The organism is Alphaproteobacteria bacterium (assembly GCA_020638555.1).
GTDB lineage: Bacteria > Pseudomonadota > Alphaproteobacteria > Bin95 > Bin95 > JACKII01.
Genome location: JACKII010000002.1, coordinates 922,747 through 1,036,210 on the forward strand (window position 1 = coordinate 922,747; position 113,464 = coordinate 1,036,210).

103 protein-coding genes, 1 tRNA gene and 4 pseudogenes (2 of these 108 running past the window's edge) are annotated in these 113,464 nt (G+C 66.7%); 43 read left to right on the forward strand and 65 right to left on the reverse strand.

Annotated features, from left to right (window positions below):
- Positions 1-357, forward strand: partial view of an amidohydrolase family protein gene (locus H6844_10150; GenBank protein ID MCB9929760.1) — the final stretch only. The gene continues 1,419 nt to the left of window position 1, outside the view; only the last 357 of its 1,776 coding nucleotides appear in the window; its start codon lies beyond the left edge, outside the window; it ends in the stop codon at positions 355-357.
- A 249-nt stretch (positions 358-606) separates the two neighbouring features.
- Entirely contained in the window at positions 607-2,382 is a 1,776-nt protein-coding gene (locus H6844_10155) for an amidohydrolase family protein (GenBank protein MCB9929761.1), read from the forward strand.
- Positions 2,383-2,577: 195 nt separating this feature from the next.
- Here the strand turns inward: H6844_10155 and H6844_10160 are convergent, their stop codons facing one another.
- Complete coding sequence (locus H6844_10160; protein MCB9929762.1) at positions 2,578-3,135, reverse strand: hypothetical protein; 558 nt, start codon at positions 3,133-3,135, stop codon at positions 2,578-2,580.
- Between the two features lie 210 nt (positions 3,136-3,345).
- Between H6844_10160 and H6844_10165 the strand changes: the two genes are divergently transcribed.
- Together H6844_10165 and H6844_10170 are read left to right on the forward strand one after the other, a co-directional pair.
- A complete protein-coding gene (locus tag H6844_10165; GenBank protein MCB9929763.1) occupies positions 3,346-4,494 on the forward strand; it encodes an LLM class flavin-dependent oxidoreductase in 1,149 nt (382 codons plus the stop codon).
- A 322-nt stretch (positions 4,495-4,816) separates the two neighbouring features.
- Complete coding sequence (locus H6844_10170; GenBank protein MCB9929764.1) at positions 4,817-6,859, forward strand: molybdopterin oxidoreductase family protein; 2,043 nt, start codon at positions 4,817-4,819, stop codon at positions 6,857-6,859.
- Positions 6,860-7,118: 259 nt separating this feature from the next.
- On the opposite strand, the gene H6844_10175 is transcribed toward H6844_10170, so the two are convergent.
- Together H6844_10175 and H6844_10180 are read right to left on the reverse strand one after the other, a co-directional pair.
- Positions 7,119-7,367, reverse strand: coding sequence for a hypothetical protein (locus H6844_10175; protein ID MCB9929765.1), 249 nt, complete (start codon positions 7,365-7,367; stop codon positions 7,119-7,121).
- 69 nt (positions 7,368-7,436) lie between these two features.
- On the reverse strand, positions 7,437-7,925 hold the full coding sequence (locus tag H6844_10180; protein MCB9929766.1) for a hypothetical protein: 489 nt from the start codon (positions 7,923-7,925) through the stop codon (positions 7,437-7,439).
- 193 nt (positions 7,926-8,118) lie between these two features.
- On the opposite strand from H6844_10180, the gene rpmJ reads away from it, so the two are divergent.
- The 3 genes from rpmJ (at position 8,119) to glcE (ending at position 11,202) form a co-directional block, all read left to right on the forward strand.
- Positions 8,119-8,244 carry a 50S ribosomal protein L36 gene (gene rpmJ / locus H6844_10185; GenBank protein ID MCB9929767.1) on the forward strand — a complete coding sequence of 42 codons (126 nt, stop codon included), beginning with the start codon at positions 8,119-8,121 and terminating at the stop codon, positions 8,242-8,244.
- Between the two features lie 263 nt (positions 8,245-8,507).
- Positions 8,508-9,998 carry an FAD-binding protein gene (locus tag H6844_10190; GenBank protein ID MCB9929768.1) on the forward strand — a complete coding sequence of 497 codons (1,491 nt, stop codon included), beginning with the start codon at positions 8,508-8,510 and terminating at the stop codon, positions 9,996-9,998.
- A 16-nt stretch (positions 9,999-10,014) separates the two neighbouring features.
- A complete protein-coding gene (gene glcE, locus H6844_10195; protein MCB9929769.1) occupies positions 10,015-11,202 on the forward strand; it encodes a glycolate oxidase subunit GlcE in 1,188 nt (395 codons plus the stop codon).
- Positions 11,203-11,237: 35 nt separating this feature from the next.
- On the opposite strand, the gene H6844_10200 is transcribed toward glcE, so the two are convergent.
- Positions 11,238-11,549: a hypothetical protein gene (locus tag H6844_10200; protein MCB9929770.1), complete on the reverse strand. Its 312-nt coding sequence runs from the start codon at positions 11,547-11,549 to the stop codon at positions 11,238-11,240.
- Positions 11,550-12,094: 545 nt separating this feature from the next.
- On the opposite strand from H6844_10200, the gene H6844_10205 reads away from it, so the two are divergent.
- Positions 12,095-13,483 (forward strand): amidase, encoded by a 1,389-nt coding sequence (locus H6844_10205; protein MCB9929771.1) that lies wholly within the window; start codon positions 12,095-12,097, stop codon positions 13,481-13,483.
- Between the two features lie 143 nt (positions 13,484-13,626).
- Here H6844_10205 and H6844_10210 read toward each other — a convergent pair whose 3' ends face one another.
- Together H6844_10210 and H6844_10215 are read right to left on the reverse strand one after the other, a co-directional pair.
- Positions 13,627-14,205, reverse strand: a complete 579-nt coding sequence (locus tag H6844_10210; GenBank protein ID MCB9929772.1) for an aldehyde dehydrogenase — start codon at positions 14,203-14,205, stop codon at positions 13,627-13,629.
- A 5-nt stretch (positions 14,206-14,210) separates the two neighbouring features.
- Positions 14,211-14,726: a phosphonopyruvate decarboxylase gene (locus tag H6844_10215; GenBank protein MCB9929773.1), complete on the reverse strand. Its 516-nt coding sequence runs from the start codon at positions 14,724-14,726 to the stop codon at positions 14,211-14,213.
- A gap of 116 nt (positions 14,727-14,842) precedes the next feature.
- Here H6844_10215 and H6844_10220 point away from each other — a divergent pair, with 116 nt between their 5' ends.
- Positions 14,843-16,018, forward strand: a complete 1,176-nt coding sequence (locus H6844_10220) for an MFS transporter (protein ID MCB9929774.1) — start codon at positions 14,843-14,845, stop codon at positions 16,016-16,018.
- A 154-nt stretch (positions 16,019-16,172) separates the two neighbouring features.
- On the opposite strand, the gene H6844_10225 is transcribed toward H6844_10220, so the two are convergent.
- Together H6844_10225 and H6844_10230 are read right to left on the reverse strand one after the other, a co-directional pair.
- Complete coding sequence (locus H6844_10225; protein ID MCB9929775.1) at positions 16,173-17,198, reverse strand: polysaccharide deacetylase family protein; 1,026 nt, start codon at positions 17,196-17,198, stop codon at positions 16,173-16,175.
- Positions 17,199-17,456: 258 nt separating this feature from the next.
- The gene (locus H6844_10230) at positions 17,457-17,921 is read right to left on the reverse strand and encodes a MaoC family dehydratase (protein ID MCB9929776.1); all 465 of its coding nucleotides are present in this window, start codon (positions 17,919-17,921) and stop codon (positions 17,457-17,459) included.
- Positions 17,922-18,038: 117 nt separating this feature from the next.
- Between H6844_10230 and H6844_10235 the strand changes: the two genes are divergently transcribed.
- The 3 genes from H6844_10235 (at position 18,039) to H6844_10245 (ending at position 19,722) form a co-directional block, all read left to right on the forward strand.
- Positions 18,039-18,524 carry a MaoC family dehydratase N-terminal domain-containing protein gene (locus H6844_10235; GenBank protein ID MCB9929777.1) on the forward strand — a complete coding sequence of 162 codons (486 nt, stop codon included), beginning with the start codon at positions 18,039-18,041 and terminating at the stop codon, positions 18,522-18,524.
- A gap of 13 nt (positions 18,525-18,537) precedes the next feature.
- On the forward strand, positions 18,538-18,960 hold the full coding sequence (locus H6844_10240; GenBank protein MCB9929778.1) for a MaoC family dehydratase N-terminal domain-containing protein: 423 nt from the start codon (positions 18,538-18,540) through the stop codon (positions 18,958-18,960).
- A gap of 141 nt (positions 18,961-19,101) precedes the next feature.
- On the forward strand, positions 19,102-19,722 hold the full coding sequence (locus H6844_10245; GenBank protein ID MCB9929779.1) for a glutathione S-transferase family protein: 621 nt from the start codon (positions 19,102-19,104) through the stop codon (positions 19,720-19,722).
- 237 nt (positions 19,723-19,959) lie between these two features.
- Here H6844_10245 and H6844_10250 read toward each other — a convergent pair whose 3' ends face one another.
- The 6 genes from H6844_10250 to H6844_10275 are packed head-to-tail and all read right to left on the reverse strand — an operon-like array spanning position 19,960 to position 23,451.
- Entirely contained in the window at positions 19,960-20,349 is a 390-nt protein-coding gene (locus tag H6844_10250) for a VOC family protein (protein ID MCB9929780.1), read from the reverse strand.
- A complete protein-coding gene (locus tag H6844_10255; protein MCB9929781.1) occupies positions 20,349-21,023 on the reverse strand; it encodes a fumarate hydratase C-terminal domain-containing protein in 675 nt (224 codons plus the stop codon). The genes H6844_10250 and H6844_10255 overlap by 1 nt, the downstream gene beginning before the upstream one ends.
- On the reverse strand, positions 20,990-21,949 hold the full coding sequence (locus tag H6844_10260) for a fumarate hydratase (GenBank protein ID MCB9929782.1): 960 nt from the start codon (positions 21,947-21,949) through the stop codon (positions 20,990-20,992). The genes H6844_10255 and H6844_10260 overlap by 34 nt, the downstream gene beginning before the upstream one ends.
- Entirely contained in the window at positions 21,946-22,407 is a 462-nt protein-coding gene (locus H6844_10265; protein ID MCB9929783.1) for a pentapeptide repeat-containing protein, read from the reverse strand. Before H6844_10265 ends, H6844_10260 begins: the two co-directional genes overlap by 4 nt.
- 4 nt (positions 22,408-22,411) lie before the next feature.
- A complete protein-coding gene (locus tag H6844_10270) occupies positions 22,412-22,813 on the reverse strand; it encodes a hypothetical protein (GenBank protein ID MCB9929784.1) in 402 nt (133 codons plus the stop codon).
- Positions 22,810-23,451 (reverse strand): protein-L-isoaspartate(D-aspartate) O-methyltransferase, encoded by a 642-nt coding sequence (locus H6844_10275; protein ID MCB9929785.1) that lies wholly within the window; start codon positions 23,449-23,451, stop codon positions 22,810-22,812. The genes H6844_10270 and H6844_10275 overlap by 4 nt, the downstream gene beginning before the upstream one ends.
- A 142-nt stretch (positions 23,452-23,593) precedes the next feature.
- On the opposite strand from H6844_10275, the gene H6844_10280 reads away from it, so the two are divergent.
- Complete coding sequence (locus tag H6844_10280) at positions 23,594-25,255, forward strand: hydantoinase B/oxoprolinase family protein (protein MCB9929786.1); 1,662 nt, start codon at positions 23,594-23,596, stop codon at positions 25,253-25,255.
- Between the two features lie 34 nt (positions 25,256-25,289).
- Here the strand turns inward: H6844_10280 and H6844_10285 are convergent, their stop codons facing one another.
- Both H6844_10285 and H6844_10290 read right to left on the reverse strand, forming a co-directional pair.
- Complete coding sequence (locus tag H6844_10285) at positions 25,290-25,643, reverse strand: hypothetical protein (GenBank protein MCB9929787.1); 354 nt, start codon at positions 25,641-25,643, stop codon at positions 25,290-25,292.
- A 23-nt stretch (positions 25,644-25,666) separates the two neighbouring features.
- On the reverse strand, positions 25,667-26,659 hold the full coding sequence (locus tag H6844_10290; GenBank protein ID MCB9929788.1) for a quinone oxidoreductase: 993 nt from the start codon (positions 26,657-26,659) through the stop codon (positions 25,667-25,669).
- A gap of 106 nt (positions 26,660-26,765) precedes the next feature.
- Here H6844_10290 and H6844_10295 point away from each other — a divergent pair, with 106 nt between their 5' ends.
- The 7 genes from H6844_10295 (at position 26,766) to H6844_10325 (ending at position 36,791) form a co-directional block, all read left to right on the forward strand.
- Positions 26,766-28,151, forward strand: a complete 1,386-nt coding sequence (locus tag H6844_10295; GenBank protein MCB9929789.1) for a VWA domain-containing protein — start codon at positions 26,766-26,768, stop codon at positions 28,149-28,151.
- Positions 28,152-28,258: 107 nt separating this feature from the next.
- Positions 28,259-29,299 carry an LLM class F420-dependent oxidoreductase gene (locus H6844_10300; protein ID MCB9929790.1) on the forward strand — a complete coding sequence of 347 codons (1,041 nt, stop codon included), beginning with the start codon at positions 28,259-28,261 and terminating at the stop codon, positions 29,297-29,299.
- 78 nt (positions 29,300-29,377) lie between these two features.
- A complete protein-coding gene (locus tag H6844_10305; GenBank protein MCB9929791.1) occupies positions 29,378-30,253 on the forward strand; it encodes an alpha/beta hydrolase in 876 nt (291 codons plus the stop codon).
- A 22-nt stretch (positions 30,254-30,275) separates the two neighbouring features.
- Positions 30,276-31,331 (forward strand): LLM class F420-dependent oxidoreductase, encoded by a 1,056-nt coding sequence (locus H6844_10310; GenBank protein ID MCB9929792.1) that lies wholly within the window; start codon positions 30,276-30,278, stop codon positions 31,329-31,331.
- Between the two features lie 638 nt (positions 31,332-31,969).
- On the forward strand, positions 31,970-33,904 hold the full coding sequence (locus H6844_10315) for a PrkA family serine protein kinase (GenBank protein ID MCB9929793.1): 1,935 nt from the start codon (positions 31,970-31,972) through the stop codon (positions 33,902-33,904).
- 24 nt (positions 33,905-33,928) lie between these two features.
- Positions 33,929-35,227: a YeaH/YhbH family protein gene (locus H6844_10320; GenBank protein MCB9929794.1), complete on the forward strand. Its 1,299-nt coding sequence runs from the start codon at positions 33,929-33,931 to the stop codon at positions 35,225-35,227.
- A gap of 7 nt (positions 35,228-35,234) precedes the next feature.
- Complete coding sequence (locus H6844_10325) at positions 35,235-36,791, forward strand: SpoVR family protein (protein ID MCB9929795.1); 1,557 nt, start codon at positions 35,235-35,237, stop codon at positions 36,789-36,791.
- Positions 36,792-36,842: 51 nt separating this feature from the next.
- Here H6844_10325 and H6844_10330 read toward each other — a convergent pair whose 3' ends face one another.
- Positions 36,843-38,162 (reverse strand): aminotransferase class III-fold pyridoxal phosphate-dependent enzyme, encoded by a 1,320-nt coding sequence (locus H6844_10330; protein MCB9929796.1) that lies wholly within the window; start codon positions 38,160-38,162, stop codon positions 36,843-36,845.
- 125 nt (positions 38,163-38,287) lie between these two features.
- Between H6844_10330 and H6844_10335 the strand changes: the two genes are divergently transcribed.
- Entirely contained in the window at positions 38,288-39,028 is a 741-nt protein-coding gene (locus tag H6844_10335; GenBank protein ID MCB9929797.1) for a TerC family protein, read from the forward strand.
- Between the two features lie 247 nt (positions 39,029-39,275).
- Here H6844_10335 and H6844_10340 read toward each other — a convergent pair whose 3' ends face one another.
- From H6844_10340 to H6844_10390, 11 genes and pseudogenes are all read right to left on the reverse strand, one after another.
- Positions 39,276-39,791, reverse strand: a complete 516-nt coding sequence (locus H6844_10340) for a superoxide dismutase family protein (protein MCB9929798.1) — start codon at positions 39,789-39,791, stop codon at positions 39,276-39,278.
- A 217-nt stretch (positions 39,792-40,008) separates the two neighbouring features.
- The gene (locus H6844_10345) at positions 40,009-41,997 is read right to left on the reverse strand and encodes an acetyl/propionyl/methylcrotonyl-CoA carboxylase subunit alpha (GenBank protein MCB9929799.1); all 1,989 of its coding nucleotides are present in this window, start codon (positions 41,995-41,997) and stop codon (positions 40,009-40,011) included.
- A gap of 152 nt (positions 41,998-42,149) precedes the next feature.
- Entirely contained in the window at positions 42,150-43,682 is a 1,533-nt protein-coding gene (locus tag H6844_10350) for an acyl-CoA carboxylase subunit beta (GenBank protein ID MCB9929800.1), read from the reverse strand.
- 123 nt (positions 43,683-43,805) lie between these two features.
- Positions 43,806-44,495, reverse strand: a complete 690-nt coding sequence (locus H6844_10355) for an ATPase (GenBank protein ID MCB9929801.1) — start codon at positions 44,493-44,495, stop codon at positions 43,806-43,808.
- A complete protein-coding gene (locus H6844_10360; GenBank protein MCB9929802.1) occupies positions 44,492-45,544 on the reverse strand; it encodes an RluA family pseudouridine synthase in 1,053 nt (350 codons plus the stop codon). Before H6844_10360 ends, H6844_10355 begins: the two co-directional genes overlap by 4 nt.
- On the reverse strand, positions 45,541-45,918 hold the full coding sequence (crcB, locus tag H6844_10365; protein MCB9929803.1) for a fluoride efflux transporter CrcB: 378 nt from the start codon (positions 45,916-45,918) through the stop codon (positions 45,541-45,543). The genes H6844_10360 and crcB overlap by 4 nt, the downstream gene beginning before the upstream one ends.
- Positions 45,915-47,225 (reverse strand): replication-associated recombination protein A, encoded by a 1,311-nt coding sequence (locus tag H6844_10370; GenBank protein MCB9929804.1) that lies wholly within the window; start codon positions 47,223-47,225, stop codon positions 45,915-45,917. The genes crcB and H6844_10370 overlap by 4 nt, the downstream gene beginning before the upstream one ends.
- Complete coding sequence (locus tag H6844_10375) at positions 47,222-48,625, reverse strand: Do family serine endopeptidase (GenBank protein MCB9929805.1); 1,404 nt, start codon at positions 48,623-48,625, stop codon at positions 47,222-47,224. The genes H6844_10370 and H6844_10375 overlap by 4 nt, the downstream gene beginning before the upstream one ends.
- Before the next feature lie 135 nt (positions 48,626-48,760).
- Positions 48,761-49,237 carry an aromatic-ring-hydroxylating dioxygenase subunit beta gene (locus H6844_10380; GenBank protein ID MCB9929806.1) on the reverse strand — a complete coding sequence of 159 codons (477 nt, stop codon included), beginning with the start codon at positions 49,235-49,237 and terminating at the stop codon, positions 48,761-48,763.
- 11 nt (positions 49,238-49,248) lie between these two features.
- Positions 49,249-50,511 (reverse strand): Rieske 2Fe-2S domain-containing protein, encoded by a 1,263-nt coding sequence (locus tag H6844_10385; protein ID MCB9929807.1) that lies wholly within the window; start codon positions 50,509-50,511, stop codon positions 49,249-49,251.
- Positions 50,512-51,121: 610 nt separating this feature from the next.
- Positions 51,122-51,376, reverse strand: a pseudogene (locus H6844_10390) (DUF1311 domain-containing protein).
- Between the two features lie 86 nt (positions 51,377-51,462).
- On the opposite strand from H6844_10390, the gene H6844_10395 reads away from it, so the two are divergent.
- The 4 genes from H6844_10395 to H6844_10410 are packed head-to-tail and all read left to right on the forward strand — an operon-like array spanning position 51,463 to position 54,896.
- On the forward strand, positions 51,463-52,230 hold the full coding sequence (locus tag H6844_10395; protein ID MCB9929808.1) for a gamma-glutamyl-gamma-aminobutyrate hydrolase family protein: 768 nt from the start codon (positions 51,463-51,465) through the stop codon (positions 52,228-52,230).
- Positions 52,231-52,237: 7 nt separating this feature from the next.
- Positions 52,238-53,209 carry an alpha/beta hydrolase gene (locus H6844_10400; GenBank protein MCB9929809.1) on the forward strand — a complete coding sequence of 324 codons (972 nt, stop codon included), beginning with the start codon at positions 52,238-52,240 and terminating at the stop codon, positions 53,207-53,209.
- Positions 53,210-53,238: 29 nt separating this feature from the next.
- Positions 53,239-54,036 (forward strand): exodeoxyribonuclease III, encoded by a 798-nt coding sequence (locus tag H6844_10405; protein ID MCB9929810.1) that lies wholly within the window; start codon positions 53,239-53,241, stop codon positions 54,034-54,036.
- A gap of 11 nt (positions 54,037-54,047) precedes the next feature.
- Entirely contained in the window at positions 54,048-54,896 is an 849-nt protein-coding gene (locus H6844_10410; protein MCB9929811.1) for an SDR family oxidoreductase, read from the forward strand.
- Positions 54,897-55,171: 275 nt separating this feature from the next.
- Here the strand turns inward: H6844_10410 and prfB are convergent.
- Positions 55,172-56,291 (reverse strand): peptide chain release factor 2 gene (gene prfB, locus H6844_10415; protein MCB9929812.1). Its coding sequence is split into 2 segments (ribosomal slippage): positions 55,172-56,221 and positions 56,223-56,291, totalling 1,119 coding nucleotides; the frame shifts between segments, so codons are not numbered across the junction.
- An 83-nt stretch (positions 56,292-56,374) separates the two neighbouring features.
- Positions 56,375-58,117 carry a radical SAM protein gene (locus tag H6844_10420; GenBank protein MCB9929813.1) on the reverse strand — a complete coding sequence of 581 codons (1,743 nt, stop codon included), beginning with the start codon at positions 58,115-58,117 and terminating at the stop codon, positions 56,375-56,377.
- A gap of 225 nt (positions 58,118-58,342) precedes the next feature.
- Between H6844_10420 and H6844_10425 the strand changes: the two genes are divergently transcribed.
- Positions 58,343-59,575, forward strand: coding sequence for a multidrug effflux MFS transporter (locus H6844_10425; protein ID MCB9929814.1), 1,233 nt, complete (start codon positions 58,343-58,345; stop codon positions 59,573-59,575).
- On the opposite strand, the gene genX is transcribed toward H6844_10425, so the two are convergent.
- Positions 59,562-60,533, reverse strand: coding sequence for an EF-P lysine aminoacylase GenX (genX, locus tag H6844_10430; protein MCB9929815.1), 972 nt, complete (start codon positions 60,531-60,533; stop codon positions 59,562-59,564). The genes H6844_10425 and genX overlap by 14 nt on opposite strands.
- 67 nt (positions 60,534-60,600) lie before the next feature.
- Between genX and efp the strand changes: the two genes are divergently transcribed.
- The 5 genes from efp to H6844_10455 all read left to right on the forward strand — a co-directional run bounded on the left by efp (position 60,601) and on the right by H6844_10455 (position 65,004).
- Positions 60,601-61,167: an elongation factor P gene (gene efp, locus H6844_10435; protein MCB9929816.1), complete on the forward strand. Its 567-nt coding sequence runs from the start codon at positions 60,601-60,603 to the stop codon at positions 61,165-61,167.
- A gap of 372 nt (positions 61,168-61,539) precedes the next feature.
- On the forward strand, positions 61,540-62,445 hold the full coding sequence (locus tag H6844_10440) for an FAD-dependent oxidoreductase (protein ID MCB9929817.1): 906 nt from the start codon (positions 61,540-61,542) through the stop codon (positions 62,443-62,445).
- A gap of 133 nt (positions 62,446-62,578) precedes the next feature.
- Entirely contained in the window at positions 62,579-62,998 is a 420-nt protein-coding gene (locus tag H6844_10445; protein MCB9929818.1) for a transposase, read from the forward strand.
- Positions 62,995-63,348: an IS66 family insertion sequence element accessory protein TnpB gene (tnpB, locus tag H6844_10450; protein MCB9929819.1), complete on the forward strand. Its 354-nt coding sequence runs from the start codon at positions 62,995-62,997 to the stop codon at positions 63,346-63,348. The genes H6844_10445 and tnpB overlap by 4 nt, the downstream gene beginning before the upstream one ends.
- Before the next feature lie 69 nt (positions 63,349-63,417).
- A complete protein-coding gene (locus H6844_10455; protein MCB9929820.1) occupies positions 63,418-65,004 on the forward strand; it encodes an IS66 family transposase in 1,587 nt (528 codons plus the stop codon).
- A 32-nt stretch (positions 65,005-65,036) separates the two neighbouring features.
- Here H6844_10455 and H6844_10460 read toward each other — a convergent pair whose 3' ends face one another.
- From H6844_10460 to H6844_10505, 10 genes and pseudogenes are all read right to left on the reverse strand, one after another.
- A complete protein-coding gene (locus tag H6844_10460; protein ID MCB9929821.1) occupies positions 65,037-66,266 on the reverse strand; it encodes a CoA transferase in 1,230 nt (409 codons plus the stop codon).
- Positions 66,267-66,307: 41 nt separating this feature from the next.
- Positions 66,308-67,348, reverse strand: coding sequence for an LLM class flavin-dependent oxidoreductase (locus tag H6844_10465; protein ID MCB9929822.1), 1,041 nt, complete (start codon positions 67,346-67,348; stop codon positions 66,308-66,310).
- A gap of 7 nt (positions 67,349-67,355) precedes the next feature.
- Positions 67,356-68,234, reverse strand: coding sequence for an LLM class F420-dependent oxidoreductase (locus tag H6844_10470; protein MCB9929823.1), 879 nt, complete (start codon positions 68,232-68,234; stop codon positions 67,356-67,358).
- A gap of 162 nt (positions 68,235-68,396) precedes the next feature.
- A pseudogene (locus tag H6844_10475) lies at positions 68,397-70,092 on the reverse strand (restriction endonuclease).
- Between the two features lie 60 nt (positions 70,093-70,152).
- A complete protein-coding gene (locus H6844_10480; GenBank protein MCB9929824.1) occupies positions 70,153-71,307 on the reverse strand; it encodes an LLM class flavin-dependent oxidoreductase in 1,155 nt (384 codons plus the stop codon).
- A gap of 84 nt (positions 71,308-71,391) precedes the next feature.
- Positions 71,392-72,390, reverse strand: coding sequence for a branched-chain amino acid ABC transporter permease (locus H6844_10485; GenBank protein MCB9929825.1), 999 nt, complete (start codon positions 72,388-72,390; stop codon positions 71,392-71,394).
- Positions 72,387-73,226, reverse strand: coding sequence for a branched-chain amino acid ABC transporter permease (locus H6844_10490; GenBank protein MCB9929826.1), 840 nt, complete (start codon positions 73,224-73,226; stop codon positions 72,387-72,389). Before H6844_10490 ends, H6844_10485 begins: the two co-directional genes overlap by 4 nt.
- Before the next feature lie 163 nt (positions 73,227-73,389).
- Positions 73,390-74,094, reverse strand: coding sequence for an ABC transporter ATP-binding protein (locus H6844_10495; protein MCB9929827.1), 705 nt, complete (start codon positions 74,092-74,094; stop codon positions 73,390-73,392).
- 27 nt (positions 74,095-74,121) lie between these two features.
- A complete protein-coding gene (locus H6844_10500) occupies positions 74,122-74,886 on the reverse strand; it encodes an ABC transporter ATP-binding protein (protein MCB9929828.1) in 765 nt (254 codons plus the stop codon).
- Positions 74,887-75,023: 137 nt separating this feature from the next.
- Positions 75,024-76,337 carry an ABC transporter substrate-binding protein gene (locus tag H6844_10505; GenBank protein ID MCB9929829.1) on the reverse strand — a complete coding sequence of 438 codons (1,314 nt, stop codon included), beginning with the start codon at positions 76,335-76,337 and terminating at the stop codon, positions 75,024-75,026.
- Positions 76,338-76,471: 134 nt separating this feature from the next.
- Between H6844_10505 and H6844_10510 the strand changes: the two genes are divergently transcribed.
- Both H6844_10510 and H6844_10515 read left to right on the forward strand, forming a co-directional pair.
- Positions 76,472-76,960 carry a thioesterase family protein gene (locus H6844_10510; GenBank protein MCB9929830.1) on the forward strand — a complete coding sequence of 163 codons (489 nt, stop codon included), beginning with the start codon at positions 76,472-76,474 and terminating at the stop codon, positions 76,958-76,960.
- A gap of 7 nt (positions 76,961-76,967) precedes the next feature.
- Entirely contained in the window at positions 76,968-77,468 is a 501-nt protein-coding gene (locus H6844_10515) for a pentapeptide repeat-containing protein (GenBank protein ID MCB9929831.1), read from the forward strand.
- A 92-nt stretch (positions 77,469-77,560) separates the two neighbouring features.
- On the opposite strand, the gene H6844_10520 is transcribed toward H6844_10515, so the two are convergent.
- Positions 77,561-79,330, reverse strand: coding sequence for a chloride channel protein (locus tag H6844_10520; protein ID MCB9929832.1), 1,770 nt, complete (start codon positions 79,328-79,330; stop codon positions 77,561-77,563).
- Positions 79,331-79,778: 448 nt separating this feature from the next.
- On the opposite strand from H6844_10520, the gene H6844_10525 reads away from it, so the two are divergent.
- Complete coding sequence (locus tag H6844_10525; protein MCB9929833.1) at positions 79,779-81,182, forward strand: M20/M25/M40 family metallo-hydrolase; 1,404 nt, start codon at positions 79,779-79,781, stop codon at positions 81,180-81,182.
- Between the two features lie 12 nt (positions 81,183-81,194).
- Here the strand turns inward: H6844_10525 and H6844_10530 are convergent, their stop codons facing one another.
- The 9 genes and pseudogenes from H6844_10530 to H6844_10570 all read right to left on the reverse strand — a co-directional run bounded on the left by H6844_10530 (position 81,195) and on the right by H6844_10570 (position 89,015).
- Positions 81,195-81,503 carry a hypothetical protein gene (locus H6844_10530; protein ID MCB9929834.1) on the reverse strand — a complete coding sequence of 103 codons (309 nt, stop codon included), beginning with the start codon at positions 81,501-81,503 and terminating at the stop codon, positions 81,195-81,197.
- 31 nt (positions 81,504-81,534) lie between these two features.
- Positions 81,535-82,227 (reverse strand): CBS domain-containing protein, encoded by a 693-nt coding sequence (locus tag H6844_10535; protein MCB9929835.1) that lies wholly within the window; start codon positions 82,225-82,227, stop codon positions 81,535-81,537.
- Between the two features lie 123 nt (positions 82,228-82,350).
- Positions 82,351-83,868 (reverse strand): YifB family Mg chelatase-like AAA ATPase, encoded by a 1,518-nt coding sequence (locus H6844_10540; protein ID MCB9929836.1) that lies wholly within the window; start codon positions 83,866-83,868, stop codon positions 82,351-82,353.
- Between the two features lie 84 nt (positions 83,869-83,952).
- Positions 83,953-84,819 carry a methylated-DNA--[protein]-cysteine S-methyltransferase gene (locus H6844_10545; GenBank protein ID MCB9929837.1) on the reverse strand — a complete coding sequence of 289 codons (867 nt, stop codon included), beginning with the start codon at positions 84,817-84,819 and terminating at the stop codon, positions 83,953-83,955.
- 349 nt (positions 84,820-85,168) lie between these two features.
- Positions 85,169-85,507, reverse strand: coding sequence for an LUD domain-containing protein (locus H6844_10550; GenBank protein ID MCB9929838.1), 339 nt, complete (start codon positions 85,505-85,507; stop codon positions 85,169-85,171).
- A pseudogene (locus H6844_10555) lies at positions 85,504-87,226 on the reverse strand (lactate utilization protein). The gene H6844_10550 and the pseudogene H6844_10555 overlap by 4 nt, the downstream one beginning before the upstream one ends.
- A pseudogene (locus tag H6844_10560) lies at positions 87,208-88,031 on the reverse strand ((Fe-S)-binding protein). Before H6844_10560 ends, H6844_10555 begins: the two co-directional pseudogenes overlap by 19 nt.
- A 308-nt stretch (positions 88,032-88,339) precedes the next feature.
- Complete coding sequence (locus H6844_10565) at positions 88,340-88,609, reverse strand: hypothetical protein (GenBank protein ID MCB9929839.1); 270 nt, start codon at positions 88,607-88,609, stop codon at positions 88,340-88,342.
- 37 nt (positions 88,610-88,646) lie between these two features.
- Positions 88,647-89,015 (reverse strand): hypothetical protein, encoded by a 369-nt coding sequence (locus H6844_10570; GenBank protein MCB9929840.1) that lies wholly within the window; start codon positions 89,013-89,015, stop codon positions 88,647-88,649.
- Positions 89,016-89,402: 387 nt separating this feature from the next.
- Here H6844_10570 and H6844_10575 point away from each other — a divergent pair, with 387 nt between their 5' ends.
- From H6844_10575 to H6844_10585, 3 genes are all read left to right on the forward strand, one after another.
- On the forward strand, positions 89,403-89,933 hold the full coding sequence (locus H6844_10575; protein MCB9929841.1) for an MFS transporter: 531 nt from the start codon (positions 89,403-89,405) through the stop codon (positions 89,931-89,933).
- Positions 89,930-90,241, forward strand: a complete 312-nt coding sequence (locus H6844_10580) for a hypothetical protein (GenBank protein ID MCB9929842.1) — start codon at positions 89,930-89,932, stop codon at positions 90,239-90,241. The genes H6844_10575 and H6844_10580 overlap by 4 nt, the downstream gene beginning before the upstream one ends.
- Before the next feature lie 597 nt (positions 90,242-90,838).
- Positions 90,839-90,933 (forward strand) — tRNA-Sec (locus H6844_10585).
- Positions 90,934-91,145: 212 nt separating this feature from the next.
- Here H6844_10585 and H6844_10590 read toward each other — a convergent pair.
- From H6844_10590 to H6844_10610, 5 genes are all read right to left on the reverse strand, one after another.
- The gene (locus H6844_10590) at positions 91,146-91,940 is read right to left on the reverse strand and encodes a VOC family protein (protein MCB9929843.1); all 795 of its coding nucleotides are present in this window, start codon (positions 91,938-91,940) and stop codon (positions 91,146-91,148) included.
- 1 nt (position 91,941) lies between these two features.
- The gene (gene mmsB / locus H6844_10595; GenBank protein MCB9929844.1) at positions 91,942-92,835 is read right to left on the reverse strand and encodes a 3-hydroxyisobutyrate dehydrogenase; all 894 of its coding nucleotides are present in this window, start codon (positions 92,833-92,835) and stop codon (positions 91,942-91,944) included.
- A gap of 44 nt (positions 92,836-92,879) precedes the next feature.
- The gene (locus tag H6844_10600; protein ID MCB9929845.1) at positions 92,880-94,493 is read right to left on the reverse strand and encodes an OmpA family protein; all 1,614 of its coding nucleotides are present in this window, start codon (positions 94,491-94,493) and stop codon (positions 92,880-92,882) included.
- A complete protein-coding gene (locus H6844_10605; protein ID MCB9929846.1) occupies positions 94,486-94,782 on the reverse strand; it encodes a hypothetical protein in 297 nt (98 codons plus the stop codon). The genes H6844_10600 and H6844_10605 overlap by 8 nt, the downstream gene beginning before the upstream one ends.
- An 81-nt stretch (positions 94,783-94,863) precedes the next feature.
- Positions 94,864-95,922: an OmpA family protein gene (locus H6844_10610; GenBank protein MCB9929847.1), complete on the reverse strand. Its 1,059-nt coding sequence runs from the start codon at positions 95,920-95,922 to the stop codon at positions 94,864-94,866.
- Between the two features lie 206 nt (positions 95,923-96,128).
- On the opposite strand from H6844_10610, the gene H6844_10615 reads away from it, so the two are divergent.
- Positions 96,129-96,911 carry an SDR family oxidoreductase gene (locus H6844_10615; GenBank protein ID MCB9929848.1) on the forward strand — a complete coding sequence of 261 codons (783 nt, stop codon included), beginning with the start codon at positions 96,129-96,131 and terminating at the stop codon, positions 96,909-96,911.
- A gap of 274 nt (positions 96,912-97,185) precedes the next feature.
- On the opposite strand, the gene H6844_10620 is transcribed toward H6844_10615, so the two are convergent.
- The 4 genes from H6844_10620 to H6844_10635 all read right to left on the reverse strand — a co-directional run bounded on the left by H6844_10620 (position 97,186) and on the right by H6844_10635 (position 101,582).
- A complete protein-coding gene (locus H6844_10620; protein ID MCB9929849.1) occupies positions 97,186-97,917 on the reverse strand; it encodes a glutamine amidotransferase in 732 nt (243 codons plus the stop codon).
- A 233-nt stretch (positions 97,918-98,150) separates the two neighbouring features.
- Entirely contained in the window at positions 98,151-100,400 is a 2,250-nt protein-coding gene (locus H6844_10625) for a DUF3604 domain-containing protein (GenBank protein MCB9929850.1), read from the reverse strand.
- A gap of 49 nt (positions 100,401-100,449) precedes the next feature.
- The gene (locus H6844_10630; protein ID MCB9929851.1) at positions 100,450-100,827 is read right to left on the reverse strand and encodes a dihydroneopterin aldolase; all 378 of its coding nucleotides are present in this window, start codon (positions 100,825-100,827) and stop codon (positions 100,450-100,452) included.
- Complete coding sequence (locus tag H6844_10635) at positions 100,824-101,582, reverse strand: SDR family oxidoreductase (GenBank protein ID MCB9929852.1); 759 nt, start codon at positions 101,580-101,582, stop codon at positions 100,824-100,826. Before H6844_10635 ends, H6844_10630 begins: the two co-directional genes overlap by 4 nt.
- 126 nt (positions 101,583-101,708) lie before the next feature.
- Between H6844_10635 and H6844_10640 the strand changes: the two genes are divergently transcribed.
- From H6844_10640 to H6844_10650, 3 genes are all read left to right on the forward strand, one after another.
- Complete coding sequence (locus H6844_10640; protein MCB9929853.1) at positions 101,709-103,022, forward strand: proline--tRNA ligase; 1,314 nt, start codon at positions 101,709-101,711, stop codon at positions 103,020-103,022.
- A gap of 75 nt (positions 103,023-103,097) precedes the next feature.
- Complete coding sequence (locus tag H6844_10645) at positions 103,098-104,360, forward strand: lipoprotein-releasing ABC transporter permease subunit (protein MCB9929854.1); 1,263 nt, start codon at positions 103,098-103,100, stop codon at positions 104,358-104,360.
- Positions 104,353-105,036 carry an ABC transporter ATP-binding protein gene (locus H6844_10650; GenBank protein ID MCB9929855.1) on the forward strand — a complete coding sequence of 228 codons (684 nt, stop codon included), beginning with the start codon at positions 104,353-104,355 and terminating at the stop codon, positions 105,034-105,036. The genes H6844_10645 and H6844_10650 overlap by 8 nt, the downstream gene beginning before the upstream one ends.
- Before the next feature lie 199 nt (positions 105,037-105,235).
- Here the strand turns inward: H6844_10650 and H6844_10655 are convergent, their stop codons facing one another.
- The 3 genes from H6844_10655 to H6844_10665 all read right to left on the reverse strand — a co-directional run bounded on the left by H6844_10655 (position 105,236) and on the right by H6844_10665 (position 108,457).
- Positions 105,236-106,438 carry an MFS transporter gene (locus H6844_10655; protein ID MCB9929856.1) on the reverse strand — a complete coding sequence of 401 codons (1,203 nt, stop codon included), beginning with the start codon at positions 106,436-106,438 and terminating at the stop codon, positions 105,236-105,238.
- A 125-nt stretch (positions 106,439-106,563) separates the two neighbouring features.
- On the reverse strand, positions 106,564-107,985 hold the full coding sequence (locus tag H6844_10660; protein ID MCB9929857.1) for a PleD family two-component system response regulator: 1,422 nt from the start codon (positions 107,983-107,985) through the stop codon (positions 106,564-106,566).
- Positions 107,986-108,082: 97 nt separating this feature from the next.
- Positions 108,083-108,457 (reverse strand): response regulator, encoded by a 375-nt coding sequence (locus tag H6844_10665; protein ID MCB9929858.1) that lies wholly within the window; start codon positions 108,455-108,457, stop codon positions 108,083-108,085.
- Positions 108,458-108,692: 235 nt separating this feature from the next.
- Here H6844_10665 and H6844_10670 point away from each other — a divergent pair, with 235 nt between their 5' ends.
- Positions 108,693-109,880, forward strand: a complete 1,188-nt coding sequence (locus H6844_10670; protein MCB9929859.1) for a DNA polymerase IV — start codon at positions 108,693-108,695, stop codon at positions 109,878-109,880.
- A 126-nt stretch (positions 109,881-110,006) separates the two neighbouring features.
- The gene (locus H6844_10675) at positions 110,007-110,732 is read left to right on the forward strand and encodes an FKBP-type peptidyl-prolyl cis-trans isomerase (GenBank protein MCB9929860.1); all 726 of its coding nucleotides are present in this window, start codon (positions 110,007-110,009) and stop codon (positions 110,730-110,732) included.
- A 299-nt stretch (positions 110,733-111,031) separates the two neighbouring features.
- On the opposite strand, the gene H6844_10680 is transcribed toward H6844_10675, so the two are convergent.
- Entirely contained in the window at positions 111,032-112,213 is a 1,182-nt protein-coding gene (locus H6844_10680) for a phytanoyl-CoA dioxygenase family protein (GenBank protein MCB9929861.1), read from the reverse strand.
- Between the two features lie 253 nt (positions 112,214-112,466).
- Positions 112,467-113,464, reverse strand: the 3' portion of a protein-coding gene (gene ispG, locus H6844_10685) for a flavodoxin-dependent (E)-4-hydroxy-3-methylbut-2-enyl-diphosphate synthase (GenBank protein ID MCB9929862.1). Its footprint extends 121 nt past the window's final position; only the last 998 of its 1,119 coding nucleotides appear in the window; its start codon lies beyond the right edge, outside the window — the gene reads right to left on this strand; the stop codon is at positions 112,467-112,469.

The window sequence follows — 113,464 nt, forward strand, 5'->3', positions numbered from 1 at the left end:
CTCTTGACCCATTGGGGCAAGTCCAGCGGCAAGTTCGCCATGCCGGAACTGGTGCGCCGCCTGACCAGCGACACCGCGGGCGCCGCCGGCCTCGGTGACCGTGGCGCGATCCGGGTCGGCCTGAAGGCGGACCTGAACGTGATCGACTGGGAGTCGCTCGACTTCGAAGCGCCCTATGTGGTGCAGGACCTGCCGGCCGGCGGCAAGCGCCTGATGCAGGGCGCGAGCGGCTATGCCTGCACCATCGTCTCGGGCGAGGTGACCCACGAGAACGGCCAGCCCACCGGCGCGCTGCCGGGCCGTCTGGTCCGCGGCCAGCGCCCGGCGCCGGAGCCGCTGGCGATGGCGGCCGAATAGGGCGCCGCCAAACGGTGAACGAGAGCGCCCCGGATCGGCCGATCCGGGGCGTTTTCTCTTTCGGTAACACATTCTATTATTTTCAATACTGTAGACAGGTATCATCGGCCCCGGATGCTTCACATTCCCCTTTCTCCCGCGCAGGCGGGAGCCCACGCCTGAGACTTTCCCACAGGGCCGGGAATTTGTGATCGCCGCTCCGGTACGGGCCTGCGGGTCCGGTCGGTCCCAATGTGAACGGAGGAAGCCATGGCCCAGCACTACGACCTGATCGTCCGCAACGGCACCGTTGTCGACGGCACCGGCGCGGAACCCTATGCGGCCGATGTCGCGATCACGGATGGCAGGATTGCCGCCATCGCCCCGGACCTTTCCGGCACCGCGACCCGGGAGATCGACGCGGCCGGCAAGCTGGTCACGCCCGGCTTCGTCGACATCCACACCCATTACGACGCCCAGGCGGTGTGGGACTCGCATCTGGCCCCGTCCTCCCTGCACGGCGTCACCACGGTGGTCATGGGCAATTGCGGCGTCGGCTTCGCCCCCTGTCGCCCGCAAGACCGCGAAAAAATGATCGAACTCATGGAGGGCGTCGAGGACATTCCCGGCGCCGTCATGCACGAGGGCCTGGAATGGTCCTGGGAGACCTTCCCCGAATATCTGGACGCCATCGCCGCCCGGCCGCGTGACGTCGACGTTTGTGCGCTGGTGCCCCATGCCGCGCTCAGGGTCTATGTCATGGGCGACCGCGCCGTTGCCTTCGAGCCCGCCAACGACGACGACATTGCCCAGATGCGCGCCCTGACCGCCGAGGCGGTGAAGGCCGGCGCGTTCGGCGTTTCCACCAGCCGGGCGCTGTTCCATAAGACCGTGGCCGGCGCCTATATCCCGACCATGCGCGCGCCCGTCGACGAGTTCGTCGGCATCGCAAATGGCCTGAAGGATGCGGGCAGCGGTTTTATCGAGGCGATCACCGATTGGATCACCGATCCCCGCCGCGACCCGCAGAATGCCCCGTCGGACCCGGCCGGCGCGTTCGACGTGTTGAAGCGGGTCGCCAGGGAGTCGGGCCGGCCGCTGGTCTATTCCATGGTGCAGATCAACAGCCAGCCGAACCTCTATGCCGACGTGCTGGCGATGAATCGCAAGGCCAATGCGGAGGAAGGGGTGAATATCCGCCCGGTGTTCCCGCCGCGGGCCGTCGGCTTCCTGCTGGGGTTGCAGGCGACGCAGACGCCGTTCAGCGGTTGCCCCACCTTCAAGGCGCTGAACCATTTGCCGCTGGCGGAGAAGGTCGCGAAGCTCCGCGACCCGGCCATCCGCGCCAGGATCCTCGCCGAAGACCCGGTGAAGGAGAGCACGTTCACGCTGATCCACCTGCTCAGCTACAAATGGATGTTCCCGTTCCGGGACAAGGACTACCAGCCGAAGGCGCACGAAAGCGCCGCCGCGGTGGCCGCGCGCGAGGGGCGCACGCCGCAGGAGGTCGTCTATGACTGGCTGTTGGAAAATGACGGCCGGAATTTCGTCTACATGCCGGCCGCCAACTATGTCGGCCACTCGTTCTCGGCCTCGGAAGAGATGCTGGGCGATGACATGGCAATCATGGGCCTCGGCGACGGCGGCGCCCATGTCGGCTTCATCCTGGATGCCGGCTTCCCGACCTGGCTCCTGACCCACTGGGGCAAGGCCGAGGGCAAATTCCCGATGCCGGAACTGGTTCGCCGCCTGACCAGCGACACCGCCGACGCCGCCGGGCTCGGCGACCGGGGCCGCGTCCGCATCGGCCTGAAGGCGGATCTGAACGTGATCGACTGGGAGGCCCTCGACTTCGAAACGCCCTATGTGGTGCAGGACCTGCCGGCCGGCGGCAAGCGCCTGATGCAGGGCGCGAGCGGCTACGCCTACACCATCGTTGCGGGTGAGGTCACGCACGAGAACGGCCAGCCCACCGGCGCGCTGCCGGGACGCTTGGTGCGCGGCCAGCGCCCGGCGCCGGCCCATCGCGCGGTGGCGGCGGAATAGGGCCACGCGCGCGCATCGCATGGGGCCGCGCCGCCGGTTCGCACCGTGAGCATCCCGGCCACCGCGGAGCGGTGCGCCGGGCCCGGCCAGAAAAAAGCCGCCCGCACCAACCGGTGCGAGCGGCATTTCAATCGTCAAAACAGAATCTGACCCGCGCCTTTCAGGCATTGGCGCGGTTGGAGGACTTCGGCCGGATCACTCCGGCGTGTAGTGCGAGATCTTCGAGCCCTCGAAGCTGACGCCCGCGAACAGGCCGCTATTGCCGAAGATGAAGCCGATGATCGGCGCCTGCGCCGTCTTGGTGGTGACGTCGCCGCCGGTGCCGGCGTTGATCACCGCAATCGAGCCGTCCACGCCCGCTTCCCAGTTATCGCTGTTCTGGAATTTCTTCAGGGACTCGTCGGTCATGAACATGATGACCTCGGACCGTTCCTCGATGCCGGCCTGCAGGCCGATGGAGCCGGAATTGGTTTGGTAATACGCGACCTTCTTGCCGTTGATCATCAGCGAGCCGAGCCCGCGCGAGCCGCCGATGATCAGGCCGCCCTTGACCACCTTGCCGAAGACCAGAATGCCCTTCGCCTGCGGCGCCAGCGCCTTGGCGGTGCCGTTGATCTCATAGAGTTTGGTGAGCGCGGCGTTGACCTCGGCGTCGATCTGCTGGGCCGATTTCGCATAGGCGCCCGTCGGCGCCAGCCAGACGCATAGCAGCAGCGCCAGCGCGGGCTTCCAAAGGGAACGGGGGAATTGCATGGCATAAGCCTCTTGCCGTTGTTCGGACCGACCGGTCTGGACCCGATCGCCCTCTATGTAGGCAGCCGGTCTGAATCCGCTACGGATTTCTGGCAAGATCGCGCCGTGTGGGGCGCGTGCTGAGGGGGAGGCGGCTGCCCAATGGCCTTGCCCCTCTGGCCGCTCTCCGTCATCCTAGGCCTTAAGTACAAGGCCAAAGGAGACACCCCCATGGAAGTTGGCATTTCCCTCAACATCTTGCAGCAGCAGGGCCGTTCCGACGCGGCGGTGATGCGCGACCACATGGCGATGGGCGACCTGGCCGAGCCGCTGGGCCTCGACTCGATCTTCGCGCTGGAACACCATTTCACCGGCTACTCGATGAGCCCGCAGCCGACGCAGTTGCTGGCCTATTTCGCCGGCCGCACCCGGCGGGTGAAGCTGGGCACCGCGGTGATCGTGCTGCCCTGGCACGATCCGGTGCGCGTCGCCGAGATGATCGCCCAGCTCGACATCATGTGCGGCGGCCGCTGTCTGTTCGGCTTCGGCCGCGGCGCCGGCCGCACCGAGTACGAGGGCTTCCGCATCGATATGGGCGAAGCGCGGCCCCGCTTCGTCGAGGCGGCGGAGATCGTCATGAAGGCGCTGCGGGAGGAGACGTTCTCGCATGACGGCGAATTCTACAAGATCCCGGAAATGTCGATCCGCCCGCGCCCGATCTCCCGGCCGGAGGAGCGGTTCTACGCCTCGTCCGTCAGCCCGGAATCGGCGGAAGTGATCGCCAAAATGGGCCTCGGCATGCTCGTCATCATGCAGAACGAATGGGCCAAGTGCGCCGAGGACGTGATCAAGTTCCACGAGATGACCGTGAAGGCCGGTCACAAGCCGCGCCCGCCGATCATCTCCACCAACATCGCCTGCGCCGAAAGCCGGGACGAGGCGGTGGAACTCGGCCAGCAATATCTGGGCAACAAATGGGATTCAATCGAGGCCCACTACAAGTTCTCCGACGGCGGCCTCGCCAACGTGAAGGGCTATGAATCCTACGGCAAGATGGCCAAGACCTATACCAAGATGAAGGACCCGGGCTTCCGCTCCAAGGCGAACGAGTTCTACGTCTCGATCCAGGTGGTCGGCACGCCGAAGGATTGTCTGGAGCAGATCGCCGAACTGCGCCGCCTGACCGGGACCGAGCATCTGGTCGGCGAATACTCGTTCGGCGGCATGCCGCACGAGCGGGCGGAGCAGAATCTGCGTCTGTTCGCCCAGAAATGCGTGCCGATCCTCCAGACCGACGAGTCCTTCTGCAAGCCGATCACGCCGGCCGGCATCAGCGCCGACTTCAAGGAAAAGCACGAAGACGTGTTCGCCCCGGCCTGAGGGGCGGGGCCTGCCGCTCTCGCGTACGCCATCAGCGGCGGTGTTCGAAGCGTGACATCGGCCCCGGACGGCGGCTCTGTCGCCTCCGGGGTGCACCGCCCCAAAGGCGTACATGGTCCGTACGTGGCGATCGTGTATCCCGGAAGCCGCGGAGCGGCTATCCGGGACCGGTTGCTTTCGCGAACACCGCCCCGGTCCGTGTTCGAAGGACGACGCCGGCCCAGGCTCGGCGCTCCGCACCGTCCGGGGATCATCGCTCCGGTTGTGGCCAGCGCCGCGCCAATGGGCTAGTTTGGCGGGCCGCCTCGAAGGAGCTTCCGCCATGGCCGCCCCCCGGACCCTGCCCAGCGTCTGCCCGCTCGACTGCCCCGACACCTGCAGCCTCGCCGCCGAGGTCGCGGACGGCCGTCTGGTCAAGGTGCGCGGCTCCAAGGCCAACCCCTACACCGCCGGCGTGATCTGCAACAAGGTCGCCCGCCACTACCCGGATTTCGTCCATGGCGCGGCGCGCCTGACCCATCCGTTGCAGCGCACCGGCCCGCGCGGCTCCGGCCTGTTCGAGCGCATTTCGTGGGGCGACGCCCTGGACCGCATCCACGCCGGCTTCTCCCGCGCCATGGCCGAGCACGGCCCCCAGTCGGTGCTGCCGTTCAACTATGCCGGCCCCCATGGCGAACTGGCCGGCGGCAGCATGGATCGCCGCTTCTTCCACCGCCTCGGCGCCTCCTTCCTGTCGCGCGGCCCGCTTTGCGGCCTGGTGCGCGGCGCGGCTTACGCCAGCCTCTACGGCACCGCCCCCGGCATGCCGCCGGAGCAGTTGCGCCATTCGGACCTGATCGTGGTCTGGGGCAACAATGTCACCGTCTCCAACCTGCACCTGATGCGGGCGATCAACGCGGCCCGGCAGGCGAACGGCGCGAAGCTGGTGGTGATCGACCCGAAGCGCACCAAGGTCGCCGAGCAGGCGGACCTGCACATCGCCATCCATCCCGGCACCGACGTCGTCCTCGCCCTGGGCCTGGCGGCGGAACTGGAGCGGCGGGGCGCGCACGACCGCGCCTTTATCGACCGCTGGGTCGAGGGCTATGACGCCTACATGGCCGAAGCCCGCAAGGTCACGCGCGCGCAGGTGTTCGCCACCTGCCGCATTGCCCCCGAGCAGTTCGACGCGCTCGCTGGCCTCTATTGCACGCGCAAGACCATTGGCGTCTCCGTCGGCAACGGCATCGAGCGCGGCGCGTCGGGTGGCTCCGGCATTCGGGCGGCCATGGCCTTGCAGGCGCTGACCGGCCAGCACGGCCGCAAGGGCGCCGGCGTGTTCGCCAAGCCCGGCAACAGCTTTCCCAAGACCACCGCCCGCCTGCAACGCCCGGACCTGGCCCCGGCCGGCACCCGTACCATCAACATCGTCGATGTCGGTCGCCTGCTGCAGGACCAGTCGGGCGACCCGCCGATCCGCGCGCTGATGATCTACAACCACAACCCGGTCGCCACCCACCCGGACCAGAATTTGATGCGCCGGGCGCTGGCGCGCGAGGACGTGTTCGTTTGCGGCGCCGACGTGGTGATGACCGACAGCATGGCCTATTGCGACGTGGTGCTGCCGGCGGCGAGCCATTTCGAGTTCGCCGACATCTACGGCGCCTACGGCCAGCAATATCTGCAACGGGCCGAGCCGGTGATCCCTTGCGTCGGCGAGAGCCTGCCCAACACCGAGATTTTCCGCCGTCTGGCCGCCCGCTTCGGCTTCAACGAGCCGCTGTTCCGCGCCACCGACGCGGAGCTGATGGACGATGCCTTCGCCGACGCCGATCCGCGCCTGGAAGGCTTCAAGCCGAGCGCAGTGCCGCTCGACCGGGCCATCGCCATGACCGCCCCCGGCGGCCGGGATTTGATTCTTTGCGACACGCTCCCGCCCGGCACGGCATCGGGCAGGATCACGCTGTTCAACCGGGATCTGGAGGACCGGTTCGGCTTCGGCCTGCCGCGCTACGCGCCGCCGCCGCAGGACCGTCCGCTGGTGCTGATTTCGCCCTCGTCCGACAAGCGCACCAACGCCACGTTCGGCGCCAGCGCCGCCTCGGACGGCCTCGAACGGTTGGAGATCAACCCCGCCGACGCGGCCGCCCGCGGCATTGCCGACGGCCAGACCGTGCGCCTCTACAACGCCCGCGGCGAGGTGCATCTGCGGGCGCGGGTGACGGATGCGGTGCGGCCGGGCGTGGTCTATTCGCCGAAGGGCACCTGGCTTCGCACCAGCCCCACGGGCCAGACGGTCAACGCCCTGCTGCCCTCGGACGTGCGCACCGATATCGAGGACGGCGCCTGCTACAACGAGACCTTCTGCGACCTGGAGCCGGCATAAAGCTGGCACGGTTTGCGTCCGCACCGGCCCCGCCGGTGTTCGCTCACGGCCACCGATCCCGGACGCCCGCTCCGCAGGCTCCGGGACACATCCCGGTGCGATGTTCCCCGGCCGCCCGCGGAGCGGTGAGCCGGGGCCGGTGTCCTCCATCGAGCACCGGCCCCGCCCGTGTTCGCCCGTGCCCCCCGATCCCGGATGCCCGCTCCGCAGGCTCCGGGACACGGTCTCCGGGACACGGTCTCCGGGACGCAGGCGACCCTTACTTCTTCAACTGATAGTCTTTCGGCGTCTCGCGGATGCGGAACTCGAACGGCTCGCCCCACTCGGTGGGGAAGTCGATCAGCGCGCCCGCCTCGTCGCATTCGGCGACCAGACGCAGGGCGGCCCGCAGCACGGCGGTTTGCCCTTCGGTATCGTCCGGGCGCCCGAACGGGTTGCCCATCGGATGGTTCACGAACAGGGAGCGCGGCGGCTTTACCAGCGCTGTCAGATCGCGCCCGGTGGACACGCAGACGGTCGGGATACCGGCGGCTTCAACAACTCGACAGACCAGACCCACGGTTTGGTGATCGAGCGGTCAAGCCGGGACCGCGACAAAGACATCGACGCCGTCGGCCTTCAAGGCCAGGGCCAGCGCTGGCCCATACTCTTCCAGCACGGCACGGCGCTTGTAGATGCGGCCCATGAAGCCGCTCCAGAAGCGCGGCGCCACCGCACCGATCTCGCCGGCGTCGGCCATCGCGCGCAGGCGGTCGATCGGGAAGACGCAGTTCAGGTCGGCGTCGGCGTCGGAATGGTCGTAATAGCTGTCATGGATCTGGAACCCAGCCGAATCGGCATCCGCCGGCACCTGGTCCAGGCGGAAGTCGTTGCGGGCATCGGGGTCCCAGGCGGGCATGGAGCATTGCGAGACGCCACCGCTTGTCAGCAGGCTGACGGTGCATTCCGTCAGCGGCTTGGCAAGCGGGGTCAGGGGGGCGTCGTCGTAGCGGCTCCAATCGTAAGCGGGAAAGCCCATGGCGCCGTATTTCTCGGCCAGGGCATCCACATAACGGATCGGGTCCATTCGGGCAGGGTCTCCTCGTGGCGGGTTTCGGCGCGGCCCGCATGGCCGCGACTTGCCGCAAACGCTAGCGTATTTCGGGGCTCGAGGGCAATTATACGCTGGCGCCCGGCCTTGACTTTGGCGGGCTCTCCGGCGTATAAGCCGCGCTCCGTTATTCATTCCAAGCAGACGACAGCCGACGAAGGCCGGACCGATGAAGATTGTCAACTCTCTGAAAACCCTGAAGAACCGCCACAAGGATTGCCGCCTGGTGCGTCGCCGTGGCCGGGTCTATGTGATCAACAAGACCGTGCGCAAGTTCAAGGCACGCCAGGGCTGAGAGCCGCCGCGTTCCGGCCCCGCCCCGCCCCGTGGCATGGCGGGCCGGATTGTTCAGAAATGGTAAGATTGGTTCAGGCCGTCCCATCGGGCGGCTTAACGCATTGATTTTGTGCGGTTGGGTTCGCTTCGAGCCTCGCATGTGTGAACAGCGAGGCTGAGGGACGGCCGTTTCCGCAGGATGCGAACCGCTCTGGCCTTGCCGGGGCCAGTGCGGCTAAGGTGCGGCGGACCAACCGCCCCGTCCACGCCGGAGCCCACCCGATGCTGCGCATGCCCGAGCCCGACGCCGCCGTCCTCGCCCGCCGCGAGCGGATCGCCGCCGACCTGCGCGCCATGCTGCCGGGCGAAAGCGTCATCACCGCGGAACACGAGCGCCGCGTCTACGAATCGGACGGCCTCACCGCCTACCGCCAGCTGCCCATGATCGTCGTCCTGCCGGAGACGACGGCACAGGTGTCGCGGGTGCTGAAATACTGCCACGACAACAAGGTCCGCATCGTGCCCCGCGGTGCCGGCACCTCGCTGTCCGGCGGCGCGCTGCCGCTGGAGGATGGCATTACCCTCGGCCTCGGCAAGTTCAAGCAGGTGCTGGAGATCGACCTGCCGAACCGCTGCGCCGTGGTGCAGCCGGGCGTCACCAATCTGGGCGTGACCCAGGCGGTGCAGCATCTGGGCTTCTACTATGCGCCCGACCCGTCCAGCCAGATCGCCTGTACCATCGGCGGCAATGTCGCCGAGAATTCGGGCGGCGTGCACTGCCTGAAATACGGCACCACAACCAACAACATTCTGGGCCTGGAAATGGTGCTGATGGATGGCGAGGTCATCCGCGTCGGCGGCAAGCATCTGGATTCGGAACTCTATGACCTGATGGGCATTATCTGCGGTTCCGAGGGGCTGCTGGGGGTCATCACCGAGGTGACGGTGCGCATCCTGCCAAAGCCGGCCACCGCCCGCGCCCTGCTGATCGGCTTCCCCTCGAACGAGAGTGCCGGCGACTGCGTCGCCCGAATCATCGGCGCCGGCGTCATTCCGGGCGGCATGGAGATGATGGACCGCCCCGCCATCCACGCCGCCGAGGCCTTTGTCCATGCCGGCTACCCGCTGGATGTGGAGGCGCTGCTGATCGTCGAACTCGACGGCCCCAAGGCCGAGGTTGACGAACTGATCGAGCGCGTTCGCATCATTGCCGAGGGCGCCGGCTCGGTCTCGCTCCGCATCTCCAATTCCGAGGCCGAGCGCGAGGCGTTCTGGGCCGGGCGCAAGGCGGCCTTCCCGGCGGTGGGGCGCATCTCGCCCGACTATTACTGCATGGACGGCACCATCCCCCGCGCCGCCCTGCCGCGGGTGCTGACCCGCATGGCGGAACTGTCCGAGCATTACGGCCTGCGCGTCGCCAACGTCTTCCACGCCGGCGACGGCAATCTGCACCCGCTGATTCTCTACGATGCCAACCAGCCCGGTGAGTTGGAGAAGGCCGAGGATTTCGGCGCCGACATCCTGCGCCTGTGCGTCGAGGTCGGCGGCGTGCTCACCGGCGAGCACGGCGTCGGCGTCGAGAAGCGTGACCTGATGCCGGCCATGTTCAGCGAGGACGACCTCAAGCACCAGCAGCGCCTGAAATGCGCCTTCGACCCGGAGCAATTGCTGAACCCCGGCAAGGTGTTCCCGACCCTGCACCGCTGCGCCGAACTCGGGCGCATGCATATCCGGGCCGGCCAGATGCCGTTCCCCGACCTGCCGCGCTTCTGAGGGGCCACCGTCCGCGATGACCACCGACCTCCGCCCCGCCGACACCGCGATGCTGCGCGACATGGTCGCCATGCTGGCCGACCGCAAGGTCGCGACCGAGATCGTCGGCGCCGGCACCAAGCGCGCCATCGGCCGCCCCACCAACGCCGAATACCGGCTCGACCTGTCGAAACTCGCCGGGATTCGCGACTACGAGCCGAACGAACTGGTGTTGACCTGCGGCGCGGCCACGCCGCTCTGGGTGCTGGAAAATGCGCTGGAGAGCAACCGGCAGCAACTGGCCTTCGAACCGCCGGACTATGGGCCGTTGCTGGGCCTCCCGGCCGGGCGGGGCACGATCGGCGGCGTGCTGTCGGCGAATCTCTCCGGCCCGCGCCGGTTCAAGGCGGGCGCGGCGCGTGACCATTTCCTCGGCGTCGAGGCGGTCAGCGGCCGCGGCGAGAGTTTCAAGGCCGGTGGCAAGGTGGTCAAGAACGTGACCGGTTACGACCTCTGCAAGCTGCTGGCGGGCTCCTGGGGCACGGTTGCGCTGCTGGGCGAGGTCACTGTCAAGGTTCTGCCCGCGCCGGAGGACACACAGACCCTGGTGCTGCGCGGCCAGCCGGTCGAGGATGCGGTGGCCGCCATGACGCTCGCCCTGCAAAGCCCGCACGAAATCTCCGGCGCTGCCTGGTTGCCGGAGTCCGGCGAGACCCTGCTGCGCATCGAGGGCTTCCCCGAATCCGTGAAGGCCCGCCTCGCGGCGACCCGGGCGCTGTTGGCCGGGAAGGGCAGGGAGCAATCGGTGCTGGATGCGGGCGAAGGCTCGGCGCGATGGCAGGCGATCCGGGACGTGTCCCCCTTGCAGTTGCCGGCGGACCGGCCGGTCTGGCGCCTGTCCCTGCCCCCGGCCAGCGCGCCGGCGGTCTGGCGGGAATTGGTCGGTGCGGTGGGGCTGGCCGGCTATCTCGACTGGGGCGGTGGCCTGCTCTGGCTGGCCGTGGATCCCAATCTGGCGGATGGCGGTGCCGCGGCCATTCGCCAGGCCGTGGCCGCCAATGGCGGCGGCCACGCGACGCTGATCCGCGGCAGCGCCGGACTGCGCTCCGGGATTTCGGTGTTTCCGCCACTGAGCGCCGGGCTGACCGCGCTGCAACAGCGGATCAAAACGAATTTCGACCCCCACGATATTCTCAATCGTGGGAGGTTCGCAGGTTCACTTTAAGGGAATTGAAGGGGGCTGCCGTAGAGCCGGTCGGCTCAGGCGGATTCTCCGCCGTCCGCAGCCCAGACGCGGCGGGTCACGATGGGTGCGTCTTCCGCGTCGATCGTCGCCAGCAGAACATTGTCCATGCGCTTGATCGCGGCCAGTGCCTGGGAGGCAACCGGCATGCCGTCGAAGAAGTCCACCATGGCCATCAGCGCCCGCCGACAGGAGTCGACCGTCGCGGCATCGCCTTCACGCGCAGCCGTCAAACCGGTGCGGCTGTGAGTCCAAAACGCGTATAGCTGGGCCTCATCGTCCCCGCTCTCGCAGGCGTACCGAAAATTCTCGGGCCGAAACTCTAGCATCGGATTTGTTCCTTTCACGCTCTACCGACCCCAACGGACTTGCCAATTGCACATGGCCTGGCGCGCATTGAAAAAGGCTGTTCCCAACAGCCATCTTTCAGATGGTGCCGGTATACTGGATTTCCGCGGAATTGCAAGAGTTTGTTCGTACTAACCTTCTCTGCGGGCAGAATAATATAGCCTCAAATTGCGCAAACAACTCGCATGAGACCGCAATAATAGCCAGTATCGTTCGGGCGAATGCAAAAAATCCGAGATGGAATTTCAGGAAAATTGCAAATTTGTGAATGCGATCATTTCTCTCCGTTAAATGCGTGCATACACCTGAAAGGACTGAGGAATATCTCCTGTCACAGGGTGTTCCGCCAATGTTGTTCAATTTATGGTAATAGGAATCGGCGTCCGTCCGGATTGCGTCGTTTTGTGCCACAATTCCAATGACAAGCCCGAGGCGGATTGCCACTGGCCGATCCGGGTGCCCATCATCGACCGGTTGTGAGTGCAACCCTATAGTTTTGGCTCCCAGCCCGCCATGGAGCCGTATCATGCATGCATTTCAATCCCTCGCCGCGCTTTCCGCCGCGGTCGAGGCCGGTGATCTGACCCCGCGCGAGATTGTCGACGCCTATCTGGAGCGGATAGCGCGGTACGATCAGAAATTGCATGCCTTCGTATCGGTCTATGCCGACGAAGCCCGCGCGGCGGCCGATGCCGCGGGCGAGGCGATCCGGTCCGGCCACCGCATCGGGCCGCTGCACGGCCTGCCGATCGCCCTGAAGGATCTGGTCGACCTGGAAGGGCGCATCACCACCGGCGGCTCCGCGGTCTGGCGCGAGCGCGTGTCGCCGGCCACCGCGGTGCTGGCGGACCGGCTGATCGCCGCGGGCATGATCGTCATCGGCAAGACCCATACGGTCGAGTTCGCCATGGGCGGCTGGGGCACCAACGAACACATGGGCACGCCCTGGAACCCCTGGGACGACGCGGTGCAGCGCATTCCGGGCGGCTCGTCCGCGGGGTCGGGGGTGAGTGTCGGGGCCGGGCTCGCGCCGTCGGCCATCGGCACAGACACGGGCGGCTCGGTGCGGTTGCCGGCGGCGTTCTGCGGCCATGTGGGGTTGAAGGTCACCATCGGCCGCATTCCCACCCTGGGGGTGTTGCCGCTCAGCCACACGCTGGACACGCCGGGGCCGATGACCCGCACGGTCGAGGACGCGGCGCTGCTCTATCGCGTCTTGCAAGGGCCGGATGCCCGCGAGCCACGCACCCAGGGTCTCGCCTACGAGGACCCGATGCCGACGCTGAAGCGCGGCGTTGCCGGCCTGCGCCTGGCCGCGATGCCGAGCGTGGACCGGATGATCTGCGATGCCGAGGTGCTGGCGGCCTATGACGCCTCGCTGGAGACGTTCCGCCAGCTCGGCGCCACGGTGGAGCAGGTGGCTCTACCCTATCGGTTGATGGATCTGGGCATGGCGCTGGGGCGGATCATCGGCGGCGACGGCTATTACCATGTCGGCGCGCTGGTCGACGATCTGAGCCTGCCGATCGATCCGGCGGTGCGGCCGCGCATCTGGATCGGCAAGGATATGCCGGCGACCGAGTATATCGCGGCGCTCGACGAGCAGCAGCGGATCAAGCGGGAATTTGCCGAGACTCTGGCCGGCTATGACGCACTGTTGACGCCGACCACGGCGACGGCGGCGATTCCGGTCGCGGCCGTGGACCAGATGAACACGCCGGCGGTGCTGACCCGCTTCGTCAACCTGATCGAGGGCTGCGCCTGCGTGCTGCCGAACGGCTTCACGGGTGAGGGGTTGCCGACCTCGCTCCAGATCGTCTGTCCAGGCGAGCGGGAGGCGATGGCGCTGCGCATCGGCCATGCGTTCGAGGCGGCGACCGACTTCGGCGGCCGGGTACCGCCGACCGTCGCTTAGTCGCCCGAGAGCCGATGGTCCCCGGAGGCGGCAGAGCCGCTGTCCGGGGCCGGCATCGATGTGCGAACACCGCCGGCGCCGGTGTTCGCGATGGCAACCGGTCCCGGCCCGGCGCTTCGCACCGGCCGGGACACACCGGGCCCTCAGATTTTGCCGAGCACCGCCTGGCGGAAGCGGGTTTTCAGGAAGGCGCCGTCTTTCGGCGGCAGCACCATTTCCTGGCTGGCATGATCGACCTTGAAGGTGACCAGCACCGGACCCTGGGCCTCGCGGCAGAGGCGCACGCCCTCGGCCACGTCGGCCGCGTCGGTCACCAGCTTCGTCGCCGCGAAGCCGGCGGCGGCGGCCATGCCGGTCAGGTCGGTGCCGCGGCCGGTGGCGGTTTGCTGCTGGCCGGTCTCGCCATAGCGCTCGTTGTCAAGGACGGCGACGGCGAGGTTCGGCAGCCCCTCGGCGGCGGCCGCGGCGAGCGCGCCCAGGCCCATCAGCAATTCACCGTCGCCGGTGACCACCAGCACGCGCTTCTCCGGCTGGGCGACCGCCAGGCCCATGCCGACGGGCAGCGCGCCGCCCATGGCGCCCCAAAGATAGAAGGTGCGCGGGTCGTCGCCCGCGGCGAAGCAATCGTACGTGGCCTGGCCCAGGCCGGTGACGACCAGCAGGTCCTCGCCCCGGTCGGCCAGCAGTTTCGCGACCAGGTCGCGGCGGTTCAGAGCAGCCATGGGTCTCAGTCCTCCGCAAAGATCTTGGCGCCGATCAGCCGCTGGCCCAGCAGCACGGCGACGGCGGAATTGGTGTAATAGGCAAAGCGCAGCGCGGTGGCGACGGTCTCTTTCACGTCCTCGGCCCGGTCGCAGCGATAGCAGATCACGCCGGCCACCTCGAAATGCTGTTGCGTGGTCTGGCCCATGGGCACCTGCCAGGTGTTCCACTCGCCCCACTCGCCGCGCATGGTGACGAGGGTGACCAGCGGGAACTGGCAGTTTTTCACCAGGCTCAGCATGTTGATCGTGTTGCCGACGCCGGAGGACTGCATCAGCAGCACGCCCTTGTCGCCGCCGAGCCAGGCGCCGGCCAGCAGGGCCACGCCGTCCTCTTCGGTGGTCAGCGACAGGGCGTGCATGTTGTTCGCCGCGTGGCAGCGGTCGATCAGCCGGGCATGGCCGGCATCGGGCACATAGGCGACCTGGCGCACGCCGGCCTCCTGCAAGCAGTCGAAAATATCGTCGCGCCATTCGCTCATGGGGCAGTCGGTCCTTGGGCAACGGGTCGGGGAGGAAAAATTCGCGGCGGAGATAAGCACCCTGCGGCGCCATCAGGCAAGCCTTTGCGTGCGAAGCCGTGTAGAGACACTACACCATGACCGAGATCGTCCCCGCCGCCGTTTCGCATGTGCGCCTGCGCATCGCCCTCTATTACAGCTGCATGTTCGGCATGGTCGGCATTTACCAGCCCTTTTTCCCGGTCTGGCTCGCCGACCGCGGCCTGACGGCGGCGGAGATCGGCCTGTTGCTGTCGGCCGGCAGTTTCGTGCGCGCCAGCGTGAATCCGATGGTGGCCCGCTATGCCGACACCCGCCCGGAGCGCAAGGCGCTGGTCTGCTGGCTGACCTTCGGCGGCATCGTGACGGCGTCCCTGATGTTGCCGGCCTACGGATTCTGGCCGGTGCTGGTGTTCGCGCTGCTGCACATGGCGGTGCAGGCGCCGGTCAACCCGCTGGGCGAGAACCTCATCCTGCTGAACCTGCGGGCGCGGGGGCTCGATTACGGTCGCCTGCGCGCCTGGGGCTCGGCCGCGTTCATCGCGACGTCGATGGGGTTCGGGACCTTCCTGGAAGGCCGCTCGCCCGATTGGATGATGTATCTGTTCATCCTCGCCCTGGCGTTGATCTGGCTGGCGGCGCTGAACCTGCCGGCGATCACGGCACCGGTGACCCATCGCACGCGGCCGGCCATCCGCCGGCTGCTCGCCAACCGGCTGTTCCTGATGGTCCTGGCCTGCGCGGCCATGAACATGGCGAGCCATGCCGTGCTGACCGGCTTCGCCACCCTGCACTGGAAGTCCGCGGGCCATTCCGAAGGGTTGATCGGCAGCCTTTGGGCGGTGGGCGTGATCGCGGAGATTGCCCTGTTCGCCTGGGCCAAGCCCTTGATCGCGCGCATCGGCATTCCCGGCATGCTGATCCTGGGCGCGGTCTGCGGCATGGTCCGCTGGACCGGCACCGGCGCCAGTTCGGATCTGTGGTTGCTGGGGCCGATGCAGGTCTTGCACGGTTTCACCTTCGGTGCGACCCATCTGGGCGGCATGACCTTCATCCAGCGCCATATCGCGCCGGCCATGTCGGCCAGTGCGCAGGCGCTGTATTCGTCGCTCGGCATGGGCATGGCGATGGGCCTGACCATGATGACGAGCGGCTGGCTCTACGCGCAGTTGGGCGGGCATGCCTTCTGGGTCATGGCCGGCCTTTCGAGCGGCAGCCTGGTCATGGCGCTGCTGATCCGCCGCGGCTGGCGGGACGATATGGAGATCGGTTAGGGAGGTTTCTTTTCCCGCGGGCTCACCGGCTCAGCATCCCTGTCCTCGCGCAAGCGGGAGATGGGGCGGGAGAGTGGGGCAACCAGGGCCGAAAACGCGCCAGAGCAAATAGAGCAAGCCAATTCCGGTGGCCTCCGCTCGTCGGAATTGGCTTTTAGGGCAGGGCTCTTTGCTGGCGGCGCGAGCGGATCGACTGTTTCACTGCGCTCAGGCTGAAGGGCGCCATGATCACCCGGCAATCCCGCTCCGTGTTCCGGCCCCCGGACGTGGCGTAGCGCGGCAGGCGCATCCGATTGGTGCTGTCCAGGGGGAGCCGGGTCCGGCCCCAGACCGAGATCAGGCCCGCCCGCAGCCCCGCCTTCTCTGCCTCCGCCACGACGGCCTCGTTGTAGACGCCGTTCGGGTAGGCGATGATCGGCGGCGTCACCCCGGTCCATTCCTCCAGCAGGGTTTGGCAGTCGCGGATCTGGGCGCGGGCCTCGTCCAGGGGGATGCGCGTCAGCAATTCGTGATCGACGGTGTGGTTGCCGAGGGTCACCAGCGGATCGGCCGCGAGGCGTTGCAATTCCGCGACGGTCAACGGCCGGTCGATCTCGCTGACCGGTTGGAACACGCCGTCGCCGAACGTCGTGCGCAAATGCGCCTTGATCCCCTTGTTATCGAGCGATTTCAGCTTCTGCCGCTCGGCGACGATCTCGCTCAGACTGTTGTTGCGCTTCAGGCGTTCGCGATAGAGGACATCCCACCAGAAGGCCTCGCCCGACGCGACATGGCCTGCCGCGATGAAGAATGTGGCCGGCACCCCATAGCGTTGCAGGATCGGAAGCGCGCGCAGATTGTTCGCATAGCCATCATCGAACGTGAGCAGCACGCACCGCGCATTCGCCTCGAACGGGCGGTCGAGATCCGCCGGCGTGATGAAGCGATAGCCGCCCGCCAGAAAGCATTCGATCACGATGGCAAGATTGGCGGTGGTCAGGGGCTGGTAGGGATCGACCGAGCCGGAAAACGCCTCGTCTTCATCCCGATAGATGCCGTGGGACATCATGATCACCAGCGAACTGCCCGGCCCGCAGATCCGGGTCGATGCGGCGATGACCATATCGTCGAAACGGCGCAGCGCCTGCTGCCACCATCGCGGTGCCGAATTGCCCCGGCGTTGCAAGAGTTGCTGTCTCACATGGGGTTCGCCTCGGGACGAGGGCGGTTGCGGCGCGCTCATCGGTTCGGCGCGTTCCGCTCTGCTGCGACGCCAGAGCTAGGCGAGCTTCGATGCCAAATAAGAATCATGTTGCAAGGTGCGCCTTGACCGGACCCGACACAAAGCTTCCCCATCTCCCGTGATCGCTGGGCGTTTCCTACGCCTCTGCTGCATGCCCTGGCGGCGCAGTTTCGTTTCGCTTTCGCGATGGCCCATTCGAATTTCGATACTGGGCGATTAAGATGCCTCACGCAACCTAAGCAAGAATTTGAGTTCGCCTTCTAAGCACAGTTCGTCCCGCTGATTAAACACCCGGTTGGCCAGTGTCATTACCCCGGTGGTCCGCTGCGGCGTTAAGGCTGTGATTTCCAACTCCGGATACAGCGTGTCGCCGGCAAAGACCGGCTTCAGAAAGCGGCTCGATTGTTCGATGAATCCCAGCAGGGCGTCTTCCATCTGTTCGGCCAGATCGCTGGCGCCCGGGCAGGTCTGGATCAGGGTCTGAAAGCCATGCGCCAGCAGGTTCGGATAGCCCTTCTGGCGGCAATATTCGATGTCGTAGTGGATCGGCGCATTGTCGCCGCTGGCCAGCTGGAAGGCGTAGAACAGAGACTCCGTGTGCGTGCGCGAAGGCGCATAAAATTTCTCACCAACCTTAAAATCCTCGAAATAGCGCTGGGGAATGTGGCGGCGGGGCGGCATGGTTTTGATCCTTCGCGTGTCGAAAACTGCGTGTTACGGCTGGAGCCGGCCGAACCGTGCGGATATAGTAACCGCAGTTCCAAGAACAGCCCCATCTGCAAATCGGAGGAACCCCCCGTGGCTGACGAGATCAAATTTCCGGTCGAAGCGACCCATATCATGATGTTCGCCCGGTCGGTTGGCGACCCCAATCCGATCTATTATGACGAGGAATACGCCAAGAAGTCCGAGGCCGGCCATATCCTCGTGCCGCCGACCTTCCCGCGCGCGGTCGCCCAGTTCGATCCGGACTATCACCTGCGGCCGAAGCCGGGCCAGAAATGGTTCGGCTCCGGCAAGAACGGCACCGGCCTGACCGAGCCGGCGAAGTCCACCGGCGGTCTGCATGCCGAGCAGCACTTCGAATACCATCGCCAGCCGAAGCCGGGCGATGTCTACACCGTGACCACCAAGCCCGGCAAAACCTGGGAAAAACAAAGCGCTCGGGCCGGCAAGCTGATCTTCACCGAGACCGTCCAGGAATATCGCGACCAGAACGGCGAACTCGTCGTCACCTCGCGCGGCGTCGGCGTGAAGACCGAACGCCCGGTCGACCAGAAATAAGGGGAACGGATTCATGGCTCTCTCTGCAAGCAAGCTGAAAGTCGGCGACACCCACGAGGAAGTGGTGGTCGACGATCTGACCCGCACCCAGCTGGTCATGTATGCCGGCACCTCCGGCGACTACAACCCGCTGCACACCGACGACAAATACACCAAGGAAGTGGCCGGTTATCCGGGCGTGTTCGCCCACGGCATGCTCTCCATGGGCCTGACCGGTAAGATGGTGACCAACTATGTCGGCGACGGCCGGCTGAAGAAGTATGGCGTGCGTTTCACCAACCAGGTCTGGCCGGGCGATTCGCTGACCGCCAAGGCCACCGTGGCCGAAATCCGCGAGGAGAATGGCGAGAAGCTGGTGGACCTGACGCTGGAGACGGTGAACCAGGACGGCAAGACCGTCATCACCGGCACGGCCACGGCGCGGATCGATCCCTGATCCGCGTGTTGCGCCCATCGCCGTGACCGGCCCCGCAAGGGCGCGGTCGCGGGCCGGTGGGCGTGCTACGCTTTGACGGCGGCGCGGTCCCTGCATGGATTGGCCGCCGTTTTCGTCTCGATTTCCAGGGAGATATTGCAAATGAAACTCATCAACTCGGTCGGCCCCAACCCCCGGATGGTCCGGATGTTCATGGCCGAAAAGGGCCTGGACATTCCGATGCAGGACATCGACCTGCGCGGCGGCGAAAACCGCCAGGAAGCGCATCTGAAGCGCAACCCGTCCGGCACCAGCCCCAGCCTCGAACTGGACAATGGCGACTATCTCTCCGAGATCACCGTGATCTGCGAGTATCTGGAGGAGAAGCAGCCGAGCCCGCCGCTGATCGGCACCAATGCCGAGGAACGGGGCGAGGCGCGCATGTGGACCCGCCGCATCGACCTGAACATCTGCGAGCCCATGGCCAACGGTTTCCGCTTCGGCGAGGGCATCAAGATGTTCGGCAGCCGCATGCGCTGCCTGCCGGAGGCTTCCGACGGGCTGAAGGCGATTGCCCAGGACAATCTGGCCAAGCTGGACGGCTGGATCGCCGGCAAGCAGTGGATTTGCGGCGACCGTTTCACCGTGGCCGACATCCTGTTGTTCTGCTGGCTGGATTTCTTCAAGAACATCAACCAGCCGATCAACCCGGATCACAAGAACATCCAGGCTTGGTACGACCGCGTCGCCGCCCGGCCGAGCGCGGCGGCCACCGCCGGCTGAGCCGCAAGCTTTCCCGGGCCCGACCCGGGATCTCTCGCCGCTCCTCCCAGCTTTCCCGGGCTCGACCCGGGATCTCTCGCCCTCAGCCGCGGCGCCCGTTTGCCCCGGGCGTCGCCGGTGGTGGGAGGCCCCGGATCAAGTCCGGGGAAGCAAGTTGGGGTCCGGGGAAGCTGCGTGGGGCCGGGGAGGCGGGTTGCGGGCGTGTGGCGCCCGTCCCGCCAGGGCGCTGGAGCCGCCTCAGGCCTCCGGCGGCCCCTTCAACTCGACCTGGTTGCCGTCCGGATCGTAGAGGTAAAGCGAGGGGCCATAGCCTTCCGCGCCATAGCGTCGGGCGACGTCTCCCAGTGTGATGCCGTGGGCGGCGAAATGGGCCTTCAGAGCCGCCGGGTCGAACGGCTGGATGGTGATCGCGAAATGGTCCATATTGCCGGGCGCCTCGGCCTCTCCCGCGGCGCGGGGCACGAGGTCGATCATCGCCGCGCCGGCGCGCAACTGCACCAGGCCGATGCTCTCCACCCGCCGTTCCTCGCGGCAGCCGAGCACGTCGCAATAGAAGCGAATCGCCCGGTCGATATCGGCGACGCGCAGCACCACATGGTCGAGCGCCTTGATCGCGAAATCGGGCATCAGATTAACTCCTCGCGCCGGTCGTCGGTCTCGCCATAGCGGGAGAGCGCCGGCTGTTTCAGGCCGTCATAAAGGCCCTCGATCCGCTGGTTCAGCCGCTTGTTGTGCTGCTCGAACAGCGAGCGGCCCTCGCCGTCGCTATCGACCAGGAACGGCCCGAAATTCTCCACCTCCAGCACCCAGATCGCCTGGGCGATGCCCAGCTCCTTGAGCCAGTGCACCTCGCGCACGCGCTTGATGCCGCGGCCGAGCAGGGCGCCGGTGCCATAGCCGACCGTGGTCAGATAGCGGGCGCCGCGGGGCACGAAGACGTTGCGGTAGTCGTCCTCGGTCATGCCGCCCTTGCCGAGGATCAGCAGGCAGTCGCTCGCCTCGAACCAGGCGGGAATCAGCGCGCCGAAGCGGAAGCTGGCGGTGGCCGTGACGGCGCCGATATTGTAGCTGCCGTCCTCGTTCACGCTCGCCGCCGGCGAGCAGTGGAACGAGACGTTGGTGAGGTCGGTCAGCCCCGCCGGCAGCTTGTGCCCTTCGGTCAGGACGCGGCGATAGACGCCCTCGCGCGCGGTGTAGACATACCCGTCCAGATAGACCACGTCGCCGAGTTCCAGCGACTCCAGGTCCTCGCGGCGGACCGGGGTTTTCAGGCGGACTGTCTTGCGGCTTCCGGCTGCCATGAAACATCGTTCCTGCGGTGATAGGGGGTGAACCATTCGGGGTCGGTGCGGTATTGCACGCGCCCGTCGGCGTGGAGGCGCGCGACGGCGCGGCGCGACGACAGGCAGAAGGAATGGACGCTCATCGGCATGCCGCCCGTGTGGGTGTAGCCGACCTCGATATGACAATCGACCACCATGGACGAGCCGACAAAGCCCATCGGCCCCATGCCGATAGTGTTGCCCATGTCCATCAGTTCGCGCTCGAGTTCGGCGATTTTCGGGTCCGGGTTTCGGTCGCCGACAGTGCGCAGGCAGGCGGCCTGCTTGCCCAGCACCATGCACGTGTCCTTGGAGCCGCCAAGGCCGATGCCGACAATGGCCGGCTGGCAGGCAAGGCCGCGCTTGCCGAAGGCGATCATGGCGTCCAGGAAAAACCGCTTGATGCCGTCAATGCCGTCGCCCGGAAACAGCATGCGATAGTCGGTGCCGAACAGGCCGCCCTTGTGCACGGTGGTGATGTCGATCCAGTCGGCATCCGGCTCGAACGTGTATTCGACCTCCGGCGCGTTCAGGCCGACATTGTTGTTGTTGTCGGTCCGCCAGAGCGGATGCACCCGGTTCGGCCGGAGCGGAATGTCGTGCGTCGCCTGAGCCAGGCCGGAGCGCAGCGCCTCCTCCAGCGCGATCATGCCGCCCTCGACTTTGGCCTCATTGCCGACCTTGACATAGAAGCGGGGCACGCCGGTGTCGGCGCACATGGCGCGGGCGTCCTCTTTCGCGGCCTTGTAGTTGTCGAGCATGGCGCGCAGCACGAAGGACGACAGGTCCTCGCTTTCCTGGGCCGCCATGGCCTCCAGCCCCGACAGATAGTCGGAGGGGATCTCGATCGCCGCGCGGCGGGTGAGTTCGTGGGCGGTGGCGTAGAGTGTGTCTTTGTGGATCATGGGGCTGGGCTCGCTATGGCTCCCTCGGGCAGGTCTCGGCGGGCGGCTTTGGCGGCAGCGACCGCGGCATGCGTGATACCGGCCGGCAATTCGGTCTCGGGCGAAACCGTCGCCAGCGCCAACTGTTCCACTGTCACCTTGGCGCCGCGCAAATCCGCGCTCGAGAGGTCGGCGCCATCGAGATTCGCGTCGGTAAGATTTGCTCGCCGCAAGTCCGTATCGACCAAAATGGCCCTTTGCAGGTCGGTCCGAATGAGTTTCGCCTCTCGAAGGTCTGCGCCGGTGAAGTTTGCCTCGGTGGCGATGGCGTCTGTCAGATCGGCCCGCTTCAGGATCGTTCGGCGCCATTTCACGTTGCGGATATTGCCTGCGGTCAACCGAATGTCTTCGAAATTCACGCCAGGCAAATTGGTGCTATGCAGATCGATCGGCCGTCCTGACTGAAATGCAAATGTCATTGCGTTAGTCCGTTTCCAACTCTGCCAGTACCGTCGCTACGGCAGCGATATCGCGGCGTGCCGTTTCGTCGGCTTCGGGCGCTTGATGTTCCTCTAAATAGGCGGAAAGGATCGCAATCGCCATCTCCTTATAGGCGGGCTCGGCCCGAGCCAGTCCGCCGAGCGTCAGGATACCACCGACTCGGATCGTAAGCGAATCGCTGGCGAGGCTATCGACCGCTTTGGTGAAGGTCTCGTGCAACAAGGCGTCGTTGGCGGTCTGTTGCTGCCTCAGCGAAGCATCGGCCTGCCGGGTGGCCGCTTGCATCCGATGCCAGGCCGCGTAGAGGCCGATGACAGCGACCGCTGCCAACGCCATATTCCGGACGACCTCCGACAGGCCAATCCAGGTCTCTACCGTGCTCACGGCGGCGCCTCCGCGCTGCCGACAAAGGGCACGAAGCGCACCGGGCAGAAGCGGTGGATATGGGGTTCGCCGTCGGCCCCCAGCGTCACCCGCACCAGATTCTCGCCGAATGCCGGCTGGTCCAGCGGCATGACCAGGACGCCGTCGGGCTTCAATTGCTCCATCAGGCGGGGCGGCAGGCGAGGGGCGACGGCGGTGGCGATGATGCGGTCGAACGGCGCTTCCTCCGGCCAGCCGAGATTGCCGTCGCCGGCGCGGACATGCACGCGCCTCACGCCAAGCGCGGCCAGGGCATCGCGGGCGCGCTCCGCCAGTTCGGGCACGTATTCGATGGTGAAGACCTCCGCCCCCAGATGCGCCAGCACCGCGGCCTGGTAGCCGCTGCCGGTGCCGATCTCCAGCACCTTGTGGCCGGGCTGCACGTCCAGCGCCTCGGTCATCATGGCGACCACGCTCGGCTGGCTGATGGTCTGGCGATAGCCGATGGGCAGCGCCGTGTTCTCCCAGGCCAGGTCGCGCTGGTCCAGGGGCACGAACCGGTCGCGCGGCACGGCCTCCATCGCGGTCAACACGCGCAGGTCGCGAATGCCCTCGGCCTTCAGGTGGCGGACAAGGCGTTTGGCGGGGGAGTCGGTCATGGCCTTGGCTCCAAGCCGGGCGGTGAGGGGGCTGGCCGCGGCTTGGGCGACAGGTTAGCATGCGGCGAGCCGGATGCGCACCGGGATTCGCCCGTTCGCGCCTCCCAACGCCTTGGCCCGATTGAGGATCCGAGACCCGCCCATGTCCGCTGCAACGACGCCCAACGCGCCCGACCCCATCACTGTCTCGGTCGTTCAGCACCGGCTGACCGCCATTGTCGAGGAGATGGGGGAGGCGATGCTGCGCACGTCCTATTCGCAAATCCTCAACTCCTCGCGCGATTTCTCCACCGCTATCTGCGATGCAGAGGTGCGCCTGGTGGCGCAGGCGGAGCATATCCCCGTGCATGTGGGCGCGCTGACCTGGGCGTTGAAGGAGGTGGTGGAGCGCTTCGGCGACAGCGTGAAACAGGGCGACCTCTACCTGCTGAACGACCCCTATCGCGGCGGCTCGCACCTGCCGGACGTGACGGCGTTCGTGCCGGTGTTTGCGGACGGCAAGCTGCTGTTCTGGACCATCAACCGCGCCCACCATTCCGATATCGGCGGCTCCACCCACGGCGCCTACAACCCGGAGGCGACGGAGATTTTCCACGAGGGCATCCGCCTGCCGCCGATCAAGCTCTACGACCAGGGCGTCTGCCGCGACGACCTGTTGGACCTGCTGGCGCTCAACACCCGCCTGCCGCGCGATTTCCGCGGCGATCTGGCGGCGCAGCTCGGCTCCGTGCGCCTGGGCGAGCGACGGCTGGAGGCGTTGTTTGCCGATTTCGGCGCCGAGACCGTGGTCGCCTCGGTCGAGCAGATCCTGGACGGCGCCGAGCGCCAGGCCCGCGCCGCCGTCGCCGCCTGGCCGGACGGCGTCTATGAGGGCTCGGCCTGGCTGGACGACGACGGGTTCGGGCGCGAGGACATCCTGATCCACGCCAAGGTGACGGTGAAGGGCGATGCCATCGAAATCGACATGACCGGCTCGGACCCGGAAAGCCGGGGCTTCGTCAACTCCTCCCATGCCAACACGCAAAGCGCCATCGCCATGGCGTTCTCGTTCCTGCTGGACCCGCAAACGCCGAAAAACTCCGGCACGATCCGGCCTTTGACCGTGAAGTTGCAGCAAGGGACCATTGTCTGGCCGAACGAGGGCCTGCCGGTGACCATGTGCACCAGCCATTGCGGCAACGAGATCATCGAGGCGGTGATCGTCGCGCTCAGCCAGGCGACGCCGGAACGGGCCATGGGCGGCTGGGGGCGGCGGCTCAGGCTGGCGATCCAGGGCGACGACCCGCGCACCGGCAAGCGCTTCATCTGGCACATGTTCCACGCCCGGCCGGGCGGTGGCGGCTCGATCGCCGGCGATGGCTGGCACACCTCCGGTGAGTGGCATTCCGCCGGTGGCCTGAAATTCGGCTCGGTCGAGGTGGCGGAGGTGCGCTTTCCGCTGCTGTTCAAGAGCCACGAATTCCGGTCCGGCTCCGGCGGGCGCGGCCGGTTCCGCGGCGGCGTCGGCGCGGTGATGGAGATGCAGGTGGAAACCGCCGGCCCGGCCCGCGCCAACACCGCCGGCGACGGCATCCGCCACGGCGCCCGCGGCATTGCCGGCGGCGAGGACGGGGCGCCACACGACTACCGGCTGGTCCATGCCGCCGATGGCTCGGTCGACAAGCTCAAGACCAAGGTGGAGGGCATTCCGGTGCAGCCGGGCGACGTGTTCCGCGTCCATTCCGGTGGTGGCGGCGGCTGGGGGCCGGTCGCCAAGCGCGACCCGAAGCTGGACGCTCTCGACGAGACGCTGGGGTTGGTCTAGCCCCGCGCTGCAACGCGCTGGATTTGATGTGTTTTCAGCCGATCTGGCGGCGCAGGACGTGGCGGCGGTTGTGGGTGAGCGGGCGCACTTCTGTTGCCCAGCGGCCCCGCTCGCCGGCTTCGCCCCAGGCGGCACTGGTCAGCACCTCGGGCCCCGCGATCTCATAGGTGACGCTGTATTTGGGCTCGTCGCCCGGGTCGACCCGGTGGGTGCTGCCGCCCAGCAGCAGGTCCAGCGGCTCGCGCACCGTGCGGGTGGCGGAGAGGACGCCGGGAACGCCGGTCAGATAGGGCACGTGCTCGGTATCATAGACCTCGTTGAACAGCGCCTCGTGTTCGGGCGCGACATCCATGCTGACGACGAAGAACCAGCGGGCTTTGGCGGTCATGGCAGGGCTCCGGAGAAGACGGATCAGGGGGTGAGGACGAGGGCGCCGGTCGTCTCGCGCGCTTCCAGCCGGCGATGGGCTTCGGCCGCCTCGGCAAGCGGCAGGGCGGCGGGCTCCGGCACGCTCAGGACGCCACCGGCGACGGCGGCGAACAGGTCGGCCGCCATGGCTTCGAGCGCCGGCCGGGTGGCGCAGTAATGGAACAGCATCGGCCGGGTGAGGCTGTAGGAACCCTTGCTCAGCAGCGACACCGCCATGGGCTCGATCGGGCCGGAGGACTGGCCGAAATTCACCAGATGGCCCAGCGGCGCGAGGCAGTCCATGGAGCCATAGAACGTGTCCTTGCCGACGGAATCGTAGGCGACGGTGACGCCCTGGCCGTCGGTCAGGTCCCGGACGCGGGCGACGAAGTCCTCTTCGCGGTAGAGAATGACCGCCTCGCATCCGGCCTGGCGGGCGAGGGCGGCTTTCTCCGCGCTGCCGGCCGTGCCCAGGACGCGGGCGCCCAGATGCCGGGCCCACTGGCAGAGCAGCAGGCCGACCCCACCCGCCGCCGCATGCACCAGCACGGTGTCGCCGGGGCCGATGGCGTGGACCTTTTTGACCAGCATGCCGGCGGTCAGGCCCTTGATCATCAGCGAGGCGGCCACGGTCTCGCTCACGCCCGCGGGGATTTTCACCAGACGGTCGGCCGCAATCAGGCGATGGCTGGCATAGCCGCCATAGGCCGCCGAGAAATAGGCGACGCGGTCGCCGGGCGCGAAGCCCGTGACGCCTGCGCCAACCGCCTCGACCGTGCCCGCGCCCTCCAGGCCGGGAATGCCCGGCAGTTTCAGGGTCCGGTAGAGGCCGGAGCGCACATAGCAATCGTGGAAGTTCACGCCCACCGCACTCTGGCGCAGGCGCACCTCGCCGGGGCCGGGAGTGGCGACGGCTATGTCCTCCAGGCGCAGGACCTCCGGGCCGCCATGGTCGCGGAGCAGGATGGCTTGGGGGGCCTGGTGGGTTTGGGCCATGGGAAACCTCGCGAATGGGAGTGGCGCGCGCATGCGGTGCGTTTGCCTCCAGCATAGGGTGTGCTAGCGTCCCGCGAAACTCTCGCCGGCCCGGATTGTTCGCCCCATGGAACGCACCTTCACCAACTTCCTGAAAGCCCTGCGCGGCGCCGACGTGCCCGTGTCGGTCGCCGACACGCTGGATGCGATGGAAGTCGCCAAGCTGGTCGGCTGGGAAGACCGCCAGATGCTGAAAACCTCGCTCTCGTTCGCGCTGGCGAAGTCGGAGGAGGAGAAGGAGGCGTTCAGCGACACGTTCGACGACTTTTTCCGCGCCGACAGCTTCCGCAACCGCGAGGACGACGAAGGCAAGAGTCGCGACCGCTCCGCCATGGCCGGGGATGCGGACAGCGCGCTGGCGCAGATGCTGATGGAGGACGACCAGACCGGCCTCGCCCTTAGTATGGAACAGGCGGCGGCGGCCATCGGCGTCGAGAACATCCGCTTCTTCACCCAGCGCGGCCTTTATGTGCAGCGCATCATGAACGAGATGGGCTTGCAGGACCTGGACGCCCAGATCTCGCAACTGGGCCGGGAAGGCGGCGGCGGCATGCCGGGCTCCGGCGGCGAGGGCCAGGGTGGCGGCGGCCAGGGCATGCGCCAGCAATTGCAGGAAGGCCGGTCCTATCTGTTCGAGCAGGTGCGCGATTTCGTCGAGCAGCAATTGCAACTGCACGGCCAGGCCACCTCCAAACAGTTGAAAGAGGACCGGTTGCGCCGCTCGCGCCTCGGCAATCTCGACAAGCGCGACCAGGAGGAAATGCGCAAGATCGTCGACAAGATCGCCAAGCGGCTGGTGGCGCTCTATGCCCGCAAGCGCAAGATCAAGGATCGCGGCCATCTGGACGTGCGCCAGACCATGCGCAAGAACTATGCCAATGACGGCATCCTGTTCCATCTCGAATGGAAGATGCGCAAGCTGGACAAGCCCAAGGTCATCGTCATCTGCGACGTCTCGGGCTCGGTCGCGGCGGTGGCGCGCTTCCTGCTGCAATTCCTCTACGCCCTGCACGAGGTGCTGAGCGGCGTGCGCAGCTTCGCCTTCAGCGGCAAGCTGATCGAGACCAGCGACTTTTTCGAGCGCCATCTGGTGGACGAAGCGGTCGACAAGGTGATGAACGCGGTCGGCTACATGTCCACCGACTATGGCCAGTCGCTGAGCGATTTCCGCGAGGGCTGGCTGGACCAGGTCGACAAGCGCACCACGATCCTGATTTTGGGCGATGCGCGCTCCAACTACTCCGATCCGCGCGCCGACATCATGAAGGAGCTGTACGAGCGCTCCAAGCGGGTGATCTTCCTGAACCCGGAACCGCCGCCGCTCTGGGGCACGGGCGACAGCGAGACCCGGCGCTACCGGCCCTATTGTCATGTGATGAAAGAATGCTCGACTCTCAATCACTTGGAACGGTTGGTTGAGGATTTGCTGGAAAGCGCGAACAAGCTGGCCTGACGCGGTTTGACGTGCGGCCGGGGCGGGCGGGCGAACGCCTCTTGCCCTTCGCCGCGTCCCGTGGAACTGTGCGGGGCAATCACCGATCACACGTGGAGACGCACGCCATGAAACTTGGGCTGTTGCTGGGCTATTCCGGCGCCGACATGGACGACCCGATGCAGAAGGTGCTGGAGGCCGAACGCCTCGGCTTCGATTCGGTCTGGACCTCCGAGGCCTGGGGGTCGGACGCGATCACGCCGGCGGCCTGGGTGCTGGCCAAGACCAGCAAGATCAAGGTCGGCACCGCCATCTGCCAGATGCAGTCGCGCACGCCGGCGCTGGCCGCCATGACGGCCATGACGCTGAACGCCATGAGCGGCGGCCGCTTCATCCTGGGCATCGGCCCCTCCGGCCCGCAGGTGATCGAGGGCTGGCACGGCGTGCCCTATGGCAAGCCGCTGAAGCGGACCAAGGAATATATCGAGATCATCCGCAAGATTCTGGAGCGCAAGGGCGCGCTGGAATACGACGGCGAGCACTACCAGATCCCCTATAGCGGCCCGGGCGCGACCGGGCTCGGCAAGCCGTTGCGCTCGATCCTGCACGGCGACCCGAAGATGAAGATCTATTCTGCGAGCTTCTCGCCGAAAGGTGTTGAAAACGCGGCGGAATGTGCCGACGGCATTTTCCCGATCTTCATGTCGCCGGACAAGTTCGACCTGTTCGGCGGGCCATTGCAAAAGGGCTTTGCCAAGGCGCCCGGCAAGTCGCTGCAGAATTTCGACATCCTGCCCTTCGTCGAGTGCGAGATGGGCGACGATCTCGACGCCTGCCGCAAGCCGATCAAGGAGCATATGGGCTTCTATATCGGCGGCATGGGCGCGCGCGATAAGAACTTCTACAACGATTACTGCAAGAATCTCGGCTACGAGGCCGCGGCGGTGGAAATCCAGGACAAGTTCCTGGGCCGTGACCGCGACGGCGCCTATGCCGCCGTGCCGGACGCGCTGGTGGACGAGGTCGCCCTGGTCGGCCCGAAAGAGCGGATCAAGGAGCGCCTGCAGGACTGGAAGGCCGCCGCGAAGGAGCGCAAGGTGGATTCCATGCTGCTGCGCGCCACCACCAGCGTCGAGGCCATGCGCGTGATCGCGGAAGAGGTGCTGTAGCCTCTCCGCCTGCTCCCGGTCGCCCGCGCGCGGCGCGCCGGGAGCGTTTCTTCGGTCCGGCCCGGAAAGGGTGCCGCCATGCTTGCCGGTTTCACCGCCCAGCGCATCCGCATTGGCGAGAGCGAGTTGTATGTCCGCACCGGCGGCTCCGGCCCGCCGCTGCTGCTGTTGCACGGCTATCCGCAGACCGGTGCCATGTGGCACCAGGTGGCACCGCAACTGGCGGCTCGGTTCTCGCTCGTCATTCCGGACCTGCCCGGCTATGGCCGCAGCATCGGGCCGCCATGCGACGCCGCCCACGAAGCCTATTCCAAGCGCACCACCGCCCGGACCATGGCCGATCTGATGCGCCATCTGGGCCATGACCGGTTCCGCCTCGCCGGCCACGACCGTGGCGGGCGGGTCGCCTTCCGGCTGTGTCTGGACCATCCGGACCGGGTGGAGCAATTCGCGGCGCTCGACATCATCCCGACCCTGGACCAGTGGGAGCGGCTGACCGCCGACCGGGCGCTGGGCGGCTATCACTGGCAGTTCCTGGCGGTGCCGGCGCCGGTGCCGGAAATGCTGATCGGCAGCCATCCCGATTTCTACCTGGACCACCTGCTGCGCCGCTGGGCCGGCAATTACGATGCGCTGAGCGAAGGCTCGCTCGACGATTATCGCGAGGCCTTCCGCAAGCCGGAGGTCATCCACGCCACCTGCAACGATTACCGCGCCGGCGCCGGGATCGACCGCCAGCACGACCAGGCGAGCCGCGACGCCGGCGAGAAAATCCGCTGTCCGGTGCATGTGATCTGGGGCCGGGGCTATCTCTCGAACCGCTCCGGTTCGCCGCTGCCGGTCTGGCAGCAATGGGCGGACGCTGTTGGCGAAACCGGCCTTGCCTGCGGCCATTTCGTGGCGGAAGAGTTACCGAACGAGTGCGCAGCCGCTATGCTCGCCTTCTTCCAGTAGGACCCAACGAGGAACGCCTTTCATGAAACTCGGTCTTTCCATCGGCTATTCCGACGCCGAGATGAACCTGCCGGTCGAGCGCGTGCAGATGGCCGAACGGCTCGGCTATGACAGCGTCTGGACGGCGGAGGCCTATGGCTCCGACGCGGTGACGCCGCTGGCCTATCTGGCCGCCAAGACCGAGCGCATCCGGCTTGGCACCGGCATCATGCAGCTGGCCGCGCGGACGCCGGCCAATGCCGCGATGTGTGCCGGCACGGTCGATGCCATGGCCGGCGGCAACCGCTTCATCATGGGCCTGGGGGTGAGCGGGCCGCAGATTGTCGAGGGCTGGTACGGCCAGCCCTGGGGTCGGCCTTACTACCGCATCAAGGACTATGTCGAAATCTGCCGCAAGATCTGGCGGCGCGAGGAGCCGGTTACCCATGACGGCAAGGAAATCCGCCTGCCCTATACCGGCGAGGGCGCGATGGGAATCGGCAAGCCGCTGAAGTCGATCCTGCACATGAACCCGAACATCCCCGTGTTCATCGGCTCGGGCCAGGAGGCATCGGTGCGGCTGACCGGCGAGATCGCCGACGGCTGGCTGCCGCTGGGCTTCGTTCCCGGCTCGCTGGACGAGTACAAGCCCTGGCTGGAGCAGGGCTTCGAGCGGGCGCGCAAGAAGGGCGTCGACAAGGGCTGGCACAATTTCGAGATCCATGCCGGCGTGTTCGTCGATGTCGATGACGACGTGAAGGCCGCCATCGACCGCCTGAAACCGCGCGAGGCGCTGTATGTCGGCGGCATGGGCGCCCGCGAGAAGAACTTCCACAACGACCTGATGTGCCGCCGCGGCTTCGCCGATGCCGCCGCGCGCATCCAGGAGCTCTACCTCGCCGGCCACAAGGACGAGGCCGCGGCGGCGGTGCCGGACGAGTGGGTCGACCTGAAGGCGCTGATGGGGCCGCCGGCCCGGATCAAGGAGCGCTACAAGGCGTGGGACGATTGCGGCGCCACCTCCCTGACCGTGCGCAGTGCGCAGGAACAGGCCATGCACGTGATGGCGGAAGCGGCGCGCCTGAACCAGCCGCGATAAGCGCGCGGGAACGGGGGCCGGCTCGGGCGCGCACAAGATGCGATTCGGGCCGGCTCCTGGCGCCGTTGGCATAAAACTGGTCCATGGCGTCGCAGGGAGGGCTTGCAAATGCGCTAATATAATAGCGCATTTGCGGTCGGTTTTAGGGCCTGACGCCAACATTTTCATCACTATCGAAATTGCGTAAATTTTGAGCAAACGCCGGTTTCGGCGGTGCGGGGGCTGCGATCCCGGACGCCGGCAAGGGCTCCCGGAGGGGCGATTCGGGGTGGCGGAGGGTTCGCGGATTATCCTGCGGCCGCCGATTTCATCCATTCCAAGATTGCAATTTTTGCAGGCAGCGACGGATGACGGATAGGGCAAATCCCTTCGATATGGCAGGGCATTGGCGGGATTTTCACACGAATATGCCCCCCGTCTTTCCATCGTTTGTTGTGTTGAACTTGCGCAACACTGCTGTTCAATAACCTCGCGTTAACGCGATTCATCAACCATACTTGACTGGCAGAGCAGGGCCTTGGCCCCCATCTCACAGTCAGGGTGGGAAGCAAAAGGTCCGAGAGAGGAAGTGTCAGTGGGAGGATTCAAGCCGGTCTAGCGGAACGCGCGTTGAGGCGCCCGTTCGGAGGTGAATACGAATGGACATTTTTGAGACCTACGCCGAAGGCTATGCAAAGCGAGCCCAGGAAGAGATGTCATTGCAGGACTATCTCCAAGGCTGCCGGTCCGATCCGATGTTCTATGCTTCGGCTGCCGAGAGAATGGTCGCTGCCATTGGCGAACCGGTCCTGGTCGACACCTCGCAAGACCCCCGTCTGGGGCGCATTTTCCAGAACCGCACCATCAAGCGGTATCCGGCCTTTTCCGATTTCTATGGCATGGAGGACACGATCGAGCGGATCGTGGGCTATTTCCGCTATGCCGCGCAGGGGCTGGAAGAGCGCAAGCAGATACTCTATCTGCTGGGCCCGGTGGGCGGCGGCAAGTCGACGCTCGCCGAAAAACTCAAGCGTCTGATGGAAGAATACCCGGTCTATGTGCTCAAGGCCGGAGACGAGATCAGCCCGATCTTCGAGTCGCCGCTGGGCCTGTTCGACCCCGAACGCCATGGCGAACTGCTGGAGGACAAATACGGCATCCCGCAGCGTCGCATCACCGGCCTGATGAGCCCGTGGGCGGTGAAGCGCCTGGACGAGTTCGGCGGCGACATTTCCCGCTTCTCGGTCGTGCGCATGATGCCGTCGAAATTGCGGCAGGTCTGCATCGCCAAGACCGAGCCGGGCGACGAGAACAACCAGGATATCTCCGCCCTGGTGGGCAAGCTGGATATCCGCAAGCTGGAGCATTTCAGCCAGGCGGACCCGGATGCCTACAGCTATGCCGGCGGCCTGAACCGCTCGACCCAGGGCCTGCTGGAATTCGTCGAGATGTTCAAGGCGCCGATCAAGGTGCTGCACCCGCTGCTGACGGCGACCCAGGAAGGCAATTACACCGGCACCGAGAGCTTTGGCGCCATGCCGTTCCAGGGGATCATCCTGGCGCACTCGAACGAAGCGGAATGGCAGCAGTTCCGGAACAACAAGAACAACGAGGCGTTCCTGGACCGGATCTGCGTCGTCAAGGTGCCGTACTGCCTGCGGGTGACCGATGAGGCCAAGATCTACGAGAAACTGCTGCGCGAAAGCGAACTGGCGGGCGCCAACTGCTCGCCGGAGACGCTGGACACGCTGGCGAAGTTTACCGTGCTGTCGCGGCTGAAGACGCACGAGAACTCGAACCTGTATTCGAAAATGCGCGTCTATGACGGCGATAGCCTGCGGGACAAGGACCCGAAGGCCAAGTCGGTGATGGAATATCGCGATGCCGCCGGTGTCGACGAGGGCATGACCGGGCTTTCGACCCGCTTTGCCTTCAAGGTGCTGTCCGAGACCTTCAACTTCGACTCGGAGGAGGTCGCGGCCGATCCGGTGCATCTGATGTATGTGCTGGAACAATCGGTGAAGCGCGAGCAGTTCCCGGCCGAGGCGGAGAGCCGCTATCTGGAATTCCTCAAGGCCGAGCTGGCGCCGCGCTATGCGGAGTTCATCGGCAACGAAATCCAGAAAGCCTATCTGGAAAGCTATGGCGAGTACGGGCAGAACCTGTTCGACCGCTACATCGCCTATGCCGACGCCTGGATCGAGGATCAGGACTACAAGGACCCGGATACCGGCCAGTTGCTGGACCGGGCGGTGCTGGACGCCGAACTCGCCAAGATCGAGAAGCCGGCCGGGATCGCCAATCCCAAGGATTTCCGCAACGAGGTGGTGAAATTCGCCTTGCGCGCCCGCGCCCATAATGACGGGCGCAACCCGCGCTGGACCTCGTACGAGAAACTGCGGGACGTGATCGAAAAGCGCATGTTCGGCCAGGTCGAAGACCTGCTGCCGGTCATTTCCTTCGGGTCCAAGAAGGACAGTGAAACCGACAAGAAACACCAGGAATTCGTCGACCGCATGGCCGCTCGCGGCTACACCCCGCGGCAGGTGCGGCGGCTCGTCGAATGGTATATGCGCGTGAACAAGGCGGGGTAAGCTCCGCCAGAAAGTAGGGCTTTGATGCGCCACTTCATTGATCGCCGCCTGAACCCGAAAGACAAGAATCTCGGGAACAGACAGAGATTCATTCGCCGCGCCAAGGAGCAAATTCGCCAGCGGATCAACGAGTCGATCCAGGGGCGACGGATCGCGGACGTGGATTCGGGCGAGACGATTTCGATCCCGACCCGGTCCATCCACGAACCGCACTTCCGCAACAGCGGCCAGGGCGGCTTCCGCGAAGGGGTTCTGGGCGGCAACAAGGAGTTCTCCACCGGCGACCGCATCCGCAAGCCGCAGACCGGCGAGGGCGAGGGTCGCGGCAAGGAGGGCGCCGACAGCGGCGAGGGCGATGACGACTTTCAGTTCGCCCTCACCCGCGACGAGTTCCTCGACCTGTTCTTCGAGGACCTGGAACTGCCGGACCTGGTGAAAAAGGACCTGCAGGAAATGCAGGCGACGAAGCCGCAGCGGGCCGGCTTCACCACGGCCGGCACGCCGACGCGGCTGGCGCTGCGCCGCACCATGCGCAACTCGCTCGGCCGGCGGCTGGTGTTGCACCGGCCGGCCGACGCCGAACTGGAGGAGGTCGAGGCAGAGATCAAGCGGATCGAGGCGCTGGGCGATGACGACTATCCGGGCCTCGCCGCGCTCTATGCCCGGCAGGAGGCGTTGCAGACCCGCCGCCGGCTGGTGGCGTTCATCGACCCGCTCGACATTCGCTATCGCAACTACCAGCCGAAGCCGCAGCCGAATTCCAAGGCGGTGATGTTCTGCCTGATGGATGTGTCGGGCTCCATGGGCGAGCGGGAAAAGGACCTGGCCAAACGCTTCTTCATCCTGCTGCACCTGTTCCTGCGCCGGCGCTATGACCGCATCGACCTGGTGTTCATCCGCCACACCCACCAGGCGAGCGTGGTCGACGAGGAGACGTTTTTCTACAGCCGCGAAACGGGCGGCACGGTGGTCTCGTCGGCCATCGTCGAAATGCTGAAGGAGATCAAGAAGAACTATTCGCCGCGGGACTGGAACATTTATGCGGCACAGGCATCGGACGGTGAGAATTTTGCCGGCGATAGCGAGTATTGCGCCAAGCTGATGCTGGAGGAGGTCATGCCCCAGCTCCAATACTACGCCTATGTCGAAATCTTGGACGAGCGCGAAATCGAACTGTTCGCGAACCCGCAGGTGGGGGCCGCACTGTGGCGGTCGTATCGCGGCGTGGCCACCGAGTTCGACAATTTCGCGATGAAGCGGGTCGGCCGCGCGGCGGACATTTATCCGGTGTTCCGCGAACTGTTCGCCAGGAAGGAGGCGTAGTCACGCAATGGCTGTTTCTGCGCCTGCGATCAAATCGGCGACGCCCCTGTTCGAGGGCACCGAATGGACCTTCGACCTGTTGCAGCAACTCTATGAGGAAATCGAGATCGTTGCCCGCGAGGACCTGGGCCTCGACGTCTATCCGAACCAGTTGGAGGTGATTTCCTCCGAACAGATGCTGGATGCCTATGCCTCGCTGGGCATGCCGATCCTGTACCGGCACTGGTCGTTCGGCAAGCGCTTCGCCCGCGACCAGCGGCTGTATCAGAAAGGGCTGACCGGGCTCGCCTACGAGATCGTCATCAACTCGAACCCCTGTATTTCTTACAATATGGAGGACAATAGCGCCGCTCTGCACACGCTGGTGATGGCGCACGCGGCCTTCGGGCACAACCATTTCTTCAAGAACAACTACCTGTTCCGCGAGTGGACCGACGCCGAATCGATCCTGGATTTCCTGGACTATGCCCGGCGCTTCGTTGCGGCCTGCGAGGAACGCTATGGCCTGCTGGAGGTCGAGGCGGTGCTGGATGCCGCGCACGCGCTGATGGATCACGGCGTGTTCCGCTATCATCGCCGGCCGGAACCCACCCTGAAGGAGTTGCAGGAACGGCGCAGGCGCATTGCCGAGGAGCAGGAGCGGTCCTACAACGACCTCTGGCGCACCGTGCCGCGCGATCCCTCCCGCCCCGAACCGACATTGGCGGAGATCGAGGCGAAGGAACGGCAGAAGGCGCTGCACCTGCCGGAAGAGAACCTGCTCTACTTCCTGGAGTTGTACAGTCCCAATCTGAAAGACTGGCAACGCGAACTTCTGTCCATCGTCCGCCAACTGGCCCAGTATTTCTATCCCCAGCGCCAGACCAAGGTGATGAACGAGGGCTGCGCCACCTTCGTGCACCATCACATCGTCAACGCGCTGTACGACAAAGGGTTGTTGGGCGACGGCGCCATGCTGGAAATCCTGCACTCGCATTCCAACGTCGTGTTCCAGCCGGCCTATGACGACCCGCGCTATTCCGGCCTGAACCCCTATGCCCTGGGCTTCAACATGATGTGCGATATCAAGCGCATCGTGACCGAGCCGAAGGACGAGGACCGGGAATGGTTCCCGGACCTGGCCGGCACCGGCGATTGGCGGGCGGCCCTCAAATACGCCTGGGCCAATTATCGCGACGAAAGCTTCGTGCAGCAGTATCTGAGCCCGAAACTGATCCGTGACATGCGCCTGTTCGTGCTTTCGGACGATGCGGAGGAGAGCTTCTATCGCGTCGCCGACATTCACGACGACCGCGGCTACCGCCATGTGCGCCAGTCCCTGGCGCGCGGCTACGACCCCGGCACCGCCGACCCGGATATCCAGGTGGTCGACGCGGATCTGAAGGGCGACCGCGTGCTGCGCGTGCAGCATACGGTGCGCGACGGCATTCCGCTGGACGAAAAGGACCGCGATCTGGCCCTGAAGCACTTGCAGGTGCTGTGGGGCTATGGCGTGTCGCTGGTGGCGGTGGACCGGGACAACGGTACCGTGCTCAGCGAGACCTTCGAAGCCGGGGACGAATAATCCCGCCCGCGCCCCGATCCGGGTGGGGGCCTTGGCTCCGCCGTGCCGGGATCAGGCGAACAGGGTCTTGTTCGCCCGGCACCAGTCGTCGACCGCGTCGACCAGGCCGTCGAACTCGGTCTCGCCCATGGGCAGGCTGAGCACCATCATGTTGCGGCGGGCGACGTAATAGCCGCGTTCGATCATGCCGAGATGGAACAGGCCGCGCGCGGCGGCCGGCACCTTGCCGCTGTCCGCCGGGCTCGACAGCGGCTGGTCGGTCAGGTGCAGCATCATCATCGAGCCGTAGCCGGTCACCTGTCCCTTCAGGCCGTGATGGGCCAGCCGCTCGTTCAGGCGGGTGCGCAGGCGATTGCCGGCGTCGTTCATGGCGCGGGCGGCGTCGGCGGTGAAGACCTCCGACAGGCCGACCGTCGCCGCGGCCAGGGTCAGGACGTTGTTGTTGAATGTGCCGGCATGGCTCAGATGGTTGGGCCGGGCGGGGTCGAAATGGGCCATGATGTCCTCGCGCCCGCCGAAGGCGCCGAAGGTCAGGCCGCCGCCCAGATACTTGCCCATGCTCATCATGTCCGGTGTGATGCCGCAAACGCCCTGATAGCCGGCGGGGCCCAGGCGCGAGGTCATCACCTCGTCGAAGATCAGGAGAACGCCCTGTTCGGCCGTCACCTCGCGCAGCATGGCGAGGAATTCCGGCGTCGCGGGGATACAGCCGCCGGAACCGGTCATGGGCTCGACGATCACCGCGGCGAGATCCCGGGCGCAGGCGCGAATCGTGGCCGCCGTGTCGTCCACATTGTTGTAGGTGGCCATGACCCAGGTCATCGGCACGTTCATCTCGCGCCCATACGGGCCGAAGGAGAGCACGCTGCCGTGATAGGAGCCGTCGAACACCATGACGGCGTTGCGTCCGGTGATGGCACGGGCGGTTTGCAGGGCGAGCAGGTTCGCCTCGGTGCCGGAATTGGTGAAGCGCACCAGGTCCAGTGCCGGGAAGCGGGCGGTCAGCAGGTCGGCCAGTTCCGCCTCCTTGGCGGTCGGGCCGCCAAGGGTGATGCCGTGCTCCAGCGCGCCGCGCACCGCCGCCTGGATGCGCGGGTCGGAGTGGCCGTAAAGGCCGGCGGTCTGCTCGGTGACGAAGTCGGTATAGCGGTGGCCGTCGATGTCGGTCACGAAACAGCCATCGCCGCCCGCCAGGGTGAGGGGATAGGGCGGGTAGAACAGGACCGTGCGCGTGTTGCCGCCGGGCATGGAGCGGCCGGCGGACCGGAAGGCCGTTTCGCTTGCCGGGTTGGCCGCTGCGAAACGCTTTTCGGCCTCGTCCAACGCGGCGGAAAGGTCGAAGTTTCGACGGTCGGCGGTCGTGACGGACATGGCGGCGTACCCCATATAGGCGCTAATGGTTGGCTGCATTTTGCGGCGGAATTGACCGAAAACGCAACGAGTTCTCTGGTTCGACTATGGCAGGCCTATAACACCTGTCGAGGGAGTGTGTCGCGATGGATATCCTGTTGAGCGGCGAAATCTGGGCCGCTCTGTTGTCGCTGACGGCGTTGGAAATCGTGTTGGGGATCGACAATCTGGTCTTCCTGACAGTGACCGCCAGCCGTTTGCCGGAGCACCAGCGGGCCATGGCCCAGCGCATCGGCCTGTTGCTGGCCCTGGGCATGCGGGTGCTGCTGCTGGCGAGCGCCGTCTGGCTCGCGGGCCTGACCCAACCGGTGTTCACGGTGCTCGAATACGCGGTCTCCTGGCGGGACGTGATCATGCTGGCCGGCGGCCTGTTCCTGCTGGCCAAGGGCACGGCGGAGATCCACGAGGCGGTGGAAGGCGAGGAGGAGCAGCAGGGCGAGCGCAAGGGCGCGTCCCTGCCCCTGGTCATCGGTCAGATCGTGGCACTGGACCTGGTGTTTTCGCTCGACAGCGTGATTACGGCCATCGGCATGACGGAGGTGTTCGGGGTAATGGTGGCCGCGGTGACGATTGCGATCGGGGTGATGATGTTCGCGGCCACGCCGGTCTCGCGTTTCATCCACGCCCACCCGACCGCCAAAATGCTGGCCCTGAGCTTTCTGCTGCTGATCGGCGTGGCGCTGATCGCCGACGGTCTGCATTTCCACATTCCGCGCGGCTATCTTTATTTCGCCATCGCCTTCTCGATCCTGGTGGAAGCGCTGAACCTGTGGGCGAAGGTGCGGCGCAAGCGGGCCGAAGCCGCAAAGGCCGGCGAGGCGGGCTGAGAGAACCGGGCTTCCCCGGACGCGGCGGAGCCGCCATCCGGGGCCTGTCGGGGCGTGCGGACATGGGAGGCGGCGGTGTTCGGATGGCGACGCCGGTCCCGGATCGGCGCTCCGCACCGTCCGGGATACATCGGCCTTGTGGGGGAGGGCGACCGCAGCGGCGAAGCACGAGTGCGCCTCCGCCGTGAGCGTCCCCGGACGGTGCGGGAGCGCCGGTCCGGGGTCCCTCGCGGCCGGCTCGGCCGGGTTATTTCGTGATCACGCCGCAGGCGATGCGTGGCCCGGCAGCGCCGGCCGGGTCGGATGTGTAGTCGTCCGCGCCCTGGTGGATGACGATGGCGGCACCGTCGGCGTCGAACAGCTTGTCGTCCAGGGCGAGCTGGCTATTGAACACCTCGACATCCAGCTTGCCGGAGGCCGGAACGTGAATGTTCGGCATGTCGCCGGCATGGGCGCCCATGTCCGAGGCCAGACCATGCTTGGCGCCGGTCGGGTTGTAGTGCCCGCCGGCGGACTTGAACGGCGGCTCGCACTTGCCGACGCCGTGCACATGGAAGGCGTGCGTGCCTTCCGGCAGGTTCATCAGCTGCGCGTGCAACAGCACGCCATGCGGCAACTGCGTGAGTTCCACCGTTCCGACCGCGTTGCCCTTCGGGTCTTTGAGCATCGCCGTGGCGGCGGATGCCGACGAGACAAACCCTGCCAGCGCGGCAGCGGCCAGCAGGCCGCCGACAACGTGGAATGCGTTTGGTGTCTTGTGCATACCCATCATACTCCGGGTTGACGTTATGTGCCGGCCAGATCCTGGCCAGCACGGCGCAAACCGTAAGCCTCCTGGTGCTTGGTTGTCCAAACACATGAGGCGATGGGCGGAAAGGTCACGGCGGCGGCAACGGCCAGCCAAGACGTGGATGCCGCCCGGGCCCGGCAAAGGCCGTGGGCCGGGCCGGACGGGCGGTGGGGTGTCCGAGCTTCTTCGCCTATTCGAACTCGACGATGATCTGGTCGGCGGCGAGGCTGTCGCCGGCGGTGGCGTTGACGGTCTTGACGGTGCCGCGGCGCTCGGCCCGCAGGATGTTTTCCATCTTCATCGCCTCGACCACGGCGATTTCCTGGCCTTCCTGCACCTCGTCGCCGGGGGCGACGGTCACGCGCAGCAACAGGCCGGGCATGGGCGACATGATCAGCTTGGAAAGGTCCGGCGGCTCCTTGATCGGCATCAGGTCGGCCAGTTCGGCCATGCGCGGGGTGAGCATCTGCACCACCACCGCCGCACCGGCATGGCTGACGCGATAGCTGCCGGCACCGATGGCGGCGATCTGCGCCGTGACGGGCCGGCCGTCGACATAGCCGTGGAACACGCGCTCGCCCAGCGACCAGTCGCTGGTGACGCGCAGGCTGGCGCCGTTCCAGTCGACGGTGCAGCCCCGGTCGCTTGGCGTGACGGTGATCGGGTAATCCTTGCGGTCGATCCGCACCACCCAGTTGCGCGACGGGCGCCATTGCTGGCCCGGCACCTGACCGGTCAGGCAGGAATCGCGCAGGGCGCCAACGGTGTGCACCATGCCGGCGATGGGCACGATGTTTTCCAGCACCGCGTCGGTGCGCTCGGGGCCGAAATAGCCTTCCGGGAATTCCTGCTCGATGAAGGCGGTGGAGAAGGTGCCGGACCGGAACGTGTCGTTCGCCAATGCGGCGTTCAGGAAGACGAGATTGTTGCCGATGCCCTCGACGATGAAGGTGTCGAGCGCCCGTTGCAGCCGGGTGATGGCCTCGGTCCGGTCGCGGCCGTGCGCGATCAGCTTGGCGATCATCGGATCGTAGAACATCGAGATCTCGTCGCCCTCGCGCACGCCGCTGTCGACGCGGATGCCCTCCAGGCCATCGGGCTCGTTGTAGTGGCGCAGACGGCCGATCGAGGGGAGGAAGTTGCGCGACGGGTCTTCCGCATACAGCCGGGCTTCCATGGCCCAGCCGTTGATGCGCACGTCGTCCTGCTGCCAGCGCAGCTTTTCGCCGGCGGCCACCCGCAGCATTTCCTCCACCAGGTCGAAGCCGGTGATCTCCTCGGTCACCGGGTGTTCCACCTGCAGGCGGGTGTTCATCTCCAGGAAGTAGAATTCCTTGTTCTGGCTGACGATGAATTCCACCGTGCCGGCGCTCTGATAGCCGACCGCCTGGGCGAGGCCGACCGCCTGGGCGCCCATGCGCGCGCGCATCTCGGGGTCGACCAGCGGGCTCGGCGCTTCCTCCAGCACCTTCTGGTGCCGGCGCTGGACCGAGCATTCGCGCTCGCCCAGATGGATGACATTGCCGTGGCTGTCGCCCAGCACCTGGATTTCGATATGGCGGCCCTGGTGGATGTATTTCTCGATGAAGACCCGGTCGTCGCCGAAGCTGGAGCGCGCTTCGCTGGCGGCGCTGGCCAGGCCTTCTTTCAGGCCGGCATCGTCCCAGGCGATGCGCATGCCCTTGCCGCCGCCGCCGGCCGAAGCCTTGATCATGACCGGATAGCCGATTTCGCGCGCGACTTTCAGGGCGTCGGCGTCGGAGGTCAGCGCGCCGTCATAGCCGGGCGCGACCGAGACGCCCGCGCGCTGCGCCAGCAGCTTCGATTCGATCTTGTCGCCCATGGCGCGGATCGCGTGCGGCGTCGGGCCGATGAACACCAGGCCGGCCTTGGCCACCGCCTCGGCAAAGCCGGCATTCTCGGACAGGAAGCCGAAGCCCGGGTGGATCGCCTCCGCGCCGGTGTCCTTGGCGGCCTGGAGGATGCGCTCCTGCACCAGATAGCTTTCCGCGGCCGTCGGCCCGCCGATCGCGACCGTCTCGTCCGCCAGTTCGACGGCCTTGGACCCCTTGTCCGCCTCCGAATAGACCACCACGGTTTGAATGCCGAGGCGGCGGGCCGTTTTGATGATGCGGACCGCGATCTCGCCGCGGTTGGCAATGAGGATTTTGGAGAACATGGGGGCTAGCGCCTTATGGATCTGACGGGTTTCAGCTTTGGTGCCATCCGGGCCGCCGCCGCTCCCTCAAGGCGAGGCCGCCGGGCGGCGTCGGCCGCGGCGGTTCGCAATGACGGGGCGGGGGTGGGGCAGGGCATTTCCGCACCGAGCCTCTAGAGCGGGATGTTGTCGTGTTTCTTCCATGGGTTTTGCAGCTGCTTGTTGCGCAGCATGCCCAACGCCTTGATCAGGCGCCGCCGCGTGTTGTGCGGCCGGGTCACGTCGTCGATATACCCGCGGGAGGACGCGACGAAGGGATTGGCGAACTTGTCGGCATATTCCTGCGTGCGCGCTTCGATTTTCTCGGGGTCGCCGATGTCCTGGCGGAAGATGATCTCCACCGCGCCCTTGGCCCCCATCACCGCGATTTCCGCCTGGGGCCAGGCATAGTTGACGTCGCCGCGCAGGTGCTTGGAGGCCATGACGTCATAGGCGCCGCCATAGGCCTTGCGCGTGATCACGGTCACCTTCGGCACGGTCGCCTCGGCATAGGCGAACAGCAGCTTGGCGCCGTGCTTGATGATGCCGCCATATTCCTGGCTGGTTCCGGGCAGGAAGCCGGGCACGTCGACGAAGGTGACGATCGGAATGTTGAACGCATCGCAGAAACGCACGAAACGGGCGCCCTTGCGGCTGGAATCGATGTCAAGGCAGCCGGCCAGCACCATCGGCTGGTTGGCGACGAAGCCGACGGTCGATCCGTTCATGCGGCCGAAGCCGATGACGATATTGCCCGCATAGTCCGGCTGGATCTCGAAGAAATCGCCCTCGTCCACGACCTTGTGGATCAATTCCTTGATGTCATAGGGCTTGTTCGGGTTTTCCGGCACCAGGCTGTCGAGCGACATTTCCGGCCGGTCGACCGGGTCGGCGGTCGGGCGGGACGGCGGCTTCTCGCGGTTGGAGGTGGGCAGGAAGTCGACGAAGCGGCGGACCTGCAACAAGGCCTCGATATCGTTCTCGAACGCCATGTCGGCGACACCGGACTTGCTGGAATGGGTGCGCGCACCGCCCAATTCCTCCTGCGTCACGTTCTCGTGCGTCACGGTCCGCACCACGTCCGGGCCGGTGACGAACATGTAGGAGGTGTCCTTCACCATGAAGATGAAGTCGGTCATGGCCGGCGAATAGACCGCACCGCCGGCGCACGGCCCCATGATCACCGAAATCTGCGGAATCACGCCGGAGGCCAGCACGTTGCGCTGGAACACCTCGGCATAGCCGCCCAGCGAGGCAACGCCTTCCTGGATGCGGGCGCCGCCCGAGTCGTTCAGCCCGATCACCGGCGCCCCGACCTTCATGGCCTGGTCCATGATCTTGCAGATTTTCTCCGCATGCGCCTCGGACAGCGAGCCGCCGAACACGGTGAAATCCTGCGAATAGACGAACACCAGCCGGCCGTTGACGGTGCCGTGGCCGGTCACCACGCCGTCGCCGGGAATTTTCTGGCCCGCCATGCCGAAATCGGTCGAGCGATGCTCGACGAACATGTCGTATTCTTCGAACGAGTCTTCGTCGAGCAACACTTCCAGGCGTTCGCGCGCGGTCAGCTTGCCTTTGGCGTGTTGCGCGTCGATGCGATGTTGGCCGCCGCCCATGCGGGCATGCTCGCGCTTTTCTTCCAACATTTTGACGATGTCTTGCATTGGGACTCCCAAAGCGAACGGCCCGGACGGGCGCTACGTGGCTGCCAAATTCGGGCAGCAGAAATCGGGCGCAATCAGGCGGGCCCGCGCATTCGATCCGGGCGAAATAGGCCGAAACCGCCCTCAGAGCAAGGCCAGAAAGCGTTCCGCGGCTCGGAGTTCGGCTCGCAGGCGCTCCAGACGCGCTTCCGCCTCCGGATCATGGCCCCAGCGCTCCATCTGGTGGGCCTCGTCGACCTGTGCGGCGTCGGCCGCCTGATCGCCGCTGATTCGCCCCTGCGCAAGCGCCAGGGCAATGACCACCGAGCCGGTGACCGCGGTCGCGACCGAGAGCGCGGCCAGCGGGAAGGCGTCGTAGCCGGCGACGGCGGCCTGGATCCGCGCAATCGCTTCGGCCGGCTGCGGAATGGGGTTGATGCCCTGGGTGACGACGAGCCGCGCGCCCAGGGCTTCGTCCGCCCAGGCGAGCAGGGGCGCCCAGGCCGCATGCTGGGCCTGGACCAGGGAGTCCGGCTGATCGGCGCGATAGCAGAGCAGGTCGGTCTCCGCGAATTTGGCGATCTCGGCGGCGACGGCGCCGATCTGCGGCGCGACGCGGTCGAGGGCTGTGGAGGCGAGTTGCGTCAACGGCATCGCCGCCGGCTCGATCTCGTCGCCCTGCGCCTGCCATTCCTCGGCCAGCGCTGCCGCCAGCGCCGGCGTCGGCAGATGCAGCAGCGTCCGTTTCGGGGTCCGCACCGGTCGGCCGTCGAGCAGGACGGCCAGACCGCCCTCGTGCTCGCCGGCTGCGGCTTGCTTGTAAAACCGTTTCATCGCCGTTTCTTCTTCTCCCGCGCCATCACGGCGTGGCGGTATTCCTCGCGCATATTGGGGATGGGCTCGTCCGCCAGCGGGTTTTCGGGATTGAAATCCAGCGCCCGCAGCGTGTGCAGGAAATGCTCCGGCGGCGGCGCGACCAGATGGGTCTCGCCCTTGCGCCGGCCGAATGGCGGCAGCCAGAGGGCGCGGGCGTGCAGGTGCAGGCCGGGCGCCACGTCCAGCGCCTCGACCAGGCCGTCGGCCATGCCGTCCGCGTGCTCGCCATATTTGGTGTCGCCCAGGATCGGCTTGCCCTTGGCCGCCATATGGGCGCGGAGCTGGTGGGTGCGGCCGGTGCGCGGCGCCAGCGCCACCCAGGCGAGGCGGCGGCTGGCCTGTTCGACGGTGCGATAGTCGGTGATGGCGCGTTGGCCGTCGTGATCCTCGCTCATTTTCTCATACACGTCGCCCTGCTTCGACAGCGGCAGGTCGATGAAGCCATCGGCCGGCTTGAGAATGCCGACGGTGATCGCCCAGTAGAGCTTTTGCATCTCGCGCAGGCGGAAGGCGTCGTTCAGCGCGCGCGTCGCCTGCGCCGTGCGGCCCAGCACCAGAACGCCGGAGGTGTCGCGGTCGAGGCGATGCACCAGGCGCGGCCGCTCCCCGTCCCTGCCGGCGAGCGCGGGCAACATGCCGTCGACATGCCGACGGGTCTTGGTGCCGCCCTGGACGGCCAGGCCCGCGGGCTTGTTCAGGGCGATGATGTCGGCGTCCTCGTAAATCACCAGGCTGCGGATGAAGGCCGCGTCTGCGTCGCTGACCCGTGGCGCCTGCCGCTCGGACGCATCGTCGGCCTCGCCCAGGGGCGGCACGCGCACCGCTGCGCCTTCCGCCAGCCGGTCCGAGGCCTTGGCCCGCTTGCCGTCCACCCGGATCTGGCCCGAGCGCAGCAGCTTCTGCAAATGGCCGTAGGAAAGCGTGGGGAAGCGCTTCTGGAACCAGCGGTCCAGGCGCTGGTCCGCCTCCTGTTCGCTGATGGTCAGGGTTTGGACGCGACTGGTCATACGAATAGCCTGAAAAAGCGCAAGCCGACGAAGAACAGGGCGAGGCCGGTCACCACCGATCCGACGATATAGCCGAATGCCGGCCACCAGGTGCCGCGCTCCATCAGGGTGACGGCGTCGAGCGAGAAGGTGGAAAAGGTCGTGAACGCCCCCAGGAAGCCGACAACGACCATGCCGCGCATCTCCTGGCTCAGATGCAGCCCGTGGGCGAGGGCGCCGATCAACAGGCCCAGCACCAGCGAGCCCACCAGGTTGACGGTGACCGTGCCCCATGGAAAGCCGATCCCCGTCAGCCGGCCGACGGCGACCACCGTGCCATAGCGGGCCATGGCGCCCAGCGCTCCGCCGGCGGCGACGAACAGCACCATTTTCATGAGGATGCCGCCGCCTCCGCGCGCAGGCGGGCCCAGTGGGCGAGGCGCTCGCCCACGCGCTTTTCGTGGCCGCGGTCGGTGGGGCGGTAATAGGTTTCTCGGGTCATGCCGTCCGGGAAATAGTTCTGGCCGGAAAAACCGGCCTCGGTGTCGTGGTCATAGGCATAGCCGGCGCCGTAGCCCAATTCCTTCATCAGCTTGGTCGGCGCGTTCAGGATGTGCGCCGGCGGCGGCAGCGATCCCGACGTCTTAGCCGACTTCATCGCCCGGCCAAAGCCGACATAAGCCGCATTCGATTTCGGCGCCGTCGCCAGATAGAGCACCACCTGCGCGATGGCCAACTCGCCCTCGGGCGAGCCGAGGCGCTCATAGGCCTCCCAGCCGGCAATGGCCTGGGGCATGGCGCCCGGATCGGCCAGGCCGATATCCTCGCTGGCGAAGCGCAGCAGCCGGCGGGCGATGTAGCGCGGGTCCTCGCCGCCGGCCAGCATGCGCGCCAGCCAGTAGAGCGCCGCATCCGGATCGGAGCCGCGCAGCGATTTGTGCAGCGCGGAAATGAGGTTGTAGTGCGCCTCCTGCGCCTTGTCATAGACCGGCGCGCGGGCGGCGTCGGCAATCGCCTCCGGCCCCAGCGGCTCGGCATCCGGGCCGGTCTGGGCCAGCACCTGCTCGATCATGTTGAGCAGATAGCGGCCATCGCCGTCCGCCATCGCCACCAGCGCCTCGCGCGCCCGGTCGGTGAGGGGGAGTTTGCGCCCCACCTCCGCCTCGACCCGCGACAGCAGCCGTTCCAAAGCCGCGGCGGAGAGGCGGTGCAGCACCATCACCTGGCAGCGCGACAGCAGCGCGGCGTTCAACTCGAACGAGGGGTTTTCGGTGGTGGCGCCCACCAGCACGACGGTGCCGTCCTCGACGAAAGGCAGAAAGCCATCCTGCTGGGCGCGGTTGAAGCGGTGGATTTCGTCGATGAACAGCAGCGTGCCCTGGCCGGTCGCGCGGCGTTTCTTGGCCTCGTCGAACGCCTTGCGCAGGTCGGCGACCCCGCTGAACACGGCGGAAAGCGGTTGGAAGGCCAGGCCGACGCGCTCCGCCAGCAGGCGGGCGATGGTGGTCTTGCCACAGCCGGGCGGCCCCCACAGCACGATGCTGGCGAGCAATCCCGCCTTCAGCATGCGGCCCAAGGCGCCGTCCGGCCCCAGCAGGTGATCCTGCCCGACCACTTCGTCCAGCGAACGGGGCCGCAGCCGGTCGGCAAGGGGGCGCGGTGCCGCCTGCTCCAGCCCTGCGGCCTCGAACAGGGAGCTCACGCGCGGAACTCCATGCGCAGCCGCTTGCCGCCCCGACGGATAACGATCTGCCAGCGCGACGGCCGTGTGCGGTCGATCACGACCAGATCGTGGACCTTGTGGATATCCTGCCCGTTCACCTGCTCGATGACATCGCCCGGCTGGAAGCCGGCGCGGCGCGCCAGGGAGTTGCCGCGAATGCCGTTCACCACGACCCCCTCGTCGACCCCGTCCAGCCCCATGTCCTCGATCACCGCCGGCGAGATATTGACCACGCGCAGGCCGTTCAGCGGAGAACTGCCGCTGAGTACGGTCTGGTTGCGCGGCGGGTCCTCCGGCGGCGGCTCGATCGGGACGGCCGCGGTGAGGAGCTGGCCGCGGCGCCAGTATTGCACCTTCACGGACTTGCCGGCCGCGGTTTCGAACCGGAAGCGGATGGCGACGAAGTCGTCGACCGGCTGCCCGGCGACGCTCAGGATGATGTCGTTGCGTCGCAGGCCGGCGCGTTTCAGCGGGCTGCGCGGGTGGAGCGACGAGATCAGCACGCCGCGCGGCCGCTCCAGGCCCAGCGCCTGGGCGATGTCCTGGCCGACGGGCTGGCCGCTGCCGCCCAGCCAGGGGCGCACCAGCTTGCCGCCGGTGGTGTAGGAATCGACCATGCGCTGGACCAGGCTGGCCGGAATGGCGAAGCCGATGCCGAGCGACCCGCCGGACTTCGAGAAAATCGCGGTGTTCACGCCGACCAGATTGCCGTCCATGTCGATCAGCGCGCCGCCGGAATTGCCGGGGTTGATGGCCGCGTCGGTCTGAATGAACACGCCGCCCTCGCCAATGGACCGGCTGGTGCGGGCCTTGGCGGAGATGATGCCGCTGGTCACGGTCTGGCCGACGCCGAACGGGTTGCCGATGGCCAGCACCAGATCGCCGACCTCCAACCGGTCGGAATTGCCGAAGTGGAGCGAGGGCAGGCGGGCGCCTTCGGTGTCGACGCGCAACAAGGCCAGGTCCACACGCTCGTCCATGGCCACGACCTTGGCCGAGAATTCGCGCCGGTCGGCCAGGACCACGCGGATCTCGTCCGCGCCTTCGATGACATGGTGGTTGGTGACGATCAGTCCGTCCGAGGCGACGATCACGCCCGAGCCGAGCACGTTCTGCACCCGTTGCCGCGTCGGGCCGCCCGGCGGCGCGCCGAAAAAGCGCCGGAAGAACGGGTCGTTGAACAGCGGGCTGACCCGGCGTTCGCGCACGGTCTTGCTGGTATAGATGTTCACCACGGCCGGCGCGGTCTGCTTCACCAGCGGGGCGAAGGACAACTGCATTTCAGGGGCGGAACGAGGGGTGCGGGCCGTGGAGTCCAACGCCTGGGCGTTGGGAATCCACAGCAGCATGGTGAGGGCTAGGACAAGGAGCCGCTGCATGCCGAATGTCTCCGGAACAGACCGTGATAGAGCACTTTATGTGCGATGCCGGGCCCGGGGTACAAGCCCTGTGGCCGCGGCCTCCGGCGCCGCAGGGGGTTCGGGGTCCGCGACCGCCCGGACTACAGGGCCGGACTACAGCGGATAGACCAGCAGCACGTCGACCTGCCGCGTGTCCAGGATCGCCCGCCGCTCCCGGAGTTTCAGGGCGCCGTCAACCTCGACCAGGGTATCCTGATAGCGGCCGACGGCAAAGCAATCCTGCTTGCCGGTTTCCATGGTGCGGTAGATCAGCATGGCCGAGCGCGCGCGGATCGAACCGTCTTCCGCGCGGGTCAGGCGCGGGCGCGAGAGGATGTGGCAGTGGTGGTGCGGCTCGAAAATGTTGGCCTTGCGCAAGGCGGTCACCCGGTCGCGGATCTGGCCGATGCCCTGGCAGCGCATGATCGCCATGGGATAGCCGCGCGATTCGGCCTCCAGCGTCGTGACCAGATAGAGTGCGTCGTCGGTGAAGAAATCCGGCCAGGCCTCGACATTGTCGTCGTCGATGGCCTGGGCATAGTCGGCCAGCAGGTCTTCGACCCGCTGTTGCAGTTCCGGCGTGATGGTCATGCTGCTTGGCCCTAAAAACCCATGATCTGGCGATAGCCGGTCCAGAAGCCGCGAATGGCCGTTTCGGTGGCGCGGCTGCCCTCCGAGGTCTCGGCGGTCTTGCCGCCCATTTCCAGGAACTCCGCCTCGTCCTCGCTGCCGTGCGAGCCGCGCTGCACGAACTCGTTGATGCAGCCGTCTTCCAGGCTGACCAGACCGCCGGCGCCGGTCAGATTGCCCTGGGCGATGCGCATGTCGGCCTGTTCCGGCGTGTCATCCTCATAGCCCAGATAATACCAGTGCAACTCGGTCTTGCCGACGCCCTTCGGCACGAAATGGCGCACCGCGAACGAGTTCAGGGTGAACTGGAAGGTCAGGTTCGGGAAGTTGCTCTGGATCATGTGGGTGATGTTGTCGTCGAACTCGTGGAAGGTGTTCAGCAATTCCGGCCCTTGCAGCGCGGTCTCGTCGAACTGGGCCGAGCGCACCTCCTTGTAGCCCTCGTCCTCCTGAATGGTGGAGCGCTTGGCGTAGGAGAGCGAATGCCAGGGGATCGGGTCGGCCAGCACCATGCCGCCGTCCATGTCCAGGCGGTTGATCTTGAAGGTGGTGTAGAAGGTGTGCAGCAGCGTCGCGTGATAGCTGTCGCGCACATTCTCCGCGTAGAGCTTCCAGTTGTTGTGAATGATTTGCGAGTGATAGCCGATGATCTTGTGCGGGCGCGAGAAGTTGCGCCGGATCATGCCGCACACCATCTCGCCCAGATAGTCCTCCAGCGGCGGCGTGTCATCGGAGAAGGTGCCGAAGACGACGCCGTGGTAGACCGCGACCCGCAGCGGCTCCAGCCGGTGCTGTTTCAGGTCGAAGTCCGGCGGCATGCCGCCCTTGCCGCGCAAGCCGTCCTGAAACGCGACGCCGCGCAACTGGCCGGTCAGGTCGTAATTCCAGGAATGGTAGACGCAGGACAGCCGCTGCCGGTTGCCGCGCTCCTGCAGGCAGACCAGCGCGCCCTTGTGGGCGCAGCGGTTGACCATGGCGTGGACCTGGCCGTCGCGGTTGCGGGTGACGATGACCGGAATCTCGCCGACGAACGTGGTGCGGAAATCGCCCTTCTCCGGGATTTCGATCTCCAGGCAGAGATAGTTCCACACCGGGCCGCGGAAGATGCGCTCATGCTCCAGGCGGAGGATTTCGGGATCGTGATACACCCGGTAGGGCACGCGGGTCGGCCCCTCGCCGGGCCAGTGCAGCGGCTGGGCCAGCGTTTCGGACGCCGGGACGATGGTGTCGGGCATTGGCGTGCTCCCATCGGGTGTGTTTTGTTTGGCCTACCATGCAACGCCCTGCCCCAGCGGTAAAGTCCGATGCGCCGCCCGGCCGGAGAGCGGGCTAGTGGCGCAGCAGCAGGGCGGGCGCCGATCCGCCCGTCAGGCCGAGGCGAAACGGCTTGCAGGCTCCGTCCTCGATCACGATCAGGGGGGCGTCCCCGCTTTCCGGATAGTCGAGACGCACCGACTGGGGCGGCGCGCAAAGCCCGGAACCGCCGATGGCGATGGAGGCGCGCAACAGCCGGTCCGACCCGCCCGGCAGGAACAGGACATGGACGCTCCCGCCCTCGCCCTTCGCATCGGCCGGCCGCAGACCGACCGCAGAGAGGTCGAACACGCCGTCGTCGTTGAAGTCCGCCTCCTGGATGCTTTCGGGCAGCCAGTAGATGCCCGTGCGCAGGTCCGCCGGCGCGCGGTCGAGAAGCCGGGCCAGGGCAATGCCGTTTTCCAGCCCCGGCGGCGGCTCTTCCGGGCCGACCGTGAATTCCAGCAGGCGTTGCCGTGTCATCCGCGTCGCACAGCCCGCTTCCAGCAGCGGCCGGATCGAGCCGCCGCGGCCACTGTCTCCCTGGCGCCGGCATTCCGCATCGCGAAAGGCAACCCAGGCGCGTTGTGCGGTGCGAAGAAGGCTTCGGGCCTCGTCATCGCGGGCGTCTTTCAGCGCCTGGCGGTAGCGACGGTTGAGTTCGGCATCCTCGTCTGCGAAGGTCGCGCTGGCGCAGCGGTTCATGTCCGCCTGGGTTGTGGCGCATTTCGGCGCCTCGGCATGGGCCGCCGTTGCTGCGGTCAGCGCCGCTGTCAGCCAGACCGCCACGATAATTCGGTGTGTCATGGCTGCCATTCCCGATCCTCCAATTGCCGAATCCGATGTTGCGTGGCATATAATGAGACCGATTACCAGCGATGGAGTTTCCGCCTATGCCCCGGCCCGTGGTCGGCGTGTCCGCGTGTTTGCGCGAGATGCACTCCACTCTGAACTACCACGCCGCGAATGAGCGCTACATGCACGCCATTCACGACGTATCCGGCGCCATGCCGGTCATCATCCCCGCCCTCGGCGACAAATGGGAGCACGCAGACCTGCTGTCCCGTATCGACGGGCTGGTTCTGACCGGCAGTCCCTCGAATGTCGAGCCGCACCACTACGACACGCCGCGCGCGGCCCCCGATATCAAGCACGACCCGTTCCGCGACGCCACCACGCTGCCGCTGATCCGGCTGGCGGTGCAGCATGGGGTGCCGGTGTTCGCCGTCTGCCGCGGCATTCAGGAGTTGAACGTCGCCCTGGGCGGCTCGCTCTACCAGTTCCTGCATCGGGAGCCGGGCAAGCGCGACCACCGCTCGGACAAGGCGGCGTCGTTCGAGCGCAAGGTGGCGCTCGCCCATTGGGTCACGCTGGCCGAGGGCGGCGTGCTCAACAAGCTGGTCGGCGGCGACCGCGTGCTGGTGAATTCGCTGCACGCCCAGGCGGTCAACCGCGTCGCCCCGAACATGATGGTCGAGGCGGTGAGCGACGACGGCGTGGTGGAGGCGATTTCCGCCCCGAACGCCGCCGGCTATGTGCTGGGCGTGCAGTGGCATCCGGAAGCGCTGTACCAGGAAGACCGCCTCAGCCACGACCTGTTCGCGCTGTTCGGCGAGGCGGTTCAGGCCTTCGCCCGCGGCGAGAAGCGCAAGGCTGCCTGACGCACCGATGATTCCCCCCTCGATTCCCGACACCGCCGCGACCGCCGCCTGGGTCGATGGTTGCGACGGCACGCGCCTGCGCCTGTACCGTCTGCACGGCCCAAATGCGGATGGGCCAAATGCGGATGGGCCAAATGCGGATGGCCCTGTGCTGCTGTTCGGTCACGCCAATGGCTTTGCCGCGGGCAGTTATCTGCCCTGGTTGCAACGGGTGGCCGAGCACATGCCGGTGTTCGCCTACGACTCCCGCGGTCACGGCGGCTCGGCACGACCGCGCGAGCCGCTGGCGGAGAGCACGCATATCGACGTTTTCGCGGAGGACCTCGCCCGCATTGTGTCGGCCGTGCGCGGGCAGGTGGGGCAGGGGGCGGCGCTGCACTTCGCCGCGCATTCCCTGTCCGGCCTGGCGGCGCTTCGCCTCGGCGCGGTGCTGGACCGGATGCCATTTGCTAGCGCCAGCCTGTTCGAGCCGCCGATCTCGCCGACGGCGGACCTGCCGGAGCACGCCCTTTCCGGCGAACTCTCCCAGGGCCTGATCAACGGCGCCCTGCGCCGTCGCCGCGAGTGGGAGAGCCCGGAGGCGTATTTCGCCCGCCTCGACTCCAACCCGCACTTCGCCGACTGGGACCGGGGCATGATGGCCGCGCACGCGCGCGCCACGCTGCGCTGCAAGTCCGATGGCGATGGCTGGGAACTGGCCTGCGACCCTGCCGTGGAGGCGGCGGGCTATCGCATGACGCTCAACAGCTCCACCTTTCGCTATGTCGACCGCTTCCGCTGCCCGGCCCTGTTCGTCGCGAGCGACCCGCCCGAGGCCGGCGGCCCGCCCAGCTGGGCCGCGCGCATGCAGTGGCTGGCCTCGCAGCGGGTGCCGGGCGCCAAACTGGTGCATCTGGCCGGCACCAGCCACATGATGCTGTTCGAGCGGCCGGACGACTGCCTCACCCATCTGCTGGCGCATATCGAAGCGTCGGCCTGACTGCCAGCATAACCGAAGGGCCCGACCCCGTGCGTATCGTCACCTGGAACATCAATTCCGTCCGCCTGCGCTTGCCGCTGGTGCTGCAAATGATCGAGGCCTTGCAGCCGGACGTGGTCTGCCTGCAGGAAATCAAGTGCCAGAACGCCGAATTTCCGGCGGCGGCGCTGGAAAAGGCCGGCTTTCCGCACCAGGCGGTGAACGGCATCAAGGGGTTGCACGGCGTCGCGACGATCGCGCGGGAGCCGTTTGCCGGCACGGACGTCCGGGGCTTCTGCGGTAAGGAGGACGGCCGCCACATCATGACCCGGCTCGCCGACGGCACCGAACTGCACAACTACTACATCCCCTCCGGCGGCGACGTGCCGGACCCGGTGGAGAACGACAAATTCCAGCACAAACTGGATTTCGTCGCCGAACTGGCGGACTACTGGGGCGGCCGCAAGCCGGAAGCGGGCCTGAAGGCCATCTCGGTCGGCGACTTCAACATCGCGCCTCTGGAAACCGATGTCTGGTCGCACAAGCAGATGCTGAAGGTGATCTCGCACACGCCCGTGGAGGTGGACGGCCTGAACGGGGTTCAGGCGGCGATCTGCTGGCACGATGCGGTGCGCCATTTCGTTCCGGCCGAGCAGAAACTCTATAGCTGGTGGTCCTACCGCGCCCGCGATTGGTCCGCCTCGGACCGGGGCCGCAGGCTCGACCATATCTGGGTCACCCAGCCATTGAAGCCGTCGCTGCGCGCCGCCGGCATTCACCGCGAAGCCCGCGGCTGGGAAAAGCCGAGCGACCACGTGCCGGTCTGGATCGACCTCGACCTCGGCTGAGGAGGATGGGCATGGCCGGCCATCTGCTGATTTTCGGCGAGGGCTTCACCGGCACGCACCTGCGCCGGGCCATGGAGGCCGACGGCTGGCGCGTCACCGGCACCGGCCGCGGCCCCGGCCCCAACCGCCTGGCATTCGACGGCACGGCGCCGCTGCCGGCCGGGGCGCTGGCGGGCGTCACCCATGTCGTCGCCTCCATTCCGCCCGACGACGCCGGCGATCCGGCGCTGCGCCTGCATGCGGACGCGCTGGCCGGGCTGGAGAGCCTGGCATGGGTCGGCTATCTCTCCACCACCGGCGTTTATGGCAATCACGACGGCGCCTGGGTGGACGAGACGACCCCTCCGGCGCCGACGGCCGCCCGCTCGCGGCGACGGCTGGCGGCGGAGCAGGCCTGGCTCGACTGGGGGCGATCCGCGGGGGTGGCGGTGCAGGTGTTCCGCCTTGCCGGCATTTACGGGCCGGGCCGCAGCACGCTGGACCGGGTGTGGGCGCCCGGTGCGCAGAGCGTCGTCAAGCCCGGCCATGCCATGGGGCGCATTCATGTGGACGACATCGTCTGCATCGTCCGCGCCGGCATGGCGAGGCCGGAGGCCGGCCCGGTGTTCAACTGCGCCGACGACGAGCCGGCCCCGACCGCCGACGTCAACGCCTATGCCGCCCGCCTGCTGGGCATCGCGCCACCGCCCGAGGTGTCGTTCGAGCAGGCGGACCTCTCGCCGATGGCCCGCAGCTTCTATGCCGACAACCGGCGGGTGCGGAATGAGCGCATCAAGCGGGAACTGGGCGTGAGCCTGCTCTATCCCACCTACCGCGAGGGGCTGGCGGCGGTGCTGAAAGCCAGCGGATCACTGACGTAATCCGAGGCCCCGTGTCCCGGCCGCTGCGGAGCGGCGGGCCGGGACCGGTGGCTGTCGCGAACACGGTCGCTTGCGATGTTCGAAGGATGACACCGGCCCCGGATGGCGGCTTCGCCCCCTCCGGGGAATATCAGCTTTCGATTGCGCCGGGTGTTTCCCGGCCGCTGCGGAGCGGCGGGCCGGGATCGGTCGCTGTTGCGAACACGGTCGCTTGCGGTGTTCGAAGGATGACGCCGGCCCCGGATGGCGGCTTCGCCCCCTCCGGGGAACAGCGCCTACTCGACGCCGGCCCGCTTGGCGCCGGCTTTCTCGGCCAGCGACGCGGCCAGGAACTGGTCGATGTCGCCGTCCAACACCGCCTGGCTGTTGCCGGTCTCCACGCCCGTGCGCAGGTCCTTGATCATCTGGTAGGGCTGCAACACGTAGGAGCGGATCTGGTGGCCCCAGCCGATGTCGGACTTGTCGGCCTCGACCGCGTTCGCCTGTTCCTCCCGCATCTTCAACTCGCGCTCGTAGAGGCGGGCCTTCAGCATCTCCATGGCGGTCGCCTTGTTGCGATGCTGCGAGCGGTCGTTCTGGCATTGCACGACGATGCCGGTCGGCTCGTGCGTGATGCGGATCGCGGATTCGGTCCGGTTGACGTGCTGGCCGCCGGCGCCGGACGCGCGATAGGTGTCGATGCGCAGGTCCTTTTCCTCGATCTCGATCTCGATCGAGTCGTCGATCACCGGATAGACCCAGGCCGACGAGAAGCTGGTGTGGCGCCGCGCCTGGCTGTCGAACGGCGAGATGCGCACCAGCCGGTGCACGCCCGACTCGGTCTTGAGCCAGCCATAGGCGTTGTCGCCGACGATTTTCAGGGTCGCGGACTTGATGCCGGCTTCTTCGCCGGGGCTTTCTTCCAGCAATTCGACCTTGTAGCCGTGCTGTTCGGCCCAGCGCGAGTACATGCGCAGCAGCATTTCCGCCCAGTCCTGCGCCTCGGTGCCGCCGGCGCCGGCGTGGATTTCCAGATAGGCGTCGTTCGGGTCGGCCTCGCCGGAGAGCAGGGATTGCAGCCGCGCCTGCTCGGCCCGGGCCCGCAGCCCTTCCAGGTCGGCTTCCGCCTCGGCCAGCGTTTCCTGGTCGCCTTCTTCCTCGGCCAGGTCGATCAGGCCGATCGCGTCCTCCAACCCGTTCTCCAGCGCCCGATAGCCGTCGATGGCATCGGTCAGCCGCGTGCGCTCGCGCATCAGCTTCTGCGCGTTGTCCGGCTTGTTCCAGAGGTCGGGGTCTTCGGCGAGGGCGTTCAGTTCGTCGATGCGAACAAGGGCGTTATCCCAGTCAAAGATGCCTCCGGAGCAGGGCGAGCGCATCTCGGATTTCGTCGACGATGGCTTGGGATTCGGCACGCATGGGGGCTGTCCTGTCAGACGGAAAATCGGGAGCGCCCTATGTAAGGGGCCGGACGCTTGCGGGCAAGCGGGGAGGCGGGCGGCCTATTCCGCCGCCACCAGCTTCGAGCGATGCTTCGCGTCGCGCCGGGCGCGGTTGACGCTGGCCTTGGCGGCGTCGCTGATGCCGAACATCTCCAGCGCGTCCATCTCGTCGTCGTTGACCGGCGTCAGCGCCAGGTCGGTATAGGACCGGGCGTTCGGGTCGGCCTTGATGCGTTTGCGCAGGCGCCCGATCTTCCAGATCATGCCGGCAAGGCGCAGATGCTTCCAGACGATCTCCGCCCAATAGCGGGGGTAGAAGGCCAGCATGCTTTCGCGCGGCAGGGTCGGGCGGCGGTCGCGGCGGAATTTCAGGCGGAAATAGCCGCCTTCCAGCGGGTGGATGCCCTCCAGCTTGATGCAGCCGTCGAACCAGATCAGCAACAGCATCATCCGCCCCGGCGAGATGCCCCTGGCCACGGCGCGGCGCATCACCGTCGCCATGTGCTCCGGCGTGTAATAGGTCTGCCAGGCGAGGCGGTAGGCGCGTTCCCATTCGTCCTTGCTCATCAGGGCATGGCCGGTGGTGACGTGGTTCAGGTCGTACTTGTTCATGTCGGGATCCATCCAGATCCCTTTGGCGTCCAGGTTCTTGTGATCTTCCGAGCCGGGCAGGGGAGTCAGATAAAAGAACTCCAGCAGGTCCAGCGGCAGCTCTTTCTTGATGATCTCGATGTCGCGGACAATGGTCTCCGGCGTATCGGTCGGGAAGCCCAGGATGTAGCCGGCATAGGTCATGGCGCCCACGTCCTTCCACATCTGCAACATGGTGCGGTATTCGGTGATCTTGTTCTGGCGCTTCTTGGTGCCGACCAGGCTTTCCGGGTTGATGTTCTCCAGGCCGATGAAGACGCGGGTGACACCGGCACGGCCGGCCTTCGCGATGAAGTTCGGGATGCGGTGGCAGAGCGTATCCACCTGGATCAGAAAGCGGACGTCCAGGCCCTCGTCCTCGCGCAGTTGGATGATGCGGTCGAACACCGCCTCCCAGTCCTTGTTGCGGGCGAAATTGTCGTCGGTGATGAAGAACCGGTCGATGCCTCGGGCGTGGTTTTCGCGGATAATGCCTTCGATGTCGTCGGCGGATCGATAGCGCGACTTGCGGCCCTGCACATTGATGATGGTGCAGAACGAACACTGGAACGGGCAGCCGCGCCCGGCATCGAAACTGGTATGCGAGCCGGCGGTGTGGCGCACATGCTCGGCCGGCAGCATGGGCAGTTCCGCGCCCTCCATGCCCGGCAGGTCGTTCATGTGGTTGTAGAGCGGCTTGAGCGAGCAGTTCAGGGCGTCCAACAACACCTCGTCCAGGCGTCCGCCCTCGGCCTCGCCCGCGAACAGCGATATGCCGAGCGTCTGCGCCTCCTGAATATCCGGCGGCAGCTTGGGCAGCATGGAAATGCAGCCGGACACGTGGAAGCCGCCGACCGCCACCTGAATGCCGGCGGCCCGCAGCGGCCGGGCGATGTCCATGGCGTGCGGGAACTGGTTGGTCTGCACGCCCACCAGCGCGACCAGACCCTCTCCGCCGGACTCCCGGATCAGCCTTTGGATGCGGTCGGTGCGAACGCGGGTGTTGGTCTCGTCGATGGTGGTGAGGATCAGGTCCACGTCGGCGCCCAGCACCTGCCGGCGGGCGCAATCCTCGGCGAGGCCGTTCAGGGCCGCGAGCGTGTTCGAGGGGATGGCGGAGCGCAGCCATTGAATGACATAGCCGTCGTCGTCGTAATGGCTGGGCTTGATCATCACCAGATGAAAGCGCCGCTTCGCCCCCGGGTTGGTGGACCGGGTTACATAGCGGTTGTAGTCGAACAGGGCTTTCATCTGCATAACCTTTTGTGAACAACTGAATACCACAATACTGTTCATTGCTTTTCTACCATGCGCAGGCCGCGGCGTCACGCGGGCTGGTGCCCACTGCGACCGGTGGCCTAAGCAGCGTCGTTGTCTCCGAGTGAAGGTTCGTCCTCCATGACCGCGCCCGCCGCTGGTTCCGCGCCGCGCCGAAGCTGGCTGGTGCCCGCCGTGCTGATGCTGGCGAGCACGGTCGGCATTCTGGCGACCGACCTCTACACGCCCTCTCTGCCGCGCCTGACCGTCGTGTTCGGCGTGCCGGCGGAGACGGTGCAGTTGACCATGACCCTGAACCTGGCCGGATTCGCACTGGGACAGTTGCTCTACGGTCCGCTGTCGGACCGGTTCGGGCGCCGGCCGGCCATGCTGTTCGGGCTGGCGGCCTTTGCCGTGTTTTCCGTGCTCTGCGGCCTGGCCTGGTCGATCGAGTCGCTGATCGCCTTGCGAATCGGCCAGGGCCTGGTCGGCGCCTGCGAGGCGGTGATCGGCATGGCCGTCATCAAGGAACTCTATGGCGAGAAGGACGGCGTCAGGATCGTCGCCATCTACGCCATGGTGATCGCGGCGGCGCCGGCGGTCGGCCCGATTGTCGGCGGCCAGATGCTGGTGCATTTCGGCTGGGCCTCGAATTTCTGGCTGCTGACCGGGCTGGCGCTGCTGGCCTTGGCGGCCTGCTGGCGCTTCCTGCTGGAAACCGCCCGGCCGGACCGCAGCGCCCTGCGGCCCTCGCGGCTGGTGGTGGAGGCGCGGGCGGCGCTGAGCGTGCCGGCCTTCTGGCTCTACACCATCGGCCCCGCGGCGGCGCTGGGCGGCCTGTTCGCCTATGTGACCGAGGGGCCGTTCGTGCTGATCCACCAGCTGGGCGTGCCGCCGGATGCGTTCGGCTACTACCACGCGGTGATCGTCGGCGTGTTCTTCTGTACCAATATCGCCGTGAACCGCGTGGCGTCGCGGATCAGCGGGGCGGGCCTGTTGCGGGGCGGCAGCATCGCCGCCGTGGCGAGCGGCGCGCTGGCCCTGGGTTTGGTCGCGGCGGAGGCCATGACCGCCATCGCGCTGGTGGTGGCGATGGGCCTGTTCGCGGTTGCGCTGGCGCTGATCTATGCGGTGGCGCCGTTGCAGGCGCTGGCCTCGACCAAGGCGGCGACGGGCATGGCGGCCTCCTGGCGTGGCTTTCTGGAAATGTCCGGCGCCATGATCGGCTCTGCCGGCGTGACCGTGCTGCACGACGGCACGCCCTGGCCGCTGGCGATCGTGCTGGCGGCGGCGGCGGTGGTGATCGTCGCCGGCGATGTCGGCGCCCGCCGGTTTGCACCGAAGCGGGCAAGCGTGGCCGTCACTCCATCGTGAGCCAGAGCACCTCGTCGATGCGTTTGGCGCCGGTCGCCAGCATCACCAGCCGGTCGAAGCCCAGCGCCATGCCGGAGGTGCGGACCATGCCGCGCTCCAGCGCCTTCAGCATGCTGTCCGGCAAGGGATAGCTCTGGCCGTAGAGCCGCTGCTTCTCCGTCCGGTCGCGGGCAAAGCGCTGGCGTTGCTCGAACGCATCGGTGAGTTCGCCGAAGCCGTTCGCCAGTTCCAGGCCGCAGACATAAAGCTCCACCCGTTCGGCCACGGCGGGTTCGCTCGGGTCCATGCGGGCCAGCGCCGCCTGCTCGCGCGGATAGCCGGTGAGGAAGGTGGGCTGGCCGATCCCGAGCCAGGGCTCGATCCGGTTCAGCAGCACGCGGAAGAAGATGTCGTCCCAGGCATCGGCCGGGTCGCTGGCGATGCCGGCCCGCTCGCGCGCGGCGGCGGCAAAGGCGGCCCGGTCGCCCGCCACCGCTGCCAGGTCGATGCCGGCATAGCGCTGGAACGCCTGCGCGCAGGAGATCACCTCCGGGTCGGCGGCCAGGTCGCAGCGCTCGCCGCCCCATTCCGCCAGCATCGGCCTGCCGGCGGCGTGGCGCGCGCGGCGGAGGAGTTGCAGGCAATCCTCGATCAGGCAGCCGATTCCCTGGCCGACCCGGTACCATTCCAGCATTTCGAACGCGGGATGGTGCGTCGCCGAGCGCGGCTCGTCGCGGTAGACCGGCACGAACTGGTAGAGCGCGCGCCGCTCGCGCGCCACCAGCCGCTTCATCGCGAACTCGGGCGAGGTGTGCAGATAGCGCCGCTCGCCCTGAACCTCCGCCGGCATGGCGGCCAGATGCAGTTCGAGCCCGCCGGAGACCTGAAGTGCCGGCGTTTCCACCGGAATCAGGCCCTCGGCCTCGAAATATCGGGCGAGCGCGCGCCGGATGGGCACACGTGCCGCAACCGGTCTCATTGCGTTCCGGTCCGGTTGCCGCTAAACCGCGTCGCGATTTTCAATTTACACCCGCGAGTCGAAGACGATGAAGGTTCAGGCCAACACCATCCGCCCCGGCAATGTGATCGAGCACGAAGGGCGGCGGTGGATCGTGATCAACTATGAACTGATCCTGCCTGGCAAGGGCAATGCGTTCATCGCCATCGAGATGCGCGATGTCAACACCGGCACCAAGACCAACACCCGCTATCGCACCGGCGACACGGTCGAACGGCTGATGACCGACAGCCGCGAGTGTCAGTTCCTGTTCGCCGACGGCGACAACCTGACCTTCATGGACAACGAGACCTTCGACCAGTTCATCATTCCGGCCGACCTTGTCGGCGAGCCGGCGGTGTTCCTGCAGGAAGGCATGACCCTGGTCGTGACCCTGGTCGAGGGCTCGGCCATCGGCGTCGAAATGCCGAAGAGCGTGACCCTGGCAATCGTCGAGGCCGACCCGGTGGTGAAGGGGCAGACCGCGTCGTCGTCCTACAAGCCGGCGGTGCTGGAGAATGGCGTCCGCATCATGGTGCCGCCGCACATCGCCTCCGGCACGCGCGTCGTCGTCAACCCGACCGACCGCACCTATGTGGAGCGGGCGAAGGACTAGGTCTCCGCCGCCCGACTCTCCCGACCGACGCGCCGTGCAGCCGGGGGCAATGGTGATTTTTGGCGGTGGGGCAGCGCTAGGGCGCTTTTGGTCCTGGTTGAACCACTCTCCCGCCCCATTCTCCCGCGCAAACGGGAGCCTATGCCTGAGAGCGTCTCACAGAAACCGGACTCTGTCTTTGTGTCTCAGGCATGGGTCCCCGCTTCCGCGAGGACAGGGAAGTTGGGTGGTGAGCCAGCGGGAAAAGAATTCGCGCCAGCCCGCGAGACCGGGGGCGGACACCGGCCCCGGACGGCGGCTCCGCCACCTCCGGGGTACAGGGGCGTCGGGCCTGTGATACCGTCCGTTCCCCGTGCATGAAGGACATCGACCATGCCCAGCCAGACCCACCAGGCCATCGTCATTGGCGCCGGCATCACGGGCCTCTCCGCCGCGATTGCCTTGGCAGAGAAGGGGGTCCAGGCGGCTCTGGTGGATGACGGCTATCTGGGTGGGCTGATCACCAATGTCGGCGTGCTCGAAGCGCCCGGCCCTTTTGACGGCCTCTCCGGAGCCGACCTCGCCGGCGACCTGCTCGGCCGGGCGATGGAAGCCGGCGCCGACTATCAGATGGGCGAAATCGCTGCCCTGGAGCGTTCGGACGACGGCCTCTGGTCCCTGCCGAACCTGCAACTGGCCGCCCCCGCAATCGTGCTGGCGACCGGTGCCGCACTCCGCACCCTCGGCGTGCCGGGAGAGGACCGGCTGACCGGCCTCGGCGTCTCGCAATGCGCGTTTTGCGACGGCGGGCTGTATGCGGGCCAGCCGGTGACGGTGGTGGGCGGCGGCGATTCCGCCTTCCAGGAGGCGCTGCATCTTGCCGAGATCGGCTGCACCGTGACCCTGCTGCTGCGCGGAAACCACCCTCGCGCCCGCGCCGTTTTCGTGGAACGCGCCGAAGCTGCTGCCAATCTGGCCATCCGCACCGGCTGCGAGGTGCGGGAGATCCTCGGCGCCGACGGCGTGGACGCCGTCCGCATCCGCGACGCCGCCTCGGCCGCGGACGAGATAATCCCCACCCGTGCCGTCTTCGTCTTCGTCGGGCTTGCGCCTCGGGCGGGGCTCGCGCCCGCGGAGGCGCTGCGCGATGCGGCCGGTGCGCTGGTCACGGATCAAGGCCGGGAGACGGCTGCGCCCGGCCTTTACGCTGTCGGCGCCATCCGCGCCGGCTTCGGCGGCGGCCTCAACCACGCTGGCGACGACGCCGACGCCGTCGCGGAGGCGATAGCCGGTCGCTGATCCGGCCCCGAGCGGCGATAGCCGGTCGCTGATCCGACCCCGAGCGGCGGCTCACGGTAAGCGATGCGCACGCCCCACGTTGCTGATTGTGTGATGGAGCGGTTGAAACGATCCTGATGAGAAGGATCGTGAGATGAAACGTTTCGACCAAAACGACATCGGTTTGTTAGACGACGTTCGCGACCGTGTTACGCGAATGGAGGTTCTGGAGGGGCCGACCGGCCGTCGGTCTTGGCCGGACGATGTGAAGGCACGGATCGTGGCTGAGAGTTTCGAGCCGGGGGCACGGGTGTGCGATGTCGCCCGGAGCCATGGGCTGGCACCGCAGCATCTGTCGACCTGGCGGGGCCTGGCGCGAAAGGGAGAACTCGACGTTGCCATCGGGCATGACGATCTTCCGGCCTTCGCCACAGTCGAGATCATGGAAGAAGGCACGGCGGGAACGTCTGTACTGATTGAGATCGAGGCCGACGGCATCACGGTCCGTCTTGGCGCCGACACGCCGGCCGATCGGATCGCCGAGATCGCCGCCGCCTTGCGCCTCGCCCGGTGATCGTTCCCTTCCAGGCGGTCAAGATCGTGATCGCAACCAAGCCGGTCGACTTCCGCAAAGGCCATGACGGCCTGGCCGCCTATGTCGAGAAGGAACTCGGGCTGAAGGCGCATTCCGGGATCGTCGTGGTCTTTCGTGCCAAGCGCGCCGACCGGATCAAGATCCTGGTCTGGGATGGAAACGGGCTTGTGCTGACCTACAAGCGGCTGGAGGCGGGGAAGTTCGCCTGGCCGGCGATCAAGGACGGTGTGATGCGGCTTTCGAAGGCGCAGTTTGAGGCTCTTTTCGAGGGGCTCGATTGGCGGAGGGTCCATGGCCGGCGGGTACGCCCGCCGCTCCTCACGGAATAGCGGCGACGGAGTGAGTCAGGCGGTATCGCGAAGGCCATGGGCCGGCGATCCGGCGGTATAATCCATGGCATGTCAGCTGCCCCAAGCGATCTCGACCTGAGCGTCCTACCGCCGGAATATCGGGCGGCCTTCGAAGCGCAGCAGGCACAGATTGCCGCCTTGAGCTCGGACAATTCCGCCCTGGCGGTATCAAACCGGCGTCTTGAAGCGCTGATCAAGGAACTGCGCCATGCGCTGCACGGCCGGACGTCGGAGAAGCTGACTGCCGATGAGCGCCAGCTTGCGTTTGAAGATCTCACGGTCGCGATCGAAGAGATCGAGGCCGCCTCGGAAGCGGCCCACGCGACGCCTTCAGCGTCGCGCCCGAGGCGCGCGCCTGTCAACCGCAACATTGGCAACCTGCCAGAGCATCTGCCCCGGATCGAGGAGGTGATCGAGCCGGAAAGCCTCGAGTGTCCCTGCGGCTGTGGAAACATGCACCGGATCGGCGAAGACCGCACGGAGCGGCTCGACATTGTGCCGGCCCAGTTGCGCGTGATCGTCACCATCCGGCCGAAATACGCCTGCCGGACCTGCACCGACGGCGTGAGGCAGGCGCCGGCGCGGTCCTGGCTGATCGAAGGCGCGTTGCCCACGGAGGGCGCCATCGCCCACGTGCTGGTCTCGAAATATGCCGACCACTGTCCGCTTTATCGCCAATCCCAAATCCTGGCGCGTTCGGGCATTCAAATCGACCGCTCAACGCTGGCAGGATGGGTCGGCAAGGCCGCCTTCCACCTCGGTCCGGTCGTCGACCGGCTGGCGGAGCACCTGAAACGGTCGACCAAGCTGTTCATGGACGAGACCACGGCGCCGGTGTTGGACCCGGGCAAGGGCAGAACCAAGACCGGATATTTTTGGACGCTGGCCCGCGACGATCGCCGCTGGGGCGGCCCGGACCCGCCGGGCGTCGTCTACTTCTACGCACCCGGCCGCGGCGGCGGACATGCCGAGACCTTCCTGGACGGCTTCGACGGCATTCTCCAGATCGACGGCTATGCCGGCTACAACCGGCTCACCAGACTGTCACGCAAGGGCGGCGCACCGCTCTCTGTCGCCCACTGCTGGGCGCATGCGCGGCGCAAGCTCTGCGAGGTCTTCGAACGCGACGGCTCGGCCATCGCCCGCGAAGGGCTCGAGCGCATCGCCGGGTTCTACGAGATCGAAGACGAGATCCGCGGTACCGATGCCGGCCATCGCCTCGCCGTGCGCCAGGCACGAACGGCGCACCTGGTCGCCGACTTCCGGGAATGGCTGACCAGCGCCCGCGCGCGGGTGTCCGCAAAATCGCGCCTGGGCGAAAAGCTCGGCTACATCCACCGCCTTTGGGACGGACTGCAGACCTTCCTGACCGACGGCAGGGTCGAGATCGACTCCAATGCCGTCGAGAACCTCGTGCGCCCGATTGCCCTCAACAGAAAGAATGCACTCTTCGCCGGCCACGACGAGGGCGCCAAAGCGTGGGGCCGGATTGCCTCCCTGATCGAAACGGCGAAGATCAACGGTGTCGAACCGTTCGCCTATCTGAAAGCGACACTCGAAGCGATAGCCCACGGCCACCCCAACGACCGTCTCGACGAGCTCTTGCCCTGGAACTGGGCGTCAACGTCAAGCTGATCGCTACGTGGGGCGCTCGCAGCGCTTACGGCTCACGCCTTCCCGCCTTGATCATGGTTGGCCGCCCGGCCGATCGCTCCCGCCTTGGCCAGCGTCTCCCGCCGGTCGGCGTCATAGCCGGCCCATTCGGCCAGAACCTCGTCCGTGTGCTGGCCGGCCACCGGCACCGGAAAATCCGAGCGAACCGGCGTCCCGGAAAAGCGCACTGCCGGCCCGGCGACGGGAATCCGGCCCTGGATCGGGTGCTCCACCTCGACGAAATGGCCGCGATGCGCCAGTTGCGGGTTCTCGGCCACGTCCGGGATGGTGGCGATCTTGGCGGTGGCGAGGCGCTGTTCCAGCAGCAGGCGCTCGACCTCCTGGGCGTCCCTGCCCATGGTCCAGTCGGTGACGAGCCGTTCGCACGCGACAAAGTTGATCTTGCGCGCCTCCATGGTGGCAAAGCGCGCGTCGTCGGCCAGTTCCGGCCGGCCCATGACCGTGCAGATTTTGCGCCAGTCGCCGTCGTTCGCCGCCGTGATGTGGACATAGCCGCCGCAACCGCAGGCGAATGTGTGCGAGGGCACCGAGACCGGGTTCTTGTTGCCCTGTCGCCGCTTGGCCCGGCCGAACAGGAAATATTCGCTCATCACCGTGTTCAGCAGCGTCGTGGTGCCGTCCAGCATGGAGACGTCGACCCACTGGCCCTCGCCGGTGCGTTCCCGCGCCTGGAGCGCCCCCAGCATGCCGATGACCGCGTGCAGGCCGGTCAGGTAGTCGGTGATGATGGTGCCGGCCACCGTCGGCGGTCCGTCCGCCGGGCCGGTCAGCTCCTGCAAGCCGCTCAGCGCCTGGATCACCGGGTCGTAGGCGGCGCGCTCGGCCCAGGGGCCGGTCTGGCCGAAGCCGGAAATGCGCACCAGCACCAGCCGCGGGTTCAGTGCGTGCAGGGCCTCCCAGCCCAGCCCCATGCGCTCCAGCGTGCCCGGACGGAAATTCTCGACCAGAACGTCCGCCGCCCGCACCAGGTCGCGCAGCACCGCCTTGCCCTCGTCGCTGTAGAGGTCCAGCGCCAGGCTGCGCTTGGAGCGGTTCAGGATGATGGCGAACAGGCTGTCGGGTTCGCCGACCATGCGGTCGATGAGGCGGCTGGGATCACCGGTGCCCGGCGGTTCCAGCTTGACCACGTCGGCACCGAAATCGCCCAGCATCTGGGTCGCGTGCGGGCCCGAGACATAGCGGGAAAGGTCGAGGACGCGGACGCCCTCCAGCGGGCCGGTCATGGCGGCAGTGCTCCGAAGCGGGACAAAGGGAGGAGGGGGCCTCACCGGAAGGCCGGCATCACCTCCTCGGCGAACAGGTTCATGGACCGCAGCACCTTGTCCTGGGGCAGGTCGCCGAACCAGAAATTGGCGTTGAAATGGTCGATGCCCATGACCTCCTGCAATTGCTTCAGCTTGGCGATGCAGGTTGCGGGCGTGCCCATGACGAAATACCGGTCCAGCAACTGTTCGGTCGTGGGCTCGTTTTCGAACGGCACGGCGATGGCATGGCCTTTCTCGACCCGCTCCAGCCCCTGGCGCAGGCTGAGCGTCACGCGCATGTTCCAGCGCGCCTGTTCCACCACCGCCGGCAGTTCCGACTCGTCGTGGGTGACATAGACCGGCCGCTGCGTGCTGATGCGGATGCCGGCCTTCACCGCCGGGTCCGCCGCCAGCGCGTCGAAGCTCTTGCGGAACTCGCCCAGCCGCTCGATGGAGACGCCGAAGCCGCCGGACACCAGGTTGAAGCCGCGTTTCACCGTGGCGACGATGGATTCCGGGCTTTGGCCCACCACCCAGATCGGCGGGTGCGGCGCCTGCACCGGCGTTGGGTAGACGCTGGTTTCCTCGAAGGAATAGTGCTTGCCGTGATAGGAAAACGGCTGGCCTTCGAAGGCCTTCAGCAGGATGTCGACGCCCTCGTCGAAGCGTTCGCGGCTTTCGCCCAGGGTGAAGCCCAGGCGTTCGAACTCATAGGTCTGGTAGCCACGCCCCAGGCCGATATCCAGCCGCCCGCCGGTCAGGAGGTCGGCGGTGGCGATTTCCTCCGCCACCACCAGCGGATGATGCAGCGGCAGCACCACCACGGCCGAGCCGACGCGAATGCGCTCGGTCCGGCTCGCCAGATGGGTGGCCAGCATCAGCGGGCGCGAGAGATAGCCGTAGGTGGAGAAATGGTGCTCGGCGCACCAGACGCTGTCGAAGCCCAGCCGGTCGGCCGCCTGCGCGATCTCCACGCCGCGGCCGAACACCTCCCGCGGGGGCTTGGCCGACGGGGTTTGCAGCAGCAGGAAGGTGCCGAAGTCGATCGGACGGTTCGCCATTCGTCCGTCAGCCCTTCAGCCCCACCGCCTCGGCATAGGTGCGGCAGGCCTCGATATGCTGGTCGACGGTCTCGAACGGCGCGTCGATGGTGCGGAAGGTACAGTGGCTGACGCCCTGTTCGCGCCAGGCCTCCGTATCCGCCACCCACTGGTTGACCGAGCCGCGCTTTGCCAGCGCCACGGCATTGATCGCAAACTTCGACTTGTCGCGTTTGTACTGGTCGAGCCAGGCATCGACCTGGTCCAGTACCTTTTTGCCGTCGTCGTCCGGCAGCATCCAGGGCTTGGTGAACCAGCCGTCGGCAATGCGGCAGGCCCGCTCCACCGCCACATCCTCGAACGCGCCGATCCAGAGCGGGATCGGCTGCTGCACCGGCAGGGGGTTGATGCCGGCGTCGCGGATGTCGTGGTACCGGCCCTTGTAGGTCACCAGCTCCTCGGTCCAGAGCTTGCGCAGCACTTCGAACTGTTCCTCATAGCGGCGGGCGCGGTTGCGGAAATTCTGGTCGAGCGCCACATACTCGACCTCGTTCCAGCCGATGCCGACGCCGAGCGTCAGCCGGCCGCCGGAGAGCACGTCCACCTCCGCTGCCTGCTTTGCCACCAGGGCGGTCTGGCGTTGCGGCAGGATCAGGATGGCGGTCGCCATGCGCACCTTGGTCGTGACACCGGCGAGGAAGCCGAACAGCACCAGCGGTTCGTGGAACTGCCGGTCGCGGGTGTAGCTGGCCGACCAGGGCACCTCGTTCGGCTCGCGCGCGCCCAGCACGTGGTCGATGCAGGAAATGTGCTGGAAGCCCATTCCCTCGACGGCCTGGGCAAAGTCGCGGATGACGATGGGATCGGTTCCGATCTCCACCTGCGGAAAGGCGACGCCGATTTCCATGGGGGCGGTGTCCTCGTATCGGTTGGGCGCGGTTTGGCGTGACAGGGACTGTAGCGGCGCGGCGCGAGCGCCCGCAAGGGCGCCCGTCTATGATTGGTGAGGCTGGCAGCACATTCCTTTAGCGGACTTGCCATAGTGCTGTTCATCGCATTCACATATATCTCAATTCCGTAGGCCCATTTCGGTTCTTGCTTCTTTCAGATCGATCTTTGCTTTAACACCATGCTTTTCTAGGAGATGCAGCAAGTGCGAGCCGGACAGAAGAGTTAGCGGTTTATCGGAAGCAAATTTGTGTGCGTCGGGGCCATAGTCGGCAGTTGTCACGAGGATGCCTTTGATTGCCTTCATTCATTGTCGTTCCGTACAAATCACGCACTGCCGCGACACCAACCGTGCGCGTGTAGCGTTTGGCCTGGATTATGATCTTGCCGCCGCTGATCGGATCAGGGTCAAAGGCTACAGCATCGACGCCGCCGTCACTGCTGGACTGCGTTACACGTACTTCGCCTCCACGAGATGCAAACTCCTTCTCGAATAGCTCTCGTACCAAATGTCGAACTCTTCCCAGTCCATTGCGGCCAGATTGGTTGTGCCATCGTTCGCAACTTCGACGGTGCGAGGGTCGATAAAAACGTTTGTCGGCTTTCTGGAATTCGATGATAGGTGCGATCAGGGTAAGTCCAACAAGCGAAGCCGCCGAAACGCCCTTCAGAGCTTTGAAACAGGCTTTAGGGTCAATCAATTCCAGGTTAATTGCTGAAATTCTTCCTTTTGCCACAAATCGAGAGAATGGTCGATGCCACCTGCTGGCCTGTGGCGCGATCAATCGATTTCGTCCATCCGTTGAAGGCAATACTTTGAAGATTATTGGCGCTGTCCGCTTCAAATAACTCTGCAATGTACGTAGGCAGATTTGAAAGCAAAGGTCATCAAAAGAGCTTTCTTGTCACGTTCGCTGATGTTGGTCTCTTTCAACTCACCGGTTGAAGCAACGAAGCGAACGGATTTCGTGATAGGAAGTTTATCAGGCGTGGGTAAAAGGTACTCAGCCAAAAGTAATTTTGCTTCAGGGTCATATTGAACCTCCCACTGCTTTGGCACAACGTCGTCATAATCTGAATTTTCAAGAACAATAGAGGAATGTTCTTCAACTGCCTCCGGTTGGCCATTTCTCCACGCAGATTCAAGTGCGTCGACCTTTTCGTTTTCATTGACTTGATGGTTGAGAAATTCTTCTTCCTCTGCATCTTGCGCTGCATTCCACGCGTCCCGATGCTTGGCCCACTCGGCATGAGCGGCGGCATTCTCCATTTCAATGCGTTTAACTTCTTTCGTGTGATCGTCAAGTTTACCTTTGTATTTGTGTTCGAGTTTCTTGCGTTGACCGAATAAAGCCTGAAATAAATTAACTTTTAGCGGAGGTGGGGGAGAGGGAATAGTGTGATCTTTCTTGGTTTGTGTGGATATTCTTTGCGTTCAAACTTAGAGTGGTCTTTGAGAACATCCCAATTGACGGCATCATTTACGGATAATGTATGTTTCAATGTGTTCTTCAGTTGATCGCGCCGCTTTTCAGACTCTATAGTCATATCATCGGCCAATACTTTGCCTGCGGCCACGTCTTTCTTCTTGACATGTGCTTCATACTTTTGTCCCACTGCACCATGAGCGTATCGACTTTGTTTTGCAAAATCGATAGTTCGGGAACGCTCAATTCCTTGTGTAGATCAAGTGCAAGGTGACGAAAATCGATATAGTAGCGCAGGATCCGGTCGCCTGCTGCGCTGAACTTTGCGCTTAGTTCACCTGCTTGAATGTTACCAAGATTGGAGGACGAAAAAGTAATCCGAGGGGACATAGGATTTGTAATCCTCTATTTGAGTGAATTCATGGCAGTGCACGTACTCAGATTGAGAGTTCAGTGCCCGAAATGCGGCATGACCTGTTCCGAGACCCGCTCGAACTGCTCCAGCATCATCGCCTTCGGTGTCGTCAGCGGCGTCGAGAGGTTGATGTGCTGCATGCCGGGATAGCGCTCTTCCAGCATTTTCAGATGCTCGACCAGCCCTTCGGCCGTGCCGGCGAACCAGGCGCCGCTTTCCATATAGTGATCGACCCGGGGCACGCCGGCCGCATACCAGCCGCCCCGCCGCTGCGTCGCCTCCACCTGTGTCTGGTCGATGCCGGGCACGAAGCCCAGCGGCGCGAACATTTTCACGTGCTCCTCATAAAGCGGCACGATGGCGCGATAGGCTTCCTCGGCCGTGTCGGCGATGTGGAAGAAGATGCCGACGGTCAGGTCCTCGCCCAGTTTCAGATCCTTGCCGGCCCGGTGGGCGGCTTGCTGATAGGCCTGGATCGGGCCGTCCGCCATGGTCGCGGCGCCGCCGCCGACCGCGCCCTTGATGCCGTGGCGGATCATGAAGTCCAGCCCGCGCGGGTTGGCGCTCACCACCGGCTGCCAGCATTCCACCGGCCGGTGGATCGGGCGCGGCACCAGCGTGATGTCCTCCAGCGTGTAGCCGCGATAGGGCACCTGCGGCGGCAGGGTGTAGTGCTTGCCCCGGTGGCTGAAGCGCTCGGTGTTGAAGGCCTTGAAGATGATTTCGACCTGTTCCTCGAACAGGTCGCGGTTGGCGGCCTGGTCCTGCATCGGCGCGCCGAAGGTCTCGACCTCGCGGGTGTGGTAGCCGCGGCCGACGCCGAACACGGTGCGCCCCTTGGTCATGATGTCGGCCAGGGCATAGTCCTCGGCAAGGCGCAGCGGATGCCACATCGGCGCGATGTTGAAACCGCAGCCGATCTTCAGCTTCTCGGTCATGTGGCAGAGATGCACCGCCATCATCAGCAGGTTGGGGATGACCTCATAGCCCTCGTGCTGGAAATGGTGCTCGGCCATCCAGAGCGTGTCCCAGCCGAGCCGGTCCATGCGCCTGGCCACCGCCTCCGACTTTTCGAACACGGTGCAGAGTTCGCCGTTCGTAAAGCGGCGCTCGTTGGCGGGCGTGTTGTCCTGGCCATAGTCGGGCATGTCGACATGCCCGGGATAGACGGTGACGAATTTGCTGATCATGGCGTGTCTTCCCGAGGGGTTCTTGGCGATTGCACCAAAGCCTATCGGGAAGACACCGCCGAAGCCAGACCGATGCCGGCCGGGTTACTCCGCCGGAGCGGCCGAGCGGCGGCCGCCGCCCAGGGCCTTCTGCACCGCATCGATGATGCCGCCCAGAATGCCCTTCGGCAGGAAGACGATGAACAGCACCAGGGCAATGCCATAGATGGCGTTGTCGAGGCCGACCGCATCCGTGCCGATATAGACGCGCAGGATCTCCGCCAGCAGCAGGGTGATGATCGCGCCGAATGTGGGGCCGAACTGGGTGAAGATGCCGCCGGCCACCACCGCAAACACGATCTGCAACGAAATCCCCAACCCGGATACGGTGTCGGGCGAGATGAACAGTTGGTATTGCGTGTACATCGCGCCGCCGAACGCGGTCATGATCGCGGACAGCACCGTGATCTTCAGCTTTTCCCGCGTGACATTGATGCCCGAGGCGGATGCGCTGTCCTCGTCCTCGCTGATCGCGTCCAGGGCATAGCGCATCATCGAGCGGTCGACCGCGCGCCAGACCAGCAGGCCGACCATCCAGACGCCGATGGCGATCAGGAAATAGGCCTCCTTGGTGTCGAACTGCAATGACATCAGCGACGAGACATCGTTGTTGCCCTTCGGGTCCGGCGTGAAGCCCAGCGAGCCGCCGGTGTAGTCGCGCGTCGCCACCACGACCTGGCGCACCACCTCGGTCAGGGCCAGCGTCACCAGGGCGAAATAGTGGCCGGTGATCTTGAACTTGAAGCACGGGTAGCCGACGATCACCGCCAGCAGCGCCGCACAGGCCAGCGCGATCGGAATGCCGATCCAGGGGGTCAGTTCCGCATAGTTCCACAGCAGCGCCGTTACATAGGCGCCGATGCCCATGAACGCGCCATGGCCCAGGCTCACCAGCCCGAACCGGCCCATCAGCGACCAGCCGGTATAGGTGAAGCTCCAGATCAGGATGATGATCATGATGTGCAGCGGATAGGGCGGCACACCCACGAACGAGATCACGGCCAGCGCGACCGCGAGGACGATGGGCAGGATCAGGCTGTTCATGACCGTTTCCCCAGCAGACCTTCCGGCCGCACGAACATCATGGCGATGAAAAAGACGAAGGCGAAGACATAGCCCCACTCCAGATCGAAGTGATAGCCGCCGAGCGAGATCAGTTCGGAGAAGATGAAGGCGGCGATGAACCCGCCCAGCATGTTCCCCAACCCGCCGAGGACGCAGATCATGAAGGTGATCGGGCCGAAGCTGAGCCCGACGAACGGGTGAATGTCGTACTGCAACACCAGCAGACACGCCGCCAGGCCGGCCAGGCCGCCGCCGATCACGCTGGTGATGACATAGAGCTTGCTCTGCTGCGCCCCCATCAATGTCATGATTTCCCGGTCCTGGCTGATCGCGCGGATCGCCGTGCCGAGGAAGGTGCGGCTCAGAAACATGTAGAGCAACACGACGCAGACCGCCGCCACCACGAACGCCGCCAGCCGCGAACCGGAGATGTAAATGTCCTCGGTCAGGGCGAACGAGCCCAGCGAGACGCCGACATTCTTGAACTCAACGCCAAAGGCGATGGTCGCCGCGCTCTGGAAGAAGAACAGCAGGCCGCCGGTCGCCAGCAACTGGTTGATCGGCGCCGAGTCCAGCAGGTGCTCGATCACCAGCCGGTGCACCAGATAACCGACCAGGGCCGTGACCAGAATGCCCACCGGCATGGCGATGAACAGGGGCAGGCCCAGCATGTTGTGGGCATAGTAAATCGCGTACATGCCCAGCATCACGATTTCGGCGTAGCAGATCCACACCACGTCGATCACGCCGAAAATCAGGTTCAGGCCGATGGAGAGCAGCGCCAGCACGCCGCCCAGCAACAGCCCGTTGATCATGGCCTCGTAGAGGAACACGTCGGTGAAGGCGAATTCCACATCGCCTTCCGCAACGATGCCCGGCACATAGGCCAGACAGAAAAAGGCGATGGCTGCGATGATGATCAGCCAAACGCGCGAGTCGATTTTGTTCACTTGCCTATTCTCCCAAGCGCGCCGGCCATCACAGGCCCATATAGAGGCGCCGGACCTCTTCGCTTGCCGCAAGCTCCCGGGACGAGCCGCTCATGCGGATCGAACCGGCTTCCAGCACATAGGCCCGGTCGACGACCTGCAGCACCTGCTGCACGTTCTGCTCGACGATCAGGACCGTCAGGCCCCGTTCGCGGATTTGCTGCACCAGTTCGAAAATGCGCTGCACGATCACCGGCGCCAGACCGGCGGACGGCTCGTCCAGCAGCAGCAGTTTCGGCTCGCTCATCAGCGCGCGGCCGATGGCGCACATTTGCTGCTCGCCGCCGGACATGGTGCCGGCCAACTGGTGGCGCCGCTCCTTCATGCGCGGGAACAGTTCGTAGACGAAGGCCAGCCGCTCGTCGAACTTGGCCCGGGCCGAGGGGATGAAGGCGCCCATGCGCAGATTGTCTTCCACGGTCATGCCGGGGAACAGGCGCCGGCCCTCGGGCACGTGGGCGATGCCGAGCGTGATGATCTCGTGCGGCGGGGTCTTGGTCAGGTCTGCGCCTTCCATGACCATCGTTCCGCCGCGGGCCGCGATCAGGCCGGAAATGACCCGCATCAGCGTCGTCTTGCCGGCGCCGTTCGGCCCGATGACGGCCACCGCCTCGCCGGCCCGAACCTCCAGGCTGACGCCGAACAGCGCCTGGAAGGTGCCGTAGCCGGCGTCCACATTCGATAAATTGAGCATGATGTCAGAATGCCTAGCCGTAACGGGTCAGGTGCGCGCCGCGGCGCCGCGCTCGGCGGCCTCGCTCGCATGGCTGGCGTCGGTGCCCAGATAGACCTCGATCACCCTTGGGTCGCCGGCGACATCCGCCGGGCTGCCCTCGCAGATCTTCTCGCCGTGATCCAGCACCATGACGCGGTCCACCACCCGCATCAGCACGCCCATGATGTGCTCCACCCAGATGATGGTGATGCCCATTTCCTTGCGCACCATGTTGAGCATGTCCGCCGCCTGGTCCATCTCGGCATCGTCGAGCCCGCCCAGGCTTTCGTCGGCCAGCAACAGGCGGGGCCGGGTGGCGAGCGCCTTGGCCAGTTCCAGCTTTTTCAGCCCGGCCGCGCCCAGCGTGCCGACTTCGGCCTTGGGGTCCGTCGGCAGGCCGACGATTTCCAGGGCCCGCTCGGCCGATTCCCAGGCTTGCGTCCGCGTGACGTCGTCCTGGCCGTAATAGCCGGCCAGCGCCGCATTCTCCAGAATGGTCAGGCGCCGGAACGGCCGCGGAATCTGGAAGGTGCGGCCGATGCCCAGATGGGTGATGCGATGCGGTTTCAGCCCCGCCAGTTCGCGCCCCTCGAACACGATCGAGCCCTGGGTCGGTGGAAACGTGCCGGACAGCATGTTGAAGGTCGTGCTCTTGCCAGAGCCGTTCGGGCCGATCAGACCCAGGATTTCGCCTTCTTCCACATCGAAGGACACATTGTTCACGGCCGTGAAGCCGCCAAACCGCTTAACGAGATTTCTGACAGCCAACACCGCCGGTTACTCTCTTCTCTTACAGTGAAGAACCCTTCCGTCCCGGCCGGGGCAGGGAAAGCCACCCCGCACCCAGCACCCGGGGAATTCGAGGCAATGTGCGGGGTGGCCGTTCGGAAGGGAGCGACCCGCCAGGCCTATTTGGCGAAGGGCGAGCTGCTCGGCAGCGGCAGGACCGGATCGACGGTCTGCAGTTCTTTCGGCCAGGCCACTTTGATTTCGTGGTTGATGTACTGGACGATCACCGGGAAGGCGCGTTCGTTCTGGCCGTCCATGTCACTGCCCGGCTGCGGGAATTTGGCGCCGAAGCCCAGCAAGGTCCCGCCGGTCGGAATGTCGAGTTCCAATGCGGCCTTGCGCAGGGACTCGGCGTCGATGCCGCCGAACTTCTCGATGGCGACCGGCAACACCTTGGTGAAGAACAGATAGGTGTTGGACGCGGCCATGCCGACATGGGCCGAGATTTCCTTCAGGTCCATGTCCGGCGTGCCGTTCTCCTTGGCGAACGCCTTGCCGAATTTCTCGGTGATCTCGCCCAGGCCCGGCGCCAGCGATTTCGGGTTCAGCAGCCAGATCGACACCGGGTCGACGTTGAAGATGTAATTGGCGCCGTCGCCGAAGGCCTCGTACAGCTTGCTCGGCACGCCATAGCCGGCGCCATGGCCGATCAGCACCTTGAACCGCAGGCCCTGCTCCTGGGCCTGGCGCAGGAACAGCGTGATGTCCGGGTTATAGCCGGTGTGCAGGATCACGTCCGGCCGCGCCCGCTTCAGCTTGGTCACCAGCGACGAGAGGTCGGGCGCCGTTGCCGAATAGCCCTCGTCCAGCACCACTTTCATGCCGAATTTCTTGGCGGTCGCCAGATTGCCGGCGGCCACGCCGGAGCCGTAGGGGCCGTCCTCGTGGATGATGGCGACCTTCAGCTTGCTGGGTTTGATGCCCAGCTTTTCTTCCGACATGGCGTTCAGGAAGCCGACCGAGGTCTGGCCGTACTGGTCGCTGTGCACGGTCGGGCGGAACACGTATTGCAGGTGGCGGTCCTTCAACACGGCCGACGAAATGCAGGTGGTGATCCACATGAATTTCTTCAGCTGGTCGACGCGGGCGGCCACCGGCACGCACTGGGCCGAGCTGTAGAAGCCCAGCAGCATGTCGACGTGTTCCTGCTCGATCAGGCGGACGGCCTCGTTGATTGCCACATCGGGCTTGGACTGGGCGTCGGCATAGATCGGATCGATCATATAGCCGTCAACGCCGCCCTGGCCGTTGATATAGTCGATGGCGATCTTGGCGCCCTTGGCCTGCAACTCCGATCCGCCGCCGGCCAGCGGTCCCGTGTAATCGTATATGACGCCGACCTTGATCTTCTTCTCTGCGGCGTGTGCCGTTGCGATCATCGCAACCGCTGCCGCTCCCAGCGCAAGCGCGCGGGCAAATTGACCCAAACCCATGGCGTTCCTCCGTGTTCGTGTTATGCAAGGGGCCGAAGCGGCTTCGACAGTCATGGAGGCGCTACAATATGTCAAGACTGGGCGCGGCGCGTGCCCGTGACCGCCTGCAACACCTTTTGGAGCGACCCGGAACCATGACGGCCAAGGCCCCTCTCGCCATCCACACCGACAGCGTGCGCCCCGAATGGATCGACTATAATGGCCATATGAACGTCGCCTTTTATGTGCTGGCGTTCGACTATGCCACCGATGCCTTTTTCGACTATCTGGGCCTGGGGGAGGCATACAAGAATAAGTACAACTTTTCGACTTTTACCCTGGAAGGCCACATTACCTATGATCGGGAGGTGCTGGAGGGCGATCCCCTGGCCTTCAAAACCTACCTCCTGGATTATGACGACAAGCGCATTCACTATTTCCACGAGATGTACCACGGCACCGAAGGCTATCTGGCGGCCACGAACGAGTTGATGACCATCCATATCGACATGAGCCAGCGCCGATCCGCGCCGTTCGCGCCGGAGATGAAAGAGCGCCTCGAAGCCCTGATGCAGGAGCACCGCCATCTGCCGCGCCCGGAAAAAGTCGGCCGCACCATCGGGATCCGGCGCAAGGCCGGGTAGGCGCGCCATGCGACGCTCTCTCTGCATCGCTCTGTTCGCCGGCCTGCTGGCATTGCCGGGGGCTTCGGCGCATGCGGATTGTGTCGACCCGCCGGGGCCCAAGGTCGATTGGACCCGCTGCTATTTCGACGAGCGCAACTTCTCCGGCGTCACCCTCGTCGAGGCGCGGTTGAAGGACGCCACGTTCAGCCGCGGCAACCTGACCGACGCCGATCTCTCCGGCGCCGATGCGAGCCGCGCCAAGTTCATTCACGCCACCATGGTGCGGGTGCGCCTGACCGAGGCGCGGCTGCGCGAGGCGGATTTCACCAATGCGGACCTGCGCCAGGCCACGTTCGAGGGGGCGGATTTGAGCCGGGCCCGGCTGTTCCGGGCCGATCTGCGCGGCGCCGATTTCTCCAATGCCAAGATGCGCGGCGCCGACCTGCTGGAGGCGAACCTTTCCGGCGCGCTCTGGACCGATGGCCGCCGCCGCTGCGCGGAAGGGTCGATCGGCCAGTGCCGCTGAGGCAACGGCCGATCCCGACGCCTCACTGACGGAAGTGGCACAGCACTTCCTCACGCCTCACTGACGGAAGTGGCGCAGCACTTCCTCACGCCTCACTGACGGAAGTGGCGCAACACTTCCTCGCCGATATTTTCGAGCGAGATCACGCCGCGGACGTCGTTGATCCGCGGCACGCCCTTGTTTTCCACCACCAGCGCCACGCCGCCGACCCCGTGTCCCAGCCGTTTCAGCACGTCGTGCAGAATGTCGGTGGGGCGGGCGAGCACGAACCGTAGCGACTTCTGCGGCCGGACCGTCGCCCCGGTTTCTTCGGACGAGTCGAAATAGGTCTCGTACGGCACCACGGATTTGATGTGGTCGCCCTCGTGGAAGATCACATAGTGCGGGCGCGGCTCCGTTGCCTTGACCTGCGCGGCGGCGGCGGCCATGCCCGTATCCACCGGCAGGACGAGAAAGCGTTCGTCCATGACATTGCCGGCATGGCGCACCAGGAACATGTTGGTGTGCCGCTCTTTCGGGATGCGGTGCCCGCGGCCAACCAGTTTGATCGTATAGATGTTTTCCGGCGACAGGGCGCGGCGCACGCCAATCGCCAGCGCCACGGCGGTCACCATCGGGACGATCAGGTTGTAATCCCGTGTCATCTCGAAAATCATGACGATTGCGGTCATGGCCGCGCCCGTGGCGCCGCCGACCATCGCCGCCATGCCGACTAGCGCGAACTCCCCGACCGAAAAGCCGCCGTCCGGCCAGATATAGGCCAGGATGGCGCCCACGAGCCCGCCGAGCGTGCTGCCCAGGAACAGCGACGGCGAAAACACACCGCCCGACGCGCCCGACCCCAGGCTGATCGTCGTCGCCAGCAGCTTGGCGATGAACAGCACCGCCAGGATGGTGATGGAGTTGAACTGGTCATCCAGAATGCCCTGGATGGTGACGTAGCCGGCGCCTTCGATGAAATACTGGCCATAGACCAGCGACAGCACATACATCGCCGTGCCGATGATCGCCATGCCGATAATGTTCTGGACATAGATATTGACCGGCAGGCTCGGGAACACGTCTTCCAGATAGGACAGCAGCCGAATAAACGCGACCGCGCCCAGGCCGATGACCACGCCCAGCAGGATGAAGCCGCCCAGTTCCGGCAGGTTGATGACGTCGACGACCGGGTCGGAGATCAGCGGCACCGTGAACGCCGGCGCCATGCCGAAGAACATGCGGCCGACATAGGTCGCCGTCGCGGTGGCCAGCACCACCGGCAGGAAGGTGCGGCTGGAGACCTCCGGCATCAACAATTCGACCGCGAACATCACGCCGCCCAGCGGTGTGTTGAAGGTGGCGGCGATCCCCGCGCCGGCGCCGGACGCCAGCAGGGTGATGCGTTGCCAGGGCGCCAGCCCCAGAAGCTGGGCCAGGCTTGAACCGAAGGACGAGCCGATCTGGATGATCGGGCCTTCGCGGCCGACCGATGCGCCGGTGCCGATCGACAGCGCCGAGGCCAGCGACTTCACCACCGCAACCACCGGGCGGATCTTGCCCTCCTTGTAATAGACCGCGTCCATCACCTCCGGCACGCCGTGCCCCCGAGCCTCCGGCGCGAAGGTCTTGACCAGGTAGACGACACCCAGGCCGCCGATGATCGGCACCAGAATGACCAGTGGCCCCCAGACGCCCACCTGGGTCGGCACGTGGCTGATTTCTTCCCAGGAAAAGACGCCAAGAAACGCGGCGTTATGAATCAAGGCGATCAATAATCGGAAAAAGATGGCGCCAAATCCGGTCACCACCCCGATAATGATCGCCAAAATGCATAGCTTGACGAGTTCGTACCTGGACTTCCGCTTGAATATGGTGGGCATAGGTTCGTCTTGAAGGCTGGGGTGGCAAGTTATGGGATTTGAAACTGCGGCGTCGGAATGGACCTATTCTTGGCCGATAGAGCCATAATCGATCCGAATCCAACCTGGGAACGGGTTGGAAAGCCCATTCCACCGCCTCACGATGGCTGCCCCCGACCGGGAGGGCGAAAACAAACACGGATACGCACGGTGAAGTAGCGCAGACAAGTCGCTTGCAACCACCTTACCCGCCCCTCGGACCCGGGGGGAAGCCGGAATTATCAGTGTGTAAGCGACCGTTGATTGGCCAACGATGTTGCAACACATCATCGGATTGATCGACGGGCGTGAAGTCGCATGCCGTCGCAACCCACGGCATCGGGGCGCCGGACATTGGCGTTCGGGATGGCCTGGACTACAGTGCCCGCGGCCTCGGCCCGAAAGCCTCCCCGCGTTCCGGAGTTTCCGCATGTCCCGCCCCATCGACGCCGTTCTCGCCCATGCCGATGCCGACCTCGACGGCTCGCTCGGCCGGTTGTTCGACTTCCTGCGCATTCCATCGATCAGCACCGATCCCGCCTACAAGGACGAATGCCTGCGCGCGGCGGGGTGGGCCGCGGACCGGCTGGCCGAGTGCGGGTTTCGCGCCGAAATCCGGCCCACCGCCGGCCATCCGATGGTTGTCGCCCACCATGACGGCGCCGGCCCCGACGCGCCCCACGTGCTCTATTACGGACATTACGACGTGCAGCCGCCGGAACCGTTGGACCTCTGGCACACCGGCCCGTTCGAGCCGACCCTGGTGGACGGCCCGCACGGCAAGCGCATCGTCGCCCGCGGCGCGGTCGACGACAAGGGCCAGGTGATGATGTTTTTCGAGGCGTTCCGGGCCTGGCACGCGGTGCACGGCAACCTGCCCTGCCGCGTCACCGTGTTCCTGGAGGGCGAGGAGGAATGCGGCTCGCCCTCGCTCGTTCCCTTCCTGGAAGCGAATCGGGCGGAGCTATCCGAGCCCGACATCGCCGTGGTTTGCGACACCGGCATGTGGGACGTGGACACGCCGGCCATCACCACCATGCTGCGCGGCATGGCCTATACCGAGGTGAAGCTGACCGGCCCGTCGCGCGACCTGCATTCCGGCCTGTATGGCGGCAGCGCGCTCAACCCGATCAACGCACTTGCCAAGATCTTGGGCGACCTGACCGACGACGCTGGCCGGATCCAGTTGCCGGGCTTTTACGACAATATCCCCGAGCGCTCGATGGAGCAGAAGGCGGAATGGGAGGCGCTGGGCTTCGACGAGGCCGCCTTCCTGGCCGATGTCGGCCTCTCCGCGCCGTCGGGCGAGGCGCAGCGCAGCGGGCTGGAGCGGCTCTGGGCCCGGCCGACCGCCGACATCAACGGCATCTGGGGCGGTTATACCGGCCCCGGCTCCAAGACCGTGATCGCCTCGGAAGCCTTTGCCAAGGTCTCTTTCCGCCTCGTCACCGGCCAGGACCCGGACCAGGTGGTGCGCGCCTTCCAGCAATTCTGCGACGACCGCGCGCCGGCCGGCGCCAGGGTCGAGGTGTCGGACCTGCACGGCGCCCCGGCGATGGAAGTGCCCCTCGACCTGCCGGAGCTTCAGGCCGCGCGGGCGGCGCTCGCCGACGAGTTCGGCCGGCCGGCGGTGACGGTGGGCTCCGGCGGTTCCATCCCCGTGGTGGAGAAGATGAAGCGCATTCTGGGCCTGGACAGCGTGCTGATGGGCTTCGGCCTGAACGACGACCAGATCCACAGCCCGAACGAGAAGTTCGAGCAGGTCTGCTTCCACCACGGCCTGCGCTCCAACGCCCGCCTGCTGGCCAAGCTGGCGGAAGCGGCAGGCGCCTGAACGGGGGAGGGCTCAGCCCTCCGTCCCGACCTTCTGCCAGAGTGCGCCGGCTTCGCGCAGCTTCTCCAGCACCGGCGGCTGAAGTCCTTCCACCTTGGCCGTCTCCTCGGCCGCGGCGGCCAGCAGTTCGGCCAGCAGGTAATAGTGCAGGTGAAAGCCCACCTGCCGCTTCTCGCCGGTCTGGTGTTGCAGGTAGAGGTGCAGGCCTTCGCCGTCGGCCTTCACGTCGTACCGGCTGCTGTGGCTGAACGAGCCGTGGTAGAACTTGTCCGGAAAGTCGATGGAGACTTCGGCCTGGTCGGTGATGGGTTTCGAGGTCATGGGGTGCAAGCGTTCCTGTCGGGAGCCGGGGTCAGACGCCGCTCAAGAGCTGGGCGTTGGCGGTCACGTGCATGCTAACCGATTTGACGCCGCGCACCGACTCCGCCGCGACGCGCAGGGCATCGGCCTCGTCCCGGGTCGAGACGACGCCCCACAGATCGACGACCCCGTTGGCGACGACCACATTCAGATAGAAGGCCGGGACGCCGGTGTCTTCGATATGCCGCTCCACCTCGGCCCGCAACTGGGTGTCGTTCATCGACGGGGCCGGCGGCCGCGCGGCATAGATCGCCGAGAGCGCCTGCACCAGGTTCGACCGGCTGACAATGCCCACCAGCTGCCCGTTGTCGATGACCGGAACCCGTTTGATTCTGTGTTCTTCCAACAGGTTGGCCACGGTTTCCAATGTGTCGTCTGAATGTACGGAGACGATGGATCGGCTCATCAGGTCGGCGGCCTTCATGGCATGGGTGCGGATATAGCGCTGGGCCGTGCCTTCGGAGGAGCCGAACAGGGTGAGCCACCACGAACGGCGATGCGCGGTCTCGGTCTCCGCGCGCCGCATCAGGTCGCCCTCGCTGACAATGCCGATGACCTTGCCGCGGGGATCGACCACGGGCAGGCCGCTGATGCCGGCCGAGACCATCGTGTTGGCAATTTCCGTGACCCGTGTCTCCGGTGTTACGGTGATGACGGTTTTCGTCATGACGTCTTTGACCAGCATCGGCAATCTCCTTCCCGTCTGCTGAGACCGGGCGCAGTCTCCTGCGTCAATATTGGGAAGTTTGCGCCCGATTACCAAACGGGGATTTGATTTCGCTCAATTCGGCCAGCCCGAACGACGGCGCTATCCGCTGCGGCGGCGATAGCTCAGCGCCTCGGCGATGTGCGGGCGGCGCACGGATTCCGCCCGGTCCAGGTCGGCAATCGTGCGGGCGACGCGCAGGGTGCGGTGATAGGCGCGGGCGGAGAGTTGCAGGCGCTCGGCCGCGCGCTGCAATAGGGCCAGTCCCTCGGCATCGGGCGTGGCGATGGTCTCCAGCAGCCCGCCCTCGGCCTCCGCGTTCACGCGCAGGTGTTGGTCCGGGGCCAGCGCCCGGAAGCGTTCGCGCTGGATCGCGCGCGCCTCCGCCACCCGTGCCGCCACCTCCGCCGTGCCGTCCTCGGCCGGCGGCAGCGCCAGGTCGGCGGTGGAGACCCGCGGCACCTCCACCACCATGTCGATGCGGTCGAACACCGGACCGGAAATGCGAGCCTGATAGTCGGCGGCGCATTTCGGCGCCCGTGAGCACGCCCGGCCGGCATCGTCGATATGGCCGCAGCGGCAGGGATTCATGGCCGCGATCAACTGCACGTTCGCCGGATAGGTCACGTGTCGGTTGGCGCGGGCGACGGTCACGGTGCCGCCCTCCAGCGGCTGGCGCAGCGCCTCCAGCGCCGGCCGGGTGAATTCCGGCAACTCGTCCAGGAACAGCACGCCGTAATGCGCCAGCGACACCTCACCCGGCTTGGCGCCGACGCCGCCGCCGACCAGCGCCGGCACGCTGGCGGAGTGGTGCGGGTCGCGATAGGGCGGATGGCGCAGGATGCGGCCGCCCTCCAGATTGCCGGCCACCGAGTGGATCATGCTGACCGAGAGCGCCTCCGCCGGCGTGAGCGGTGGCAGCAGGCCCGGCAGGCGCGCGGCCAGCATGCTCTTGCCGGAGCCGGGCGGCCCGCTCATCAGCAGGTTGTGGCCGCCGGCCGCCGCGATCTCCAGCGCGCGCTTGACGGTCTCCTGCCCCTTCACGTCACGCAGGTCCGGTGCGGCGGGAGGCGCCGCCAGCGCGGCCGCCTTCGGCGGCGTCAGCGTCGTGTCGTCGTTCAGATGGTTGATGAGTTCCAGCAGGTCGCGCGGCGCCACCGCCTGCACCGATCCGGCCCAGGCCGCCTCGCCGCCGTTCGCCAGCGGGCAGACAATGCCCAGATTGCGGCTGAGCGCATGGATCGCCGCCGGCAATACGCCCGCCACCGGCGCCAGGGTGCCGTCCAGCCCCAGCTCGCCCAGCACCAGCCACTGCGCCGCCGCGCTGGCATCGACCTTGCCGAGCGCCACCAGCACCGCCAGGGCGATCGGCAGGTCGTAATGCGAGCCCTCCTTGACCACGTCCGCCGGCGCCAGGTTGACGGTGACCCGCGTCGGCGGGATCGCCATGCCGATGGCGGCCAGCGCCGCCCGCACCCGTTCCTTGCTTTCCGAGACCGCCTTGTTCGGCAGGCCAACGACGAAAAAGCCGGGAATGGCGCCGCGGGCGAGGTGAACCTGCACGTCGACCGGCAACACCTCGACCCCGTTGAACGCTGCCGTCTGGATATGCGCGACCACGCCGGTAGGCTTTCCCTGCAACGAAGACTGTCGGCAGGATAGGCCGGCGGGGGGTTAAGAAACCGCTAACGCCGCTAGCCGCGCTTAAGCGGCCTTTTGCCGATGCGCCGCTTCCCAGCCGATCATGGCCATTTTGCGCGGCAGGCCCCATTCGTAGTTGCGCAGATAGCCGCTGGTCAGAATCGCCCGGTGGCAGGGAATCAGGAAGCTGACCGGGTTCCGGCCGATGGCGGCGCCGACGGCGCGGGCGGCGCTCGGCTGGCCGATGGCATTGGCGACCCATTGATAGGGCACCAGCGCGCCGTCCGGAATGCGCAGCAGCGCCTCCCACACCCGGACCTGGAAATTCGTGCCGGTCAGGTGCAGCGGAATGCGCTGGCCTTCTTCGCCGAAAATGGCGGCGGCCGTCGCCCCGGTCGCGGCCCGGTTTTCTGCGAATGTCGCCGCGGGCCAGCGCGCCTGCATGTTCGCCAGCACCGCCTGCCGGCCCGCCTCGCCGGAGGCAAAGGCCAGGCCGCAGACGCCGCGCTCTGTCTGCATCACCAAGGCGTCGCCGAAGGGCGAGTTGTGCCAGCCCCACTGAACCGCCAGCCCCGCGCCGCGGCGTTTGTAGTCGCCGGGGGTGATCCCCTCATGCGCCACGAACAGGTCGTGCAGCCGCGACGGTGCCGAGAGGCCGGCGGCATAGGCGGCGTCGAGCACGCTGTCGGCCTCCGCCAGGCGTTCCTTGGCATAGTCCAGGGTCAGATAGCTGAGGAACCGCTTCGGGCTGACGCCGACCCAGCGCGTGAAGACCTTTTGCAGATGCGCCGGCGCATAGCCGATATGCTCGGCCAGGTCCTCCAGGCTCGGCTGTTCGGTGCGCATGTCGGCGAGCCAGGCCATGGCGGCCTCGATCAGCGCGTATTGCGGCTGGGTGTCGTCCGGGTGTGGGGGCAGGGGAGCGTTCATGGCGGGAAGTCTCCAGCGGTGATCTCGTCTCGCCCTCTAACATCGCGCTCGCCGGCGCGAAGAACCACCCGGATCGTGCGCTCACTCCGGCGCGAGCGAGGCCGAACAGACCGAACAGCATTTCGACGGCGTGCCATCGGGCCGCCCCTCGGCCCTGGCCGCCGCCGCGACCTCTTCCGGGCTCGAACAGCAGACCTTGCGGTGGCCTGCGGCGGTTGATGCGCCGCTTCGGGCAAGTGTCGGGCAGGTGGCCCGGTGGAGGACCGCATGGTCCGGCCCGCCGCGAGCGCGGACATTCAACACCCAGCCATCGGGGTGTTGTCGCAGCCATTTGTGGTAGGCGTCATCGTCATCGAAAATGACAGGTTCGCTTGCCGCCGGCTTCGCCCGCTCGCCGGTCTGCGGATCGGAATCGAGAACCAGAATGTGCAGATAGCGCGGCCCGTGCGCCGCGGATGTTGACGGCCTCGATATCCGCCGTGCCGCTGGTGCCGGTGACGAGCGTCAGGATGCGGGGCAGGGCCGGGGCATCCGCGCCGAACACGCTTTCCAGATAGCGGCCAATGCCGTCCTTTCGGACCACCGCGATATGGTGCAGGCCCAGGAAATTGTGCAGCATCGGCGTTTCGGCGCCGGAGCGAAACACGAGGCTGCCGGTCTCCGCCACCCCACCCTCGGCCAGGGTCACGGCCACCGCCTGGATTCGGCGCGATCGCCGTGGCGGCCCGCACGTCTCCCCAGTCCAGGTCGGCGAGAACGGGAGCAACCGCGGCTTCCGCCGGCAGGCCCTTGTCCGCCAGATAGGCCGCGACCGCGCCCGGCACAACCTCCATCCGGTCGAGATGCGCGACGGTGGCGGTCAGCGCTCGCTGGTGGCCATGGCCTCGAACCGGGCGAGGTGTCCTGCTCGGTGAAGGTCGGCTGTGTCGCGCTGGCATCCGGCAGCAGTGCCGCCGCTCGGCGGCGATGGCGTTGGACGCCGGCAGAGGCGCACCGCGCGCCGCGGCGATGCGGGCCAGGATGCGGCTGCGGGCATCGCTCATCGGCTGCCCTCCGTTGCTGCGCCTGGTATTGCTGGAGGAAGGTCGGGCCGGTCGGGGCCGGGAAGTCGCGGCCGCGGGTCCAGCCGCCGGCCAGCGGCAGCCGGGCGATCATGCCTTTCGGGCCGGCCCAGAGCCGCAGCGCCCAATTCCCCAGGTTCGCCGCCCGCCGATAGAGCCGCGGCCGCGCCGCCACCCAGGCCCAGCCCTGCACCGCCAGGCGGGCCGGCTTCGGCACCAGATTGCGCCGCCAGGTGTCGTCGCGGAGCGACCGAATCAGGTCCGGCAGCGGGATCTTGACCGGGCACACCTCCTGGCAGCGGCCGTTCAGGGTGCAGGCATGCGGCAGGTCTTTCGCCACCTCCAGCGATTGCAGCGCCGGCGTCAGAATGCTGCCCATCGGCCCCGGATAGGTGGCGCCGTAGGGATGGCCGCCGATGGCGCCATAGACCGGGCAGTGGTTGATGCAGGCCGCACAGCGGATGCAGCGCAGCATCGGGCGCATCTCGCTGGCCAGCATCTGCGTGCGGCCATTGTCGACCAGCACGATGTGCATCGCTTCCGGCCCCGAGGTCTCGCCCGCGCGGCGCGGGCCGGTGAAGAAGCTGGTGTACTGGGTGAATTCCGTCCCCAGCGCCGAGCGCGCCAGCAGGCGCAGCAGCACCAGCGCGTGCTCCGGCTCCGGCACCAGTTTCTCGATGCCGGCGGTGACGATGTGCAGGCGCGGCAGTTCGGTGGTCAGCCCGCATTGCCCTCGTTCGTCACCGTGACCACGCTGCCGGTGGACGCGATCAGGAAGTTCGCGCCGGAAATGCCGACGTCGGCGGCGACGTATTTCGGCCGCAACTCCTGCCGCGCGCTCTCCACCAGCGTCCCCACCTCGCCGTCGATTTTCGGCGCTCTTGTGGTGGTGGGCGAACAGGTCGGCGACCTCTTCGCGCGTCTTGTGCATCGCCGGATGACGATGTGCGAGGGCGGTTCGTCGGCCAGTTGGATGATGTGCTCGGCCAGGTCGGTCTCTGACCTGCTCGATGCCGGCGGCCCAGCGCCCGCGGCAGGCCGATTTCCTCGCCCAGCATCGACTTGACCCGCGTCACCGACTTCTGCGTCCGCCTGCCGGCAGAGGTCGACGACCAGCGGCAGGCCTCCTCCGGCGTTTCGGCCCAGTGGACAACGGGCCCCGGCGGCGGTGGCGTTCCGCCCGAACTCGGCCAGATAATGGTCGAGATGGGCGAGCGTGGTCCTTGATCCGGCACCGATCTGCGCGTCGCCTCGAATTCCGGATAGGCCTTCAACACGTCGACCCGGCGGCGCTGCAACAGGCCGGTGGTGCGGTCCAGCGCCACTTTCAGCGAGGGCTTGGTGATGCCGCGGCGGCCTCGGCCTTGAAGTTGGCGGGGAGCGGACGGCGGTGCTCATCGCCCGGCCACTCCTTGCCCTCGGCCATGCCGGCCAGCACCTCGACCGGATGAAAGACGCGGATGTCGCCGCGGCCCTCGCGGCTGAGCTTGCCGGCGATGTTCATCAGGCAGCCGAGGTCGGCGGCCAGCAATGTATCCGCGCCGGTGGCGGCGATCTGGCGGGTCTTGTCGCTGACGATGGCGGTGGAGATTTCCGGATACTTGACCGCAAACGTGCCGCCGAAGCCGCAACAGGCATTCTCGCCCGCCAGCGGCACCAATTCCAATCCTCAACCGCCGCCAGCAGCCGCAACGGCTGGTCGTAAATGCCCAACCCCGCAGGCCGGCGCAGGTGTGTGATAGGTGGCCTTGCTGGAAGCGCACGCCCTCCGGCCGCCAGCCGCGCACATCGGCCAGGAAGGACAGATTTCGAACGACTTGGCTGCCACCTGCTCGGCCTGCTTCCGCCAGACGGGATCGTCGGCCAGCAATTCCGGATAGTGGGTTTTCACCGTGCCCAGGCACGAGCCCGACGGCGCCACCACATAGTCGAAGGGCTCGAACGCCGCGACCACGCGCTTGGCCAGGGCCTGCGCCTCTGCCTGGCGCCGGAATTGAGCGCCGGCTGGCCGCAGCAGGTCTGCGTTTCCGGCACCGAGACCCGGCAGCCGGCCTGCTCCAGCAGCTTCAGGGTGGCAAAGCCGATCTCCGGCCGCATGGCATCGACCAGACAGGTGACCAGCAGTCCGATATGAGGGGAAAGGTTCGACATACCCGCCGTTTTAACGCGTCGCTTCACGCCTGGCGAGCGCGGGCCAGACTGCGACCGCTCAACGCGGCAATCGGCCCGGAGCGCCAGCAGATGCGCCAGCATGGTGCCCGTGGCGCCATAGGCCACCGTCAGGGGCAGGGCCAGCGCCAGGAACAGCGCCAGCAGCAGCCACGAATCGCGGGCGCGGTGCGCTTCCCGCTCGCGCGCGGTCAGTTCGATCCACTGGCCGGCAACGAAGCACCGGGCGGCCAGCAGCAGGCCGGCCACCACGATCACCGTCGGAGCCGCCGCGTAGGCCGGCCCCAGCACTAACGGGCAGCGGGCGGCACCGCCAGGGCGAGACCCAACGCACCGCCGCCGCCCACTGCCGCCAGCGCCAGCCGCAGTCTCTGCCGCTGGGTTTGCCAGTCGCGGCCGTCGATGGCGGTGGCGGCGAGGCGCGGCTGGAACCATTGCGCCAGCGTCTGGGCCGCAAACCCGGCCAGCTGCAACAGGCGCACCGCGATGGCATAGACGCCGGTCGCCGCGTCGCCGGCCACCGACTGCACCAGCAGCGTATCCGCCTGACCATAGATCACCCCGGCACTCTGGCTCGCGAAAAACGGCCAGCATGGCTCAACCGGCGGAGCGGCCGCCGTCGCCGATGGCAGGACCCGTGCCGTCATCGCCGCCAAAAGAGCGACCTGCACGCCCCGAACCGCCAGCCAGGCGAGCGCAACGCTTCCGCCCCCGGCCTTCCAGTAGCAGCACGGCGGCGAGCAGGGCCAGATTGGCGGGCAGGGCGCTGGCCGCCACGCTGCCCTCGCGCTTCTGCGCCCGCAGGGCGGCAATGGCACAATCCACCGCGCCCGCCAGCAGCATGGCCGCGGTCAGCGGCACCAGCGTTCGCGCGTCATAGCCGGGGGCCAGCGCGGCGACGGCTGCCGCCAGCCCCAGGACCGGCAAACCCAGCCCCGACAGCATCCGCCAGGCCCGACGCAGCATTGCCCGTGCTGCTGCCGGCTGGCGTGCGCTCCGGTCCAACAGCCAGGCCGAGAGCCCGGTTGCCGGCAACAGGCCCAGCAGGGACGCCAGCGCATAGGCCGCTGCGGAACCGTCCGAACGCCTCCGCCGGCCAGTGCGCCGCCAGCAGCAACAGGGCCAGGGTCGGACCCGCGAGCCGCGCGGACTGGCTGAAGAGCAGAAGCAGGGCAGGGCGGCAGGCGAGGTTCACGGATGCCCGTTATGATTGTGGTTAAAAACACTAACAGGTTGTGGCATTCCGCCTTTCAAAGCAAGTCGGCTTGTCGGCAAAAATGGAAAACCGGCTTGGATTGGTCGGGCACACTGGCATAGGGTTCCGCTCCAACCGCGCCAGCAAGAGGCCGCCCCATGACCACCGTCGTCGCCCAGCCCGCCAGCGAGACCCGGGTGCTGTCCCTGATCGGCATCGGGCATTTTTTGAGCCATTTCTATATTCTCTGCCTGCCGCCGATGCTGCCGATCTTCGCGCGCGAGTTCGAGGTGGGCTTCGCCATGCTCGGCGGCGCGATTGCCGGATACTCCTGGATCGGTGGCGTGTTGCAGGCGCCGGTCGGTGTTCTGCTCGACAAGATCGGCGCGCGCCAGATGCTGGCGGCAGGCCTTGGCCTCAACGCCGCCGCCATTGCCGCCATCGGGCTGGCCGACGGGTTCTGGAGCTTCGCCCTGTTCGCCGTGCTGGCCGGCGTCGGCAATGCCGTGTTCCATCCGGTCGACTATGCGATCATCGCCGCCAAGGTGCAGGAAAAGCGCCTGGCCGTGCCTATTCCTGCACACCTTCTCCGGCTTTTTCGGCGGCGGCGTCGCGCCGGTCGCCATGGTCGGCTGGCTGCGGCCTTCGACTGGCGCATGGCCTTCATCGTGGTGGGATTGCTGGGTTGATCGCCGCGGCGGTGATCCTGGTGCAGGGCGACGCCCTGGCCGGCGAACGCGCGGAGCCGAAGGCCAAGGTGCCGGTGAGAAATCCTGCCCGTGCTGCTGACCGCGCCGGTGCTGCTGTATTTCTGTTCCTGGCGGTCTACGGGCTGGCGACCGGCGGCATTGGCAGCCAGGGCGTGGTCGCCATGGTGAAGATGGGCCTGACCGACGAGGCCGGCGCCGCCCAGGTGTTGAGCGCCTACCAGTTCGCCATCGCGGCCGGCATTCCGCCGGCGGCGTCATTGCCGAGCGGTTCGAGCGCCACGGACTGACCGCCGCCATCTGCCTGGTGTTCGCCGCGGCGCTGATGGTGCTGCCGCCGGTCCTGTCACCGCAGGGCGTGATGCTGTTCGCGATCTTCATCGCTCCGGCTTCGGCTTCGGCGTCGTGTTGCCGGCCCGCGACCTGATGGTCCGGCGATCACGCCGCCGGGCGGCAGCGGCCGGGTGTTCGGCTTCGTCTTTGTCGGCCTGTCCATCGGCTCCGGCCTGGCCGGCGTCGTCTTCGGCGCCCTGGTCGACGCGGTGGCGCAGCCTGGGTGTTCCCGGCGGCGGGCGGCTTGCTGGTGGTCGCCGTGGTCATCACCACTTGATCGCGCCACCGCAGTGCGCGCCGCCTGCGCGCGCCCAGACTTGTCCGCCTGCGGTCTGCCGCCGACCGCAGTGCGGGCGCCGCCCAGCCTGCGCCCCACCCGCCGCGCCTCTCCAAGGTGTATACCCCTCGGCTCTTGAGCCGGAGCCGGCTCGGGGAGGCGCGCCTGTCTTCCACACCTGGGCCAGCGGTCCTGGGGCAGGCCTGACACAGACGATGACGCAGGCCCCAGGATCGGTTTCCGTAAGCATCCGCCTGGGCTCGGCAAGATCGGCGGTGGAGAGAGGAATCCGGTCCGGTGGCCGGCCTGGTCTTCAAAACCAGTCGAGACGGCGCCCACGCTGTCTTGGGTCTGACTCCACTCCCTCCGCCAATACTTCGGACTGCGTTTCGGCGCGCCGTTTCTCGCCAGCCCGGGGCCTGAGACACGCTCCGATTGCATCGGCGCTCGAAATCGGCGGTGGAAGGATCCGGTCCGCGGCCGGCCTGGTCTTCAAAACCAGTCGAGACGGCGCCACGCTTCTGGTGGGTCGCTCCTCCGCCGTTTGTTGCGGAGGCGCCCGCCAACCCGCCGCGAGCGCTTCCCTACACCAGCCGCAGGCGCATGCCGCAGAGCGTGACCGTGTCGTCTTCGACCGGGAAGCCGCTGGCCTGGGCGCGGCGCACCACCTCGGCCGGATCGGCACAGACCAGGTCCAGCCCACCCAGCCCTTCGCCGCGGCCATCGCGGGCCTCGACGAAGCGCAGCGTCGCGTCGTGCAGTTCCAGGCAGGGATGGGCGCGGGCGTCGACGGCCAGCGGCCGGTCCAGCACCTCCGACCAGCGCCGGGCGAGCGCTTCCGGGTCGGCGCTCTGCAACTCGGCGGCACGGAAGCCGGTGATGAGCCGGGAGGGCGCCATGTCCGGCCATTTCGTGCCGGCCGGGTGCCAGGGCTGGTCCGGACGATCCGGCTCGCCCGGATGGATGTCGTTGCGGTCGATGGAGAGAATCGCGCCGCCGACATCGCGCGGATGCAGTTGCACGCCGCGGAAGTCGCCATAGTCCATCTCGGTCGCGATCCGCACGCCCAGCTCCGGCAGGCGCTCATAGAGCCGCGGGTGCAGGTCGTCGCTCGCCTGGAGGATGACCATATAGCCGCCATCGCCCTTGCGCCGCTCCAGATAGCGGCCGGCGGCGGTCTCCTCCGGCTGCTTGTCGGCCATGGGGGCCACCACTTCCAGGAACGAGAACCCTACGGGCGACAGGAAATTCTCCAGCCCCCAGCGGCCGACGGCCGGGTCGCGGAAGCAGACGGCCAGGTCCAGCACGTCGGCAAAGGCTTTTTCGGTCGCGGCCAGGTCGTGGGCGACCAGGCAGATTTGGCGCATACGCAAGGGCATTTCAGGCCATCCCTTTATCGAACAGTTTGATGATGGAGGAAAAATCCAGTTCGCCGAGGCCTTCCTGCTCGGCCATGGCATAGAGCATCGCCGCCTGCGCGCCCAGCGGCGAGGGCTGGCCGGTCTCGACCGCGGCCATTTGCGAGAGCCGCATGTCCTTCAGCATCAGCTTGGTCATGAAGCCGGGCTTGTAGCCGAAATTCGCCGGCGACTTGGGCGTTGGGCCGGGCAGGGGCAGGTAGTCGGTGACGGCGACGCACGAGCCGGAAGAGGCGGCAATGACGCGCTGCATGTCCTCCACGCTGACGCCCAGCCGCTGGCCCAGGCAGAACGCCTCCGAGACCGCGATCATGGCGATGCCGCCGATCATGTTGTTGCAGATTTTCACCGCCTCGCCATTGCCGTTGCCGCCGCAATGGACGATCAGCTTGCCCATGGTCTCCAGTTGCGGCCGCGCTTCCTCCAGGTCGGACGCCGCGCCGCCGACCATGAAGGTGAGGCTGGCCGCATCCGCCCCCACCGTGCCGCCGGAGACGGGCGCGTCGATCATGCGGAAGCCGCGTGCCCTGGCCGCCGCCGCCACTTCGCGGGCCGTGGCGACGTCGATGGTGGAGCAGTCGACGAACAGCGTGCCCGGTTCGGCGTGATCGAAAATCCCGCCCTCGTCCAGATAGGCCGCCTTCACGTGCTTGCCTTCCGGCAGCATGGTGATGACGGTGCCGGCGCCCTCCACCGCCTGGGCGACGGACTGGCTCGGCACGGCGCCGCCCTCCGTGGCCGCCTGCATCGCGGCGGGCGAGAGGTCGAACACCTTCACCTCCCGTCCGCTTCGCGCCAGATTGCGGGCCATGGGGCCGCCCATATTGCCGACGCCGATAAAGGCCGTGTGCGCCATGCTGGTCTGTCTCCGTCCGGGAAGGGGATATCTCCCGACGGATGTTAGCCGCCGAGCGCGGTCGGCGTATAGACCTCGAACTCCACGCGCCGGTTGATGCTGTTGTCGCCCTGGATGAAGGACAGCGGCTTGGTGGCGCCGCGGCCCACGGCCATCAGCCGCGTCGGCGGCACGCCCGCGCCGATCAGCGCCTTCATCACCGCCAGCGCCCGATCCAGCGCCACCTTGTCCTGTGCGCCCGCGCTGCCGGTCGCATCGGAATAGCCGACGATGCGCAGGTTGAATTCCGGCGGCCAGTCGCGGAACAGGCCGACAATCGCCTGGATCTGCTGATCCACCAGCGCGGGATCGTAAAATTCGATGTTGGTGCTGAAGCGGATGATCTGCTGGTCGAACCAGGCTTGCAGGTTGAGTTGCGCGATCTGTCGTTCCGCCGCGTTCAGCCGGTTGGCGAGATCCGCCGTCTGTTTGGCCAGCTCGGTCGAACCGGTGGCGGGCTTCACCTCCCGGATCACGGGCTTCGGTACCGGCGGCGGCGCGATCAGCAGCACGTCGACCGCCCGGCCCGGCATGGCGCTTTTCAGCGCGCTTTCGACCTGTTCCGGCAAGGCCCGGTCGGCGACGACGCCGCGCACGATGAGCCGCTCGCCCTCCCGGTCGTAGCGGATCGAAAGCGGCAGGCGGGCCAGGGCGGGCTGGTCCTTCAACGCCGCTTCGGCCTCTGCCACCATTTGCCGGTCCTGGCGCGCCATCCAGGCCTGCCAGCCGCCCCAGGCCACCAGGGCCGCGAGACCCGCCGCCAGCACCGCATAGCCGAACCAGGGGCGCGGGCGCGGCAGCGGATCGCCGGGCGCGGTGCCGAAGGCCGCGCGGCAGCGGCCTTCCAGGTCGCGGGCCATATTCGCGGCCAGCACCGGACCCGGAGGCTCGTCGACCATGTGCTCGATCGTGTCGTGCCAGTGGCGCTCGAACTCGCCGAAAATCTGGGCCAGCCGATCGCCGATGCCGGCTGCCCGTCCGCCATGGGCGACGACCACCCAGACCATACCGTTCAGGCGCACCATCCAGTGGTAGCCTTGGTGGTTCGACAGCAGCAAGCCGTCGCCGGCCGAGCGCAAATGCGCCGCGGCGGCCGCGCGGAAGCTCAGGATCCGGTCCGGCGGGAAATCGCTGAACACGTCGATGTCGCGGGTCTCGCTCAGCAGTGCCATGCCTTCGAACCACAGGCGCCGGCCCAGGCGCACCACTCCCGTCGGCTGGCCGCGCACCAGCCCCCGCAGCCGCTGCACCCAGACCACGGGCGAGGCCACGGCCTCCACGACGCGGGCCAGCCCGGTGACCGCGCCGCCGGCGCCGAGCGCGAACAGGCGGTTGGCGTAAGGCAGCAGCGAGTGCGCAATCCGGCTGTGCTGGCGCGGGATTTCCTGGGCCACCGTCTCGACCACCAGCGGTGCCAGCGCCTCGGCCACCCGGTCGTGGTCCTGCACGCCGGCCTTGCGCAGCACGTCGACGATCACGCGCCGCACGCTCTCGGCCAGCGCGGCATCGTCGCCATAGCGTTGCACCAGATCGCGCAACTGGGCCAGTTCCGGCCCCAGCAGGGCCTCTTTCAGCCGCTCGGCCTCGCCGGGGTCGTTGCGGCGCATCGGGTCAGTCATTGCCGGCGTCATCCTTGTTTTGCGCTTCGAGCGCCGCCTTGTTCTGCGCTTCCAGCGCCGCGAGCCGCGCTTCCAGGTCGGCAATCCGCGCCAGCAAGGGCTCGACCGTCCGGTCGAGCCGTTCGGTCACGCGCCGGTCGAGGTCCTCGATCAGCGCTGCCGCGTTGGCGGCTTTCCAGGTCAGGTTGGCTTCGATCTGCGCCAGGCGGCTTTCCTGGGCGCGCTGCTGCGCACCGAACAGGATATCCCGTGCTTCGTCGAGACTGCGATCACGATCGTCGGCTGCCATGCCAAGCTCCCTATTGTCTGTCGGTTGCCCGCGCTTTTTGTGTGTCGTTCATAGCCGATCCCCGTGTGTGGCGCCGACCGGTCAGGTCGAACCCTCGCGAAAGAAGGGCTCGAACGCCACACGCCGGTTGGCGTTGCCACCGGAGTCGTCATTGACCAGCCGGTCCTCGGTCGACCGGCCGACGGCCACCAGCCGATTGCCGTCGACGCCAAGGCGAACCAGCGCCTCGCGCACGGCGTCGGCGCGTTTCTGGGAGGTGATGCGGTTGGAAGGCTCACCGGAGCCGTCGATATCCGCATAGCCGACAATGCGCAGGCCGATCGTCGGGCCGGCCTCCGCCAACCAGCCTGCGACCTTGCGCATAAGCGCGTCGGCGGCGTCCGGGTCGGCGAAGCGATTGCCTTCGGAAAAGCGGATGCTGTGGCCCGCCAGCAGCACGGCAAGGCGCTCCAGAGGCGGCGCGCCTCGGTCGCGCCAGTCCGCCAGTTCCGCATCCAGCGCCAGCCGGGTGGACTCCAGGTCCTTGGCCAGCGCCTCGTCGCGGTCTTTCAGATTGTCCGCGCGCCGGCTCAACGCCTGGATGGCCTGGTCCAGCGCGCCGAGTGCGGTTCTGCTCGCCTGCTCCAGACTGCCGAGCCGCCGGTTGAGCGCCGCAAGGTCGCCGTCCGATGCAGACACCATGGGGGAAGACGCCGCGGGGGAAGACACTGCGGGGGAAGACACCGTCGGGGAAGCGGGAGCCGGCGGGGAGGGGGCTGGCCGGGCTGCGGCCTCCTGCAGGGCCGTTTCGATGGCGGCCACCCGGTCGGCCAGGGCCGCGAGGTCGGTTTGAACGGCAGCCAGCACCTGCCCATCGTCACCGCCGCCGCTCGCCGGGCCGTTTTCCGCCGGCGGTGCGCGTTCGGCGAGGTTCTGCGCCAGATCGTCGATCCGTCGCGACAGGGAATCCTCGGTCCGGACAAATCCGCGGGCCAGGCTCGCGGCGTGGGCATTGCGCTGTTCCACCTCGACCGAAAGGCGCCGTTCCAGCGCGTCCATGCGGTTTGCCAGTTCCGGCGGGGGAGAGGCGGCGCCGCCGGCGATCATCCAGCCGACGCCGATGCCGATGGCCAGCGCCACCGGCAAGGCGACCCGGGCCATGGGCGGCCATCGGCCGATCCGGGCATGTTGGGCCGACGACTGCGCAGGGGCGGAGGGGGAAGGGCTTGGCGGTTCGGTCATGATCGCTCTGGGGCAAGGGCGCCCGACTGCATGCCACGTTTTGGCCGAAGGTCCAAGGGTGGCTTGATCGTAGCGCCCCGCCGGCCTCTAATCTCCCGATCCGAACCCTGGGAGGAACCCGAACGATGGATGTGAGACTAGACGGCCGAACCGCCATTATCACCGGCGGCAGCAAGGGGCTGGGCTTCGCCATGGCCAGCAAGTTTGCCGAGTCGGGCGCCAAAGTGGTGCTCGCCGCCCGCGACGCCGCCACCTGTGCCGAAGCCGAAGCCCAGATCAACGCCAAGGTGCAGGGGGCAGCCAAGGCCATTGCCACCGACGTCACCGACCCGGCCCAGTGCCAGGCGCTTTACGACGGCGCCGTGGCGCAGTTCGGTCAGGTGGACATCCTCGTCAACAATGCCGGCCAGTCGCAGACCGGCAAGTTCGAGGACATCACCGACGAAATCTGGGAGGCCGATCTCGCCCTGAAGCTGATGGCGCAGGTGCGCATGAGCCGGCTCTGCCTGCCTGCGATGAAGGAGCGGCGCTGGGGCCGCATCATCAACGTGCTGAACACCGGCGCCAAGGCGCCGCGCGCCGGCGGTGCTCCGACAGCGGTGACACGCGCCGCCGGCATGGCCCTCAGCAAGGTTCTGGCGGGCGAGGGGGCGCCGTTCAACGTGCTGGTCAACGCCATGAACACCGGCCTGATCGTCTCCGATCAGCACGTCCGCCGCTGGAAGGCCGGCGACCAGTCCAAGACGCTGGACGAATTCCTGGCGGATGTCGGCAAGAACCTGCCCATGGGCCGGATGGGCACGGCGGAGGAGTTCGCGAATCTCGCCTGCTTCCTGGCCAGCGATGCGGGCGGCTACATCAACGGCACGGCGATCAATGTCGATGGCGGCATGTGCCCGGTGGTGTGACGGGCGAAGCCCCTGACCCTTGCCCGGGCTCGCCGGTTCTGAGCCTCCGTCCCGGTCCCGACGCTGTTGGGCCGGGCCGGGGGGCGCCGCGCCGCTAGGGCGGGTTCTTTTCCCGCGGGCTCACCACCCTATCGCCCCTGTCCTCGCGCAAGCGGGGACCCATTCCTGAGAGACCAATACAGAGTCCGTATCCTGTGAGAAGCTCTCCGGCATGGGCTCCCGCTTGCGCGGGAGAGGGGGCAGGAGAGTGGGGCAACCAGTGCCGAAAGCCCCGCTAGGCCGCCAATTCCCCGGAGTCAGCCTCGGCTTGGTCGGCATCGTCGGCCAGCAGCCGGTCGAGGAAGCGCGCGGTCCAGGCCGCGGCCAGAGGGTCGCACCGGGGATAGTCCGCCAGTTGCTCGTCCCGGCTCTGCGCGCCCGGCATGTGCAGCATATGGCCGCCGCCGACACTCCACCGCTCCATGATGTCCGGCGTCACTTCGGGATGGAATTGCACGCCATAGGCGTTGCGGCCATAGCGGATCGCCTGTTGCGGGAAATGCTCGCTGGAGGCCAGCAAGGTGGCGCCGTGCGGCAGGTCGAAGCCGTCGCGGTGCCACTGGAAAATCTTCAGCGGCCCGTCGAAATACCGGCCGCCCTCCTGCGTCGGCTGGATCGGCGTGTAGCCGATTTCCACCCGCCCTTCCGGATGCGGCCAGACGCGGGCGCCCAGCACCCGCGCCAGCATCTGCGCGCCCAGGCAGATGCCGAGGAACGGCTTCTCCGCCTCCAGGATTTGCGGCATCCAGTCGAGCTCGCGGCGGATCGCCGGCAGGTGACAATCCAGCGCGCACATCGGCCCGCCGAACATGAACACGGCGGCATAGGGATCGAGGCTCGGCGGCAGCGCCTGGCCGATATTCGGGCAGCGGATGTCGAGGGCATAGCCGCGGGCCATGAGCATCTGGCCGACACGCCCAGGGTAGGACAGCCGCTGGTGGACAATCATCAGGACGGAAGCTTGCATGGAGTTTGATGATAGGTGCGAGCCGCTCGCAGAACAATCCCCACCAAGGTCGCGAGTGCGCATGGCAGCCCTGCATCCGGCAGGGGGCGGGGATCGCCCTGCCCGGCGTCGCGGGCCGGTGGGGCGGGAGTGTCGGCCGGCTTGACCGCCGGCCGGCCGTTCGGTGGGAGGTCCCGGACAGCGGCTCCGCCGCTTCCGGGAAAGCTCGGGGGCGGTGCGGCCGCGCCGGTATCTTACCGGAACAGGTAAATCGGGCTGCTCCAGGCCTGATGGCCGTCCTCCTGCGTGAGGCAGACATAGGGGCGGGTGTCGCCCTCGCCGGGGCCGCGCACGGCCAGCTTGCGGCTCCAGCGCAGCGTGCGGGCGGTCAGCCGCTCCGGCAGGCGATAGACGCGCAGGCGCTTGCCGAGGCCACCGCATTCGAACACCCGGTCCTCGAAGCCGATATCCTCCAGCAGCAGTTCGAACCGGCCCTGGGCGGTGTCGATCTCGATCCGGCCGGCGGCGGCGTCCTCCAGCCAGATGTCGGCGCCGCCGAAACTGCCGGTGGTCACGGCTTTCCAGGCCAGCCCCGTGTCGCCGCGGCTTTCCAGCCGGTTGTCGGCGTTCCAGAAATTGATGGCGCGGGCCTGGCGGATGCGGTTGCCGTGCAGGTAGAGATGGCCGTCCCACGAGACCATGCGGCCGCGGCCGCGATACTCCGCCCCCTCCCAGACGACGCGGATGCGGGCGCCCAGGTCGCGGGCGGTGTAGGGGCGCATCACCTCCAGGGTTTCCAGTCCGTCGCGCAGTTCGATCCGCTCGATGGGGGAGGAGGCGGCGACATCCAGGGTGAACGTCACCGCGTCGTCCGTTGCCTTCACGATATCGCCCATCAGCGCCCGTTGCGCCTCCCACGTCTCGGTCGGGCCCAGGTCCGGGTTGCGTTTGTGGATGGTGCCGCCGGAGGGCAGGTCGACGCTCGCTTCCATAAACAGGCGGGTGCCGGTGGTGGCGAAGTGGTTGCGCCGGCGGAAGCTTTCGAACAATGCATCGCGCGAGAGGTCCGGCATCAGGTGGCAGGTATAGCCGCCATAGCAGCCGAACAGGCTCGCCCCCGGATACTCCGCCCCCAGCCGGCCCTTGTGGCCGTCGCTGGCGGCGACGATGCCGACGCGATAGCCGCTTTTCAGCGCATCGTCGACGATCCAGGGGAAGGTGCCCCAGGACGAATGCACTTCCACCGACGGCTCCAGCGCGCCGTCATGGGCCAGGGTGACGTCGGCATAGCGGCCGCCGCAATGGGCGACCACCAGCGCATCCTCGCCCTGCAACTGTTCGAACAGGTCGGGCAGCGTGAAGGCGTCGGTCTCGGGCTGGCCGTCATCGGCGATCAGCGCCCGCGAGGACCGGAAGATCGGCCGGCCTTCGGTGCGGTACCAGACATTGTGGTCGCCGCCCAGATTGGTGTTGCCGGACCACTCGAAGCCCGGCAGGCAGACGAAGCGGCCGGGGCTGTCGAATTCGGCGGTGAGGCGGTTCAACTCCGCCCAGAACGCATCGGTGATCTGGAAGTCGTTGCCCTGGTGGCCGGCGAGGTCGAGAAAGGCCAGGTCGCGGGCGAATGCGAAATACTCGCGGGCCGAGTTGGTGCCGACGGTCTCCTCACTCTGGCCGTGCAGGTCGCTCCAGTATTGCCGGTAGGGGTAGTCGCTTGAAATACGGCAGACATTTGATGTGGCGAGGGGCGTGCCGTCGGCGGCCAGCACGCTGATCGCCAGGTCGCACTCGTCGGCGACCGAGAGGCCCTTGACCACCTTGGCCCGCTCGCCGGCCCGAAAGGTCACGCTCTCCGGCAAGCCCGCGACCGGGCGGTCGGCCACCAGCCGGACCGTGCGCTCGATCCGGTCGGAGGGATTGCCCCACACATCCTCCGCCTTCAGGCCGAGCCGGAACGGCTCGCCCGGCTGTTTCAGGGTGGGCAGAACCGCCTTCCAGCGCTCCGGCAGGCCCGGCACGATGGCCAGTGTCGGCTGGTCCGGCAGTTCGACGAAATCGGTGGTGGCGATGGGATCGGCCAGCACCTTGAACTCGTAGGTGGGTTCGCAGAAGGTCTGCATGCGGATGCCGGGGCCGCCGAAGCGCCGGTCGCCGATGCGGATGGTGATGGTGTCGCCCTCCGCCAGGAAGTGTTTCACCACCCGCACGCGCAGGCGCTTGAACCAGGGGCGGATGCCGTTGCGGCCGTCATAGTCCAACGCCAGAACCGCGCCGTTCGAGGCCTCCGCGGTGCAATAGCTCGCCCCTTGCGGGTCGTCGATCTGCAAGCGCGACTGGTCGGAGGCGGTGCGCATGACGATGGCGATACCGCCCTGGTCGTCGATTCCGAACTTGCCGGCGGTGTAGGTCAGTTCGAACGACTGCCATGACCCCGCCTCGACCGGGCCGGAAGGCGCAATGGTGGCGGAGCCGGCCCATTCGGGCTTGTAGCGGGAAAGCGGCATGGGCGGGCCTTCAAGGGGCGTAAGGAAACAACGCCCCATGCTGCCACGGCTATCGCCGCCGCACCAGTTCCACCACGGGCACGGCGTCGTCCAGATAGACGTCCAGCTTGGCGAGCCGCACCCGCACCGCGGTCACGGTCTCGTCGGCGAAGGCGAAGGCCAGCAGGTCGTGAGCCAGTGTCTCCAGCAGGTCGGTGTGGCCGCGCGCCGGCCAGGCCGTGGTCACATGCCGGTAGAGGCGGCTGTAATCCACGCACTGGTCGATCCGTTCGGGCGGCGCGCCCAGCGGGCGGTAGCATTCCACGTCCACCCGCACCCGCTGCTTGCGGTCGGGGTGCCGCTCCCAGTCGCGGATGCCGATATGCAGGGGCAGCACCAGGCCGGTGAGGGCCACGCACTCATAGTCGCCGGGGAAGGGGGCGCTCATGACCCGCTCGCCGGCAGGTATTTGTGATTCTGCATCAGGTGCTTGCCTGCATCGACATAGAGGATCTGGCCGGTCACCGTGTCCGCCTCCATCAGATAGAGCAGGGCGCGCACGATGGCGTCGGCACCGGGGCCGCGGCCCAGCAATGTGTTGCGATGGGCACGCTCGAACGCGTCTTCTGTGGGGTGGCCGCTGTTCAGGATCAGGCCCGGCGCGATGCCGTTGACGCGCGTCCGCGGCGCCAGCGCCTGCGCCAGCATCTCGGTCGCGGCGGCCAGTGCGGCCTTGCTGACGGTGTAGCTGAAAAAGGTCGGCCCCGGCCGCAGCACCGCCTCGTCCAGCATGTTGACCACCAGGCCGTCGCTTGCGACCGGCAGGGCGGCCGCCATGGCCCGCGCCAGGAACACCGGCGCTTCCGCATTGACGGTCAGGTGCCGGCGCCAGCCCTTCGCCGTCAGGCTGCCAACGTCGTCATTGGCGAAGGCGGAGGCATTGTTGACCAGCACCGTCACCGGCCCCAATGCCTGTGCCGCCGCCTCGACCAGCCCGGCGACGGCTTCCGCATCGCCCAGGTCGGCCGCCACCGCCACGGCCTCGCCGCCGGCGGCGCGGATGTCGGCGGCCAGTGCCTCCGCGGGCGCGGCGGAGGTGTGGTAATGGACGGCCACCCGGCAGCCCCGCTCCGCCACGGCCAGGGCCATGGCACGGCCGAGGCGCTGGGCGGCGCCGGTGATGAGTACGGTCTCCTGTTTCATGGCCTCGCTCTTAACGCACCCGCCCCGCCGCGCCAAGCGCGACGGCGCCGTCATTGACAGCGGCAGGGCAGACAGGTAGCCGAACCCCCTAACCGTCGCTGTCTTTGTCTTAAGGACGCCCGCTCCATGCGCCTGACCCGCTATTTCCTGCCGACGCTGAAGGAAACCCCTTCGGAAGCGCAGATCGTCTCGCACCGGCTGATGCTGCGCGCCGGCATGATCAAGCAGCAGGCCGCCGGCATCTACTCCTGGCTGCCGCTGGGCCATCGCGTCCTGAAGAACATCGAGCAGATCGTGCGGGAGGAGCAGAACCGCGCCGGCGCGCACGAACTCCTGATGCCGACGATCCAGTCGGCCGACCTGTGGCGGGAAAGCGGCCGTTATGACGACTACGGCCTGGAAATGTTGCGCATCACCGACCGGCACGAGCGGGACATGCTCTATGGCCCGACCAACGAAGAGGTGATCACCGACATCTTCCGCCACCACTGCCGCAGCTATCGCGACGTGCCGCTGAACCTCTACCACATCCAGTGGAAGTTCCGGGACGAGGTGCGGCCGCGGTTCGGCGTCATGCGCGGGCGCGAATTCCTGATGAAGGACGCCTATTCCTTCGACCTGGACGCGGCGGGCGCGAAGCGGTCCTACAACAAAATGTTCCTCGCCTATCTGCGCACCTTCGAGCGGCTGGGCCTGAAGGCCATCCCGATGAAGGCCGACACCGGCCCGATCGGCGGCGACCTCAGCCACGAATTCATCATCCTGGCCGACACCGGCGAATCGGAAGTGTTCTGCGACAAGCGCTGGCTCGACATGGACCTGTCGCGCCAGGACATTTCCTATGACGACGACCTGGAGCCGCTGTACCAGGAACTGACCGGCATCTATGCCGCCACGGACGAGATGCACGACCCGGCCAACTGCCCGATCCCGGCCGACGAGCTGGAAACCCGGCGCGGTATCGAGGTCGGCCATATCTTTTACTTCGGCGACAATTACTCGAAGCCGCTGGGGGCTGTTGTCTCCATGCCCGACGGCAGCCAGGCGCCGGTGCAGATGGGCTCCTATGGCATCGGCGTCTCGCGCCTGGTCGGCGGCATCATCGAGGCGAGCCATGACGAGGCCGGCATCATCTGGCCCGAAAGCGTGGCGCCGTTCCCGGTCGGCCTGATCAACCTGCGCTCCGGCGATGCCGCGTGCGATGCGGCCTGCGCCGACCTGGAAGCGAAGCTGACCGCCGCCGGCAAGGAACCGCTCCACGACGACCGGGACGAGCGCGCCGGCGGCAAGTTCGCCGACATGGACCTGATCGGCCTGCCCTGGCAGGTGATCGTCGGCCCGCGCGGCCTGAAAAACGGCGTGGTCGAGCTCAAGAACCGCGCCAGCGGCGAACGCGAAGAGCTTTCCCAGGAAAGCGCGCTGGCGAAGCTGGCCGGGTGAATGGCTTGAACCGCCAGGCGACTCGGGATGAAAGCGTTAGAGGCCATCTGGGGATGAAGCTGTAAGGGCCATAGCATGATCTTTTCCGCCTTCGAGCGCACGGTGGCTTGGCGCTATCTGGGATCGCGCCGCAAGGAACGGTTCGTCAGCGTCATCGCCGGCTTCTCGTTCGCCGGCATCATGCTGGGGGTGGCGACCCTCATCATCGTCATGAGCGTGATGAACGGCTTCCGCGCCGAATTGCTCGACCGGGTCATGGGCGTGAACGCCCATCTGGTGGTCAGCGCCTATGGCCGGCCGCTCGACGACACCTATCCCGACCTCCGCAGCCGCCTGGCCGCCGTCCCCGGCGTCACCTATGCCGAGCCCATGGTCGAAGGCCAGGCCATGGCCACCGGCGCGGGAGACCAGACCAGCGGCGTCGTCGTCCGCGGCCTTTCCGGCCCAGCCATCCACGAGCGGACCATCCTCGCCTCCAACATCGTCAAGGGCAGCCTCGACCGGTTCGGCAGCACCGGCGACGAGGTCGTCATCGGCTACCGGCTGGCGAGCAAGCTGGGCCTCGGCGTCGGCTCGAAGCTGCGGCTGATCTCGCCCAAGGGCAATATCAGCCCGTTCGGAACGGTGCCGCGCACCAAGACGTTCGAGGTCGCCGCGATCTTCAATGTCGGCATGTTCGAGTACGACTCCGGCTTCGTCTACATCCCGCTCACCACCGCCCAGCGCCTGTTCGGCACCGGCGCGGGCGTGTCCGCCATCGAAATCATGCTGGCCGATCCGCACGATCTGGAGCGGGCGCGAACCGCGGTGCGGGCGGTGCTGCCGGGCGGCGCGTTTTACCAGGTCAACGACTGGCAGACCGCCAACGCCGCCTTCGTGCAGGCGTTGCAGGTGGAACGCAATGTCATGTTCCTGATCCTCTCCCTCATCATCATGGTGGCGGCGTTCAACATCATCTCGTCCATGATCATGCTGGTGAAGGACAAGGGCCGCGACATTGCCATTCTGCGCGCCATGGGCGCGACCCGCGGTATGGTCATGCGCATTTTCTTCCTGAACGGCGCCTCCATCGGGGTCAGCGGCACGCTGGCGGGCTTCGTTCTGGGCCTGGCGTTCGCCGAGAACATCAACACGATCAAGGGCTGGCTCGAACACTTCACCGGGGGCGAGCTGTTCTCGGCCGAGATCTATTTCCTCAGCCAGTTGCCGGCCAAGGTGGAATCGTTCGAGGTGCTGCTGGTGGTGTTGATGGGCATCGGCCTGTCCATCCTGGCCACGCTCTACCCCAGTTGGCGGGCCGGCCGCCTGCAACCGGCGGAGGCGCTGCGCTATGAGTGATCCGGCGCTCGAACTCTCCGGCGTGGTGCGCGAATACCGGCAGGGAAGCAATGTGCTGCGCGTGCTGGACGGCCTCGACCTGCGGCTGATGCCAGGCGAGATCGTGGCGCTGGTGGGGCCCTCCGGCGCCGGCAAATCCACCCTGTTGCAGATTGCGGGCCTGCTCGACAATCCGGATCGGGGCGCCGTGCGGCTCGGCAACCGCGATTGCGCGCGCCTCAGCGATGCCGAGCGCTCGGCGGTGCGGCGGGCGGAGATCGGCTTCGTCTTCCAGTTCCATCACCTGCTGCCGGAGTTCACGGCGCTGGAAAACATCGTCCTGCCCCAGCTCATCGCCGGCGTCGGCAGGCGGGCGGCCCAGGAGCGGGCGCGGGAGTTGCTGGCCTCCGTCGGCCTGACCGAGCGCGCCAGCCACCGGCCGGCCGAGCTTTCCGGCGGCGAGCAGCAGCGCGTCGCCATCGCCCGCGCCCTGGCCAACCGGCCGCGCGTGCTGCTGGCCGACGAGCCGACCGGCAATCTGGACCAGGTGACGGGCGAGCGCGTCGCCGACCAGCTGGTGCGCCTGGCGCACGAGACCGGCGTCGCCGCCCTGGTCGCCACCCACAACATGGCCCTGGCCGCGGCCATGGACCGCGTGGTGCGCATGGAGGGCGGGCGGCTGGTCGACGGGCTTTAGCGCGTTTTCGGTACTGGTTGACTCACTCTCCTACCCCATTTCCCGCGCAAGCGGGAGCCCATGCCTGAGAACTTCTCACAGGATACGGACTCTGAATTTGCCTCTCAGGCATGGGCTCCCGCTTCCGCGAGGACAGGGATGCTGAGCCGGTGAGCCCGCTGGAAAAGAATCCGCTTTAGGTTCTACGGTCGGCGTTGTGCTACGCGCGGCGGTCGGCGCCGCGCGCCAGCAGCCAGACCATGGCGCCGCCGGTGATGACCGCGAAGCCCAGGCTCGCGAACGCCCAGCCCCAGCCGGCGACGCTCTCCGGGCCGCCCGTGAGATCCAGCACGGTGCCGAACAGCACCGGGCCGACCAGGCCGCCGGCCGCGTTGGCCAGGGCCATGAACATCACCAGCGTGCCGCGGCTGCCCGCTTCCGCCACCGCCATGGCGCCGCCGTTCACGACGCCGGAATCCGCCAGCACGAACAGATTGTGGCCCAGGATCAGGAGCAGCAGCAGCCAGAACGGCCAGGCCGCCGCAAACCCGACCAGACAGGCAAACAGGCCGGAGACGATCATCACCAGCGCCGTGACGCGGGCATAGCCGGCCCGCACGCCCGCCTCGCCGCCCGCAAACGAGGTCGGCGAGCCCATCAGGATCAACAGCGTCGTCACCGCCGGGATCAGCCACAGCAGCTCCAGCCGGCCGTGCAGGGTCACGGCGAACACATAGAAGGCGACGCTCCAGGCGCGCACGCCCAGCAACTCGACCGTGTGCATGAACGCGGCGAAGCCGAAGCCCAGCACCGGCCGGTTGCGCACGATCGGCCCCAGATCGAACAGCGAGCGTTTCGGCCCGGCCTCCGGCGCTGCGGGCCGCAGCAGGAACAGGGCCAGCAGAAACGCGACCGACGACGCGATGGCCGGCAGGGCGTAGGAGGCCTGCCAGCCGAACGCCTTCGCCAGTTCGGCGGCGATCACCACGCTGGAACTGGCGCAGATCGGAAAGCTGGAAACGTAGCGCGACGTGGCCCGCGGCCGGTCCGCCGCCGGCACCCGGTCGCCGATCGCCTTGACGCCGACCATATAGGTGCCGGCGAACCCCAGCCCCTGAATGCCGCGAAACACCAGGGCGCTGGCGAACCCGTCCGCGAACAGGGCAAAACCGCCATAGCCGACGACATTGGCGATGGCACCGGCCAGCATCACCCGCCGCGCGTCGATCCGGTCGGTGATGGTCAGGAACGGAATGGCCAGGGTCGAGGTCAGCCCCATGATGCCGTTCAGCCAGCCGGCCTCGGTGCCGCTCAGGCTCCATTGCTCGATGAAGAACGGCAGCAGCGTGGCCGTCGCGTGCATGCCCAGCAGGTTCAGCCCCAAAAAGGCACACATCAAAAACACGAGACGATTGGTCGACATCGCGCGCAACGGCACCTCGGCAGGGCTGGCACAAAGGCGGCCAGCATCGACGCTTCGGCAGGGGTTGGCAATGTGGGAGGCGGATAGGGGCCGGCGCGCGGCGCGGGCCATCGCTCGCCGCGGCGTCAGCGGGCGGCGCTGAGGGCCGCCGCCGCATCCGGGAGCGGCGCTCCGATGGTGCCGGCCGGCATGGCGGTCACCCGGTTGCGGCCCTGGTGTTTGGATTGGTACAGCGCCTCGTCCGCCCGCCGCACGGCCTCGTCGGCCGACGGCTCGTCCCAGGCGATTTCGCTGACGCCGAAGCTGGCCGTCACCTTCAGCACCGCCCCTTCCCGGGCCAGGGGCACCGCGCTCTCGGCCAGCGCGCGCCGCAGGCGGTCGGCCACGCGCTCCGCGTCCGCCAGCGCCGTGTTGGGCAGGACGATGACGAATTCCTCGCCGCCCTGGCGGGCCACCAGATCCGGCGAGCGCACCCCGGCGGACAGCTTGTCCGCGACATGGCGCAACACCTGGTCGCCGATGGGGTGGCCGTAGGTGTCGTTGATGGCCTTGAACCGGTCCAGGTCGCACACGATCACCGACAGCGGCCGGCCGTCGCCGACCGCGCGCGCGTGCAGCCGGGCCAGGTGCGCGTCCATGTAATGGCGGTTGTAGAGCCCGGTCAGGGCATCGGTGACCGCGTGGTTCAGGTTCTGGTGGTGGCGGTTCTGGATGCGCAGTTGCAGGCGGTGCCGGCGGATTTGCGTTTTCAGCCGGGCCATGACCTCCGACGGGTTCAGGGGGCGCACCAGGCACTCGTTCGCCCCCAGGTCCAGCCCCTTGTACAGGCGCTCGCTGTCGCTGCGGTCGCCGATCAGGATGAAGGGCAGGTGCCGTGTCGCCTCGGTCGAGCGCGCCTGGGAGCACAGCCGCAAGGCGTCGAACGGCTGGTAGCCGATGTCGGCCAGGATCAGGTCGAACGCCCCGTCGAGCAACTGGCCCGGCGGCGCCTGGTCCGGACGGCAAACCACGACCTCGTGTTGCAGTTCGGCCGCGGTCCGTTGCACGATCTCGTGCACGCTGGCGCTGTCGCTCATCAGGAACAGGCGGGCATCGGTGACCGATTCGTCGGCCAACGCCTCATAGCCGACATCGCCCATGGTATCGCTTTCCCGCAACCGCCACTCGTCCAGCACTCGCTTCAGGCGCACGAGATTGCGCACGCGGGCGAACAGGGCGAGATTGTCCAGCGGTTTGGTCAGAAAGTCGTCGGCGCCGCTTTCCAGCCCCCGCACCATGTCCTGCGGCGAATCGAGAGCGGTCACCATCACCACCGGAATGTGGCTGAACCGATGGTCCGCCTTCAGGCGGGAGCAGACATCATAGCCGGAAAGGCCCGGCATCATCACGTCCAGCAGGATCAGGTCGGGCGCGTTCTGTTCGACCGCGCTCAACGCCTCCTTGCCGCTGGCGACCGCCGCCACGTCATAGTATTCGGCGGTCAGTTTCGCTTCCAGGAGCTTGCGATTCGCAATGATGTCGTCGACGACGAGAATGCGTGCGGTCATGGGTGTTCCGCCCCGGCTGCGCTGGTGCCTGTAGGCGACGGTGCGTTTTCGGCACCGCCGATGCAGCAGAGGCTAGTGGGCTGCCACGAACGCCCGGTTAACGACGACCGTTCAAATGTTTGCGAACCGTCTCGATGAATGTCGCGACCTTGATGGGCTTGGACAGATAATCCTCGCAACCGCCCTGACGGATTTTTTCCTCATCGCCCTTCATGGCGAAGGCGGTCACCGCAATAATGGGAATCCGGCAAAGAAGATCGTCGGCTTTTAACCATTTGGCAACTTCCAGGCCGGAGACTTCCGGCAACTGGATGTCCATCAGGATCAGGTCGGGCTTCTCGCTTCGGGCGAGGCGCATGGCCGACACGCCGTCATTGGTCTGGATGGTTTCATAGCCGTTGGCGCGCAGCAAATCGTTGAACAGTTTCATGTTCAATTCGTTGTCTTCGACGATCAAAATCCGATGTGCCATGGCTGTTGGGCGTGCTGCGGGTTCTCGGTAATCCACTCACCTGAGCGGAGTTCGGTACCATTTGCAACCAAAAATAGTTGGGAAGTGTTTAACGCACCACCCACTTCCTCGGGCGGGGCGGTTTGCTCTCATTTTGTTCTTACGACACGTTCGATAAATCCGACAGAATGATTTATCATTACCGCTGACATTCGAATTCGCCAAAGCCGCTTGGCGCTGTTGCACGATGGGCGCCATGCCGGGTCTCTGCCGCGATTGCCTGACAACCAGCCTGCCGCCCGGCGCCCGGCGCTGTTCCGCTTGCGGCTCGCCGCGGCTGATCGTGCACGACGAGCTGTTTTCGCTACAAGTCGCCCATGTCGATTGCGACGCCTTCTATGCCACGATCGAGAAACGCGACCGCCCGGAGCTGCGCGACCAGCCGCTGGTGATCGGCGGCGGGCGTCGGGGGGTGGTCGCCGCGGCCTGCTATATCGCCCGGCGCTATGGGGTGCGCTCGGCCATGCCGATGTTCAAGGCGCGCGTCGCCTGTCCCCATGCTCAGGTGGTGCGGCCCAACATGGCGAAATATCAGGCCGTCGGCCGGGACATGCGGGCGTTGATGCGGGCGGTCACGCCTCTGGTCGAGCCGCTTTCCATCGACGAGGCGTTCCTGGATTTCCGCGGGCAACACACGGGGGAGGGGGAGGCCGCCGCCCCGGAACCGCCCGCCCTGCAACTCGCCCGCCTGGCGCTCCGGGCCGAGCGCGAGCTGGGCATCACCATATCGGTCGGCCTGGGGGCGAACAAATTCCTGGCCAAGATGGCCTCGGACCTGGACAAGCCCCGCGGTTTCGCCGTCATCGGCCGGGCCGAGGCGCGGGCGTTTCTGGCCACCAAGCCGGTCGGCATGATTTTCGGCGTCGGCCGTGCGATGCGCGAGCGGCTGGAGGCCGACGGCATCCGCCGCATCGGCCAACTCTGCGGGGTTCCGCCGGCGGTGCTGGAGCAGCGCTACGGCAGTTTCGGCGAGCGCCTCGCCCCGTTCTGCCGCGGTGTCGACCGGCGCAGCGTCAGGCCCTCGCGCCCGACCAAGAGCATTTCCAACGAGACCACGTTCGAGGACCCCATCGCCGCCGCCGATGCCCTCTCCGCCCGGCTGGAAGGGTTGTGCGGGCGCGTCGCCGGCCGGCTGGAAGCCCAGGCCTATCGCGGCCAGACCGTGGTGCTGAAGCTGAAAACCGCCGGCTTCCAGATTCTCACCCGCAGCCACACTTTGGCCGAACCGACCGCGTCTGCCACCGACATTTTCATTGCGGCCGAGACCATGCTGCGGCGCGAGGCGACCGGCATGGCCTTTCGCCTGATCGGCGTCGGCGTCTCCAACCTGGTGCAGGGCCTGGACGGCGACGACGCGGCACTTTGGGACGAGGCGCGGCCCTAGCTTGCCCCGGCCTTGTGTTGCGCCGGTCCCATCCTTAGGTTTGGCGCCGGACATTCGTTCTTGGCCGGGTCGGACGGTCTCAGCCTCCGTTGTGTCCTGTTCACCACACGAATAAGAGGCTTCTTCATGACGCGTTTGCTCGCCGGCATTGCCGCCATTCCCCTGTTGCTCTCCGTGCCGGCCCTTGCCCAGGATGCCGCGAAGGACGCGGCCAGGTCCCCGGCGCCGCTGGAAACCCTGGAACAGCGCTACAGCTATATGGTGGGCATGCAACTCGCCAACGGGATGATGCAGCAGGGGCTGCACGAGAATCTCGACGTCGACGCGTTCGCCCAGGCCTTGCGCGACCGCTTCGCCGGCGAGAAGCCGCGCCTGACCGCCGAGCAGATGCAGGAAACCGTCCAGGCAATGCGCGAGAAAGAGGACGCCGAGAAGACCGCCGCGGGCGAGAAGGCGAAGACCGATGGCGCGGCGTTCCTGGCCGCGAACAAGGCGAAGCCCGACGTGACCACGACGGCCAGCGGCCTGCAATACACGGTGACCACCGCCGGCACCGGGCCGAAGCCCCAGGCGTCCGACCAGGTGAAGGTGCATTACGAGGGCCGCCTGCTGGACGGCACCGTGTTCGACAGCTCCTATGCCCGTGGCGAGCCGGCGACGTTCGGCGTGACCCAGGTGATTCCGGGCTGGCAGGAAGCGTTGCAGTTGATGCCGGTCGGCTCGAAATGGGAGGTCTGGATCCCGTCCGACCTGGCGTATGGCGCACAGGGCGCCGGCGGCGCCATTGGCCCGAACGAGACCCTGAGCTTTACCATCGAGCTGATGGAAATCGTTCCCGCGAAAGCAAAGTAGAGTGCGTATCCCGGAGCCTGCGGAGCGGGCATCCGGGACCGCGCGCGCTCGCGAACACCGCTGCCGGCGGTGTTCGAAGGATGCCGCCGGCCCCGGACGGCGGCTCTGCCCCCTCCGGGGAACACTCTCAACCTGCAAATAAAAGCATGTTTCCCGGCCGCCGCAGAGCGGTGGGCCGGGACCGCTCGCTCTCGCGAACACCATTGCCGGCGGTGTTCGAAGGATGCCGCCGGCCCCGGATGGCGGCCCCGCCCTCTCCGGGGTTCACCGTCACCTGATCTTGGTGCGACGTCCGCGGTTCAAATCGCCAGATCGCGGGTGTGATAGTCGCGGATCACCCGGTCGAACGTCTCCGGCGTCAGGCGGAACTCGTCCTCCAGCCCTGCGAACGGCTTGTAGGCGAACGGTGGTTCGTCCGGATGGGTCTGGTGGCGGGCGTCGATGGCGACCTGGATCACGGCCGAGCGGTCGAACACCCGCTGCTCGTCATAGACGAGTTCGCTCGATTCCATGCTGAGCGCCGCCTTCTGCCCCAGCACCGACGTGCGGCGGTGGAAGCCGAAGGTCAGCGAGATGCGCAGATCGGGCGAGGTGTTGGCGAACGAGCCGTGCACCATCTGGCGGTTGACGATGGTCACGTCGCCGGGGTTGCAGACCAGCGGCACCGCGCCCGGCAGCTTCTCGTCGCCGCCATTGGCCGCGACCATGCCCTTGATGTCCGCCTTGCCGCCCTTGTGCGTGCCGGGCACGACCCAGAGGCAGTTGGCCGGCGTCGTCGGGTACAACTGCACCTGAAAGTTGAAGCCGTGAATGCCTTCGTCCCAGTCCGGGTTGGTCCAGTGGGTGACGCCGTCCTGGTGCCAGGACACCGAGCCGCCCAGGCCCGGTTGCTTGACGAAGATGGCATCGTTGAACGGCACGAAGTCGTCGCCGTTGATGGACGCGGCGACGGCCAGCAGGCCCGGATGGCCATAGACCCGCAGGCCGGCCGGCATGGTCTGGCACATGGCGTACATCAGGAACACCACATGCTCCGGCGCATCCGCATCGGCCTGGGGCTGGGCCATCTGGGTCGGATGCCGCCCGCCCAGCACGGCCGTGCCGCCCCAGGGGTCGGCCAGGGGCTTGGTGTAGCGGTAGGGGAAGCGGGCGAAGTCCAAGCCCATGGCCGGACGGCCCTGCCGGTCCACTTTCGCGTCGGGGCCGACGGGCGCGCGCTCCAGCATGTTCTGGGCATCGGCGCGCAATTCCTCGACCTCGGCCGCGTCGATCACGCCTTCGAAGATATAGTAGCCGTGCTTCCAGTAGGCGGCGACGATGTCCGGGTGCAGCTTGCCGTCTGCGGTCAGGCGCAGCGGGCCGCGATTGCCGATTTCGGCGGCGAGGCGCACGCCTTCCTTCTGATAGGCGGCCATGCCGGCGGCATGCTCGGCCTGGGTGAGGGGTTTGGGGGTGGCGACGGTGCCAACGACATCATTCATGGCGCGTTCCTCTCGGGAGGTTGCTTTGCGTCATTTCTGCTGAACCGCGCCGTGCAAGGCAACCGGAATATTGTCCCCCAGGGGGTGGAGCCGCCGCGATGCACCCCGGAGGTGGCGGAGCCGCCGTGATGTACCCCAGAGGTGGCGGAGCCGCCATCCGGGGCCGGTGTCGTCCATCGAACACGGTCACCGGCGGTGTTCGCTCCCGCCAAGCGGTCCCGGCCCACCGCTCCGCGGCGGCCGGGATACGCGGTCACTCGGCTGCGACTGCGGCCTGTTCCGCCGCGATCTCTTTCGCCTTCGCCTCGATCAGGGCCACCATATGGTCGACGATGTCGGCGTTTTGCAGGCGGTGGTCCGGCTGGCCGGCGACATAGACCATGTGCGTGCCCTTGCCGCCACCGGTAATGCCCAGGTCGGTCTCCCGCGCCTCGCCGGGGCCGTTGACGACGCAGCCGATCACCGACACCGTCATCGGCGTCGTGATGTGGCCGAGGCGCTGCTCCAGCACTTCCACCGTCTTGATGACGTCGAACTGCTGGCGCGCACACGACGGGCACGAGATCACGTTGACGCCGCGATGGCGCAGGCCCAGCGACTTCAGGATGTCGAAGCCGACCTTCACCTCCTCGGTCACGTCGGCGGAGAGCGAGACCCTGAGCGTGTCGCCGATGCCGGCCCAGAGCAGCGCGCCCAGCCCGATGGCGCTCTTCACCGTGCCGGTGCGCAGGCCGCCGGCCTCGGTCACGCCCAGGTGCAAGGGATAGTCGCAGACCTCCGCCAGTTGCTGGTAGGCCGCGACCGCCAGCATCGGGTCCGATGCCTTGCAGGAGATCTTGAACTCGAAAAAGTCGTTGTCTTCCAGGATTTGGATGTGGCGCTGGGCGCTTTCGACCATGGCTTCGGGGCAGGGCTCACCATAGCGCTCCAGCAGGTCGCGCTCCAGCGAGCCGCCGTTGACGCCGATGCGGATCGAGCAGCCATGGTCCTTCGCCGCCTGGATCACCTCCCGCACCCGGTCGTTGGAGCCGATATTGCCGGGATTGATGCGCAGGCAGGCCGCGCCAGCCTCCGCGGCCTCGATGGCGCGGCGATAGTGGAAGTGGATGTCGGCGACGATGGGCACGCGGGCCGCCTTGCAGATCGCCGGCATGGCCGCGGTCGATGCCTCGTCGGGGCAGGAGACGCGGACGATATCGGCGCCGGCCTCCTCGGCGCGGCGGATCTGGTCGATGGTGGCGCCGGCGTCGC

Coding starts and splice junctions, on each gene's coding strand:
- H6844_10155 (MCB9929761.1), top strand. CDS start 607: ATGGCCCAGCACTACGACCTGATCGTCCGCAACGGCACCGTTGTCGAC.
- H6844_10160 (MCB9929762.1), bottom strand. CDS start 3,135: ATGCAATTCCCCCGTTCCCTTTGGAAGCCCGCGCTGGCGCTGCTGCTA.
- H6844_10165 (MCB9929763.1), top strand. CDS start 3,346: ATGGAAGTTGGCATTTCCCTCAACATCTTGCAGCAGCAGGGCCGTTCC.
- H6844_10170 (MCB9929764.1), top strand. CDS start 4,817: ATGGCCGCCCCCCGGACCCTGCCCAGCGTCTGCCCGCTCGACTGCCCC.
- H6844_10180 (MCB9929766.1), bottom strand. CDS start 7,925: ATGGACCCGATCCGTTATGTGGATGCCCTGGCCGAGAAATACGGCGCC.
- rpmJ (MCB9929767.1), top strand. CDS start 8,119: ATGAAGATTGTCAACTCTCTGAAAACCCTGAAGAACCGCCACAAGGAT.
- H6844_10190 (MCB9929768.1), top strand. CDS start 8,508: ATGCTGCGCATGCCCGAGCCCGACGCCGCCGTCCTCGCCCGCCGCGAG.
- glcE (MCB9929769.1), top strand. CDS start 10,015: ATGACCACCGACCTCCGCCCCGCCGACACCGCGATGCTGCGCGACATG.
- H6844_10200 (MCB9929770.1), bottom strand. CDS start 11,549: ATGCTAGAGTTTCGGCCCGAGAATTTTCGGTACGCCTGCGAGAGCGGG.
- H6844_10205 (MCB9929771.1), top strand. CDS start 12,095: ATGCATGCATTTCAATCCCTCGCCGCGCTTTCCGCCGCGGTCGAGGCC.
- H6844_10210 (MCB9929772.1), bottom strand. CDS start 14,205: ATGGCTGCTCTGAACCGCCGCGACCTGGTCGCGAAACTGCTGGCCGAC.
- H6844_10215 (MCB9929773.1), bottom strand. CDS start 14,726: ATGAGCGAATGGCGCGACGATATTTTCGACTGCTTGCAGGAGGCCGGC.
- H6844_10220 (MCB9929774.1), top strand. CDS start 14,843: ATGACCGAGATCGTCCCCGCCGCCGTTTCGCATGTGCGCCTGCGCATC.
- H6844_10230 (MCB9929776.1), bottom strand. CDS start 17,921: ATGCCGCCCCGCCGCCACATTCCCCAGCGCTATTTCGAGGATTTTAAG.
- H6844_10240 (MCB9929778.1), top strand. CDS start 18,538: ATGGCTCTCTCTGCAAGCAAGCTGAAAGTCGGCGACACCCACGAGGAA.
- H6844_10245 (MCB9929779.1), top strand. CDS start 19,102: ATGAAACTCATCAACTCGGTCGGCCCCAACCCCCGGATGGTCCGGATG.
- H6844_10250 (MCB9929780.1), bottom strand. CDS start 20,349: ATGCCCGATTTCGCGATCAAGGCGCTCGACCATGTGGTGCTGCGCGTC.
- H6844_10255 (MCB9929781.1), bottom strand. CDS start 21,023: ATGGCAGCCGGAAGCCGCAAGACAGTCCGCCTGAAAACCCCGGTCCGC.
- H6844_10260 (MCB9929782.1), bottom strand. CDS start 21,949: ATGATCCACAAAGACACACTCTACGCCACCGCCCACGAACTCACCCGC.
- H6844_10265 (MCB9929783.1), bottom strand. CDS start 22,407: ATGACATTTGCATTTCAGTCAGGACGGCCGATCGATCTGCATAGCACC.
- H6844_10275 (MCB9929785.1), bottom strand. CDS start 23,451: ATGACCGACTCCCCCGCCAAACGCCTTGTCCGCCACCTGAAGGCCGAG.
- H6844_10280 (MCB9929786.1), top strand. CDS start 23,594: ATGTCCGCTGCAACGACGCCCAACGCGCCCGACCCCATCACTGTCTCG.
- H6844_10285 (MCB9929787.1), bottom strand. CDS start 25,643: ATGACCGCCAAAGCCCGCTGGTTCTTCGTCGTCAGCATGGATGTCGCG.
- H6844_10290 (MCB9929788.1), bottom strand. CDS start 26,659: ATGGCCCAAACCCACCAGGCCCCCCAAGCCATCCTGCTCCGCGACCAT.
- H6844_10295 (MCB9929789.1), top strand. CDS start 26,766: ATGGAACGCACCTTCACCAACTTCCTGAAAGCCCTGCGCGGCGCCGAC.
- H6844_10300 (MCB9929790.1), top strand. CDS start 28,259: ATGAAACTTGGGCTGTTGCTGGGCTATTCCGGCGCCGACATGGACGAC.
- H6844_10305 (MCB9929791.1), top strand. CDS start 29,378: ATGCTTGCCGGTTTCACCGCCCAGCGCATCCGCATTGGCGAGAGCGAG.
- H6844_10310 (MCB9929792.1), top strand. CDS start 30,276: ATGAAACTCGGTCTTTCCATCGGCTATTCCGACGCCGAGATGAACCTG.
- H6844_10315 (MCB9929793.1), top strand. CDS start 31,970: ATGGACATTTTTGAGACCTACGCCGAAGGCTATGCAAAGCGAGCCCAG.
- H6844_10320 (MCB9929794.1), top strand. CDS start 33,929: ATGCGCCACTTCATTGATCGCCGCCTGAACCCGAAAGACAAGAATCTC.
- H6844_10325 (MCB9929795.1), top strand. CDS start 35,235: ATGGCTGTTTCTGCGCCTGCGATCAAATCGGCGACGCCCCTGTTCGAG.
- H6844_10330 (MCB9929796.1), bottom strand. CDS start 38,162: ATGTCCGTCACGACCGCCGACCGTCGAAACTTCGACCTTTCCGCCGCG.
- H6844_10335 (MCB9929797.1), top strand. CDS start 38,288: ATGGATATCCTGTTGAGCGGCGAAATCTGGGCCGCTCTGTTGTCGCTG.
- H6844_10340 (MCB9929798.1), bottom strand. CDS start 39,791: ATGCACAAGACACCAAACGCATTCCACGTTGTCGGCGGCCTGCTGGCC.
- H6844_10345 (MCB9929799.1), bottom strand. CDS start 41,997: ATGTTCTCCAAAATCCTCATTGCCAACCGCGGCGAGATCGCGGTCCGC.
- H6844_10350 (MCB9929800.1), bottom strand. CDS start 43,682: ATGCAAGACATCGTCAAAATGTTGGAAGAAAAGCGCGAGCATGCCCGC.
- H6844_10355 (MCB9929801.1), bottom strand. CDS start 44,495: ATGAAACGGTTTTACAAGCAAGCCGCAGCCGGCGAGCACGAGGGCGGT.
- H6844_10360 (MCB9929802.1), bottom strand. CDS start 45,544: ATGACCAGTCGCGTCCAAACCCTGACCATCAGCGAACAGGAGGCGGAC.
- crcB (MCB9929803.1), bottom strand. CDS start 45,918: ATGAAAATGGTGCTGTTCGTCGCCGCCGGCGGAGCGCTGGGCGCCATG.
- H6844_10375 (MCB9929805.1), bottom strand. CDS start 48,625: ATGCAGCGGCTCCTTGTCCTAGCCCTCACCATGCTGCTGTGGATTCCC.
- H6844_10380 (MCB9929806.1), bottom strand. CDS start 49,237: ATGACCATCACGCCGGAACTGCAACAGCGGGTCGAAGACCTGCTGGCC.
- H6844_10385 (MCB9929807.1), bottom strand. CDS start 50,511: ATGCCCGACACCATCGTCCCGGCGTCCGAAACGCTGGCCCAGCCGCTG.
- H6844_10395 (MCB9929808.1), top strand. CDS start 51,463: ATGCCCCGGCCCGTGGTCGGCGTGTCCGCGTGTTTGCGCGAGATGCAC.
- H6844_10400 (MCB9929809.1), top strand. CDS start 52,238: ATGATTCCCCCCTCGATTCCCGACACCGCCGCGACCGCCGCCTGGGTC.
- H6844_10410 (MCB9929811.1), top strand. CDS start 54,048: ATGGCCGGCCATCTGCTGATTTTCGGCGAGGGCTTCACCGGCACGCAC.
- H6844_10420 (MCB9929813.1), bottom strand. CDS start 58,117: ATGATCAAGCCCAGCCATTACGACGACGACGGCTATGTCATTCAATGG.
- H6844_10425 (MCB9929814.1), top strand. CDS start 58,343: ATGACCGCGCCCGCCGCTGGTTCCGCGCCGCGCCGAAGCTGGCTGGTG.
- genX (MCB9929815.1), bottom strand. CDS start 60,533: ATGAGACCGGTTGCGGCACGTGTGCCCATCCGGCGCGCGCTCGCCCGA.
- efp (MCB9929816.1), top strand. CDS start 60,601: ATGAAGGTTCAGGCCAACACCATCCGCCCCGGCAATGTGATCGAGCAC.
- H6844_10440 (MCB9929817.1), top strand. CDS start 61,540: ATGCCCAGCCAGACCCACCAGGCCATCGTCATTGGCGCCGGCATCACG.
- H6844_10445 (MCB9929818.1), top strand. CDS start 62,579: ATGAAACGTTTCGACCAAAACGACATCGGTTTGTTAGACGACGTTCGC.
- H6844_10455 (MCB9929820.1), top strand. CDS start 63,418: ATGTCAGCTGCCCCAAGCGATCTCGACCTGAGCGTCCTACCGCCGGAA.
- H6844_10460 (MCB9929821.1), bottom strand. CDS start 66,266: ATGACCGGCCCGCTGGAGGGCGTCCGCGTCCTCGACCTTTCCCGCTAT.
- H6844_10465 (MCB9929822.1), bottom strand. CDS start 67,348: ATGGCGAACCGTCCGATCGACTTCGGCACCTTCCTGCTGCTGCAAACC.
- H6844_10470 (MCB9929823.1), bottom strand. CDS start 68,234: ATGGAAATCGGCGTCGCCTTTCCGCAGGTGGAGATCGGAACCGATCCC.
- H6844_10480 (MCB9929824.1), bottom strand. CDS start 71,307: ATGATCAGCAAATTCGTCACCGTCTATCCCGGGCATGTCGACATGCCC.
- H6844_10485 (MCB9929825.1), bottom strand. CDS start 72,390: ATGAACAGCCTGATCCTGCCCATCGTCCTCGCGGTCGCGCTGGCCGTG.
- H6844_10490 (MCB9929826.1), bottom strand. CDS start 73,226: ATGATCAACGGGCTGTTGCTGGGCGGCGTGCTGGCGCTGCTCTCCATC.
- H6844_10495 (MCB9929827.1), bottom strand. CDS start 74,094: ATGCTCAATTTATCGAATGTGGACGCCGGCTACGGCACCTTCCAGGCG.
- H6844_10505 (MCB9929829.1), bottom strand. CDS start 76,337: ATGGGTTTGGGTCAATTTGCCCGCGCGCTTGCGCTGGGAGCGGCAGCG.
- H6844_10510 (MCB9929830.1), top strand. CDS start 76,472: ATGACGGCCAAGGCCCCTCTCGCCATCCACACCGACAGCGTGCGCCCC.
- H6844_10515 (MCB9929831.1), top strand. CDS start 76,968: ATGCGACGCTCTCTCTGCATCGCTCTGTTCGCCGGCCTGCTGGCATTG.
- H6844_10520 (MCB9929832.1), bottom strand. CDS start 79,330: ATGCCCACCATATTCAAGCGGAAGTCCAGGTACGAACTCGTCAAGCTA.
- H6844_10525 (MCB9929833.1), top strand. CDS start 79,779: ATGTCCCGCCCCATCGACGCCGTTCTCGCCCATGCCGATGCCGACCTC.
- H6844_10530 (MCB9929834.1), bottom strand. CDS start 81,503: ATGACCTCGAAACCCATCACCGACCAGGCCGAAGTCTCCATCGACTTT.
- H6844_10535 (MCB9929835.1), bottom strand. CDS start 82,227: ATGCTGGTCAAAGACGTCATGACGAAAACCGTCATCACCGTAACACCG.
- H6844_10545 (MCB9929837.1), bottom strand. CDS start 84,819: ATGAACGCTCCCCTGCCCCCACACCCGGACGACACCCAGCCGCAATAC.
- H6844_10570 (MCB9929840.1), bottom strand. CDS start 89,015: ATGCTGCGTCGGGCCTGGCGGATGCTGTCGGGGCTGGGTTTGCCGGTC.
- H6844_10575 (MCB9929841.1), top strand. CDS start 89,403: ATGACCACCGTCGTCGCCCAGCCCGCCAGCGAGACCCGGGTGCTGTCC.
- H6844_10590 (MCB9929843.1), bottom strand. CDS start 91,940: ATGCCCTTGCGTATGCGCCAAATCTGCCTGGTCGCCCACGACCTGGCC.
- mmsB (MCB9929844.1), bottom strand. CDS start 92,835: ATGGCGCACACGGCCTTTATCGGCGTCGGCAATATGGGCGGCCCCATG.
- H6844_10600 (MCB9929845.1), bottom strand. CDS start 94,493: ATGACTGACCCGATGCGCCGCAACGACCCCGGCGAGGCCGAGCGGCTG.
- H6844_10605 (MCB9929846.1), bottom strand. CDS start 94,782: ATGGCAGCCGACGATCGTGATCGCAGTCTCGACGAAGCACGGGATATC.
- H6844_10610 (MCB9929847.1), bottom strand. CDS start 95,922: ATGGCCCGGGTCGCCTTGCCGGTGGCGCTGGCCATCGGCATCGGCGTC.
- H6844_10615 (MCB9929848.1), top strand. CDS start 96,129: ATGGATGTGAGACTAGACGGCCGAACCGCCATTATCACCGGCGGCAGC.
- H6844_10620 (MCB9929849.1), bottom strand. CDS start 97,917: ATGCAAGCTTCCGTCCTGATGATTGTCCACCAGCGGCTGTCCTACCCT.
- H6844_10625 (MCB9929850.1), bottom strand. CDS start 100,400: ATGCCGCTTTCCCGCTACAAGCCCGAATGGGCCGGCTCCGCCACCATT.
- H6844_10630 (MCB9929851.1), bottom strand. CDS start 100,827: ATGAGCGCCCCCTTCCCCGGCGACTATGAGTGCGTGGCCCTCACCGGC.
- H6844_10635 (MCB9929852.1), bottom strand. CDS start 101,582: ATGAAACAGGAGACCGTACTCATCACCGGCGCCGCCCAGCGCCTCGGC.
- H6844_10640 (MCB9929853.1), top strand. CDS start 101,709: ATGCGCCTGACCCGCTATTTCCTGCCGACGCTGAAGGAAACCCCTTCG.
- H6844_10645 (MCB9929854.1), top strand. CDS start 103,098: ATGATCTTTTCCGCCTTCGAGCGCACGGTGGCTTGGCGCTATCTGGGA.
- H6844_10650 (MCB9929855.1), top strand. CDS start 104,353: ATGAGTGATCCGGCGCTCGAACTCTCCGGCGTGGTGCGCGAATACCGG.
- H6844_10655 (MCB9929856.1), bottom strand. CDS start 106,438: ATGTCGACCAATCGTCTCGTGTTTTTGATGTGTGCCTTTTTGGGGCTG.
- H6844_10660 (MCB9929857.1), bottom strand. CDS start 107,985: ATGACCGCACGCATTCTCGTCGTCGACGACATCATTGCGAATCGCAAG.
- H6844_10665 (MCB9929858.1), bottom strand. CDS start 108,457: ATGGCACATCGGATTTTGATCGTCGAAGACAACGAATTGAACATGAAA.
- H6844_10670 (MCB9929859.1), top strand. CDS start 108,693: ATGCCGGGTCTCTGCCGCGATTGCCTGACAACCAGCCTGCCGCCCGGC.
- H6844_10675 (MCB9929860.1), top strand. CDS start 110,007: ATGACGCGTTTGCTCGCCGGCATTGCCGCCATTCCCCTGTTGCTCTCC.
- H6844_10680 (MCB9929861.1), bottom strand. CDS start 112,213: ATGAATGATGTCGTTGGCACCGTCGCCACCCCCAAACCCCTCACCCAG.